Here is a 115,343-nt window from a genome sequence, read left to right on the forward strand (position 1 = left end):
TCACCACCGAGGTGCTTGTCGTCGACAAGCCCGAGGAGGAGCAGCCCGAGGCGGCGGCCGGCCACGGCCACGGGCACGGCCACTGACCCGTCACAGATTGAATCCGGATCTGCACCGACCCGTCGCAGATTGAATCCGGACCCGCACCGACCCGGCGCAGATTGAACAGTTCGAGTTCACACTGCGCCGGGTCGGCGTGTTTTTCGGGTTCAATCTGCGACGGGTCGATGTCGGTGGCGGAAACACCGATGATCGCGCGGCGTGACCTTCGTCGGGCATAGTGAGGGCATGCTGTGGCGCGTGCGAGCCGGACTGGCCGACCGCCCCGGAGCGCTGGCCGAGCTGGCCGCGGCCTGCGGGCGGGCCGGGGTCAACATCGTGACGGTCCAGGTCTTCCCCGGGGGGCCCTCGGTGACCGACGAGCTGGTGCTCCAGGTCCCCCAGGACTGGACCCGCGACCAGCTCCTCGAGCTGGTGGCCCGGGCCGGGGGCGCGGCGGTGTCCGCCGCACCGGTCACGACGGCGGCGCTCGAGGACCAGCCGACCCGGTACGTCCGGGCGGTGCGCGAGATCATCGCCCAGCCGGCGACGTTCCCGGACGTGGCGGCGCACCTTTTCGACGCCGAGGTCGCGCCCAGCACCGGGACGGACGACGTGCTGGAGATGGTGGTCGGCGGCGCCGCGACGATCCAGATCCGGCGCGACACCCCGTTCACCCCGACCGAGCGGACGCGGGCCCATGCGCTCGCGGAGCTGGTCGGCGAGGTGCTCGACACCCAGGCGCCGCCGGCCCCCCACCAGCCGGGCACGGGCGACCCCGACTTCGTGACCGCGGGCGTGGTCGTGTCCGCGCTCGCGGGCGGCAAGGTCGCCGGCCGGGCCGAGTACACACCGGTCGACGGCGACGCGCCGTGGCCGGTCGACCTGTGGGTCGATCCGGCCTGGCACCGGCGTGGTGTCGGCACCCGGCTGCTCGCCGAGATCGCCCGCGCGGCACGCTCGGCGGGCGCGGAGGAGATCGTGCTGACGGCACCGTCGGACACCAAGGCGGTCCTCCCGATGGTGCTCGCGGCCGGCATGCGCGGCCGGATCCGGATGGCGGGGGAGTCCCTGACCGTGCGGATCGCGCTGACCGACCTGCGCCGCTGACCGACCCCGCGACGAGAGGTCCGAGGGGTACGACGGTGTGGCGGAAGTGACACCTGCGATGACTTTGTGAACACATTCACAAGCAGTACGGTCGAAGAGTGCTGGCCCCCGACGTCGTCACCGCTCTCGCCCACCTCGCCACCGAGGCCGAACCCGCGGGCCTGCTGCCCGCCCGCCAGCAGATGGCGCTCTCGCTCGGCTGGCACATCGTGCTGGCCTGCTTCGGCGTCGCGTTCCCCGCGATGATCTTCACGATGCACCTGATCGGCATCAGGCGGAAGGACCCGGTGGCGCTCGAGCTCGCGAAGCGCTGGGCGAAGGTCTCCGCGGTGCTGTTCGCGATCGGCGCCGTGTCCGGCACGGTCCTCAGCTTCGAGATGGGCCTGCTCTGGCCAGGGCTGATGGGGACGTACGGCGACGTGCTCGGCCTGCCGTTCGCATTCGAGGGCCTGGCCTTCTTCCTCGAGGCGATCTTCCTCGGGATCTACCTCTACGGCTGGGGCCGGATGCCACCGAAGCGGCACGTGCTGATGGTCCTGCCCATGGCGATCACCGGCGTCGTCGGCGCCTACTGCGTCCTCGCCGTCAACGCCTGGATGAACGCGCCCACGGGCTTCCGCCTCGTCGACGGCGAGGTGACCGACGTCCAGCCGTGGGCGGTGCTGTTCAACCTGCAGACCTTCGTGCAGTTCGCCCACATGTGGGTCGGCGCCTACATGCTGGCCGGCTTCACCATCGCCGGCGTGTACGCCGTCGGCATGCTGCGCGGCCGCCGCGACGCCCACCACCGGCTGGGGTTCCTGGTCCCGTTCGTCTTCGCGTCGATCGCCGCGGTGACCCAGCCGTTCGTCGGGCACGTGCTCGGCTTCGGCCTCGACGAGCGCCAGCCCGCCAAGCTGGCCGCCTTCGAGCTGGCCGAGACCACCGAGAGTCCCTCGCCGCTGCGGCTCGGCGGCGTGCTGGTCGACGGCGAGGTGAAGTGGTCGATCGACATCCCCCGGCTGGGCTCGCTGATCGCGATGAACTCGCCCGACAAGCCGGTGCCCGGCCTCGACACCATCCCCGAGGCGGACCACCCGCCGGTCAACCTGACCCACCTCGCCTTCCAGACGATGGTCGGCATCGGCACCCTGCTCGCTGCCGCCGTCGTGTGGTTCTGGTTCCAGCGCCGGCGAGGGCGCGACCTGCTGGAGAGACGGTGGTTCCTCCGCTTCGCCGCCGCGGCCGGTCCGCTCGCGGTGATCGCGCTCGAGGCCGGCTGGATCGCCACGGAGGTCGGCCGCCAGCCCTGGATCGTGTACGGCGTGATGCGTACGCCGGAGGCGGTGGGTGACTACACCGCGAGCCTGTGGTGGCTGCTCGGCATCAGCGTCGTGATCTACACGGCGATGACCGTCGGCGCGGTCGTCGTGCTCCGCTCCATGGCCCGCCGCTGGCGTGCCGGCGAGGCGGACCTCCCGAGTCCCTACGCCCCGGAGCACGCCTCGGAGGCCAACCGATGAGCCTCGAGCTGGCCGTCGCGGCCGCGCTCTTCGTCGGTGTCATCGCGTACGCCGTGCTCGGCGGGGCCGACTTCGGCTCGGGCTTCTTCGACCTGACCGCCGGCAGCAGCCGGCGCGGCGCCGAGCTCCGGACCCTGGTGGATCACAGCATCGGCCCGGTCTGGGAGGCCAACCACGTCTGGCTGATCTATGTGCTGGTCATCTGGTGGACCGGCTTCCCGGAGTCCTTCGCCGCCGCCATGTCGACCCTGGTGCTGCCGCTGTTGCTGGCGCTGCTCGGGATCGTGCTGCGCGGAGCCAGCTTCGCCTTCCGCAAGTACGCCGCCACGCTGGCCCAGGCCCGCCTGTTCGGCATCGTGTTCGCCACCTCGTCGATCATCACGCCGTTCTTCCTCGGCACCGTCGCCGGCGGCATCGCGTCCGGTCGGGTGCCGCTCGACGGCGCCGGTGACCGCTGGTCGTCCTGGCTCAATCCGACCTCGTTGTTCGGTGGCGTGATCGCGGTCGGCACCTGTGCCTTCCTCGCGGGCGTGTTCCTGGTCGCCGACGCCCGCCGCAGTGGACAGGAGCGGCTCGCCGAGGAGCTCCGCGTCCGGGCGCTCGTCGTGGGCGCCGTGACCGGCGTGCTCGTGTTCGCCGCGCTGGTGCCGATCGACCGCGACGCCCCCACGCTGGCGGCCGGGCTCGAGGGTCGCGCCGCACCGCTCGTCGCCCTCGCCGGTCTCGCCGGCGCGGTGACCATGGTGCTGCTGTGGCGGCGCAGGTACGCCGTGGCACGGGCCGGCGCGATCCTGGCGGTGGCCGCGGTCGTCTCCGGATGGGGCGTGGGCCAGTACCCGTGGCTGCTGGTCGACGAGGTCACGATCACCGACGCGGCCGGTGCCACCGCGACCCTGCAGGGGCTCCTGGTCGCCGTCGGCCTCGCGGTCGTGGTCGTCGTGCCGCCGCTGGCCTACCTCTTCCGGCTCACCCAGTCCGAGGAGTGGTCGCGCCCCGAGCACTGACGTCAGCCACCGTTGGGCACCGCCGGATGGTTGCCCAGGCGCCAACCCCCGAGCGGCAGCTCGAGTGCCGAGGCGGGGCCCCAGGTCCCGGGGGCGTAGGGCTCCACCGGCGGGCGGCGGTCGAGCACCGGCTGGAAGATCTCCCAGAGCCGGTCGACCTCCTCGGAGCTGATGAACAGCGTCTGGTCGCCGCGCATGACGTCGAGGAGGAGCCGCTCGTAGGCCTCGAGCGGGTCGGCGCCGGGGACATCGCCCACCAGGTCGAGCCGGAAGACCCCCTCGACGAGGGCCATGTCGGGACCGGGCCGCTTCGCGCGCACGTCGATCGCGATCCGCGGCTGGTCGGCCAGCTCGATGATGAGCTCGTTGGGATCGGGGTGACCGCCGCCCTCGGGCTTGAGCCAGCGGTGCCGGGGATCGCGGAAGCGCACCGTGATGGTGCGGTTGCCCTCGGCGAGCGCCTTGCCGGTGCGCAGGTAGAACGGGACGTCGCGCCACCGGTCGTTGTCGATCCAGACCTCGGCGGCGACGAAGGTCTCCACCTGCGAGTCGGGAGCGACGTCGGGCTCCTCGCGGTAGCCGTCGTACTGCCCGAACACGACCCGCTCGGGGTCGATCGGCCGGACCGCGGAGAAGGTCGCCGCCTTGGCGGCGCGGATCGCGGAGGCGCGGAACGCGTGCGGGTCCTCCAGGGCGACGAAGCCCAGCAGCTGGGCGAGGTGGGTGGTCACCATGTCCCGTAGGCAGCCGGTGCCCTCGTAGAAGCTGCCGCGGCCCTCGACCGTCAGCTTCTCGGGCACGTCGATCTGCACCGACTCGATGGTGTGGCGATTCCACGCCGGCTCGAAGAGGCCGTTGGCGAAGCGCAGCGCGAGGATGTTCTGCACCGCCTCCTTGCCGAGGAAGTGGTCGATCCGGAACACCTGCTCGCCGGCGAACGCCGACGACAGCACCGCCTGGAGCTCGCGGGCGGTGGCGAGGTCGGTGCCGAACGGCTTCTCGGTCACCAGCCGCGAGCGCGCCACGAGGTCCTCGCGGTCGAGCATCCCGACCATGCCTGGGACCGCGCCGGGCGGCACCGACAGGTAGAGCAGGCGGCGTACGTCGCCCAGCAGGCAGCCGCAGGTGGCGAGGATCCGGTCCTCGGCCTCCTCGACCGCCCGCGCCAGCGCGTTGCCTTCGTCGGCCGAGGACGCCACGAACCGGGTCCGCTCCACCAGGGGGCCGGCCACGGACTCGTCGACGTCGCCGACGAACTCGGCGAGCGCGTCACGCACGTGACGGCGGAAGTCGTCGTCGGTGCCGGGGGAGTGGCGACCGCTGCCGATCACCTCCACGTGCTCCGGCAGGCGACCGGCGGCGGCCAGCCGGTAGAGGCCGGGGAAGAGCTTGCGGGCGGCCAGGTCGCCGGTCGCACCGAAGATCACCAGCACGTGCGGGGGCAGGGCGTTCCCGGGTTCCGAGGTCATCTGCCCAGCCTCCCGGACCCGTCAAGGACCGGTCTTGCCGACAAGGTGTCGACAAACGGTCCGGCTTTGTCTAAGGTAAGGCTTGCCTATTCTGGAGCACTCTCGGGCCCTGCTCCCTCTCCGCCGTCCCCGAAAGGACCCTCCGGTGACCTCGTCGTCCACCGGGTGGCGCGTTCGCGCGCGCCCACCCCTCCTGGTGCTGACCCTGCTCTCCCTGCTGTTCCCGGCCCTGCTCCTCACCGCACCCCCGACGCGGGCCGCCGACGGCGAGGACTCGACCGTCGCCGTCACCGACGGCACCGTGGTGTGGGGCGTGCGCGCCTCCTTCCGCAACTACATCGGCACCGAGAACATCACCCTCTCCGACGGGCTGACCCGCAACGCGGACGGTGAGTTCGTCTTCGACATCGAGGACGGCGACTACGACACCGACACCAAGAGGCTTCACCTCGACCTTGCCGGCGCCGTGCGGTTCTACGGCCACGACGGCGCGCTCGACATGACCATCGCCGACCTCGAGGTCGTCATCGACGGCGAGCAGCCCGCCATCTTCGCCCAGGTCACCTCCCGCGGCCACGACGGCGAGCTGGTCGACTACGGCCGGGTCCCCGTCGTCGATCTCCTGATCGAGGGGAACCCGCCCCAGGTCTCCGACGGACGGACGCTCTGGAGCGGCCTGCCCACGGCGCTCGCCGAGGCCGCCGCCGCAGCCTTCGCCGGCTTCTATCAGCCCGGCAGCGCCATGGACCCGGTCACGATCGACTACGCCGGCCCCGGCGGCGCGCCGGCCTTCACCGGCGAGACCGTCGTCTCCTCGGGTGCCCCGCAGTACGAGCCCGCAGGCGAGATCGACGGCCTGAGCAGCGTGTCCAATGTGGTCGCCGACGCCGAGCGCGGCGTCGTCCACGTCCAGCACGTGCCCGCCGGTGCCACGAGCGCGGTGCTGCAGGCCTACGACTACGCCACCCTGGCGCCGCTGGCCGGCGCCCCGATCGGTGCGGCCAACCAGGGCTACCCGGGCATGTTCCTCGACCCGGGCACAGGCGACGTCCTGATGCCGCAGGGCGCCGACCTGGTCGCCTACCGCCGCGACCCCCAGGGCGGCTACGTCAGCCGGGTCGTCTCGCCGGGTGTGGGCACCGTGCACGAGGTCACCTTCGACGCGCCGCGCGACCGGTTCGTGGTGATCGGCGGCGGCGGGCTGTCCGTGCTGACCCGCAGCACGACCGAGGCCTCCGGGTTCACGATCACCACCTACACCGGCGTGTCCTTCGCGGCGCGGGAGTCCGTCGTCGTCGTCAGCGCCAACCTGGTGATCACCACCGTGGCGCACGTCCAGACGGGCGCACGAGCGATCCGGCTGGTCGCCGGCACCCTCACCCTGACCGCGACACCGGTCGGCGGTGTCACCGACGAGAAGGCCGTGCAGCCGGGCCAGTTCGACCAGCCCACGATGGCCTTCCGCGACAGCATGGGCATCTGGCTGTCGGCGTACACCGGAAGCAAGCTCCGGGTGGCCTCCTCCGGTGGCGTCTACCAGGGCACCGGTCCGTGGGTGCAGGCCGGCGTCGGCTCCTTCCTCGCCGACCGGCGCGAGCACCTCACCGACTCGGTGGCGATGTTCGACTACTCCGGGCGCCGGGTCAGGGTGTGGAAGGGCGACGGCTGGACCGACATCAGCGTGCCCGGCCTCGGCTCGGCCTCCTACTTCAACAACCTCGGCGGCGACATCGGCACCGACCAGAGCGTCTTCGTCGGCAGCACCACCGACGACGACCGGGTGCTGAAGTTCCGGCTGACGGGCCTGGCGCCGACGGCGACCTTCTCGCCGGCCGACCAGACCGTCGGCCTCGGTGACGGGGTCACCGGGAAGGACGTCACCCTCACCGCCGGGTTCGAGGACGCCGACAGTGTGCGCTGGCAGACCCGCGTCGGCGGCACCGGCCGGTTCGCCGACGTCCCCGGTGCGACCGGGACCAGCCTGACCTGGCCCGCGACCAGCGACGACAACGGCCGCCAGTTCCGGGTCCTGGCGACCAACGAGCACGCGACGTCCACCTCGGCGACGGCGTCGTTGAACGTCGAGTTCTTCCCGCGGGTCGTCGCCCAGCCCGACGACGTCACCGCCAACCCCGGCGACGACGCCCTCTTCAAGGTGATGCCGGCCGGCAACCCCTACCCGAGCGTCACCTGGCAGCGCCGTGTCGGCGGCTTCTGGCAGGGCATCGATCCCGAGGACGAGAACTTCGTCGTCGACGGTGGCTTCCTCACGGTCCGCGACACCAACCCCGACCAGAGCGGCGTGCGGCTCCGGGCCCGGCTGGCCAACAGCCTCGGCGTGGTCCACACCCGCGCCGTGGCGCTGACCGTCGCCGAGCCGTCCACCGTCCGGCGCGAGGTCCGCGGCGGCACGCTCACCTGGGGCGTCAAGAAGTCCTTCCGCGACTACCTCGCCGGGCCGATCGCCCACGGCAGCGTCACCGTCTCCGACGGTGTGACCCAGAACGCGGACGGCACCTTCGCCTTCCCCGTCACCGGCGGCTGGACCGACCCGGGCACGGGCACGGCCGAGGTGCGGCTCGGGGGCACGGTGCGCTTCACCGGCCACGACGGCCCGCCGACCTGCGCTGCCGAGCACTCGCCCTGTCTCGCGCTCACCATCAGCAACCCGGTGCTGCGGATCACCGGCGGGACCGCAGTCCTGGTCGCCGACGTCGAGTCCAAGGACGAGACGACCCACGCGATCGTGGCCCACCCGGGCGTCGCGCTCGCCGACGTCGACGCCACCGGCTGGACCGCGGCCGGGGACCGGATCCTCGCCACCGCGCTGCCGGCGAGCCTCACCGAGCCGGGGGCCGCCGCCTTCGCCGGCTTCTACGAAGCGGGTGCTGCGCTCGACCCGATCACCCTCGACGGTGTGCTCGGTGCGGAGATCACGGACCCGGTCGTCACTCCGCCGCCCGTTGCCGGCAAGGCAGCGGTGGAGCTGGACTGGCGCTTCAAGAAGGCGAAGGTCCGCACGGGCAAGCGAGCCGTGATCCGGCTCGACGCCCGCCTCGTCGGCGCCACCGGCGCGTACCCGACCGGCCAGGTCGTCGTACGGGAGGGCGGGAAGGTGCGCGCCACCGCCCGGCTGACCCTCGATCGCCAGGGCCGGTTGAAGATCCGGCTGCCGCACCTGGCGAAGGGACGCCACTTCCTGCGTCTCGAGCTGCCCGGCAACGCCGCGCAGGAGCCGACGCAGACGGCGTTCAAGAAGCTGGTCGTCCGCTAGGTGGCACACCGGGGTCACGCCCGGCCCGGACCGGGCCGGGCGTGACCCCGATCACGGCCTAGACTGATCGGGTGGAGGTCCCGGACAAGTTCGCCGCACTCGGTCTCACCTACGACGACGTCCTGTTGCTGCCGGGTCATTCCGACCTGGCGCCGGACGACATCGACACCACCTCGCGGCTGACCCGCGAGATCTCGCTGAGGTCGCCGCTCATCAGCGCCGCGATGGACACCGTGACCGAGTCGCGGATGGCGATCGCGATGGCGCGCCAGGGCGGCATCGGCATCCTGCACCGCAACCTCTCCGCCGAGGAGCAGGCCTACCAGGTCGACCTCGTGAAGCGGACCCAGACCGGGATCATCTCCAACCCGGTCACCATCGGCCCCGACGCGACGCTCGAGGAGCTCGACCGGATCTGCGGCGAGTACCGCGTCTCCGGCCTCCCCGTCGTCGACGCCGACAACCGCCTCCTCGGCATCTGCACCAACCGCGACCTGCGGTTCACCCCCGTCGCGGAGTGGGCCACCACCAAGGTCGACGAGGTGATGACCCCGATGCCGCTGTTCACCGGCGACGTCGGCATCAGCCGTGACGATGCGACGACCCTGCTGCGCAGGCACAAGCGCGAGCGGTTGCCGCTGGTCGACGCCGAGGGCCGCCTCGGCGGGCTGATCACCGTCAAGGACTTCGTGAAGTCCGAGCAGTTCCCGCTGGCCTCCAAGGACGGAGACGGCCGGCTCATGGTCGGCGCTGCGATCGGCTACTTCGGCGACGCCTGGGAGCGGGCCACCGGCCTGATCGAGGCCGGCGTCGACGTCCTCGTCGCCGACACCGCCCACGGCCACGTGACCCTCCTGCTCGACATGGTCCGCCGGCTCAAGTCGGACCCGGCCACCCGGCACGTCCAGGTCATCGGCGGCAACGTCGCCACCCGCGAGGGTGCGCAGGCGTTCGTCGACGCCGGGGCGGACGCCGTGAAGGTCGGCTTCGGCCCCGGGTCCATCTGCACCACCCGCGTCGTCACCGGCTGCGGCGTCCCGCAGGTCACCGCGGTCTACGAGGCGGCGCTCGCGGCCGGCCCCGCCGGCGTACCCGTGATCGCCGACGGCGGCCTCCAGCAGTCCGGCGACATCGCCAAGGCCATCGTCGCCGGCGCCGAGTCCGTGATGATCGGCTCGATGCTCGCGGGCTGCGAGGAGTCGCCCGGCGAGGTCGTCTTCCACCAGGGCAAGCAGTACAAGGCCTACCGCGGCATGGGCTCGCTCGGCGCGATGTCCTCGCGCGGCAAGAAGTCCTACTCCAAGGACCGCTACTTCCAGGCCGAGGTCTCCAGCGACGACAAGATCGTCCCCGAGGGCATCGAGGGCCGGGTCGCCTACAAGGGCCCGCTCGCGGGCGTCGCGCACCAGCTGCTCGGCGGCCTCTCGCAGTCGATGTTCTACGTCGGCGCCCGGTCCATCCCCGAGATGCGGGAGAAGGGCCGGTTCATCCGGATCACCTCCGCCTCGCTCAAGGAGAGCCACCCGCACGACATCGAGATGACCGTCGAGGCGCCCAACTACCATCGGTCTTGATGGACCGAGCGTGTCGCCTATCGAAGGCGGCGCGCAGACCCTTCGGGCCCACGCTTGTCTCCGATGCGCGGTCGGTGCCCGTGGAGGACGCGCTCGCGCGCTGACGAAACCCGGTTCACTTCCTGACGACCTGCTCTCGGGTCCATCATGGAAGGAGCACCGATGTGTCCGTCGCACCCGTTGGAGATCACGTGGAGACCCTGCTGCGCATTCCGATGTCGTACGAGGATTACCGTGCGCTGCCCGATCACACGCGAGCGGAGTGGGTCGACGGGGTCGCCGTCATGAGTCCCACGGGGCCTCGACGGCGCCATCAGCGCGCCGCCCGGCGACTGGCGAACCTCCTCGAGGAGGCACTGCCCGGTTGCTGCGTCGACGAGGCGTTCAGCGTCGCCCTGCCGCGCAATCGCGAGCGGTTGCCCGATGTCGTCGTGTTCGACGTCGAGCCGGTGGACGAGGTCCCGATCAGGCAGACGCCGGTCCTCGTCGCCGAGGTGCTCTCGCCGTCGACGCAGGGCGAGGACCTGCTCCGCAAGGCGCCGGAGTACGCCGAGGCGGGGATCGGCCAGTACTGGGTGGTGGACATCGACGCCCGCATCATCGAGGTCCAGGCGAACGTGGACGGTCGCTGGGAGCTCCTGGCCACGGTCGACGGCGCGAGCCCGACCGCCGACGTCCCGGTCGGCGACCACGGCGTCGTGCACGTCGAACTGCCCGCCATTCTGTGCTGACCGAAGGGTCCCGGCACTCTGCCGATATCCTCACGGCGTGAGCGACATCGAGATCGGCCGCGCCAAGCGGGCCCGGACGGCGTACTCCTTCGACGACATCGCGATCGTGCCGTCGCGGCGCACGCGCGATCCCGAGGAGGTCAGTGTCGACTGGCAGATCGACGCCTACCGCTTCTCACTGCCGATCCTGGCGGCGCCGATGGACTCGGTCATGTCGCCCACGACCGCGATCGAGTTCGGCCGGTACGGCGGCCTCGGCGTGCTCAACCTCGAGGGCCTGTGGACCCGCTACGACGACCCGGAGCCGCTGCTCGACGAGGTCGCCGGCCTGCAGGGCGAGGAAGCGACCCGCCGGCTGCAGGAGATCTACACCGAGCCGATCAAGGCCGAGCTGATCACCGAGCGGCTCCGTGAGATGCGCGAGGCCGGGGTGACTGTCGCGGGATCGCTGTCGCCGCAGCGGACCAAGGAGTTCGCCAAGACCGTCACCGACGCCGGCGTCGACCTGTTCGTCATCCGCGGCACCACCGTGTCGGCCGAGCACGTCTCCAGCCAGGCCGAGCCGCTGAACCTCAAGGAGTTCATCTACGAGCTCGACGTCCCCGTGATCGTCGGCGGCTGCGCCACCCACCAGGCGGCGTTGCACCTGATGCGCACCGGCGCGGCCGGCGTCCTGGTCGGCTTCGGCGGCGGCGCGGCCCACACGACCCGCACGGTGCTCGGCGTCGCGGTCCCGATGGCGAGCGCGGTGGCCGACGTGGCCGCGGCGCGCCGCGACTACCTCGACGAGTCCGGTGGCCGCTACGTGCACGTCATCGCGGACGGCTCGATCGGCACGTCGGGCGACCTGGCCAAGGCGATCGCCTGCGGTGCCGACGCGGTCATGGTCGGCTCGCCCTTCGCCCGCGCCACCGACGCGCCCGGCCGCGGCTTCCACTGGGGCGCCGAGGCGCACCACGCCGACCTGCCGCGCGGCCAGCGGGTGCGCTTCGACCAGGTCGGCACGATCGAGGAGATCCTGTTCGGTCCCTCGCGGGTCGCCGACGGCACGATGAACCTCGTCGGCGCGCTCAAGCGCTCGATGGCGACCACGGGCTACACGGAGCTCAAGGAGTTCCAGCGCGTCGAGGTGGTCGCGCTCTGAGCGTCGCGGGCCGCTGATCGGCGGCGCGCTGATCGTCGGCACTGACCCGGCCCGGTGACGCGGAGGGTCTGACTCCGGCCCGGATCGGCGGTGCCGCCCGCCCCTGGCGGTCGCCGCGTCAGCCGGTCGAGCGGCGCACCACGAGCTCCGGCTCGAGCACGATGTCGCGTGCCTGCGCGGCGGGATCGTCGATGGCGGCGAGCAGCAGGTCGATGGCGGCCCGGCCCATCTCGGCGCGCGGCTGGCGCACCGAGCTGAGCGGGATCGCGGCGGAGGCGGCGAAGTCGATGTCGTCGAAGCCGATGATGGCGACATCCTCGGGGACGCGCACCCCCGCCAGCGTCAACGCCTGGAGCACGCCCAGGGCGACGAGGTCGTTGGCCGCGAAGATGGCGTCGGGTCGGTCGGGACCGGCGAGGAGGTCCTCCGCGCCGCGCCGTCCGGCGTCGGCGTCCATGGTGCCCGTCTCGACGAAGCGCAGCCGGGCGCCGTCGACCGCGTCGACCTCCTCCTGGGCCGCGTGGAGACGGTGCTTGATCTGGGTGAGGCCGCGCGGACCACCGATGAAGGCGATCCTGCGACGACCGGACTCCAACAGGTGTTGCGCCGCGAGGCGGCCGCCGCGCACGTCGTCGACGGCGACGGAGGAGAACTCGCGGCTGCCGGTGCGCCGGTCGACGACCACGACGGCCGTGCCGCGCTCCCGCAGCCGGCGCAGGCGGGGGAGCACCTTGCCGACCGGCGTGATCAGCAGGCCGCTGACCCGTTGCTCCTCGAAGAGGTCGAGATAGGTCGACTCGCGCTCGGCGTCCTGGTCGGAGCTGCCGAGGATGAGGGGGCGGCGGTGCTCGGCCAGCCGCAGCTCCACCCCGCGGGCGATGTCGGTGAAGAACGGGTTGCGTACGTCGAGGACGACCATGCCGATCGCGCGGTTGGTGCCGGCGCGGAGCTGGCGGGCCGCGTCGTTGCGGACGAAGCCGAGCCGCTCGATGACCTGCTGGACGTGCTCGAGGGTGGTGGGGGACACCTTCTCCGGCCGGTTGAGCACATTGGAGACCGTGCCGACCGAGACCCCGGCGGCGGCGGCGACGTCCTTGACGGAGACGCTGCGGCTCGGGTCGCCGCTCTTCGCCGCCTCGCTCGTGGTCACGCTTCCTCCTGTGGTTGTCGGGCTCACCCTAGGCCCAAGACAGCGGCGTACCGCTGCATTTGATTCGTTTCAAAAAACTTGGCCGAGATGCCTTGACGTCTGTGACCACGGTCACCTAGTGTCCACTGCATCCGCTATTGAAACCTTTCAATGCGCGGATGTCGAGAACCGAGGGAGTGCGATGCCGGACCACGAGGAGCGCCGCGAGGAGCGGATGCCGACCCTCCAGCTGCGCGACGTCGCGAAGTCGTTCGGTGCCGTGGCCGCGCTGCGCTCGGGAACGCTCGAGGTGTGGCCCGGCTCGATCCACGCCCTCGTCGGCGAGAACGGCGCGGGCAAGTCCACCCTGGTGAAGATCGTCGCCGGGGTGCATCGCCGCGACGCCGGCGAGTTCCGGCTCCTCGGCGACCCGGTCGACTTCGGCTCGACCGCCGAGTCCAAGGCCGCCGGCGTGGCGGTGATCTACCAGGAGCCCACGCTCTTCCCCGATCTTTCGGTCGCCGAGAACATCTTCATGGGCCGCCACCCCCGCGGCCGCGGCCGCCGCATCGACCGGACCCGGATGTACGCCGAGTCGCACGCGCTCTTCGCCCGGCTCGGCGTCGGCATCGACCCGCGCCGGGTCGCCAACGGCCTCTCCATCGCCGACCAGCAGCTGATCGAGATCGCCAAGGCCATCTCGCTCGACGCGAAGCTGCTCGTGATGGACGAGCCGACCGCGGCGCTCAGCGGCAACGAGGTCGCACGCCTCTTCGCGGTCGCCCGCAGCCTGCGCGACGAGGGCCGGGCCCTGGTGTTCATCTCCCACCGCTTCGACGAGGTCTTCGACCTGTGCGACACCGTCACCGTGATGCGGGACGGTGCCTACGTCTCCACCGCACGCGTCGCGGAGACCACCGAGGCGGAGATCGTCGCCAAGATGGTCGGCCGCGAGGTCGCCGAGCTGTTCCCCAAGACGCCCGCGTCGATCGGCGACGTCGTGCTCGACGTGCAGGGCCTGGGCAGCACGGGCGAGTTCCACGACGTGTCCTTCCAGGTCCGCGCGGGCGAGATCGTCGGCCTCGCGGGGCTCGTCGGCGCCGGCCGCAGCGAGATCGCCCGGGCCGTCTTCGGTGTCGACGGGTACGACGAGGGGAGCGTCACCCTCGACGGCAGGGTCGTGCCGAAGGGCAGCCCCCGCCGGGCGATCCGCGCCGGCATGGCGTTCGTCCCCGAGGACCGCCGGCAGCAGGGTCTGGTGATCGAGAGCTCGGTCGCCCGCAATATCAGCGCGGTGATCCGTGGCGGCCTCGCTCGGACCGGCCTGCTCACGGCGCGCGCGGAGAACCGGGCGGCCGGTCCCTGGGCGGCGCGGCTGCAGGTGAAGACCAGCGCGCTCGACATGCGCGCGGCCACGATGAGCGGCGGCAACCAGCAGAAGGTCGTCATCGCGAAGTGGCTCGCCACCGGGCCACGGCTGCTCATCATCGACGAGCCGACCCGCGGCATCGACGTCGGGACCAAGGCCGAGGTCCACCGTCTGCTTTCCGATCTCGCCGGCCAGGGCCTGGCAATCGTGATGATCTCCTCCGAGCTTCCCGAGGTGCTCGGCATGGCCGACCGGGTGCTCGTGGTCTGCGAGGGCCGGATCACCGCCGACATCGCGCGCGCCGACGCCACGCCCGAGAACGTCATGGCCGCCGCCACCCGGTCCACCTCCGCCACCGCCGCGACCAAGGAGCCGGCATGAGTACGTCCACCCTGGCCCCGTCGCAGGAGAGCCCGGCCACTCGGGCGCTGCACACCGTGCTGCGCTCGCGCGAGCTGGCGATCGTGATCGTGCTCGGCCTGATCATCGTGCTCGCCACCGCGCGGCGCAGCTCGTTCGTGCTGAGCGCGGACGGCTGGCGCGACACCCTGCTCGCGCCGTCGATCCTCCTGCTGCTCGCGGTCGGGCAGATGGTCGTGGTGGTGACCCGCAACGTCGATCTCTCCGTCGGCTCCACGCTCGGCATCACGGCCTATGTCACCGGCAAGATCTTCGTCGCCAATCCCGACATCTCCGTCGTGGTGGTGTTCCTCGCCGGGCTCGCCGTCGGCGCCGTCATCGGCGCGATCAACGGCGTGCTCGTCACCCTCTTCAAGGTGCCGGCGCTGGTGATCACGCTGGGCACGATGTACGTCCTGCGCGGCGCGCTGACCCACGAGGTCGGCAGCGACCGGATGAACGCCCAGGACTACCCGGCGCACTTCGAGCGGCTCGGCACCCAGCAGGTGCTGACGATCCCGGTGCTCACCATCATCGCGCTCGTCGTGGTCGCCGCCGTCGGCTACTACCTCCACACGGCGCGCGGAGGGCGTGAGCTCTACGCGATCGGCTCCGACCCCGACGCCGCCGACCTCTACGGCCTGCCCGCGGGACGCCGGGTGCTCGGCGCCTTCGTGCTCTGCGGCGCGCTGGCCGGCCTGGCGGGGGTCTTCTCCGCGGCCCGCTACGCCACCGCCTTCTCCGGCACCGGCAGCGGCATCGAGCTCCAGGCCGTCGCCGCCGTGGTCATCGGCGGGGTGGCGATCTTCGGCGGCAGCGGCACCGTGTGGGGGGCGGCCATCGGCGCCTTCCTCCTGGTCACCATCAACCGTGCGCTCCCGATCCTGGGCATCAGTGAGTTCTGGCAGGGCGCGGTGGTCGGCGCTCTCATCATCGGATCGATCGTCCTGGACCGGGTGCTCAGCATCCGCCGCACCCACCAGCTCGTGGAAGCGAGGGACCACGCATGAGCACAGCCACGCCCGTCGCGCCCGCCTCGGCGGAGACTCGCACGTACCCGGCGTACTCCCGCAGCGTGCTCGCCCGCCTGCTGCTCAACCGGGAGGCCGCCGTGATCGCGGCCCTGGTCGTGGTGTTCCTCTACGCCCTGGGCAACGTGCAGTACTTCGACGGCCCGCTGACGATCTACAACCTGCTCAAGGAGTACGCGCCGATCCTGTTGATGGCGCTGCCGATGACGCTGATCATCGTCACCGGCGAGATCGACCTGTCGGTGGCCAGCACCCTCGGCGCCAGCGCCGCGGTCACCGGCGTCCTCGTCGTGGACCACGACCTGTCCGTGCCGTCCGCGGCGGTGGTCGCGATCGTCGTCGGCGCGCTGCTCGGGGCCCTCAACGGCTTCTTCGTCGCCTACGTCGGCCTGCCCTCGCTCGCGGTCACGATCGGCAGCCTGGCGCTCTACCGCGGTCTTGCCGAGGGCCTGATCCAGGACAAGCGGATCTCCGGCTTCCCCGGCGCCCTGCGCACCTGGCCGACCGAGCGGATCGGCGACACGCAGTACCCCAACATCATCATCCCGATCATCGTGCTGGCCGTGCTCTTCGGCCTGCTGCTGCACTTCACCAGCTTCGGCCGCAGCGTCTTCGAGATCGGGCTGAGCGACGAGGCCGCGCACTTCTCCGGCGTCAACGTCGCCCGCACCAAGCTGATCCTGTTCACGCTCAGCGGGGCCGTCGCCGCCCTCGCCGGCGTGTACGTCGCCCTCAAGTCCAACTCCGTCGCCACCGACACCGGCACGGGCTTCGAGCTCAAGGTGATCGCCGGTGTCCTCCTCGGCGGGGTGTCCATCTTCGGCGGCCGCGGTGCACTGCACGGCGTGATCGCCGGCGTGCTCCTCATCGCCGTCCTCAACTCGGCGCTGCAGCTCGACGGGCAGGGCTCCGAGGTCATCCAGATCATCATCGGCCTGCTGCTCGTCGGCTCGGTGATCGCCTCCAACTTCCTGCCGCGCATCCGGGCTCTGCTTCCGCGGCGGGCCGTGGCCCCCGAGGTCACGTCGAAGACGCCGGTCAACGGCGACCACACCCGAAAGGTAGCTCAATGAGGATCAACTCCAAGCGGTTCGCTGCCGGCGCTGCACTGGCGCTGGTGGCCACCCTGGGCCTGGCCGCCTGCGGCAGCGACGACGACGGTGGCTCGGACGGAGGCGGGGGCGGCGGTGACAAGACGACCGTCACCTTCTTGCCGAAGAACCTCGGCAACCCCTACTTCGAGACCAGCGACGCCGGTGGCAAGAGGGCCGTCGAGGAGTTCGGCGGCACCTTCGCCGAGGTCGGTCCCGACACCGCCGGCCCGGACGCCCAGGTGTCCTACATCGACACGGCCGCCGCGCAGGGCGTCAACGCGCTGATCGTCTCGGCCAACGACCCGACCGCGCTGTGCGACTCGCTCAACGCCGCCCGTGAGGCCGGCACCAAGGTCGTCACGTTCGACTCCGACACCGACCCCGAGTGCCGCGACCTGTTCATCAACCAGGCCACGGCGGAGGGCATCGCGAAGGTCCAGGTCGACATGATCGCGGAGCAGATCGGCGACGCCGGCGAGATCGCGATCCTCTCGGCCGCGGCGAACGCCACCAACCAGAACGCGTGGATCGACCTCATCAAGGAGGACCTGGCCGCGAACCACCCGAACATCAAGCTCGTCGACACCGTCTACGGCGACGACGACGACCAGACGTCGTTCGACAAGACCGCGGCCCTGCTCGCCGACCACCCGAACCTCAAGGGGATCGTCTCGCCGACCACCGTCGGCATCTCCGCTGCCGCGCGCTACCTGTCGACGTCCGCCTCGAAGGGCAAGGTCGCGCTGACCGGGCTCGGCACGCCGGACCAGATGCGTGACTACGTCAAGGACGGCACCGTCACCGAGTTCGCGCTGTGGAACCCCGAGGAGCTCGGCTACCTCTCGGCGTACGCCGGCAAGGCGCTCGCCGACGGCGACATCACCGGCGCCGAGGGCGACACCTTCGAGGCCGGCGACCTGGGCGAGTTCACGGTCGGCGCGGACAGCACCGTGCTGCTCGGCGACCCGTTCCGCTTCAACGCCGACAACATCGACGAGTTCCACTTCTGAGCCGACCGCTCACCACGTCACTCCGCAGGAACAGGGAGGAGGGAACACCCGTGCCCCGCTACTGCTTCAGCCTCCAGGTCCGTCCTGACCGGATGGAGGAGTACGCCGAGCGCCACCGTGCCGTCTGGCCGGACATGCTCGCCGCACTCGCCGCGACCGGCTGGCGCGACTACTCCCTGTTCCTGCGGAACGACGGGCTGCTGATCGGGTACGTCGAGGCCGACGACCTGACCACCGCCCAGGCCGCCATGGCCGCCACGGACGTCAATGCCCGGTGGCAGGCCGAGATGGCGCCGTACTTCACCCAGCTCGAAGGCGCGCCCGACGAGGGGTTCGTGCTGCTGCGCGAGGTCTTCAATCTCGACGAGCAGCTCGCCCAGCACACCCGCCGACCCGTTCTCACCGAAGGCAACTGATCATGACTAGTCAAGGTGGCTTCGCCGCCATCGCGGCCCAGCTCGAGGGCCAGGCCATCGAGCTGCCCTCCTGGGCGTTCGGCAACTCCGGCACCCGCTTCAAGGTCTTCGGCAGCGCGGGGACCCCGCGCACCGTCGAGGAGAAGATCGCGGACGCGGCGACCGTGCACCGGTTCACGGGCCTGGCGCCGAAGGTCGCGCTGCACATCCCGTGGGACCGGGGCGACGACTATGCCGCGCTCGCGGCCTATGCCGCGGAGCAGGGCGTGGCCCTGGGCACGATCAACTCCAACACCTTCCAGGACGACGACTACAAGCTCGGCTCGCTCGTGCACGTCGACCCGAAGGTCCGCCAGAAGGCGATCGACCATCACCTCGAGTGCATCGACGTGATGGACGTGACCGGCTCGCGCGACCTCAAGATCTGGCTCGCCGACGGCAGCAACTATCCCGGCCAGGCCGACCTGCGTGGCCGGCAGGACCGGCTGGCGGAGTCGCTGGCCGTCATCTACGACCGGCTCGGCGGCGACCAGCGGCTCGTGCTCGAGTACAAGTTCTTCGAGCCGGCCTTCTACCACACCGACGTCCCGGACTGGGGTACGTCGTACGCCCAGGTCAGCGCGCTCGGCGAGCGGGCCGTGGTCTGCCTCGACACCGGCCACCACGCGCCGGGCACCAACATCGAGTTCATCGTGATGCAGCTGCTGCGGCTCGGGAAGCTCGGCTCCTTCGACTTCAACTCGCGCTTCTACGCCGATGACGACCTGATCGTCGGCGCGGCCGATCCCTTCCAGCTGTTCCGGATCCTCTTCGAGGTGATCCGCGGCGGCGGCTACGGCCCGGCCAACCCCGACGGGCACAGCGATGTGGCGTTCATGCTCGACCAGTGCCACAACATCGAGGACAAGATCCCCGGCCAGATCCGGTCGGTGCTCAACGTGCAGGAGATGACCGCCCGCGCCCTGCTCGTCGACCGCGCCGCACTCGAGACGGCGCAGTCCGAGGGCGACGTGCTGGGCGCCAACGCAGTGCTCATGGACGCCTTCTACACCGATGTCCGAGCCGATCTCGCCGCCTGGCGCGAGGAGCGCGGCCTTCCGGGCGACCCGATGCGCGCGTACGCCGAGTCCGGCTACCAGCGCGACATCGAGGCGGCCCGCGTCGGCGGCACCCAGCTGTCCTGGACCTGACCCCACTCACCCGAACGAAGGGCACCATGACCAACCCCGCAGCGGCCGCGCTGATCGCGCGTTCCAACCGCCTCGGCGCCGACCCGAAGAACACCAACTATGCGGGCGGCAACACCTCGGCCAAGGGCACCGAGACCGATCCGGTCACCGGCGAGCCCGTCGAGCTGCTCTGGGTGAAGGGCTCGGGGGGCGACCTCGGCACCCTCACCGAGTCCGGCCTCGCCGTGCTCCGCCTCGACCGGATGCGCGGCCTGGTCGACGTCTACCCGGGCGTCGACCGCGAGGACGAGATGGTCGCCGCGTTCGACTACTGCCTGCACGGCAAGGGCGGTGCGGCGCCGTCGATCGACACCGCCATGCACGGCCTCGTGGACGCCGCCCATGTCGACCACCTGCACCCCGACTCGGGCATCGCGATCGCGACCGCAGCGGACGGCCCGGAGCTGACCACCACGATCTTCGGCGACAAGGTCGTCTGGGTGCCGTGGCGCCGGCCCGGCTTCCAGCTGGGCCTCGACATCGCCGAGATCAAGGCGAAGAACCCCCAGGCGATCGGCTGCATCCTCGGCGGCCACGGCATCACGGCGTGGGGCGACACCAGCGAGGAGGCCGAGGCCAGCTCGCTGTGGATCATCGACACGGCTGCCGCCTACATCGCCGAGCACTCCAGGGCCGAGCCGTTCGGCGCCGCCCTCGACGGGTACGCCGCGCTGCCGGACGCCGAGCGCAGGGCCAAGGCCGCGGCGCTGGCCCCGACCATCCGCGGCATCGCGTCGGCGGACCGTCCCATGGTCGGTCACTTCAGCGACGCCGACGTGGTGCTCGAGTTCCTCGCGCACGCCGAGCACCCGCGTCTGGGTGAGCTGGGCACGTCGTGCCCCGACCACTTCCTGCGCACCAAGGTCAAGCCGCTCGTCCTCGACCTCCCACCGAGCGCGGGTGTCGAGGACAGCATCACCCGTCTGCACGAGCTCGCGGCGGCCTACCGCGAGGACTACCAGGGCTACTACGACCGCCACGCGACGCCGGACTCCCCGGCGATCCGCGGCAAGGACCCGCTCATCGTGCTGGTCCCCGGGGTCGGCATGTTCAGCTTCGGCAAGGACAAGCAGACCGCCCGCGTGGCCGGTGAGTTCTACACCAACGCCATCAACGTCATGCGTGGCGCCGAGGGCCTGTCGACGTACGCGCCGATCGACGAGGCGGAGAAGTTCCGCATCGAGTACTGGGCGCTCGAGGAGGCCAAGCTCCAGCGGATGCCGAAGCCGAAGCCGCTCGCCACCCGGGTCGCGCTCGTCACCGGCTCCGCCTCGGGCATCGGCAAGGCCACCGCGGTCAAGCTCGCGGCCGAGGGCGCCTGTGTCGTCATCGCCGACCTCAGCCTGGAGAAGGCCCAGGCGACCGCGGCCGAGCTGGGCGGCCCTGACGTCGCCGTCGGTGTCCAGGTCGACGTCAGCAGCGAGGCCGCCGTCCAGGCCGCCGTCGACGCCGCCGTCCTGGCCTTCGGCGGCGTCGACCTGGTCGTCAACAACGCCGGCCTGTCGCTGTCGCGGTCGCTGATGGAGACCACCGAGAAGGACTGGGACCTCCAGCACGACGTGATGGCCAAGGGCTCCTTCCTCGTCGCCAAGGCGACCGCGAAGGTGATGATCGAGCAGCAGATGGGTGGCGACATCGTCTACATCTCCAGCAAGAACTCGATCTTCGCCGGCCCCAACAACGTCGCGTACGGCGCCGCCAAGGCCGACCAGGCCCACCAGGTCCGCCTGCTGGCCGCCGAGCTGGGCGAGCACGGGATCAAGGTCAACGGCGTGAACCCGGACGGCGTGGTCCAGGGCTCCGGCATCTTCGCCAGCGGCTGGGGCGCCAACCGTGCGGCCGTCTACGGAGTGGAGGAGAAGGACCTCGGCAAGTTCTACGCCCAGCGCACCATCCTCAAGCGCGAGGTGCTGCCCGAGCACATCGCCAACGCCGTGTTCGTGCTCTGCGGGCCTGAGCTCACCCACACCACAGGCCTGCACATCCCGGTCGATGCCGGGGTCGCGGCCGCCTTCCTCCGATGAGTCCGCGATGAGGCCGGCGCGATGAGCAGGGCGGTCCGGGTCGCCGCTGTCGACCTCGGCGCCACGTCGGGTCGGGTGATGTCCGGCCGGATCACAGGCGAGCGCGTCGAGATCAACGAGATGCACCGCTTCCCCAACGGGGCGGTGCGGGCCCGGGGCGCGCTGTTCTGGGATGTCCTCGGCATCCACCGCGAGACCCTGGCCGGCATTCGTGAGGTCGCCCGCACCGGCCCGCTGCACGGCATCGGGATCGACTCCTGGGCGATCGACTACGGGCTGCTCGACCGCGACGGCCTGCTCCTCGGCCAGGTCTTCAGCCACCGCGACGCGCGGATCGACGGGATCGCCGAGAAGGTGGTCGCCGAGATCGGCGCGTCCGCGCTCTATGCCACGACCGGCATCCAGCAGCTGCCGTTCAACACGCTCTACCAGCTGGTCGCCGCCCGCGGCACCGCCGCGCTGGAGTCCGCCGAGACCATGCTGCTGCTGCCGGACCTGCTCGGCTACTGGCTCACGGGCGTCATCGGCGCGGAGCGCACGAACGCCTCGACCACCCAGCTGTACGACGTCCGCGCGGGCGCGTGGGCGGTCGACCTGTGCCGCGACCTGGGCCTCCCGTGGGGGATCCTGCCGCCCCTGCGCGACCCGGGCTCCCTGCTCGGCCCCCTGCTGGCCGAGGTCGCCCGCGAGGTCGGTGCCGGTGGCGACGTACCCGTGGTGGCGGTGGGCTCGCACGACACCGCCTCCGCCGTGGTCGGCGTGCCCGCGAGCGACGGCGACTTCGCCTACATCTCCTCCGGCACCTGGTCCCTGGTCGGTCTGGAGCTGGACGCCCCGGTGCTCACCGAGGCCGCTCGGTCGGCGGACTTCACCAACGAGCTCGGCATCGACGGCACGGTCCGCTTCCTCAAGAACGTGATGGGCCTGTGGGTGCTCTCGGAGTCGCTGCGCTCGTGGTCCGAGCGGCGCTACAAGGACGTCGAGCTGCGCTCGCTGGTCGCGGCCGCCGCGGACTTCGAGCCGCTGCGCACGGTGGTCGACATCAACGATCCCCGGCTGCTCGCCCCGAGCACGGCGGCGGACCCGATGCCCGAGCGGATCGCCGTGCTGGCCGCGGAGGCCGGCGAGACGATCCCGCGCTCGCCGGTCGCGATCACCCGCTGCATCGTCGACAGCCTCGCCGTCGCCTACCGCCGCCACGTCCGCACCGCCGCCACCCTCGCCGGGACCTCGCCCGCTGTCGTCCACATCGTCGGCGGCGGCTCGCAGAACGAGGTCCTCTGCCAGCTCACCGCCGACGCCTGCGGCCTGCCGGTGCTCGCCGGACCGGTCGAGGCGGCCGCGCTCGGCAACGTCCTCGTCCAGGGGCGCGCCCTCGGCGCCGACCTGCCCGACCTGCCGGCGATGCGAGATCTCATCGCTCGCTCGTACGACGTCCGCAGGTTCGAGCCGCGGGACGGGACCGATTGGGCGGCGGCCGAGCGGCGCGTCGGATGACGGTGGTCGACGAGCGGCGCAGGACCGGCCAGGACGAGGGGTGGGCGCCCACCGGCCTCGACCTCGAGATCCTGAGCCTGCTCGCCCGGGGGCTGACGATCGACGCGATCGCCCGCCGGATCGGCGTGTCGGACCGGACCGTGCGCCGACGGCTGCGCACGGTCGCGGACGAGCTCGGCGTCGACTCCTCGATCGAGGCGGTCGTCCACGCCGTCCGCACCGGCCTCATCTGACCGGGCCGTCCCGACCCGGGACGAAACCGGGCCCCGGGATCGGGTGCGGCCGGATCCGGACAACCTCCTTGTGGTGGTCGTCACATACCTCCTAGGTTGCTGTTGCAACGTTTCAATCAGGAGGCACCCATGACCCCACGCCGCCGGTATCTGACCTCCACGGTCGCGGCCGCCACGCTGGCCCTCGGCATGCTGACGGGAGGACCGCTCACCCTCGGAGCCCCGGCCGCAGCGGCCGCTGCGGCCGCCCCCGGCGAGGCGCTCGCCGTCGCCGGCCTGCAGACCAACGCGCGCACCACGCCCCTCGGCATCGGAGCCGACGACGTCGTCTTCGGCTGGAGGTCGACCGGCGGAGCCCGAGGCGTCGTGCAGAGTGCCTACGAGCTCGAGGTCGCGGAGGCCGACGGGGGAGCGGCCGTCTGGTCCTCGGGCCGGGTCGAGTCGTCCGAGCAGCTGAACGTCGCGTACGCCGGCCCGGCGCTCGCCTCCCAGACCCGCTACTCCTGGCGCGTCCGGGTCTGGGACGGCGCGGGCGCGGCCAGCGAGTGGAGCGATCCGACCTGGTTCGAGACCGGTCTGCTGGACGCGAGCGACTGGGGCGGCGCGGAGTGGGTCGGCGCGCCCGCCGACACCGAGGTCAACAGGTGGACCGACTACACCGCCGACTTCGACTTCACCCTCGACAACCTCGTCTTCGCCGCGATGATCCGCAGCGCGAACACCAACAACGGCTACATGTGGCAGGTCAAGGCGGTGGGCGACCAGGCCCTGTTCCGCCCGCACACCAAGGTCAACGGCAACTACGCCGCGCTCGGCGACGTGGACATCAGCTCGGTCATCACGGCCGACGAGCTGCGGACCGGGCAGCACCGGATGAGCGTGACGGTCGACGGTGACACGATCACCACGTCGATCGACGGCGAGCAGATCGACACCCGGACCCGGACGAACTTCGGCAAGGGATACGTCGGCTTCCGCACGTCGGTGGCCACCGAGGGCACCGAGGCCTTCACCGTCCATGCCGTGCGCGTCGAGGCCGAGAACGGCGACGTGCTGCTCGACACCGACTTCTCCGACGGCAACCCGTTCCGCGGCGGAGCGTTGGTCGCCGGCGGCCTGGAGGTGAAGGGCAACCAGGAGTTCCTGTGGCACTCGCCGGACGACAACCTGCCGCTGCTGCGCACCGACTTCGCCACGGACAGCGGCAAGAGCGTCGAGCGGGCCCGGATCTACGCCACCGCCCGTGGCATCTACGAGCTGACCCTCAACGGTGAGCCCGTCGGCGACCAGCACCTCGCGCCCGGCTGGACCGACTACAACACCCGCTTCCAGCACCAGACCTACGACGTCACCGATCAGGTCCGTGCGGGCGACAACGGCCTCGGCGCGACCATGGGCAACGGCTGGTGGGGCGGCAAGGTCGGCATGTGGGGACCGGGCGTCTACGGCAACCGGCTCTCGCTGCTGGCCCGCCTGCGCATCGACTACACCGACGGCACCACGCAGTGGGTCGACACCGGCGACGACTGGACCACCCACGCGGGCCCCTACGTCGCCGCCGACAACATCGACGGCGAGACCTTCGACGCCCGGCTGGCCCAGGCCGGCTGGGACCAGCACGGCTACGACGACGGCGGGTGGACGCCCGCCGTGGTGCGGGAGTCCGCGACCGAGCTCGTCGTACCGCAGCCCGACGAGCCGGTCCGCACGACCGAGGAGATCGACGTCGTCGAGCGCACCGAGCCCACGCCGGGCGCCTTCGTCTACGACCTCGGTCAGAACATGGTCGGCGTGGCCCGGATGGTGCTGACCGGCCAGGCCGGCACCGCGGTGCGCGTGCGCTACGGCGAGATGCTCAACCCCGACGGCACCCTCTACACCGCCAACCTCCGCGCCGCGAAGGTGACCGACTACTACACCTTCGGCGCCGCCGGCACGGTCACCTACGAGCCGACCCTGACCCAGCACGGCTTCCGCTACGTCGAGATCACCGGGGCCAGCACGCCGCCCGCGGCCGGTGACGTCACCGGCGTGGTGTGGGGATCCGACCTGCCCGCCATCGGCGACCTCGAGACCTCGAGCACGATGCTCAACCAGCTGCAGAGCAACATCTCGTGGGGCCAGCGCGGCAACTTCCTCTCGATCCCGACCGACACCCCGGCGCGCGACGAGCGGCTCGGCTGGACCGGCGACATCAACGTCTTCGCCCCGACCGCGAGCTACCTGCGCGACACCCGGTCCTTCCTGGCGAAGTGGATGCGCGACCTGAGCGATGCCGCCTACGCCAACGGCAACCTGCCCGGCATCGCGCCGGTGCCACCGGGCATCGACCTCGGCGCCGGGCTGGGCTGGTCCGACGCCGGCATCACCGTGCCGTACGCCGTCTTCCGGGCACTCGGCGACACCGCGATCGTGCGCCAGTACTACGACCTCATGACGAAGTACTTCGACTTCGTCGTCGCCGGAGCGGGTCCCGACCTGATCGACACGGCGCGCGGCAACTGGAACGACTGGCTCAACCTCAACGACGACACCCCGGTCGGCGTGCTCGGCACGGCGTACTACGCCGAGGACGCCCGGATGATGGCGGAGATGGCCGCCGCGATCGGCGAGGACGCCGACGCCGCCGCCTTCGCGCAGCGCTCGGCCGACGTCCGAGCGGCCTTCGGCGAGGAGTACGTCGCCGCCGACGGCACCGTCACCGGCAACAGCCAGACCGCCTACGCGATGGCGCTGGGCATGGACCTGGTGCCCGAGGAGATGCGCGACAAGGTCGCGGCGAAATTCGTGGCCAAACTCGCCGCGAGCGACAACCACCTCACGACCGGCTTCCTCGGCACGCCCTGGCTGCTGCCCGCCCTCACCTCGATCGACCGCGACGACCTCGCCTACGAGCTGCTCCTGCACGAGGACTACCCGTCGTGGGGCTACGAGGTCGCCATGGGCGCCACCACGATGTGGGAGCGGTGGGACTCGATCAAGCCCGACGGCTCATTCGGCGACGTCGGGATGAACTCCTTCAACCACTACGCCTACGGAGCGGTGGGCGACTGGATGTACCAGCACATCGGCGGCATCAGTGCGCTGGAGCCCGGCTACCGCAGGTTCCGGGTGGCGCCTGCCGTCGACGGCGCGCTGACCGACGCCCGCGGTGAGCTGGACTCGGTCTACGGCACCATCACGACCGACTGGGAGCGGCAGGGTGACGACCTGCGGCTCGCGGTCGACGTACCCGTCAACACCACCGCGGAGGTGGTGCTCCCCGCGGCCAACGTCTGGGCGGTGACCGAGGGCGGCGAGCTCCTCGCCGACGTCGAGGGCGTCCAGGGCGTGACCAATGCCGACGGCGACGTGGTCGTGACCATCGGCTCGGGCAGCTACGACTTCCTGGTGACCGCGGCCGACGCGCCTCTCGGCGCGATCCTCGACCTGATCGCCGCGGCCCGCGACCACGTGAGCGACACGGTGGCCGGCGGGGACCTCACCGCGGAGGCCGGGACGCACCTGACGGACGGGCTCGACGAGGCACGCGACGCCGTGCTCGCGGCCCGCACGGCCGACGGCGAGGCCGCCACGGAGCACCTGGTGGCCGCGCTCGACGCGATCCGCGGGCTGCGCGCCTGGCTCGGCGACAGCGAGGTGGACGCGCCCGTCCGGGGCGCCGCCGACACTCGCCTGGCTGCCGTCGAGCAGGCGTTGGCCCGGGTCGTGATGACGGCCGAGGGCGTCACGGTGAGCCTCCCGCCGGCGGGTGCGCCGGTGTCCGCCGGGGCGGAGGCGACGGGCACCGTCGACGTCGCGAACGACGGCGGGAGCGCTGTCACCGACGTCGCGGCCTCCGTCGCCGTGGCCGGCTGGACGCCGGTCACGGTCCCGGTGCCCGACCTCGCCCCCGGCGAGGACGCGCAGGTGCCGGTGACCTTGGCGGTGCCCGCGAACGCGGCTGCCGGCGACTACGACGCCGCGCTCGACGTGACCTTCACCCTCGGGGGCAAGGCGTACGAGGTCAGCGACGTGACCGCCGACTGGGTGCACGTCGACTCCGGCCTCGGCATCGGCGAGGTGACCGCCGAACCGGCCGACGAGGACCCGGTCGAGCGGGTCGTCCTCGACGTCCCGGTGGCCAACGACGGCGACCGCGACACTCGGGTCTCCGTGGCGGTCCGCGGGCTCCCCGCGGGCTGGCGGGCGGTCCCCTCGACCGAGACGCTCGTGCCCGCGGGCGAGACCGTCACGGCGACCGTGCCGCTGTCCGTGCCGCTCGACCTGGTCGGCGGTGCGGTGGACCTGACGGTCGACGTCCGGCAGGCCGGCCGGGTCAGCGTGTCCAAGGCCGCGAGCGTGACCGTCGACCTGCCGCACCCGCCCACGGTCGAGGCCGTCGACCACGTCGACTTCGGCGCCTCCGCGTCGGAGCAGGCACACGGCCTGCAGGCGTCGGCGAGCAGTGGCACCAACACCGAGGCGGGCTACACGCGGCGCTACGCGCACTCGGCGTACCCGGGCTCGTGGTACTCGGTCGAGGTGGACGTCCCCGCAGGGGAGCCGTTCCTGATCCGCAACGTCGAGACCTACGACGGTCCGCGCACCAAGAAGTACAACGTCTACGTCGATGACGTGCTGGTGCGGACCCAGCTGGTCCCGCGGACCGCGACCGGTGTGGGCATCAAGGTCTACGACCTCGTCGTCGACGACCCGGCGGTGCTGCCCGCGGACGGCACGGCCCGGATCAAGTACGAGTACCCGCTCGACGCCTCCGGCTACTTCGACCCCTCCATCGCCGACATGTGGGTGCTGCCCCTGACCGACGACACGCGGGCACCGGACGTGTCCGCCGGCGTCACCGGCGGCGTGCCGGGCACCGGGGGCTGGTACTCCTCGCCCGTCAGCGTCGAGGTGACGGCCGCGGACGGTCGTGACCCGGCGCCGGTCGTGCAGGTCGGCCGCTCCTCGGGCTGGCAGGACTACTCCGGGCCGGTCGCGATCGCGGAGGAGGGCGAGCACGTCGTCTCGTACCGCGCGACCGACGCCGCGGGCAACCGGTCGGCGGCGGGGGAGCTGACGGTCGGCATCGACCTGACGCCGCCCGTCACCGTGGTCACCGCGAAGCGGGGCAGCGGGGTGGAGGGCTCCGACCGCGCGCAGGTGGAGTTCTCCGCCGAGGACGCCCTCTCCGGCGTCGCGGGCACCCGCTACCGGATCGACGGCGGTGCGTGGCAGCGCGCGGACGGCGGCCCGGTCCAGGTCGAGGGCTACGGCGACCACGTCGTCGAGTACGTCTCGACCGACCTCGCGGGCAACACCGAGGCGGTGCACCGCACCACGGTGACGCTGGCCGATGTCGACCAGATCGCCGCGGTCGTGGCGCCCCAGGTGACCGGCGTCCCGCAGCACGGCTCGACCCTGACCGCGACCGACGGCTCGTGGAACACCAAGGGGCTGTCCTTCAGCCGGCAGTGGCTGCGGGACGGGACGCCGATCGCCGGCGCCACCGGGACGACGTACGTCGTCGGCGTGGCCGACCTCGGCTCCCGGCTCTCGGTGCGGGTCACGGCGACCAAGGCGGGTGACAGCGGGTTCGCGGACTCGGCGACGACCGGCCCGGTGACCGCCGCCGACCTCGCCGTGGGCGTCCCGGTCATCACCGGCAAGGCGCGCGTCGGCAAGAAGCTGGCCGCGACCCTCGCGGTGCCCGCGGGTGCCACGGTCTCCTACCAGTGGCTCGTCGGTGGCAAGGCGATCAAGAAGGGCACGAAGGCCACCCTGCGGCTGAAGCGGAAGTGGCAGGGCGAGAAGGTCCGCGTGCGGGTCACCGTCTCCCTCGCCGGACACCAGAGCGTCACGGTGACCAGCGCCGCCATGAAGGTGAGGCGGCGCTGACGACCCGGCCGGAGTGACGCCGGAACGGCCCGACCGTGACTCGCGGTCGGGCCGTTCCGGCGGTACGGTGTGAATCGTTTCACCCTGCAACAGGTGGGAGAGTGTGCGCTATGCGGGTCGCGTTGATGGTGACGTGTGTCAACGACGCCATGTTTCCGGGGACGGGGCGGGCGGTGGTTCGTCTGTTGCGGCGGCTGGGGGTGGAGGTGGACTTCCCGGTGGCGCAGACGTGTTGTGGGCAGCCGATGGTCAACACGGGCTATCTCGATGAGGCGGTGCCGGTGGTGCGGTCGTTCGTGGGTGCGTTCGAGGGCTATGACGCGGTGGTGACGCCGTCGGGGTCGTGTGCGGGCTCCGTGCGGCATCAGCATCGGCTGGTCGCGGCCCGGTCGGGGGATGCGGGGCTGGTGGCCGCGGTCGCGGCGACCTCGCCGAGGACGTACGAGTTGAGCGAGTTCCTCCTTGATGTGCTGGGCGTGAGTGATGTGGGGGCCTATTTCCCGCACACGGTGACCTATCACCCGACGTGTCACTCGTTGCGGATGCTGGGTGTGGGTGACCGGCCGCGGCGACTGTTGGAGCAGGTGCGGGGGCTGCGGTTGGTGGAGTTGGTGAAGGCGGAGGAGTGTTGCGGGTTCGGGGGGACGTTCGCGGTCAAGAACGCCGACACGTCGGTCGCGATGGGCACCGACAAGGCCCGTCATGTCCGTGAGACGGGTGCTGAGGTGCTGGTGACGGGGGACAACTCGTGTCTGATGCACATCGGGGGTGTGCTGGACCGGGGCCGCTCGGGGGTCCGTGCCATGCATCTGGCCGAGGTCCTGGCCGCGACCGAGGAGCAGCCGGCATGAGCGGGACGTTCGTGGGGATGCCGGCGTTCCCGGTCGCGGCCCGGGCGGCGTTGGCTGATTCGCAGTTGCGGCACAACCTGGCCCATGCCACGGGCGTGATCCGCGGCAAGCGGGCCGCGGTGGTGGGCGAGGTGGAGAACTGGGAGGAGCTGCGGCTGGCTGGTGCGGCGGTCAAGGACCGTGCGTTGCGCACGCTCGATGCGCAGTTGGTGCGGTTGGAGGAGGCGTTGGCCGCGCGGGGTGCGGTGGTGCACTGGGCGCGTGACGCCATCGAGGCCAACCGGATCGTGGTCGACATCGCCCGGGCCCATGCGGTCGAGGAGGTGGTGAAGGTCAAGTCGATGGTGACCCAGGAGATCGGGCTCAACGAGGCCCTGGCCGCCGAGGGGATCGCCGCCTGGGAGACCGACCTGGCCGAGCTGATCGTCCAGCTCGGGGGTGATCTGCCCAGCCACATCCTGGTCCCCGCGATCCACCGCAACCGTGCCGAGATCCGGGAGATCTTCGCCCGCCGGATGGGACAGGTCGGCCGCCCCGCACCCGTCGATCTGAGTGATGAGCCGGCGGTCCTGGCGGCCGCGGCGCGTGAGCACCTGCGGGAGAAGTTCCTGCGCGCCCCGATGGCGGTGTCGGGGGCGAACTTCGCCGTCGCCGAGACCGGCACCCTGGTCGTGGTCGAGTCCGAGGGCAACGGACGGATGTGCCTGACCCTGCCGAAGGTGCTGGTCAGCATCGTGGGGATCGAGAAGGTCGTGGCGACCTGGGCCGAGCTCGACCCGCTGCTGCGGCTGCTGCCCCGCTCCTCGACCGGGGAGCGGATGAACCCCTACACCTCGACCTGGACCGGCATCACCACCGGTGACGGCCCCCAGGAGGTCCACGTCGTGCTCCTCGACAACGGCCGCACCCGCGCCCTGGCCGACCAGGTCGGCCGCCAGGCCCTGCGCTGCATCCGCTGCTCGGCCTGCCTCAACGTGTGCCCCGTCTACGAACGCACCGGCGGCCACGCCTACGGCTCGGTCTACCCCGGCCCCATCGGTGCCATCCTCAACCCCCTCCTCAAGGGCACCGGTGACCCCCAGACCGACTCCCTGCCCTACGCCTCCACCCTGTGCGGGGCCTGCTTCGAGGCCTGCCCGGTCCGCATCGACATCCCCGAGGTCCTGGTCCACCTCCGCTCCCAGGTCGTCGACGCCCACCGCACCGACCGGCTCGCCAAACCCGAAGCCATCGCCTTCCGTGCCGCCGCCTGGACCCTCACCGACGCGAAGCGCCTGAACCAGGCCGAACGACTGTCCTCCCTGGCCGGGCGACTGCTGCGCCGCCGCGGACGTACCTCGCTGGGCCGCACCACAATCGGCCGCCTGCCCGGGCCCGGCGCGGCCTGGACCGACGCCCGCGACCTCCCCACCCCACCCACCGAGTCCTTCCGGAACTGGTGGAAACGCACCAACGGAGGCAAGCGGTCGTGAACCACGCCGAGACGAGTGCCCGGGACGAGATCCTCCACCGGATCCGTGCCGCCCTCCACGACGTCGACAGCAACCTCGAGAGCGCCACCACGCCCATCGTCGCCCCACCCGGTGCCGTGCCGCCGCACGCGACCGGCCTGGTCGCCCACTTCGCCGAACGGGTCGCCGACTACCGCGCCACCGTCGTGCGCTGCCCACCCGCCGCCCTCACCGCCGCCCTCACCGACGCCCTCCCGGAGGACGCGCGGGTCGTCGTACCGCCGGGTCTGCCCGACGACCTCCTCGCCGCGATCCGCGCCGCGGTCCCCACCCCCGTGGTGGACACCAACCTCACCGCCACCGAGCTCGACGCGTGCCACGCCGTGGTGACCTGCTGCCGTCTCGGCATCGCCGAGACCGGCACCATCGTGCTCGACCACGAACCCGACCAGGGCCGCCGCGCCATCACCCTGGTCCCCGACCACCACATCTGCATCGTGCACGCCGACCAGATCGTCCCCGACGTACCCGACGCCATCACCCTCCTCGACCCGCAACGCCCGCTGACCTGGATCAGCGGCCCCAGCGCCACCAGCGACATCGAGCTCGACCGCGTCGAAGGCGTCCACGGCCCCCGCCGACTCCACGTCGTCGTGGTCGACCCGAACCCCTCCTGACTGCCGGCCGCCCCCTTCAGGGCGGGGCAGGTCAGCGCCGCAGGCCACGCCCCAGGGCCGCGGTGAGTCGGTCGGCCCACGCGTCGTCGAGCTGTCCCGGCGTCAGCATGACGCCGGTGATGACCGCGCCGAGGACCAGCTGGAGCAGGTCGTCGGCGCGCGTGTCGGGATGCGCCTCGCCGGCATCGATGGCGACCCGGATCCGCTCGTCGAGAGCGCGGAAGACGCCCGCGAAGCGCTGCATCATCGCGGCGTGCAGGTCCGGCCAGGTCTGCACCTCGGCGAGGAGCGCGGGCAGGGCGGCCGCGGCGACGGGCGTGCAGAGCGCGTCGCGGGTGCCGCGGACGACGCCGCCCAGGTCGGTGGCGAGGTCCGCGCCGAGGTGCATCTCAAGGGCCAGCTCACCGGGGAACGCCGCCTCGTGGACGAGGTGGGGGAGCGCGGGCCAGCGCCGGTAGAGCGCCGCCTTCGTCGTCCCCGCGCGCGCGGCGACGGCGGCGACGGTGACCGCGGCGTACCCGCCCTCGACCAGGAGGGCGCGGACCGCGTCGAGGGCCGCCCGCTCGATCCGCGGATCCCGCGGCCGGCCGGTCGCCCGAGGACCGGCGATCTTCGTCCCCATGACCCCTTCCCCTCTTTCGATACCGAGGGTACCGTAACGGCAGTCATGACATAGAACACGTTCTAGTAACGTGTCAGGCAGGAGGACCCGTGACCGAGTCGTTGCCCGCAGAGATGGCCGAGATGACCCTGCAGCGGTCGAGCCGCGACGCCGACGACCTGCGCGCCCGGCTCGCCACGTGGCTCTCCGGCGTGCTGCCCGAAGGCGCCGAGCCGGCGGTGACGGTCCACGACGGGATCCAGACCAACGGCATGTCCAGCGAGACCGTGCTGCTCGGGGTCACCAGCACCGAGGACGGTGCCCGCGTCACCCGTGAGTACGTCGCCCGCGTGGCGCCGGCCGCAGGGGACCTGCCGGTCTTCGCGGAGTACCGCCTCACCGACCAGTACGACGCGATGCGCCTCGCGGGCGAGCTCGCCGGCGTCCCGGTCCCGCCGGTCGGCCTCAACGAGCCGACCGGCGACGTGCTCGGCACCCCCTTCTTCCTCATGGAGCGGCTCGATGGCGCGGTGCCGCCCGACGTGCTGCCCTATCCGTTCGGGGACAACTGGCTCTTCGACGCCTCGCCCGAGCAGCAGGCGCGGCTGCAGCGCAGCACGGTCGACGTCCTCGCCCGGCTGCACGGCATCCCCGGCGCCGCCACGACGTTCGCCTTCCTCGACCCCGCGCTCACCGGCCACGAGGGTGCGACGCCACTCACGCGCAACCTCGCGAAGACCCGGGCCTGGTACGACTACGCCATCACCACCCAGGAGGCGAGCCCGCGGTCCCCGCTGATCGAGCGCGGCCTGGCCTGGCTCGCGGCGAACCTGCCGGCCGAGGAGGGCGATCCCGTGCTGGTCTGGGGCGACTCCCGGATCGGCAACATGATGTACCGCGACTTCGAGCCGGTCGCCGTCCTCGACTGGGAGATGGCGACGCTCGGCCCCCGCGAGATGGACCTCGCCTGGCTGGTCTTCGCCCACCAGGTCTTCCAGGAGATCGCGACCATGCTCGGCCTGCCCGGGATGCCGGACTTCCTCGCCGCCGAGGACGTCGTGGCGACGTACCGCGAGATCAGCGGCGTCGAGCCGGGCGACCTCACCTGGTTCCTCGTCCACGCGGCGGTCAACTGGGGCTGCGTCTTCCTGCGCACCAGCGCCCGGCAGATCCACTTCGGCGAGATCGAGCGGCCCGACGACCCGGAGTCGGTCTTCCACCACCGTCCCCTCTTCGAGCGTCTCCTCGAGGAGGTCGGCGCATGAACCACGACCACGGCCTGCACGGTGAGTACTACGGCCTCGGCCCGCTCGACGAGTACCCCATCCACCAGCTCCCGCGCCCCGTCGCGTGGGCCGGCAGCAGCGACCGCAACTTCTACGACCGCTGCTACCTCAACGCCCACGACCGCACCGGCGACCTCTTCCTGATCACCGGCCTCGGCTTCTACCCCAACCTCGGCACCAAGGACGCCTTCGTCCTGCTCCGTCGCGGCGACGAGCAGACCGCGGTCCACCTCAGCGATGCCGCCGACCCGCGCGGTGGCGACCGGATGGCCCAGCAGGTCGGCAACTACCGGATCGAGGTCATCGAGCCGCTGCACAAGCTGCGCCTCGTCCTCGAGGAGACCGAGGGCGTGGCGATGGACCTGACCTGGGAGGGCTCCTTCCCGGTCGTCCAGGAGCTGCCGCACGTGATGCGCCAGGGCAGCGGGACCACGCTCGACGCCCAGCGCTTCGCCCAGCTCGGCACCTGGGAGGGCGTGCTCAGCGTCGACGGCACCGACATCGCGGTCACGCCCGACCGCTGGCTCGGCTCGCGGGACCGCTCCTGGGGCATCCGCCCCGTGGGCGAGGCCGCGCCCGCCGGCAAGCCCGCCGACCCGGCCTTCGAGGGGATGTGGTGGCTCTACGTGCCGCTGCGCTTCGAGGACTTCTGCGTCGTGATCATCACCCAGGAGACGCCCGACGGCTTCCGCACGCTCAACGACTGCACCCGGATCTGGCGCGACGGCCGGGTCGAGCAGCTCGGCTGGCCGCGGGTGTCGATCCGGTACGCACCGGGCACCCGGGTGCCGACCGGCGCCACGATCGTGTGCGCGACGCCCGACGGCGAGGAGCTCGTGCTCGAGGTGGCCTCCAAGCTGCCGGTGCCGATCCACGTCGGCGGAGGCTACGGCGGCGACTCGGACTGGACCCATGGCATGTGGAAGGGCCCGGCGTTCAGCGAGCGACTCACCTACGACATGACCGACCCGGCCGTCGCCGGGCGCGTCATGTTCGGCGTGATCGACCATGTCGGCCAGGCCACCGTGCACGGCGCCGGTGCCGGCGTACCCGACGGTGCCGAGGGCTGGGGCCTGTTCGAGCACGGTGCCCTGGGCCGGCACGACCCCTCGGGATTCAAGGACTGGTTCGACCTAGCGAAGGAGACCCCATGACCCTCGACCGCGATGCCCTCTTCATCGGCGGCACCTGGGCCACGCCCGCCACCGACGCCGTGCTGGAGGTGGTCTCGCCGCACTCCGAGGAGGTCGTCGCGCGAGTCCCCGAAGGCAGCGCGGCCGACATCGACGCGGCGGTCGCGGCTGCCCGCCGGGCCTTCGACGAGGGCCCCTGGCCGCGGATGAGCCCTGCCGAGCGGATCGACATCGTGCAGGCCCTGTCGGGTCTCTACGCCGCCAGGCTGGACGAGATGGCGACGATCATCTCCACCGAGATGGGCTCCCCGATCTCGTTCAGCTCGCTGGCCCAGGCGCCCGCGCCGTGGATGCAGATCGAGGCCTTCCTCGCCATCGCGCGGGAGTTCCCGTGGGAGGCGACCCGCCCGGGCGCGCTCGGCGCGGATGTGGTCGTACGCCACGAGCCGGTGGGCGTGGTCGCGGCCATCCCGCCGTGGAACGTCCCACAGTTCACGATCCTGTCCAAGGTGATCCCCGCCCTGCTGACCGGCTGCACCGTCGTCGTGAAGCCGGCGCCCGAGACCCCGCTCGACGGCTACCTGCTCGCCGAGCTGCTGGTCGAGGCCGGGGTCCCCGAGGGCGTCGTGTCGATCGTCGCCGGCGGCCGCGAGGTGGGGGAGCACCTCGTGCGCCACCCCGGCATCGACAAGGTCGCCTTCACCGGCTCCACCGCCGCGGGCCGCAAGATCGGCGCGATCTGCGGCGAGCAGCTCAAGCGGGTCTCCCTCGAGCTCGGCGGCAAGTCGGCCGCGATCATCCTCGACGACGCCGACGAGGCCGCCGCGATCGAGGGCCTGAAGTTCCTCGGCGTGATGAACTCCGGCCAGGCCTGCGTCGCGCAGACCCGGGTGCTGGTCTCACGCGAGCGGCACGACTCCTTCGCCGCGTCCCTGGCCTCGGCGATCGGAGCCATGAAGGTCGGCGACCCGCTCGACCCGGCCACCGAGATCGGCCCCATGGTCGCGCGGCGCCAGCAGGAGCGGGTGGCGTCGTACATCCGGATCGGGCAGGAGGAGGGTGCCCAGCTGCTGGTCGGCGGCGAGGGGCGCCCGGAGGGCCTCGACCGCGGCTGGTACGTCCGGCCCACCGTCTTCGCCGGCGTCGACAACAAGATGCGGATCGCCCAGGAGGAGATCTTCGGCCCGGTCCTCTCCGTCATCGCGTACGACGACGTGGCCGACGCCGTCCGGATCGCGAACGACTCGGAGTACGGCCTGGCCGGCACCGTCTGGACCGCCGACCCGGAGGCCGGCCTCGAGGTGGCGCGGGCGGTGCGCACCGGCACCTACGGCGTCAACACCTACACGATGGACTTCGCCGCGCCGTTCGGTGGCTTCAAGGCGTCGGGTCTCGGTCGCGAGTTCGGTCCCGAGGGGCTGGGGCAGTACACGGAGCTCAAGTCGGTGTATCTGTCGGCGCCTCCGATGTGACGTAGGGACAGTTTCGCCGGTCGACCGGCGAAACTCACGCTTGACCGACGGAGTTTCATCGGCCAGGCGCGAGTTTCGTACGTCAGGTTCGACAGTTTCGCCGGTCGACCGGCGAAACTGTCAGGGCCCGGACAAGACCCTTGACATCAAGACGTCATGTGTAAAGCAGCACATCTGTTACCGATCAGTAGCCGTGGGTGACCCCGCTCACCTACCCTCGTCACATGAGCGAAGTGATTCCCGGTTCCGGCGCGTCTTCCGAGGGGCCTGTCGTCGACGGCCCGCACGACCCCGAGCACGACCCGCGGGCGTCGTACGCGCTGGAGCCGGAGCACGTCGCCCGGCTGACCGACCGGATCCTGGCCACGACCGGTCGCACCACCCAGGTCCACTCGCCGATCGACGGTGCGCCGGTCGCCAACATCCCGCAGTCGAGCACCGAGGACGTCGCCGAGGCGTTCCGCCGAGCCCGGGTCGCGCAGGCGGCGTGGGCGCGGGTGTCGATCGACGAGCGGGCCCGGATCCTGCACCGGCTGCACGACATCGTGCTCGACCGGCAGGACGAGATCATGGACCTCATCCAGCTCGAGTCCGGCAAGGCGCGCAAGCACGCCTTCGACGAGCCGCTGCACATCGCGCTGACCGCGCGCTACTACGCCCGCACCGCGCACCGGCACCTCGACACGCAGCGCCGGCCGGGCGTCGTACCGGTCCTCACCCGGGTCGAGCTCAACCGGGTGCCCAAGGGCGTCGTCGGGATCATCTCGCCGTGGAACTACCCGTTCACGATGGCGCTGTGCGACGGCCTCCCGGCGCTGCTCGCCGGCAACGCCGTGGTCGCCAAGCCCGACGCGCAGACCATGCTGTCGGCGCTGCTCGGCGCCCAGTTGCTGGAGGAGGCCGGCTTCCCCCGCGACCTGTGGCAGGTCGTCGCCGGCCCGGGCCGCGAGCTCGGTACGCCGATCATCGACCGCGCCGACTACATCTGCTTCACCGGCTCCACCGCGACCGGCAAGATCATCGCCAAGCAGGCCGCTGAGCGACTGATCGGCTGCTCCCTCGAGCTGGGCGGCAAGAACCCGATCCTGGTGCTCCGCGACGCCGACATCGAGCGCGCCGCCGAAGGGGCCGTGCGGGCCTGCTTCTCCAACGCCGGCCAGCTCTGCGTCTCGACCGAGCGGATGTTCGTCGCCGACGCCGTCTACGACCGGTTCGTCGACCGCTTCGTTGCGCGGACCAAGGCGATGAGCCTCGGCGCGACGATGAGCTGGGACGCCGACATGGGCACGCTCATCTCGGCCGACCAGCTCGAGACGGTCACCGCCCATGTCGACGACGCGGTCGACAAGGGCGCCCGCGTGCTCGCCGGGGGCAACGCGCGACCCGACCTGGCGCCGTACTACTACGAGCCGACCATCCTCGAGGGCGTCACGCCCGAGATGACCTGCTTCGGCAACGAGACCTTCGGCCCGGTCGTGTCGATCTACCGCTTCCACGACGAGGCCGACGCGATCGCGCGCGCCAACGACGGCGAGTACGGTCTCAACGGCTCGGTCTACACCCGCGACACCGGCCGCGGTCGCGCGGTCGCACGGCAGATCAAGTGCGGCACGGTCAACGTCAACGAGGCGTTCAGCGCGACCTTCGCCAGCATCGACGCCCCGATGGGCGGCATGCGGGAGTCCGGGATGGGACGGCGCCAGGGCGCCGAGGGCATCCACCGCTACACCGAGACCCAGTCGGTCGCCACCCAGCGGCTGATCCGGTTCGGGCCGATGCTCGGCATGTCCGACGAGGGCTACGCGAGGTTCATGTCCGCCTCGCTGCGGGTCATGGACAAGCTCGGCCGGCCCTGACCGGGGGGAGGACACATGACTGCGACTGACACGGCTTCGACTCCTGCCTTCGATTTCGATGTCCTCGTCATCGGCTCCGGCTTCGGCGGCTCGGTCACCGCGCTGCGGCTGACCGAGAAGGGCTACCGGGTCGGCGTCCTGGAGGCCGGCGCGCGGTTCACCGACGCCGACTTCGCCGACAACTCCTGGGACCTGAAGAAGTACCTCTACGCCCCGGCCGCCGGCTGCTACGGCATCCAGCGCATCGACATGGTCAAGGACTGCATGATCCTCGCGGGCGCGGGCGTGGGCGGCGGCTCGCTGGTCTACGCCAACACGCTCTACGAGGCGCTCGAGCCGTTCTACACGGATCCGTCCTGGGCGCACATCACCGACTGGAAGGCCGAGCTCGCGCCCTACTACGACCAGGCCAAGCGGATGCTGGGCGTCGTCGAGTACCCGCGGATGACGCCCTCCGACGAGGTGATGAAGAAGGTCGCCGAGGAGATGGGCGTCGGCGACAGCTTCCACGCCACCCCCGTCGGCGTATTCTTCGGCGGCCCCGGCCAGGAGACCGGCTCGCCGGTCGCCGACCCGTACTTCGGCGGCGTCGGCCCGACGCGCAACACCTGTCGCGACTGCGGCGAGTGCATGACCGGCTGCCGGCACAACGCCAAGAACACCCTGGTCAAGAACTACCTCTACCTCGCCGAGCAGAACGGCGCCGAGGTACACCCGCTCACCACGGTGACCCGGGTCCGGCCGCTGCCCGGTGGCGGCTATCGGGTCGACACCCGCTGGACGAAGGCGAAGCTGTCGCGTCGTACCGCGACGAAGACGTTCACGGCCGAGCAGGTCGTCTTCTCCGCCGCCGCGCTCGGCACGCAGAAGCTGCTCCACCGGCTCAAGGCCGAGGGCGACCTGCCGCACGTCTCCGATCGGCTCGGCCACCTGACCCGGACCAACTCCGAGTCGATCCTCGGCGCGATCGCGCCACAGGGCTCCGACGTCGACTACACCGACGGCGTCGCGATCACCTCCTCGTGGCACCCCGACGAGCACACCCACATCGAGCCGGTGCGCTACGGCAAGGGCAGCAACGCGATGTCCCTGATGCAGACCGTGCTCACCGACGGCGACGGGCCCGACCCGCGCTGGAGGGTGTGGCTCAAGGAGCTGTGGAAGGAGCGCAGGCGGGTTCGCGACCTCTACGACGTCAAGCACTGGTCCGAGCGGGTCGTCATCGCCCTGGTGATGCAGTCCGTCGACAACTCCATCACCACCTTCCCCAAGCGGGTCGCCGGCAGGTGGATCCTGTCCTCGAAGCAGGGCCACGGCGAGCCCAACCCGACCTGGATCCCGGCCGCCAACGACGCGGTACGCCGGATGGCGGCCGTCATGGGTGGCGGCACCGCCGGCGGCACCATCGGCGAGCCGTTCAACCGGCCGCTGACCGCCCACTTCATCGGCGGCTGCACCATCGGCGACAGCCCCGAGACCGGCGTGGTCGACCCCTTCCAGCGGGTCTTCGGGCACCCCGGTCTCCACATCGTCGACGGCTCGACGATCTCGGCCAACCTGGGCGTGAACCCGTCGCTGACGATCACCGCCCAGGCCGAGCGGGCGATGGCCTACTGGCCCAACAAGGGCGAGCAGGACACCCGCCCGCCGCTCGGTGACGGCTACCGGCAGATCGAGCCGGTCACGCCCAAGGCCCCCGTCGTCCCCGCGGACGCTCCCGCGGCCCTGCGGCTGCCGATCGTCGGAGTGAGCTGACCGCTGGGAGGGGGCGCCTCCTGGGGCGGTCCGGGCAGCATCGGCACCGCCCAGAACTTTTCGTCGACCTTGTCCGATGCCGGCGTAACCCGCCCGTCGGGGGGTCGTTGAACGAAGCGAGCCCGGGAATCACGCTCCCTCCCGAAGCCCGGGCTCGGTCCAGGCGCTGTCCATCAGCTGCGTGGACAATCAGGGCCCGGCCACCCTCCCTCCCCGGCCGGGCCCTGGTGCGTTTTCGGGCGCGCGGCTTCTCTTGTCGCACCCGGCATTCGGGTCGTGGATCTGCCGTGATGGCGACCCGATTGCCGGGTACGACGTACCCGGCCCGGTCCCTGTGGAGAGCGGCTACGACGGATCGTCCCGGCGGCGCATGCTTCCTGGATGTTCCCGCACCCGGTGACCCGACCCGGAGTCGCTCTGCCGTGCCGCGTCGACCCGACCGGGCGGACCGGGCCGACGCCGGGGCAGGCCCGCGGTCCGCGCTGGCGGCGGGTCGCACCCGGCTGGTGCGTTCCGGCGGGCTGCGACGGGGGGATGCTCGACCAGAGGGTGGTCGAGGCGCTCGCCGGCCTGCCGGCCGATGCGGCAGCCACCGGGTGGGCGGCCCTCGGATGGCGCGGAGCGCGGTGGTTCCGGGGACTCGCGGCGGACGGCCGCACCCGGTTGGACGTGCCGATCGCCCTCGCGAGTCGCGGTGCCCGCCCGCGTGCCGGAGTCGTGCTGACCGAGGACTGGCTGTTCGAAGCCGACGTCGAGGTGGTCGACGGGCTGCCTGTCACCCGCGTCGAGCGGGCGGTGGCGTTCGAGGCCTGTCGCGCCTCGAGCGTCCCGGGCGCGGTCCGGGTGATCGACATGGCCTGCGCGGACGACCTCACCGATCTCCACCGACTGACGAGGTACGTCGCCGGACTGATCGCGCGCCCGGGCGTCCGTACCCTCCGGGCCGCCCTCGAGATCGCTGACGAGAACGCCTGGTCGCCCCCGGAGGTCGAGATGCGGCTGGCCTGGCTCCGACGGGTGCCGTCCGCCGTTCTGCGGACCAACTGCCCCTTGTTCGATCCGTGGGCGCCGGCGGGCCGCCACCTGGTCACACCGGATCTGGTGGACCTGGCGGCCGGAGTGGTCGGCGAGTACGACGGCGCGCCCCACCTCGCGCGCGGCGTACGCCGCAAGGATCTCGAACGCGATGCGCTCTACCGTGAGCTCGACCTGGAGATCGTCGTGATGATGTCCGAGGATCGACGCGACCTGTCTGCCTTCTTCGCCCGGTTGGACGCGGCGTACCGAAGGGCCGCGGAGCGCCCCGACCGCCCCCGTTGCTGGACGGTGGAGCAGCCCGACTGGTGGACCGACACCTCGACCGTGGCGCGCCGTCGAGCCCTGGACGAGCACCAGCGCAGGATCTGGCTGCGTCGGCTGGCCGGGTGAGCCGTCGTACCCGGCATTCCGGTCGCGGATCCACCGTGATCGCGACCCGAATGCCGGGTACGACGCGGGTTCGGGGCCACAGGCACCGGCTCGATACGATTCGGCCATGACGCAGGCCGTGGAGAACCAGCCCGAGCACGACCTGGTCCTGGTGGTGGACTTCGGGGCCCAGTACGCCCAGCTCATCGCCCGCCGGGTGCGCGAGGCGCGCGTCTACTCCGAGATCGTGCCGCACACCATGCCGGTCGCCGAGATGGTCGCGCGCAACCCGAAGGCGATCATCCTCTCCGGCGGCCCCTCGTCGGTCTATGCCGAGGGCGCGCCGAAGGTCGACCCGGCCATCTTCACGGCCGGCCCGGCGGTGTTCGGCATGTGCTACGGCTTCCAGCTGATGGCCGCGAACCTCGGCGGCACCGTCTCCGCGACGGGCGCGCGGGAGTACGGCCGGACCCGGGTCACCACCAGCCTGCCGGGCACGCTGCTCGCCGGCCTCCCGGCCGAGCACAACGCCTGGATGTCGCACGGCGACTCGGTCAGCGCGGCCCCCGAGGGCTTCACCGTCCTCGCCTCGACCGAGGTCACCCCTGTCGCGGCCTTCGAGGACGTCGACCGCGGCCTGGCCGGCGTCCAGTGGCACCCCGAGGTGCTGCACTCCGAGCACGGCCAGAAGATCCTCGAGCACTTCCTCTGGGACATCGCCGGCTGCCGCCAGACCTGGACCATCGGCAATATCGCCGAGGAGCAGATCGCCCGGATCCGCGAGCAGATCGGCCCCGACGGCCGCGCCATCTGCGGGCTGTCCGGCGGCGTCGACTCCGCCGTCGCCGCGGCCATCGTGCAGAAGGCGATCGGCGACCGGCTCACCTGCGTCTACGTCGACCACGGGCTCATGCGCAAGGGCGAGACCGAGCAGATCGAGCGTGACTTCGTCGCCGCGACGGGCGCCAAGCTGGTCATCGTCGACGCCGAGAAGCAGTTCCTCGAGGCCCTCGCCGGTGTCAGCGAGCCGGAGGCCAAGCGCAAGATCATCGGCCGCGAGTTCATCCGCGCCTTCGAGGGGGCCGAGCTCGAGGTGATCAAGGGTGCGCCCGAGGGGAGCAAGGTCGGCTTCCTGGTCCAGGGCACGCTCTACCCGGACATCGTCGAGTCCGGCCACGGCGCCGGCACCTCGACCATCAAGTCCCACCACAACGTCGGTGGGCTGCCGGAGGACCTCGAGTTCGAGCTGGTCGAGCCGCTGCGCGAGCTCTTCAAGGACGAGGTCCGCGCCGTCGGTGCCCAGCTCGGCCTGCCCAGCGTCATCGTCCAGCGCCAGCCGTTCCCGGGCCCCGGCCTCGGGATCCGGATCATCGGCGAGGTCACCCGCGAGCGCCTCGACCTCCTCCGCGACGCGGATGCCATCGCCCGCGAGGAGATGACCGCCGCCGGCCTCGACGGCGACATCTGGCAGATGCCCGTCGTCCTGCTGGCCGACGTCCGCTCGGTCGGCGTCCAGGGCGACGGCCGCACCTACGGTCACCCCGTCGTGCTCCGCCCGGTCACCTCCGAGGACGCGATGACCGCCGACTGGGCCCGGCTGCCCTATGACGTCCTGGAGAAGATCTCGACCCGGATCACCAACGAGGTGGCCGAGGTCAACCGGGTCACCGTCGACATCACCTCGAAGCCCCCGGGCACCATCGAGTGGGAGTAGTCCGGGCGGGGTGACCCGCGCGAACACCGGCTGAGATGTATCTGTGGGCCACCGTAGCTCGATGCCAGCTGAGTCGAGCGGCATTGCAGCGCCCCGTGGTGGGTGACGGTGAGGGTCCGAGTCGAGCACTTTCGTCGAGGTCCACAGGTCGCTGCGCGACCTGTGCCGCCCGTTCGACGAAGCGAAGCGGCCGGACTCTCCGCGCGCACGTCGTGCGGCGGACAGTCTCGCGGGGCCTTTCTTTCGGCGGTCAACATCCGGTGAACGGGCTGTGGCAGGCGCGCAGGGGTCCCTATCCACCCATGTGGTGACCGGTTGTCGCGACGAGGTCGCGGCGGTCTTCACGCCGATTGAAGCGTGCTGTTCGGTGCGGATGATCGGGTAGTTCCCCCAATCCGCGTCGGCGTCCCATCCGGCAGCGCTATGTGACAAGTGCGTCGCTCAGGTCGGACAGGAAGGTCGGGTACGGGAGCTGTGGAGGGCGGACTTCCGCACAGGCGATGATTCCGGCGCGGCGCCAGTGCTCCTTGCGGATGGCGATGCTGGTCCCCGTCTGAGTCTCCACGCCAACCCGCGCCGAGAACCGGGCGACCTCTGCGAGAGCCCCGGGCAGGCCGCCGGACGTCCAGGCGCGGGCGGCAGCCACCAGATCGGATGGCTGGGAGATGCCGCACGCCACGGCACTCGCGCCCGCGACGAGGTCCTCGACAAGGTTGGCTCCGCCCAGTCCGCTGAGCAGCTGTAGGTGCGGCAGCGCCACGGCCAAGCCGTGGATGCGGCGGAACGTCGGAGGAGCCTCGCACTTGACCGCGACGACGGCCGGAGCCGCTCGCAGTGCGTCGACCAGGTCGTCCAACGCGATCGAGACGCCGGTCGGTCCCGGATAGTCCTGCACCCACACCGGGAGCCCGCACTCGAGGTGGGCCGCCTGGAGCCGCTTCGCCACGAGCTCGGGGTCGGACGAGTGGACGGGCAACATGACTGCGGCGAGACGGTCGGCTCGAGGGGGGATCAGGGTCCGCAGGTCGTCGAGGTGGCCTTCGTCGTCAAGCGCCATGACGGTGGCCACGACCGGATGGTCGCCCGCACTGGCCAGCACCGTGTCGAGCACGGCGGCGCGTTCTTCGCGCGCCAGCGCGCTGGGCTCGGCGATCACCGCCAGAGCGACCAAGCCATGGACTCCCTGGTCGAGCAGGGCTCGCACGTGCGCGGCCAACGATGCGTGGTCGACGGCCAGGTCAGAAGTGAACGGGGTCAGCACCATTCCCCACACAGGCACCTCGGTCATCGGCGACACACCGCGTCCCCGTCGGGCAGGACCGGCGTGCCGGCCGGGACGTAGTCCTCGTCGCCGGTCGACGACCCGAGACCGGCACCGGTCTGGACGACGACCTCGTGGCCGTGCGCCACCAGCTCGTGGACACCCATCGGCGTGATCGCCACCCGGTGCTCGTGGTTCTTGACTTCCTTGCGCACGCCGACGCGCATCTGGTCTCTCCTCGGCCTCGTATGATTAGATGCAATTCAAACAATACTGCATCCAATCTGATGTGATGGAGTGGGAGACCAAGGAGGCCGCCGTGACCGAGAACGACCGAAGCCGAAGTGTCGGGACCGAGCTGTTGTTCGAGAACCATGTCGTACGGGTGTGGCGCATGCGTCTCGCGCCGGGGGAGTCGTGCTCGCCGCACATGCACGCCAACGACCACGTCCTGGTGTACGCCAACCCTTCGAAGATGGAGGCGCGCGAGGTGGGCAGCGACGGCGTCATTCGTCAGCCCTCGGACGAGGGATTCGTCCTCTACCGCGAGGTCGGCGTCGAAGGCCTGCCTGCCGACCACTGGATCACGAACGTCGGCGGCACCGACAGCACGCACTACATCGTCGAGATGCTCGGGCAGAGCCGGAGCGATGTCGCTCAGCCCCCGGTGCACAACGGCCGGGTGATCCCTGGCCTCGAGACCGACTGGTGAGCGAGCTCTGGCGAGTCAACGGGATCGAGCTCGCGGTCGCAGCGGCCGGCGACGGCCCTGTGGTGCTGCTGGCGCACGGCTTTCCGGATCTCGGGGTCACCTGGCACCTGCAGGTGTCCCAGCTCATCGACGCCGGCTACCGCGTGCTCGTTCCCGACATGCGCGGCTACGGCGACAGCGCGCGCCCCGCCGCCCGATCGTCCTACGCGGTGCGCGAGATCGGTCGGGACCTGATCGGACTGCTGGACCACGAGGGTGTCGACCGGGCGCACGTCGTCGGTCACGACTGGGGCGCGCAGTGCGTCTGGGCCCTGGGGCTGGACCACCCGGAGCGCCTGCTCTCGCTGACCGGGCTGAGCGTGCCGCACACGCGCCCCGCGCCGGCGCCCCCGATCGAGATCCTTCGGCGTCGGCTGGGGGAGCGGTTCTACCAGGTCCGCTTCCAAGCAGAGGGTGCCGCCGAGCAGGCGTTGGAGCGCGACATCGCGGCGACGCTCGCCGCCGCGTTCAACGACGACTTCGAGGCGGTAGGTCGGCCGGCTGGGCCGCGAGACCGTCCGGCGTGGATGAGTGCGGACCTGTTCGCCCACCTCGTCGCCGTGTTCCGGCGGACAGGCTTCGCCGGCGGCCTGTCGTACTACCGCAACATCGACGACAACTGGCGCGCGGCGTCCGCGCGCGACCAGCACCGCATCGAGGCGCCGTCGCTATTCCTGACGGGCAGCGCGGATCCGGTCGCCGCCTTCATGCGCGTGGACGACAGTCTGTTCGCCGACCTGCGTGTCGTCGTGGTCGAGGGCGCCGGACACTGGGTGCACCAGCAGGCGCCCGACCGCGTCGGGACGGCGCTCCTCGAGCACCTGCGCCGCGCGGACGAGCTGGCCGGCGCCGGCGAGACCGACGCCGAGGCCTAGGAGCTTCGCTCGATCCAGTGCGCCGCGGCCTCCACCGAGCTGCGGATGTGGTCGCTCATCAGGGTGCGAGCTCGCTCGGCGTCCTGGGCGATGATCGCGTCGGCGATGGCCTGGTGCTCCGCCATGTTCCGGGCGATCAGACGAGAGCTCCCGGCATAGGCGCCGAAGGAGATGTTGTGCGGCAGCCTGCGTCGCAGGTCGGCGATCGCCTGCTGCAGGTGGCGATTCCCCGACGCCTCGAGGATCGTCGAGTGGAACGCCTCGTTCGACTCCCTCCAGCGTTCGGCGAGCTCCTCGCCTGGTCCGGTCACCTCGAAGGCCGCTTCGAAGTCCTGCCAGGCCACCGTCATCCGCTCCGCTTGGGCGTCGTCGATGTGGACGGCGGCGAGCGACGCTGCCAGGCCCTCCAGCTCGGCGCGGACGACGCCGATCTCGCGCACGTCCTGGCTCGACTGGCCGTTGACCCGCGCGCCGCGGTTGGGCTCGATGGTCACCAGGTCCTGCGCGGCCATGATGCGCAGCGCCTCTCGCACCGGAGTTCGGCTGATGCCGAACTCCCGGGCGATGGCGTCGTGACGTAGCCAGGTGCCCACCGGGATGCTCCCGAGGATGATGCGGTGCTGGAGCTCGGCGGCGACGCGCTCGCTCATCGACTCGCTGCTGCTGCTCACCGGTCGCTCCTCGATCCTCTGGGTGTCCGATGATTGCATCCCACTGGGACGGGACTGCACGGACCCGCCGCGCGCCGCGCTCTTCACCGGCCGACCGCGTAGCCCTGCGCGCCGCGCGGGTTGGCTGCCGCGGACACTCTGCCGGTGTCGTCGTGAGCGGCCAGCGACAACCGGCCCAGCGACCATCCTGCGGACGTCGTCACCACGTGACCTCGCGACCGGAGCTCCTCGATGAGTCGCGGGTCGAACCGGTCCTCGATCACCGCACCTCCCGGGGTCCACGTGCGGGGCCAGAAGCTCCCTGGCGCGCTGGTCGTGTGGAACATCGGCGCCTCGATCGCCGCCTGTGGGGACTGGCCCGCCACGAGGAGGCGGAGCAGCAGCACCAGCTGCCACTGGTCCTGCTGGTCGCCGCCGGGGCTGCCCATGGCGATCACCCGTCCGGGGGCCGTCACGATCGTCGGCGTCAGGGTGGTGCGAGGTCGCGCACCCGGTCGCAGGGCCGAGGGACTGTCCGGGTCGAGGTGGGTCATCTGCAGCCGGGTCCCGAGAGCGAAGCCCAGCTCGGGAATCGTCGGAGAGGACTGCAGCCACCCGCCCGACGGGGTGGCCGAGACGGCGTTGCCCCAGCGGTCGACGACGTCGACATGGCACGTGTCGCCTCGGGTGTCCCCGTTCCACTGCACCGTCGGCTCGCCGGTCGTGGGGAGGGTCAGCTCGTCGGCCTCGGCGACGACCAGGGGCGGACGATACGTGCCGAGCCCGGCTCCCGCCCCCGGTCGAAACGCGTGCGACGCGGTGTCGTGCACCAGGCCCTGGCGGTGCTGGGCGTACTCGGTCGAGAGCAGTGTCCTGAGCCCGTCCGCACCGAGTCCCTCGCCGTAGTGCGCGTCGCGATCGGCCAGGGCCAGCTTGAGCGCCTCGAGCGTCCGGTGCACCCCGTCGGCGGTGTCGAGGTCGAGCTCGTGATCGTCGTACTGCTCGAGGATGGCGAGGGCCTGGAGCAGCACCGGGCCCTGCGTCCATGCCCCGGCCTTGTGCACCTGGTGGCCGCGGAACTCGCGGCTCACGCTCGGCTCCCAGTGCGCGACGTACGCCGCCATGTCGGCCGCGTCGAGGACGCCGCGGTGTTCCCGGCCGTCCGAGTGGGCGTGCCCGGAGGCGGTCACGAAGGCCGTGACGGTCTCGGCGACGAACCCCGAGCGCCACAGCGCCCGGGCCGCGTCGATCTGCTCCTCGCGGCGTGCCGCCGACGCCGTCGACTCGTCGCGCAGACGCCGGAGTGTCGCGGCCCAGGCCTCGTTCCGGATCACGTCGCCGGCGCGAGGGGCCTGCCCACCCGAAAGCCACTGCTGCGCCGAGGTGGGCCACGAGGTGCGGAAGAGGTCCTCGACCTCGCTGATGACCCGCGCGGCCGAAGCCAGCACCGGGTGCCCGTGCTCGGCGTAGTGGACGGCGAACTCCAGTACGTCGCCCAATCTCCAGGTCCCATGGTCGCGAAGCAGGAGCAGCCACGCATCGACCGCGCCAGGCACGGCGGCGGCAAGTGCACCGGAGCCGGGCACCGCGGAGAATCCCTCCGAGCGTAGGTACTGGATGCTGGCTCCCCGAGGTGCCGGCCCCTGTCCACACAGCACCCGCGGCTCCTCTCCGGGCCGGGCGACCAGTGCGACGAGATCGCCACCCGGGCCGTTGAGGTGCGGCTCCACCACCTGGAGCACGAAGCCGGCGGCGACCGCGGCATCGAAGGCGTTGCCGCCGCGCTCGAGGACGGCCTGTCCGACCGCCGACGCCACCCAGTGCGTCGAGGCACACATCCCGAAGGTGCCTTCGAGCTCAGGCCTGGCCAGGAAGGCGGGTGGGTGCATGAGCGACTCCTTGGGCGAGGGACTCAAATAGAATCCGTGTAGTGACAGATAGGATGCAATCTGCTTAGAGTGTAGTGCAACACCCATTCGCGGAGCTCCGGGACCGCGCACGAGAGCCGAGGAACAATGACTCGATCGAGGATCCGCCAGGGCGTCCTGGCCGTCGCTGCACTGGCCGTTGTCTCAGTGGCGTCGGGCTGCAGTGACAGTGCCCGGGACAGTGGCACCGACGAGGTGCTGAACGAGACCGTCTCCGCCGACAAGGCCGATGCCATCCTCGACGAGCTCGGCGCCGGCCCCGCCGAGGAGTGCACCAGCGGAGAGGGGCTGACGCTCGGGTACGCCGCCGTGTGGAGCTCCAATGCCGGCGGCAAGGCTGGCAACGACGCCTTCAGGGCCGCCGCTGAGGCTTGTGGCGCGACGCCGATGATCGTCGAGGCGAAGGCGGACGACCCGCTCAACACCATGATCACGGCGATGGACCAGATCGTGGCGCAGCAGGCCGACGCCGTGTCGTTCTTCCCGCTGAGCGCCGACGTGATGACCGCTCCCAGCGAGCGAGCGGTCAAGGCCGGGATCCCGGTGGTCGCGGGCGAGATCACGAACTTCGACGGCGCCGCCACGACCTTCCACCAGGACCGGCTCACGGCGTCCGTGAACGCCGCGCGGCTGTTCTGCGAGAAGTTCCCCGACGGTGGTGACCTGATCTACGGCGCCTACGGCAACCCGCAGCAGGACCTGATCGACATGCAGGTCCGCTTCGAGAAGGAGCTGGACGCCTGCAGCGACGGCCGGCTGAGCGTCGTGGGCACCTACTCCAACAAGACCGACGACATCGCGGGCGGACTGAGCACGGCACAGGCCGTCCTCCAGCAGCACCCGGATGCCGTCGGCGTGGTCGCCTACAGCGACACCAATGCCGTGGCGGCGTCCCGCGCGGCGGACAACCTCGGCATGCGGGACCGGCTGACCATCGTCGGCTACAACGCCGATGCGATCGGGCTCGACGCCCTGGCGAAGGGCACGATCGACTACACCTTCGCCTGGGGCCTGCCCGAGCAGCAGCAGAAGGCGGTGGAGATCCTCATCGCTCTCGCCAAGGGCCAGCCCGCCCCCCGCTACGTCACCGTCTACCCCAAGTGCCTCAGCAGGGGGACCGTCGAGGAGATGCCGTCGATCGCGGTGCGGACCGCGGGCATCGCCCAGGGCCGTGACCTCGAGCCGACCGGCATCCAGCCGCTGGTCGAGGGCGACGAGCCGCTGCTCGAAGCGAGCGCCGAGCAGCGCGAAGCGGTCGCGTGTCCGCTCGACTGACCGGCCACGACCGGGACCGAACCGAGAAGGGAGCGGAAGGGCGATGACCAGCACGGACGGCGGGGGCGACCTCCTGCTGAGGATGACCGCGGTGAGCAAGCGCTTCCCCGGGGTCCAGGCGCTGGACGGCGTCCATCTCGACGTACGACGTGGCGAGGTCGTCGGACTGGTGGGGGAGAACGGCTCCGGGAAGTCGACGCTGCTCAAGATCGCCGCCGGGCGGTACGCCGCCGACGCCGGAGAGCTGTGGTTCGACGGACGTGCCCGCTCCCCGTACTCACCGGCGACGGCGCTCGACCTCGGCATCGCGCTGATCGCCCAGGAGGTGCAGGTGCAGCCGCGGCTCACCGTCGCCGAGAACCTGCTCGACGGCCGCCCGCCGCGGCGCCTGGGGTTGATCGACTGGCGACGGGCGAACCGGGCCGCGGAGAGGGAGCTCGCCGAGCTCGACCTGCCGCTGAGCCCCACCGCCCTCGTCGGGGACCTGCCGTTGCACCAGCAGCAGATGCTCGCCATCGCGCGCGTCGTGCGCCGGCAGCCGCGCCTGGTCCTGTTCGACGAGCCGACCAGCTCGCTGACCGGCGAGGAGACCGAGCACGTGTACGCGATGATCCGGGGCCTCGCGGAGCGCGGCGCGGGCGTCGTCTACATCACGCATCGGCTGCGCGAGTACTTCGATCTCACCGACCGAGTGACGGTGTTGCGTGACGGACGCGACGTCGGCGTCCGCGAGACGGCGTCGGTCGACGAGTCCGAGCTGGTCCGGATGATGGTCGGTCGGCAGCAGGTGGCGATCTTCGAGCGCCCCGCGGCCAAGGACACCGAGGACCTGACCGACGCGCCGCCGCTGCTCGAGGTCACCAGTCTGAGCAGCGCTCGGCTGGCAGCCGTCGACCTCCAGGTCCGTGCCGGCGAGATCCTGGGGATCGCCGGGCAGGCCGGAGCGGGGCGCACCAGTCTCGCGGAGACCCTCTTCGGGCGCTGGCCGCACACGGGCACCGTACGGGTCGCCGGCCGGCAGGTCTCGCTGAGCTCGCCCCGCACGGCGATCGACGCCGGCATCGCGCTCGTGCCCGAGGACCGCAAACGGGCGGGCCTGGTGCTGTCGATGTCGGTCCAGGAGAACCTGGCGATGGCGTCACTGGCCCGGCGCGCCAGGTGGGGGATCCGGCACCCGGCGCCGGAGGGCGCCGCCACGGCACGGATCGCTCGTGAGCTCTCCATCAAGGCAGCCGGCCTCGACGTCGCCGCCGGCACCCTGAGCGGCGGCAACCAGCAGAAGATCGCCATCGGCAAGTGGCTCCTCAACGACCCGAGGGTGCTGGTGCTCGACGAGCCGACGCGAGGCGTCGACGTCGGCGCCAAGGCGGAGATCTACGCCTTGGTCGAGGAGCTCGCCCGACGAGGGCTCGCGGTCGTGGTGGTGTCCTCGGAGCTCCTAGAGGTGCTCCGGCTCGCCCACCGCGTGGTCGTGATGGCCAAGGGGCGCGTCGTCGGCGAGGAGCAGGGCGCGGCGGCAACAGAGGAGTCGATCACCCGGTTGGCGTTCACCGCACCGGAACCGGAACACCACAGGAAGGCAGCAGGATGGGCTCTAGCGAGGACACCACGGTGAGGACGGACGTCGAGTCGCTCACGGCCGACCGGCCGACCACCGGCACGGGCTGGCGGCATCGCTTGAGCGGGAGCAGCGCACCGGCGTACGCCGTCGCGGGCCTGCTCGTGCTCGTGGTCGTGGTGGAGCTCCTGACCGAGCCCAACTTCTCCTCCTCGTCCAACATCACCAACCTGCTGCGCACCGGCGCGGTTCCGATGCTGCTGTGTGTCGGGATGACGATGGTGATTCTCACCGGCGGGATCGACCTGTCCATGGGCGCGATCCTGAGCGTCTGCGGGATCGCCTACGCCAAGCTCGTGATGGAGGGCCTCACTCCCGAGCTGGCCCTCGTGCTCACGGTGCTGCTGGGAGCCGCCATCGGCTTCCTCGTCAACGGACTGCTGATCGGGAGGGTCGGGCTCTCGTTCTTCGTCGTCACACTGGCGAGCGCCTCGCTGCTGAGTGGGTTCGCGCTGCTCTGGTCGGGCAACCGTCAGTACGACCTGTCCTGGGACGGCGTCGCCCGGACCCTCGGCAACGACGCCCTCGGCGGCGTGCTGCCCTATGGCGCCATGATCGCCGTGCTGGCCGTCGTCGTCGCCGGCGTCGTGCTGACCTACACGGTGTTCGGCCGCTCTGTGTATGCCATCGGTGGAAACCCGGAGGCCGCGCAGCTCTCCGGGATCCGGTCGCAGTGGGTCGTGCCGGCGGTGTACGGCGTCAGCGGCGCCTGCGCCGGCCTGGCCGGCGTGATGATGATCGGCCGTCAGACGATCGCCGATCCGACGGCCGGCAACAACACGATCGTGCTCTATGTCGTGGCGGCGACGCTGCTGGCGGGGGTCTCGATCACGGGCGGCAGCGGGTCGGTGTTCGCCGCGCTGATCGGTACGGCATTCCTCCAGGTGCTGGCCAATGCGCTCGCCCTTCGCGGGTTCAACAACTCCTGGCAAATGGTGGTCACCGGCGCGATCCTGCTGGTGGCCGTGTACCTCGACCGGGTACGCCAACGACTCCTGGCCCGCGGGGCCTGACCCACACCACCGATGAGAGAGGCACCATCCGTGAGCTCCACCGAGACGCCCGACGCGGGCGTCGCCGAGATGGCGGCAGCGACCCGCTCCCGCGCGGTCGCGGCCGGCATCGACGTCCACGAGTACGACGCCGTGACCGGCGCCCTGACCTCGCTCGACCGATGGTGCGACAGCTTCCGCGACGTCGCGGCGGGCTATGTGCGCACCGGCGTGGCGGCCCGCGAGAAGGGGCTGGCCGTCACGAGCGGCGAGGCCTTCCTGGCCGCATCGGCCTGGTACTACTTCGCCGGGTCGTGGCCGAGCTCCCGCACCAGCACCTACCAGGAGGCGGCGCAGGCCCAGTCCGCCGCGCTCGCCGTCCTCGACCCGGGTGCCGAGCGACTCGAGGGTGACCTGTTCCGTGGCATCCTCCGTCGCCCGGCGAGCGACTCCGCCGCGCTGGTCGTGCTCGTCCCCGGACTCGACGGCGCGAAGGAGGAGCTGTGGTCGTTGGCCGAGGCGCTCCTGGCCCGCGGCTGCGCGACCCTCGTGCTGGACGGCCCGGGACAGGGTGAGCTCGTCGGCGTGCAGCCACCGACGACCGACTACCCGGCGGTCGTCCGGGAGGCGCTGGACGTGGCGTCGGCGCGCCTCGAGGACGAGGGGCGGGACGTCCGCGCCGGCATCCTCGCCTGCAGCCTCGGCGGGCTGTACGCGACCGCGACCCTCGCCACAGAGCCGCGGCTGCGGGCCGGTGTGGTCGTCAGCGGCCTGGTGAAGATCCCCCCTTACGACGCCCTACCGCCGCTGATCCAGGGACTCCTGACGGTGCGGGCCGGCGACGAGGAGGGTGCCCGTCGCTTCACCGAGTCCCTCGACGTCACCGACGCCGCGCTCGCGATCGACGTTCCGCTCCTGGTCGTCGACGGCGATGCCGACCCCCTCGTCCACGGCGACTTCACCGGCCGGTGGCTCGCCGAGCACGTCCCGGGCGCGGAACGCCGCGTCGTCGCCGGCGGTGACCACAACATCGCGAACGCCCGAGCGCGCTGGCTCCCGGCCGCGGCGGACTGGCTCGCACAGCAGCTCGACGCGCCCGTCGTCCGTGCCGTCCGGGCCTGACCCCTACCACCATCCGACACAGGAGGAATCGATGAACAGCTCGTTCGAAGGGAAGGTCGCCTTCATCACCGGCGGGGCCCGAGGACAGGGGCGCGAGGCTGCCCTCGAGTTCGCGCGCCGGGGCGCGGACGTCGTCGTGGTCGACATCGCGGCCGACATCGCCAGCGTGCCCTACCCGCTCGCCTCGAAGGAGGACCTGGAGCAGACCCGGGCCCTGGTCGAGGCGGAGGGGCGCGCGTGCCTCGCGCTGGTCGCGGACGTCCGCGACCAGTCCGCCCTCGACGAGGCGGTGGCCGCGACGGTCGACCGGTTCGGTCGCATCGACGCCCTGCTCGTCAACGCGGGCATCTACGACTGGTCCGACAAGCCGTTGTGGGAGACCCCCGAGGCGGCCTGGGCCGACCAGATCGGGGTCTGCCTCGAGGGGGCGTGGCGGACGGCCAGGTCGGTCGCACCGGTGATGGTCGAGCAGCAGAGCGGGGCCATCGTCTTCACCTCCTCGAACGTCGGTGTCGAGGGCGCACCCTGCAGCGCGCCGTACGTCGCCGCGAAGCACGGGGTGATCGGGCTGATGCGGGTGGCCGCGTTGGAGCTCGGCAACCACAACGTGCGCGTCAACGCGCTGCTGCCCTCGACGACGGACACGCTGATCAACGACCACCCGGCGGGGTGGCGGCGCGCCAGCGGCAAGCCGGACGGGACGCGTGAGGACTACCTCGACGCGGTCCACCAGTGGACGGCGATGCGCAACGTCGGCGTACTGCCCGCCCGGGCGGCGGCCCTCGCCGCCATCTGGCTCTGCTCCGACGACGCCGCGTTCGTGCACGGGGTCCAGCTGCCCGTCGACGCCGGGCACCTCGTGCTCCCCGGCATGAACCCGTGGCCGGTGCGCGATGCCTGAGCCGACCATGCGGGCCCTGGTCCGTGACGCGTCCACCGAGGCCGGTGTCCGTCTCACGGCCGGGGTACCGATCCCGGTGCCGCGGCCGGACGAGGCGCTGGTGCGCACGACTGCCATCGGCCTGAACTTCGGTGAGGTGAACGCCGGCATCTTCGATCTTCCCGACCGCACGGTGCCGGGCTGGGACTCGGCGGGGATCGTCGTACGTGCGGCTGCCGACGGCTCGGGGCCCCCGGAAGGCGCCCTGGTCGTGACGCACGGGGGGCTCGGTGGCTGGGCCGAGCTCCGCGCCGTCCCGACCACCTGGCTCGGCACGGCCGCACCAGGGACCGACCCGGTCGCCCTCGCGACCCTCCCCGTCGCCGCGACGACCGCGCTGCGGGCACTCCAGATCACCGGAACCCTCGGCAGGCGGATCCTGGTCACCGGGGCCAGCGGCGGCGTGGGTCGGTTCGCCGTGCAGCTGGCGCACCGCGGAGGCGCGTACGTCGTCGCGTCGACCACGAGCCCGACGGAGCTCGGGCCGCGACTCCGCGAGCTCGGCGCGGCCGAGGTCGTGAGCCACCCGAGCGAGGTCGACGGTCGCCTCGACGGCGTCGTCGACCTGGTCGCGGGTGACCAGCTCGTCGCGGGCTACCTGGCGCTGCGGCCAGGAGGGGTGCTGGTGGCGATCGGGCACGCCACCGTGACGGAGACCGTCTTCCCGATCGGCGCGTTCCACGCCCACGGCGGCCTCCACGACCGCCGGCTCGTGACCTTCCACCTGCACGGAGGTGCTCCGGTGGGCGACGACCTCAGCCTGCTGGCGACGGAGGTCGCCGAGGGTCGGCTGGACGCCGAGGTCACCTGGCGCGGCCCGTGGGACGACCATGCGACGCCGTTCGCCCTGCTGCGCCAGCGTGGCCTGCGCGGCAAGGCCGTCCTCGAGGTCGGATGAGCGAGCTGAGCCCTGGCCTGGCGGGGGAGCGACGAGCACCCTCATCCCGAGCAGGCGGCTCCGTGACTGTCGTCGCCGAGCGTTCTCAGCTGTGGGCGATGCTCGCGCTCACCTTCACGACCGGGATGGTGGACGCGATCGGCTTCCTCGGCCTCGACCGGGTCTTCACCGGCAACATGACCGGCAACGTGGTCATCCTCGGGATGGCCGTGACGGGCGCCGGTGACCTGCCGGTCGCGGGCCCGCTCCTCGCGTTGGCCGGATTCCTGGTGGGCGCCGCCATCGGTGGACGCGCGTTGCGTCGTGCCGAGCCGGGCTGGACACGCGTGACGACCCTGCTGTTCGCGGCAGTGGGAACGATCGTCCTCGCCCTGGGCATCGCGACCGCGGTCGTCGGCACCGAACGCGAACCGGTCGCCCTTGCCGTCACGACCGCACTGGGCGCGGCCATGGGGCTACAGGCCGCGACCGCTCGCTTCCTGGCGGTCAAGGATGTGACGACGGTCGTCGTGACCTCGACGCTCACCGGTCTCGCGGCCGACTCGCGGCTCGGCCTGGGCACCGGGTCCGGCTCCGGGCGCCGACTGCTGGCGGTCCTGGGCATCGGCGTCGGTGCGCTCGCGGGTGCGCTCCTGCTGCGGGCCGGACTCGGGTGGTCGCTCGTGGTCGTCGCGGGGATCGTCCTGGCGACCACCCTGATCGCCGCCAGGTTCCAGACCGGACGGCCCGCGCGGCCGGCTGCGCGACGGACCCGCACTGGAGCCTGAGCCGTCGCCGTCCCGGAACCCTGCCGCAAGTAGAACGTGTTCTTGTATCGTCGCTCGTGTGAGCAGGACCGCGTCCCTCGCCCGAGTGGGCCTGGCCTACGTCATCGCGTTCGGCGTGGCGACGGTGTGGCTGCTGTGGGGCCCCGACACCCGCTGGCTGTGGCTCGATGGCCTGATCGCCGACGTCCTGGCCACGCTGGTCGTGTTCGCGGCCAGCCGGATCCACCGCAACTCCAGCTTCTACGACGCGTACTGGAGCGTCCTGCCGCCCTATCTCGCCGGCTACTGGTGGCTCGCCGCCGATGTCGCGCTCGACGACCCGCGGGCCTGGCTGGTGCTGGGTGTGATCGTCGTGTGGGCGGTGCGGCTGACCGCCAACTGGGTGCGCACCTTCCCCGGACTGCACCACGAGGACTGGCGCTACTCGATGGTCCGGGAGCGGGCCGGCCGGTTCGAGCTGCTCGCCGACCTCGTCGGCATCCACCTGGTGCCGACGCTCCAGGTCTTCCTCGGCATGGTGCCGGCGTACGTCGTGCTCACCCGCCCGGGACCGGGGCTCGGCTGGCTGGATGGGGTCGCGCTCGTCGTCGGTCTGGGTGCCGTGCTCCTGGCGCTCGTCGCGGACGCGCAGCTGCGCGACTTCGTCCGGGAGCGGGCCTCCGGGCAGGTGATGGACCGCGGTCTGTGGGCCTGGTCGCGCCACCCCAACTACCTCGGCGAGATCAGCTTCTGGTGGAGCCTGGCGCTGTTCGGCGTCGCAGCGTCACCGGGGGACTGGTGGTGGCTTCCGGTCGGTGGCGTCGCGATGGTCGCGATGTTCCTCGGTGCCAGCATCCCGATGATGGAGAAGCGCAGCCTGGAACGGCGGCCGTCCTACCAGGAGGTGGTCGAGCGGGTGCCGATGCTGGTGCCGCGTCCGCCTCGCCGAGCGCGGGCGACGTGAGCCGACCACGCGTCGTCGTCGCCGGTCTCGGCGACAGCGGGCTGCTGACGGCGATCCACCTGGCCCGCGCGGACGTCGACATCGTCGGCATCTCCAGCAAGCCCGGCCTCGTGAGCGGGCAGGAGCTGGGACTGCGCCTGGCCCGTCCGGACGCGTGGGAGCGCGACTACCGGATCGGCTTCGACCGGTTCCGCCGCCTCGACCGGGCGGACCTGGTGCACGGCGAGCTCACCGGCCTCGACCCGGAGGCGCGGAGCGTCGCGGTCGGCGACCGGACCGTCCGGTACGACGTCCTGGTGCTCGCCACCGGTGTGAGCAACGGCTTCTGGCGACGGCCGGGGTTCCAGACCGACGCCGACGTCACCGCGTCCTTGGCCGTGCCCCACGCCCGGCTCGCCGCCGCGCGCTCCGTGCTCGTCGTCGGCGGTGGCGCGGCCGCGGTCAGCGCGGCGCTCCAGGTCGCGACCCGGTGGCCGGCGACGACGGTCATGCTCGCGTTCCCGGGGGAGCGGGCGTTGTCCCAGCACCACCCGCGGGTATGGGACGTCGCCCGCGCCCGGCTCGGCCGCGCCGGGGTCGTGCTGCTGCCGGAGCACCGCGCCGACGTACCGGACGGCTTCGCGGCCGACGCGATCGGCCGGGGTCCGGTGGCGTGGTCGACCGGCCGGCCGGAGACGCCGGCCGACGCGGTCGTGTGGGCGATCGGCCGGGTGCGGCCGAACACCGGCTGGTTGCCGCCGGCGCTGCTCGACGAGGCCGGCTTCGTGCCGGTCGAGCCGACCCTGCGGGTCGTGGGTGCGCCCGATGTCTTCGCGATCGGGGACGTCGCCGCCACCGACGCGTTGCGCTCCTCGGCCCGCAACCGGGCCGACCGGCTGCTGGCGGCCAACATCCGGGCCCATCTGGCGGGCCGTCCGCTGAGGGAGTTCACGCCGCCGCGCCGGCGCTGGGGATCGGTGCTCGGCCCGGAGGCCGACGGGCTGCGGGTGTTCGCGCCGTCGGGCCACCCGTTCCGCTTCCCGGCCTGGTCGGTGCGCCGGGTCCTACAGCCGTGGATCGTGCGGCGCGGCATCTATCGCGGCGTCCGCACCCCCTGAGGGCACTGAACGGCACTGAGCGGCACTGAGCGGCACTGAGCCCGGACCGCGGAGGTCCGGGCTCAGCCGTCGTGCGCTCGAGGGGAGTGGTCAGGTGAAGAGGCTGACGCCACCGGGGCCGACCAGCAGCCCCACGACGATCAGCACGATTCCCCAGAGGAGCTGGCCCCGGAAGAGGCTGAAGATGCCGGAGACCACGAGGATCACGGCCAGGATCCACAAGATGAGTGCCACTGTTCCCTCCTTCGTCGGGGCCTGGCGGCCCGGACCTGAGGTACCCCGACCGGTGAAGCACAGACCTGCCCCTCACGTCTCTTCGTCGGGCAGGACGTGCATCGCGGCCTCCTCGGCACTCGCCGCGGCACCGTCGATGCCGACGTCCTCGGCGACCAGGTCCTTCTCGACGTCCGCGCCGAGGCCCTCGTCCGGGTCGACCAGACGCCCGGCGCGATCGTCGCCGGCCTCGGCCTCCGGATCCTCCGGGTCCTCCGGCTCGTCGGTGCCGGACGCCTCGACCTCGGGCTCCTCCTCGGCGAGCCGGTCGTCCAGCGGTTGGTCGTGCGCCTGCTCCCAGGGCGTGTTGCCGTAGCGCTGGGCCGCGGAGTACCGCTCCGGCGGGGAGTAGCCGCGGTCGAGCTCGTCCGCGACGTCGTCGTCCGCCAGGGTGTCCTCGGGCTGGAGCTGGGTCTCGTCATCGACGCTGTAGTCGTCGTACTGCTCGGGATCATGGGTGCTCATCGGCCTGCAGTACCCAGCGGCTCCGGGGTTCTACGCTGGGCGGGTGGAATCACTCGCCCTGGCGTTCTCCTCGGGCTGGGCCAGCGGGATCAACAGCTACCTGGTCGTGCTGGTGCTCGGGATCGCCGACCGGCTGGGGTCGTTCGCATCGGTCCCCGACGTGCTCGGCCGCTGGGAGGTGCTCACGGGCGCCTCGCTCCTGTACGCCTTCGAGTTCGTCGCCGACAAGATCCCGTACGTCGACTCCGCGTGGGATGTCGTCTCGACCGCGATCCGGCCGGTGGTCGGCGGGGTGGTGGGCGTGCTGATCGCGGGCGACTCGGCCTCGCTGAACGAGCTCGCCGGTGGGATCGTGGGCGGCGGCAGCGCGCTCGCGTCGCACTCGGTCAAGACCGGCACCCGGATGGCCGTCAACACCGTGCCCGAGCCGTTCAGCAATATCGGCATCAGCCTCGGCGAGGACGTCGCGGTGCTCGCGGTCGTGTGGTTCGCGATCGAGCACCCGTACGCCGCCGCGGCGATCGCCGCCGTGCTGCTGGTGACGGGGCTGGTGCTGCTCCGGCTCGCCTGGCGGACGGTGCGCCGGGGCTGGGCGCGGTTCCGCGCCTGGCGGGAGCGGCGCGCGGCGGTGCGGACCGCGGGCTAGGGACGAGGCACGGGGCCTCAGTCGACGAGCAGCTCGGTCCGCTCGGCGGCGAGCAACACGGCACCGAGCAGGGAGGCCCGCTCGCCGAGCCGGCTGGCCACGACCGGGGTGAGGGCGAGCGTGTCGAGGGCGTGGCGGCGCAGACCGATCCGCACCGATGCCAGGAGCAGGTCGCCGGCGCGGGCCATGTCGCCACCGATGACGACCACCGCGGGGTTCATCAGGTTGACCACAGCGGCCAGACCCCAGCCGAGATGGAGCCCGGCGTCCTCGAGGGCGCGCCGGGCGGAGACGTCGCCGGTCTCGGCGGTCGCGATGATCTCGTCGAGCCCGGCACCCGGGAGGTGGCTGGCGAGCAGTCCCTGCACGGCCTGCACGGAGGTATAGGTCTCCAGGCAGCCGCGGCTGCCGCAGCGACACAACGGCCCCTGCTCGTCCAAGGTCAGGTGCCCGATCTCGCCGGCGCTTCCCGCCGTGCCCTGGAACAGCTCGTTGCGCAGGATGATGCCGGCCCCGACACCGGAGGAGATCTTCACGAACACCGAGCTGTCGGCACCGCGGCCGAGCCCGACGCGGTGCTCGGCGAGGGCGCCGAGGTTGGCGTCGTTCTCGACCTCGACCGGTGACCCGAACGCATCGGAGCCGACCCGGCGGGTGTCGACGTTGCGCCAGCCGGGGAAGATCGCGGCGCTCTGTACGACCCCGTCGGTGACCGGTGCCGGCAGGCCGAGGCCGACGTGGCGCAGCGTCGTACCCGCGGTCCGGAGCCCGTCGGTCATGGCGACCGCGAGGGCCAGTGCGTCTTCATGCGGGAACTCCGGCGGGATCGCGCGTCGTTCCTCGGCCAGCACCCGCCCGGTGAGGTCGCCGATCGCGACGGCGAGGTGGCTGTGGCCGAAGTCGACGCCCGCGACGATGCCCGCACCGGGCGACAGACGTACCGCGGAGCCGCGGCGCCCACTGCCTGCCTCGGTCTCGACCAGCCCCGCCTGGACGAGGCGGGCGATGATGTTGGAGACGGTCGCCCGGGCCAGGCCGGTGGCCCGGGCCAGCTCGGCCTGGGTGAAGACCGCCGCCGACTCGCCGGCGGCGCTGGTGCGCAGCACGTCGAGCACCCGGCGCTGGTTGGCCGCACGCAGCGACGCGGTCGACCCGGGGGCCAGGTCGCTGCGCTCCGACGTCATGGCGACACTGTGCACGGGTCGGCGTCAATGGTCAAGAAGTGGTCAAAACGCTCCTATCGGCCTCGATATGACGAAGTTTGTGTTCAAGTCTTGACGACTAGGGTGTGAGCAACAACACTCGAATCACCGCTCATCGTCCGATCGAGGAGAGCCATGTCCACAACATCACGTCGAGTCGCCGCCGCCGGTGCGGCGCTGTTCCTCGGTGTCGCGGCGCTCAGCGCGTGCGGCGCCAACGACGCCGAGAAGGGCGGCGACGGTGGTGGCGAGGGAGGCACCATCGCGCTGCTCCTGCCGGAGTCCAAGACCACGCGCTACGAGGCCCACGACCGCCCGATCTTCGAGGCGAAGGTCAAGGACCTGTGCGGCGACTGCAAGGTCCTCTACTACAACGCCGACCAGGACGAGGCCAAGCAGGCCCAGCAGATGACGACCGCGCTCGACCAGGGCGCCGACGTCGTCGTCCTTGACCCGGTCAACGGCGAAGGCGCGACCGGGATGGTCGACGAGGCTCAGGGCCAGGAGGTCCCGGTCATCGCCTACGACCGGTTCATCGAGAACGCCGACTACTACATGTCCTTCGACAACGAGACCGTCGGCAAGATGCAGGCCGAGGCTCTCGTCGAAGCGATGGGCGACAAGGGCGACATCCTCATGCTCAACGGCGCCCCGAGCGACCCGAATGCCGCCCAGTTCAAGGCGGGGGCGCACGGCGTCCTCGACGGCAGCGGCGTGACGATCCTCGAGGAGTACGACAACCCCGACTGGAGCCCGGAGAACGCCCAGCAGTGGACCTCCGACCAGCTCAACAAGTACGACCCGGCCACCATCGCCGGCGTGTACGCCGCCAACGACGGCCAGGCCGGTGGTGTGGTGGCCGCGCTGACCGACCACATCTCCGCCGACCAGCTGCCGCCGATCACCGGTCAGGACGCCGAGGTCGCCGCCGTGCAGCGCATCCTCGCCGGGGAGCAGACGATGACGATCTACAAGCCGATCAAGATCGAGGCGGAGACCGCCGCCGAGGTCGCGGTGCTGCTCGCGCACGGTGACGACGTGCCCGACACGACGGACAGCGGCATCACGAAGTCGGAGTACGAAGGCGTCGCGTCGTACATCTTCACCCCGATCGTCGTCACGAAGGACAACGTGGCCAGCACGGTCATCGCCGACGGCTTCTACGAGGCCTCGGAGATCTGCACCGGCGAGTACGCGCAGGCCTGCACGGAGGCCGGCGTCTCCTGATGTCGGTCATCGAGAATGAGGCCCCGGTCAGGGACACGGGCGAGGTCGTCCTGTCCCTGACCGGGATCAACAAGCGGTTCGGTGCCGTCCAGGCGCTCACCGACGTCGAGCTCACCGTCCTGGCCGGCGAGGTGGTCGCCCTCGTGGGCGACAACGGCGCCGGCAAGTCGACGCTGGTGAAGACCATCGCCGGCGTCTACCAGCCCGACGCGGGCGTCATCGAGTTCGCCGGGGCGCCGGTCACGGTCGCCGGCCCGGCGGGTGCACAGCAGCTGGGCATCGCGACGGTCTTCCAGGATCTCGCGCTGTGCGACAACCTCGACGTGGTCGCCAACCTGTTCCTCGGCAAGGAGCACCACCTCGGGCCTGTGCTGAACGAGGTCACCATGGAGCGGGAGGCCTGGCGGCTGCTGCGCAGCCTGTCGGCGAAGATCCCGTCGGTGCGAATCCCCGTTGCCGGGCTGTCCGGTGGTCAGCGGCAGACCGTCGCGATCGCCCGCTCCCTGGTCGGCAGCCCGAAGGTGGTCCTGCTCGACGAGCCGACCGCGGCGCTCGGCGTCGCCCAGACCGCGGAGGTGCTCAACCTGGTGGAGCGGCTGCGCAACCAGGGCCTGGCGGTGATCATGGTCAGCCACAACATGGCCGACGTGCAGGCGGTCTCCGACCGGATCGTCGTCCTGCGCCTGGGCCGCAACGCCGCCGAGTTCCGCACCGAGGAGGCGACCACCGACCAGCTCGTCGCCGCCATCACCGGGGCGTCCGACAACGTCGTCGCCCAGCGCGCCGCCCGCCGCGCCGCCCACCCGGAGGCATCGCAGTGACCGACCAGCTCACCGACCCGCCCACACCAGCGGTCGACGCCGCCGACGAGCGGCTCGTCCGAGTCGTGTCGCCGGCCGACTACCTGCGCCAGCTCGGTGGCCGCCTGCGCGGCGGCGACCTCGGCATGCTGCCGGTCATCTTCGGTCTGGTCGCGATCTGCGCGTTCTTCTACAGTCGCGAGCCCACCTTCCTGTCCTCGCGCAGCCTCGTCACGATGACCCTGTACGCCGCCCCGCTCGGCGTCATCGCGCTCGGCATCGTGCTCGTACTGCTGCTGGGAGAGATCGACCTCAGCGTCGGCACCGTCTCCGGCTTCACGTCCGCGACCACGGCGGTGATGTTCGTCAGTCACGGGCAGTCGCTGGCGTTGTCGATCCTCGTCGCGATCGCGCTCGGCGCCCTGATCGGTGGCGGATACGCCGTCCTCTTCGTCTGGGTCGGCGTTCCCAGCTTCGTGTTCACGCTGGCCGGCCTGCTCGCGTTCGAGGGCGCGCTGTACTGGGTGCTCGGCGACCAAGGCACCATCAACCTGCCTCGCGACTCCGGCCTCCCGGAGTTCACTCGCCAGAAGTTCCTCTCCGACGCGCAGGGCTACGCACTCGTCGCCGTCGTGGTGGCGGTGTACGTCGGGTCGCGGCTGTGGGCCATCCGCCAGAAGCGCGCGGCCGGGCTCACGCCGCCCAACCTGCTCGGCGTCGTGATCAAGGCCGCCGCGTTGGCGATCGGCCTCGGCTGGCTCACCTACTACCTCGGCATCGACCGCGGCTGGGGCTACCTGCCGGTCCTCTTCGCGGGCCTGGTCGTGCTCATGGACCTCCTGCTGCGACGTACCCGCTGGGGTCGGTACGTCTACGCGGTCGGCGGCAACGAGGAGGCGGCCCGCCGGGCCGGCATCCGCGTCGGCATGGTCTACGGCTCGGTGTTCGTGCTCTGCTCGACCTTCGCCGCTCTCGGCGGCGTCCTCGTCGCCGGCCAGCTCACGACCGTCTCGCAGTCCAGCGGAACGACCGACACCAACCTCACCGCGATCGCGGCCGCCGTCATCGGCGGAACCAGCCTCTTCGGCGGCCGCGGCTCGGCGTACTCCGCACTCCTGGGCATCCTCGTGCTCCAGGCGATCCGCACCGGTCTCAACCTGATGAACGTCGACTCCGACGTCCGCCTGATCGTCACCGGCGCGGTGCTGCTGCTCGCCGTCGCGATCGACTCCGTCGCGCGCCGGGCCCGCTCGAGCAGCGGTAGAGGCTAGCTCCGCACGGGGGGTTCACCGTAGAGGGTGGTGCGTTCGTGGACGGGTCGGTTGATGGCGGCGCCGATGTGGGTGAGTTCTTCGACGGTTTTGGCGGAGCCGTGTTCGGAGCCGGCCATGCGGGAGATGGTCTCTTCCATGAGGGTGCCGCCGAGGTCGTTGGCGCCGGCGTTGAGCATCGCTCGGGTGCCTTCGATGCCGAGTTTGACCCAGGAGGTCTGGATGTTGGGGATGCGGCCGTGGAGGAGGATGCGGGCCATGGCGTGCACGGCGAGGTTGTCGCGCAGGGTGGGTCCGGGGCGGGCCACGCCGGCGAGGTAGATCGGTGCGGAGGTGTGGACGAAGGGCAGGGGTACGAACTCGGTGAACCCGCCGGTGCCGTTGGCGGTGGCGGTGTCTTGGATGGTTTTGAGGACGTTGAGGTGGCCGACCCAGTGTTTCGGGTTGTCGACGTGGCCGTACATCATCGTGGAGGTCGTGGGGAGGCCGATGCGGTGGGCGGTGGTGACGATCTCGATCCAGGTGGAGGTGGGGAGCTTGCCCTTGGTCAGGACCCAGCGGACCTCGTCGTCGAGGATCTCCGCGGCGGTGCCCGGGAGGGAGCCGAGGCCGGCCTCGCGGGCCTTGATGAGGAAGTCCTCGATGGAGAGGCCGGTGCGGGCGGTGCCGTTGACGACCTCCATCGGGGAGAAGGCGTGGACGTGGATGTCGGGGACGCGTTGTTTGACGGCGGCGGCGATGTCGAAGTACGCGGTCGCGGGGAGCTCGGGGTCGATCCCGCCCTGCATGCAGACCTCGGTCGCGCCGAGGTCCCAGGCCTCTTGGGCGCGGTCGGCGACCTCGGTGTAGGACAGGGAGTAGGCGTCGGCGTCGGTGCGGCGTTGCGCGAACGCGCAGAACCGGCACCCGACGTAGCAGATGTTGGTGAAGTTGATGTTCCGGTTCACCACATAGGTCACCGTGTCCCCGACCACCTCACGACGCAGGTCGTCGGCCAGCTTGGTGACCTGGCGGAGCAGGTCGCCCTCGGCGGTCATCAGGGTCAGGGCGTGCTCGTCGGACAGGTTCACCAGACCCGACCCGGCAGCGGCCTCCGCGGCGGCCAAGGCCTCACGACCCTCGGCGTGGAGAACGGCCGGGGTGCTGGTGATCGCGGCGGCCTCCCCGACGCTGGCCCAGTCGCCGTACACCGATCCGAAGTCGCTACGTCGGTCCTCGGACCGCCCTTCGGTGTCCACGGCCTCGTGGAGGTCGGTCCGTCCCGCTGAGGCGAAGCCGCCGTCGGGCTCCTGCCAGGGCAGGCCGACCGGCTTGATGCCGGGGATCGCGAGGCCGGGGACCCCGGCGACGCTGCCGTCGAGATCAGCGAGAGCGGCGACGTGGGCGTGGAGCCGGGGGTCGATCCACGCCTCGCCACGCTGCAACGTCCCGGTCACGTACTCCGGATGCACGGTCAACCGTGCCTTGAGGTCGAACCCACACTGCTCGGTGATCGACCTGAGCCGGTCCAGGGAGGGCCAGGGCCGTTCGGGGTTCACGTGGTCCGGGGTCAGTGGCGACACACCGCCCCAGTCATCGACTCCGGCATCGAGGAGTGCTCTGCACTCAGCCAGGTCGACGAGGTTCGGTGGTGCCTGGATCCGCGCCTTGGGGCCCAGGACGATCCGGGTGAGCGCGATCGCGGCGCGGTACTCCGCGAGGTCGAGGTCGTCGACGTGCCGCATCGCGGTATCGGGCTTGGCGCGGAAGTTCTGCACGATCACCTCTTGGACCGCCCCGTAGGCGCGGGAGACCTTCCGCAACGCGAAGATCGTCTCGGCCCGCTCACTCAGGCTCTCCCCGATCCCCACCAACAGACCGGTCGTGAACGGGATCCCGTGGCGCCCGGCGTCCTCGAGCACCCGCAGCCGCACCGTCGGGTCCTTGTCCGGCGACCCGAAGTGCGCCAGACCCTTCGTCGAGAAGAGGCGGGCCGAGGTGGTCTCGAGCATCATTCCCATCGACGGGGACACCGCCTTGAGCCGGTTCAGCTCCTCCCACGACATCACCCCCGGATTCAGATGCGGCAACAACCCGGTCTCCTCGAGCACCCGGATCGCCATCGCCCGGATGTAGGCCAACGTCGAGTCGTAGCCCTGCTCGTCCAACCACGCCCGCGCCTCGGGCCACCGGTCCTCGGGCCGGTCGCCCAACGTGAACAACGCCTCCAAACACCCCAGCTCGGCGCCCTGGGAGGCGATCTGAAGGATCTCGTCCGGCGACAGAAACGGCGCCCGCCCCTCCCGCACCGCCTGCGCAGGGGTCTCCACGAACGTGCAGTAATGACACCGATCCCGACACAACCGCGTCACCGGGATGAACACCTTCGGCGAATACGTCACCACCCCGGGACGCCCAGCCGCGACCAGACCCGCGTCGCGGACCTTCGCGGCCGCGGCGCACAGCCGGTCCAACTCATCCCCGGACGCAGCAAGCAAGGCGGTCGCCTCGGCCACGTCCAGCGCTGCGCCACGCTCGGCACGCGCCAACGCACGACGGATCTGTTGGGGAGTGGGGACCTCGGACATCACGACGAGACTAACGGGTGGATGCTCGGCACCGAGCGTGTCCCACCCAGGGATCAGACGGACGCCCGTCCGTCGTACGCGACGCGGCCACCGTGGCTCAACCGGAGGAGTCGGTGAAGCGCTTCCTCACCGAGGTCGGCGAGATCAGGACGTCGATCTGGTCGCTGGGATAGATCTGGGCGACGAGCAGGTGCCGCAGCGCGATCTTGCGAGCCGCCTCCGAGTCCCCGTCCGCGATGGCGTCGATCAGCTCACGGTGCTCGTCGAGCGCCTTGAGGCGCTCGGCGCGAGGGATGTCCACGGTATCGGCGGCGCGGTGTGCCCAGGCCGCCTCGTGCGAGCTCCACAGTGACTCCAAGGCCCCGGCCAGCATCACGAGTGACTGGTTGCCGCACAGGTCGACGAGGGTCTCGTGGAACATCCGGGAGAGCGCGGTCACCTCGACGAGGTTGTCGACGACCTTGATCGCGCGCTCGTGGAGCCGGGTCAGGATGGGGACGATCTCCTGCATCCGGTCCGCGCGGCCGGCGCATGCCGCGGCACAAGCGGGCTCGACCTCGCGTAGCGCCTGGGCGACGTCGGCGATGCTGACGCCCTTGCCGGCGAGTGCCATGCCGAGGCTGTAGGCGACGTGCTCTGCGTCGGGGCGATGGACGACGGCCCCGCCGATGGCGCCGCGCCGGACGGTGATCAGCCCCTCCGCCTCGAGCACGCGCATCGCCTCTCGGAAGGTCGGCTTGCTCACCGAGTAGTGACCGCGCAGCGACTCCTCCACGGCGAGCTCCGTGGCCTCTGCCAGGTCGCCCACGAGGAGCCGGGTCCGCAGGTCGTCCGCGATCTGCTCGGCAAGGCGCGCGAAGCGGACGCCCCCGGCGGGTGCCGGATTGCCTTGAGGGGTCATGGCTTCCTCTCTAGGGGTCGGCACCGTGGTCGACCCGAGCGTCGTACCGGCTGACGGTACGACGACGCGCGGTACTCCGCATGGATTGTCGGGGTCATCGTGCCCGAAGTCGGCCACGGCGGCCCAGAAGGGCCGGTGGCGGATCGGGGCGACGGCTCCGCCGACGACAGAATCATGTGGATGATTCTGGGGGAGCCAAGTGCCGAAGGAAGGGAGATTGCCGGCCGCTGTCCGCCTGAAACCGCGGTTTGAGGCGCCGTTCCTGGATCCATGGTCGAATCACGATTGACCGAGGTCACTAGAAGATCTAGAATATTCGCATGAGTCTGATCGATCCGCAGCTCGCCGCGGAGTACCGCCGCCAGGGCTGGTGGAGCGATGACACGGTCAGTGCGGCCGTCGCCCGCAACGCCGTCCGGTGGCCGGAGCGACCCGCCTGGACGAGCGAGGGCGCATCACTGTCCTGGGCGCGCTTCGACGCCGAGGCGACCGCGCTCGCGCGGGTCCTCGCCGGTGCTGGGGTCGGCACCGGCGATCGGGTGGCGGTCTGCATGCCGGACGGGATCGAGATCCACGTCGCCTTCGTCGCGATCGAGCGGCTCGGCGCCACCATCGTCGGCCTCGGCGGCAAGGCCGGGGTGCGCGAGATCGCCCACCTGTTGGGTCGCAGCGACTGCCGGGTGCTCCTCACGTTGCCCAGGTACGACGCCCGGCCCGCTGCCGAGCTCGTCGCCGACCTCGCGGCCCGGGGGATCGCGCCGCAGCACCTCGTGGTCGAGGTGCAGGACGGGCGGACCGCGATCCGTGCCGCCGGGCCGGCGGCGCCGGCCGAGCGGCTGCCCGACATCGTCCCGGACCCCGACGCGCTCTACCTGATCAACTCGACCTCGGGCACCACCGGACTGCCGAAGGCGGTGCTGCACACCCAGAACCGCTGGCACTACTTCCACACGCGGGCGGTCGCCAACGGCGAGCTCCGGGAGGGCGAGGTGATGCTGTCGATCGTCCCCGCGCCCTTCGGGTTCGGGCTGTGGACGTCCCACGTCACGCCGGCCAAGCTCGGTGCGCACACGGTGGTGATGCCCCGGTTCAGCGCGCTCGCCGCCGCCCGGGCGATCCAGGAGCACCGGGTCACCGTGCTGTGCTGCGTGAGCACCCAGTTCATCATGATGCTCGCCGAGACGGCCCTCGACGAGTTCGACCTCAGCTCCCTGCGGGTGGTCTTCACCGGCGGCGAGGCGGTGCCGGAGGCCAAGGCGCGCGAGTTCGAGGAGCGGACCGGCGCTCGGATCCTGCAGTTCTACGGCTCCAACGAGACCGGTCTGCTGAGCGGTACGACGACCGCGGACCCGTTGCGGAAGCGGCTGCGGACGGCGGGCCGGATCGTCCCGGAGATGAACGTGCGGCTCTACGACGGGCCGACGGAGGTGACGTCCTCGGGGCGCGGGCAGCCGGCCTGCCGTGGTCCGGCCCTCTCGCTGGGCTACCTCGGCGACGAGGAGGCGAACGCCTCGCTGTTCACGCCCGACGGCTGGATGCTCATGGGCGACATCTGCGAGGTCGACGAGGACGGCTACCTCAGTGTGGTCGGCCGGATCTCCGAGTTCGTCGTCCGCGGAGGCAAGAACATCCCGCTGGCGGTCGTCGAGAACGATGCGCTCGGCCATCCTGCGATCCGCCATGCCGCGGCGGTGCCGATGCCCGACCCGGTCCTGGGGGAGCGGGTGTGCCTCTTCGCCGAGCTGCACCCCGGCCACGAGCTCCGGCTCGATGACCTCGTCGACCACCTCGCACGTCAGGGCGTGTCGAGGGAGCTCTTCCCGGAGCGCCTCGAGGTCGTGCCGGAGCTGCCGCGCTCCAGCGGCGCGAAGGTCGCCAAGGGCGAGCTGCGCCGCCGCATCGTGCAGATCCGCGAGCGCGAGCCCGCCCCCCGATGAGTTTTCCGTCCATGCCCGAAACAGGAGGAACAACGATGTCCGCTGTCGTCGTCGAGAGCCATGACGACCCGCAAGCGCCCCGCCAGGGCGGCCTCGACGTGTGGGCCCCGTCGGTGCTGCCACCCGTCAGTCGCGGTCCGCTCACCGACGAGCAGACCCTCGCGGCCGCCTTCCGGGTGCTGGCCCGTGAGGGGTTCTCGGAGAACATGGCGGGGCACATCACCTGGCAGCGCCCGGGAGAGACCGAGATGCTGGTCAACCCGTGGGGCCTGTGGTGGGAGGAGGTGAGCGCCTCCGACATCTGCGCCGTCGACGAGGAGGCCCGCGTGGTGCGGGGCCGGTGGGACGTCACGCCGGCCATCCACATCCACACCGAGCTCCACCGCGCGCGCCAGGACGCCCGGGTCGTGGTCCACAACCACCCCTACCACGTCTGCGTGCTGGCCGCGCTCGGCCGCCTGCCCGAGCTGGTCCACCAGACCGGCTCGATGTACCTCGACGACATGGTCCTCGTGGAGGAGTACGGCGGCGAGATCGACACCCCGCTGCGCGCCCAGGAGCTCGCCGAGCAGATCGGTGACGCCAAGGTCGCGGTGCTCGCCAGCCACGGCGTGATCGTCACCGGCGCCGACCCGGTGGAGGCGACCTACCGCGCCGCCTCGTTCGAGCGCGCCTGCCGGCTGGCGTACGACGTCCTGGTCACCGGGGCCCCGCCGCTGGAGCTGCCGCGGTCGGCGATGATCGGCATGAAGGCCTCGCTCCTCGAGCGAGCCGCGGAGGTCTACTGGGGCGGTGCCGTGCGCAGCCTGTTGCGCGCCGAGCCCGACGTGCTGGCTTGAGGCTGGATCGGTGAGCGTCGCGCGTCCGCGCGTCGTGGTGGCCGAGGATCCCGGGCTGCTCGAGCCGGGGATCCGGGCGGCCCAGCTCGACCGCCTGGCCCGGGAGCTCCCGGGCTGGCAGGTCGACGACGCGGAGGCGGTCGGCCGCAGCGCCGCCTACCCCTGGGCGGACGTCCGCGCGCTGAGCTGCCTGACCCTTCCGGCGGTCGAACCAGGGCGGCTGACCGGCCTGAGGTACGTGCAGGCCGTCAGCACGGGCGTCGAGCACCTGCCGGTCGCGGAGCTGGCGGCGGCGGGCGTCCGGGTGTGCAATGCCGCGGGCACCGCGGCCGGCGAGATCGCCGAGTTCGTGCTGGCCCGGATCCTGGCGGACGCCAAGCGGCTGGCGCAGGCGCGAGGCGCGCAGGCCGAGCGGACGTGGCGGCCCGTCTACGGCGAGGGCCTGCGCGGTGCCGAGCTGCTGCTGGTCGGGTTCGGCGCGATCAACCGCGCGGTCGCCGACCTGGCAGGCGCCTTCGGCATGACCGTCCGCGTGGCCCGCCGGACGCCGGCCGGGCTCCTGCCGCCCGGCGTGGTCGAGCAGCGCGGGCTCGACGCCCTCGCCGACCTGCTGGCCGGCGCCCGCTACGTCGTCTGCGCGCTGCCCGGCGTACCGGACACCGCGCAGCTGCTCGACGCGTCGGCGATCGACGCGCTCGCCGACGGGGCGCTGCTGGTCAATGTCGGGCGCGGCAGCGTCCTCGACGAGACCGCGTTGGCGGCGGCCTGCGCGTCCGGCCGGATCCGGGCGGCGCTGGACGTCGTCGCCGTCGAGCCGCTGCCGCGGTCGAGTCCGCTGTGGGGTACGCCGGGCATCGCGATCTCGGCACACTGCGCCAGCGTCCCGGGGCGCGCGCTCGCCCGGGCCGGCGACCTCTTCGCCGCGAACCTGCGCCGTCTTCTCGACGGCGTGCCTCTCATCAACCAGGTCGCCGGTCCTGTCGGCGCAGTCGAGGAGCTCTCATGACGACGTCCCCCAGCGGTGTGGAGGCCTACCGGCTCGGCCGGACCTATGAGGTGATGCCGATCCCGATGGTGCCCGATCGCTGCGTCGAGGTGCCCGCGGGCGTGCTCACCTTCATCGTGGAGTCCCGCAACCTGTCCGACGAGGCGATCAACGCGAACGCCCTCGTCCGCGGTCGTCCGGACCAGACGGTGGAGACCGGCATCGACGACGGAGGTGCCTGCGTCCACGTCGTCGGCACGGCGGACGGGTTGGAGTGGCTGCGCTTCGACTGCTTCGACAACGAGCCCCACTACCACTACGTGCGCCATCGGGAGCAGGCCAACCAGGTGGTCCGGTTCGACCAGTTCGCCGAGGGCGACCCGCAGGCGTGGACCCTGGCGCGGCTGCGCGCGCATCTCCCGGCGATGCTGCGCTATGCCGGGGCGGCCGACCTCGCGGAGGCGGTGGCCGCGGCCGACCTGACGGCGGCGGTCGACGAGGTGGCGGCCGTGCTCGACCGGCTTGCCTGAATGATTTTTCTTTTGGAACTTTAGATAGAAATTTTCGGGCAATGTAGACCAGAGTGACCGGTACAAGGCGAAAAAACCTTTAAAAGATCCACTGGATCTGTTGCTTTCGCGATTCGAAAAGTCCTACTCTCGGGACGTGGCGCCCGTCACAGCGTGACGAGGCGCCGGCCGGGCCCGCGACCATTCCGGGGCGGTCATCGACGACCACTGCGCCGCGGCGCAGGACACACAGAAGGGTGGACACGTGACGCGCAGACTTGGAGTGAGCCGGGTGACGAGGCGGGCGAGGCGGGCGGCGCTGGCGGTCGCCACCGTCGGACTCCTGATGCCGCTGGCAGCGTGCGGCTCGGGCGCGACGAAGGACGCCGACGGCGGCGGCCCGACCGCGGATCCGTCGACGTACGACCGGGAGGCCACCATCAGGGTCGGCACGCCCTCCCCGTTCTCGGCCCTCGACCCGGCCAAGCAGGCCAACATCGGCGAGAACACCTACACCTTCCTGATCTACGACAGCTTGACCCAGATGGACGCGAGCTACCAGGTGCAGCCGATGCTCGCCACGTCGTGGGAGTTCGCCGCGGACGGGTCCAGCCTGACCCTGAAGCTCCGCGACGACGTCACCTTCAACGACGGCGCGCCGTTCGACGCCGAGGTCGTGAAGACGAACATCGAGCGCGGCAAGACGATGGAGGGCAGCAGCCTCGTCGCGGCGCTGGCGCCGATCGACCAGGTCGTGGTCGAAGATCCGCACACCGTCCGTCTCGACCTGGTGCCCGGTCTCGGCGCCGACCTGCCGGCCACCTTCGCTCTCAACGCCGGGATGATGGTCAGCCCCAAGGCGCTCGCCGAGCGGGCCGACGAGCTCGCCCTCGACCCCGGCACCGCCGGGTCCGGCCCCTATGTCCCGGTGGAGGTCAAGACCGGCGAGCAGGTGACCTTCGAGCGCAGCGACGACTACTGGAACGAGGACACGGCGTACGCCGCCACGCTGGTCGTCCGCACGGTGGCCGACCAGGCCGCCCGCCTCAACGGCGTGCAGACCGGCGCCCTCGACGTGGCCCAGATCTCCGGGTCCGCGCCCGTCCAGGAGGCGCTCGCCCTGGTGGAGCGGGGAGCCGTGCAGGGCGACAAGATCGCCCAGATCACTCCGGTGGTCCTGATGGTCAACGCCGAGCGCGGTGACCTGGCCAAGCCCGAGGTGCGCGAGGCGATCGGCCTCGCGGTCAACCGCACCGAGATCGTCGAGGGCCTGTTCTCCGGCAACGCGAGCCCCGCGACCCAGTTCTACCCGGAGGACTACTGGGCGGCCGATCCCGACCTTGCCGCCCCGGAGCTCGACATCGATGCCGCCAAGGCGCTCGTGGAGCAGGCCGGTGGCGCCGAGATCACCATCGCCGCGGCCACCGGAAGCACGGCCGAGCCCGTGGCCCAGGCGCTGCAGACCCAGCTCGGGGCGGTCGGGATCGAGGTCGACCTGCAGTCCATCCCGTTCGCGCAGATCGACGAGATGTACCGGCGCGGCGAGCTCGACGCCCAGGTCGTCAACGCCTCCCCGGCCCCCGACCCCGCCTCGACCCTCACCTACTACGTGACCGACGGCTTCGCCGCGGCGCGTGGCTTCGGCGACGTCCTCGGCACGCTGCCGGCCGAGGCCGCCGACCCGACGAAGTCCCTCGACGAACGGGCGGCGAAGTACCAGGAGATCTGGAAGGTGATGGCGGACAACGACATGTGGACGCCGATCGTGCGCAGCGAGCAGGTCTGGGTCCGCTCGGACAAGATCGCCAACGTCCCGAACCTGCCGTGGGTGCGCAGCGGCTTCCCGAGCTACCGCGACATCGCGATGGTCAAGTGATCGGGCTCGCGTCGAGGAGTTGAGTCGCCGATGACCCGTTATGCCCTGCGCCGGCTCGCTGTCGCGCTGCCGATCCTGGTGGCGGTGACCTTCTGCGTGTTCGTGCTCGTCGACCTCGCGCCCGGCGACCCCGCTGCGGCGATCGCCGGCGAGCACCCCACGGCGGAGCGGATCGCCGAGATCCGGGCGAGCCTCGGCCTCGACGAGCCCCTGCTCCAGCGGTACGGCTCATGGCTGCTCGACGCGCTCCAGGCCAACCTGGGCTCGTCCCTGGCCAACGGGCAGGCGGTCACCGATGCCATCGGTGACCGCCTGCCGGCGACGCTCTCCCTCGTCGTGGTCGCCATGCTCATCACCCTGGTCGTCGGGCTGGCGGCCGGCCTGGTCGCCGCTCTCCAGCACGGCCGGGCGGCGGACCGGGCGATCACGGCGATGGCGTCGGCGGCCATCGCGCTCCCGCCGTTCTGGGTGGCCCTGGTCCTGGTCATGCTGTTCTCGGTGCAGGCGCGGTGGCTGCCCGCCATCGGCTACCAGCCGCTCTCGGCGGGCCTGTGGCCGTGGCTGTCCCACCTGATCCTGCCGGCGGCGGCCCTGTCACTGCTGCCGATGGCCGAGGTCGCCCTGCAGTTCCGCCAGGCGATGGTCACGGTGCTGCGGCAGGACTACATCACCAACGCCGAGGCGCGCGGCCTGACCCGGCCCCGGGTGCTCGGCAAGCATGCCGCGAAGAACGCCGCCGTCCCGGTCACCACCGTCTTCGCCTACCGCTTCGCCCAGGTGCTCGGCGGGACCGTGGCGATCGAGAGCGTCTTCGACCTCCCGGGCATCGGCCGGCTCGCCGTGACCAGTGTGCTCAACCGCGACATCCCGGTGCTGCTGGGGCTGGTCGCGTTCACCACGCTGATCGTCCTGGTCATCAACCTCCTGGTCGACATCTCCTACGGCTACTTCAACCCCAAGGTCCGCACATGAGCCAGACGTCAGCGCCGTCGCGGCCGCGCTCCGGGAGGCTGGGGCGGGCGTCCGCGGTCGCCCGCCGGGAGCCGCTGGCGACCTTCGCCCTCCTCTATCTGATCCTGATCGTCCTGGGTGCGGTGCTGGCACCGCTCCTCGCGACGCACGATCCTGACGCCCAGCAGCTGATGCAGCGCTTCCAGCCCTGGTCGGGCGAGCATTGGTTCGGCACCGACGACTACGGCAGGGACGTGTTCAGCCGGCTCGTCTACGGCTCGCGGGTCACCCTCCAGGCCGCCCTGGTGGCGGTGGGGGTGAGTGTGCTGATCGGCGTCCCCGCGGGCCTGCTGGCCGGGTTCCGCCGCGGCTTCCTCGATGCCGCGCTGTCGCGCGTGTTCGACGGCCTGATGAGCATCCCCGGGCTGATCCTCGCGCTCACCATCGTCGCGGTCCTGGGGCCGGGGCTGACCAAGGCGATGACCGCAGTGGGGCTGATCTTCGCTCCGCAGTTCTTCCGGGTCACCCGTGCGGCGACCCACGAGGTCATGGGGGAGACCTATATCGAGTCGTCGATCGCCATCGGCTGCGCACCGGCCCGGGTCGTCCTGCGGCACGTGCTGCCCAACGTGGTCCCGGCGATCCTGGTCCAGGTCTCGGTCGCGCTCGGCGTCGCGGTCAGTGCCGAGGCCAGCCTGAGCTTCCTGGGGCTGGGCGTCGAGGCGCCCACGGCGAGCTGGGGGTCGATGCTGAGCACGGCGGCCCAGACGATGACGCTGGCGCCCAACCTGGTCTGGCTGCCGGGGCTCCTCATCTTCACCGTCGTCTTGTCCTTCACCCTGCTGGGTGAGGGGATCCGCAGGTCGCTCGCCGCGACCGGAAGGAAGGCCGTCGATGAGTGATGCGACCCAGCCCGCTCCGCCGCTGCTCGAGGTGGAGGGCCTGACCGTGGAGTACCGCACCGGGAGAGCCTGGACGCGGGTGGTCGAGGATGTCAGCTTCACCCTCGACCGTGGTGAGACCCTCGCCCTGGTGGGCGAGTCGGGCTCGGGGAAGACCGTGTCCGCGACGGCCGTCCTGGGACTCGTCGGGCGCAAGGGCGGCCGGATCGCCGCAGGCTCGATCCGGTTCCGGGGACGCGAGCTCGTCGGCCTGCCCGAGCGCGAGCTCCGGCGCCTGCGGGGCCGTGAGGTCGCGATGATCTTCCAGAACCCCATGCGCAGCCTCAACCCGGCGTACACCGCCGGCGAGCAGGTGGCCGAGGTGGCCCGGGTGCACCTCGGCATGGGCCGCCGGGACGCCTGGCGGAAGGCGGTCGAGATGCTCGACGCCGTGGGGATCCCCGATCCGGAGCGACGCAGCCGGGACTACCCGCACCAGTTCAGCGGCGGCATGGCGCAGCGGCTGGCCATCGCCGCGGCGCTGTGCGGCAGCCCCTCCCTGCTGATCGCGGACGAGCCCACGACCGCCCTCGACGTCACCGTGCAGGCCCGGGTCCTGGAGCTGCTGCGCGACATCCAGCAGCAGACCGAGCTCGCTGTGCTGTTCATCAGCCACGACCTCGGCGTCGTGGCGGAGGTCGCGGACCGCGTCGCCGTGATGTACGCCGGCGAGGTCGTCGAGCACGGCGCGATCGAGGAGCTCTTCCTCGTCCCGCGTCATCCCTACACCGAGGGACTGCTGGGCTCCATCCCCGTCCTGGGAAGCGGCGAGCCACTGCGGTCGATCCAGGGCACCATCCCGCCCGCCGGGTCGCACGGAGCGGAGTGCCGCTTCGCGCCGCGGTGCGCGCATGCGCAGCCGGTCGCCTGCGCCGTGGGCCATCCGGGCCTGTCGGTGGTCGGCGCCGGACGAGACGTCCGGTGCCACCGGGCGACGGACCTGCACCTGGAGGGGATCGCGCGATGACGACGCTGCTCGAGGTCCGCGACCTCGGCAAGACCTTCGCCCGCAGCCGACGGCTGGTCGGACGCCCGGAACCCATCCAGCCGGCCGTCGACGGCGTCTCCTTCACCGTGACCAAGGGCCGCTCGCTCGCCGTGGTCGGCGAGTCGGGCGCCGGCAAGTCGACGGTCGGCCGCCTGGTGCTCCGGCTGATCGAGCCGGACCGGGGGACGATCACCTTCGACGGGATCGACCTCCGCCGGCAGTCCGCGGCGCGGATGCGCGAGCTGCGGCGGCGCATGCAGATGGTGTTCCAGGATCCCTACAGCTGCCTCAACCCCCGGATGACCATCGCCGACTCGGTCGCCGAGCCACTGGTCGTCCACGGCCTGGGGTCGGCCGACGAGCGCGCGCGTCGCGCCTCCGAGATGCTGGACCGGGTCGGGCTGACCGCGCGCTTCGGTCGCCGGCACCCCTCCGAGCTCTCGGGTGGACAGCTGCAGCGGGTGGCGATCGCGCGGGCGCTGATCGTCGAGCCCGACTTCATGGTCTGCGACGAGCCGACCGCCGCGCTGGACGTCTCCGTCCAGGCCCAAGTGCTGGAGCTCCTGGCGTCGATGCAGCGCGAGCTCGGGCTGGCCCTGCTCTTCATCACCCATCACCTCGCGCTCGTGGAGGTGATCGCGGACGAGGTCCTCGTGATGAGGAGCGGCCGTGTCGTGGAGCAGGGACCGGTGGCACAGGTGCTGCGCGATCCCGCCGAGGCCTACACGCGCGACCTGCTGGCCTCCGTACCGACGCCGGTGCCCCGGGCACTGCGCGGATGACCGACTCACCCACCGAAGAGACGAACGAAGGAGCCGACATGACCATCGACGTGGTCAGCTTCACCACGATGGACGACGCGACCCCCGAGGAGATCAAGCTGATCGCCCGGGAGGCGGCGCGGCACCGCAAGGAGAACCTGGTGCCCAACCTGGTGAAGCAGCTCGAGGCGATGCAGGGCCATACCTACGGCTACCGGGTCGATCGCTACACCCACTCCCTGCAGAGCGCCACCCGAGCGTACCGCGAGGGAGCGCGGATCGACCTGGTCGTCGCGGCCCTGCTGCACGACATCGGGGACGACCTGTCGCCCGACAACCACAGCGAGGTGGCGGCCGCCATCCTGCGGCCGTTCCTCGACGAGGAGTCCGTCTGGGTCGTCAAGCACCACGGCGTCTTCCAGACCTACCACTACGGCGCGGCGATGGGGATCCCGACCGACAGCCGGGAGCGCTACCGTGACTCGCCGTACTTCGACACCTGCGCGCACTTCTGCGCCGCCTGGGACGCACCGTCCTTCGACCCCGACTACGACACGCTGCCGCTGAGCACCTTCCTGCCGATGCTGCAGGAGGTCTTCTCCCGCGAGCCCCACGCATGGGGCGACCCGGCGATCGAGGGGAGCGGTCCCGCCGACTGAGCGCGAGCTCAGGAGGACGCGGCGATGAAGCGGGAGCGCACGGAGGCCGGGGAGACCAGGACCCCGCCGTCCTGGGCGCTCGGGTAGTTCTGCGACACCTCGAGGTGGCGCAGCGACGTCGCCCGGGCCGCGGCGGCGTCGCCGGCCGCGATCTGGTCGATCAGGACGCGGTGCTCCTCGAGCGCGTGCATCCGCTGGTCCCGGGGGATGGCCGACGTGTCTCCGTCGCGGCTCGCCCAGGCCGACTCGTGCGAGCTCCACAGGGACTCCAGCGCGCCGGCCAGGACCGAGAGGGAGTGGTTGCCGCACAGGTCGACGATCGCCTCGTGGAACAGGCGCGACAGCGCGGTGACCTCGACGAGGTTGTCGACGACCTTGACGCTGCGCTCGTGCAGGCGCAGGAGGACCGGCACCACCTCGCGGTCGCGGTCCTCGCGCAGGGCACAGGCCTCCGCACACGCGGGCTCGACGGCCCGGATGGCGGCGGCCACGTCGGTCACGTCGACCCGGCGGCCGGACAGCACCATGCCGAGGCTGTAGGCGACGTGCTCGGCGTCGGGCCGGTGCACGACCGCTCCTCCGATCGCGCCGCGGCGCACGGTGATGAGACCCTCGGCCTCCAGTACGCGCACCGCCTCGCGGAAGGTGGGCTTGCTGACGCCGTAGTGCAGGCGCAGGGTCTCCTCGACCGCGAGCTCGGTGGCGTCGGACAGGTCGCCGACGAGGAGCCGGGTGCGGAGGTCGTCGGCGATCTGCTCGGCCAGGCGGGCGAAGCGGACGCCCCCGGGGCGGCCGGGACCACCGGAGCCGGCCGGGCTCACGGCGTCGCCTCCTCGAACCGGTCCCGCTGCCGGGGGGCGGTGGTCTCCAGGGATCTGGGGAAGGCGATCTGCGGTGCGGGAAGCATCTAGCCCCTTCTCGACGTCTAATGTTATGGAAGATCTACATGAGGTAGGTGGCTTCTGGCAAGGCTGAACCGCGGGCATTTCCGAGGAATGATGATCGGATCGGCGGCTTCGGCGTCGGGCCGTGGACCTGCGGGGCGAATTATCTTCATAAAGATCTTGATCTAGGCGCCGCGGCTCTCTAGGTTGTGTCTGTCGCCACATCGAGGTGCGGGCTGGTCCCGCGGAGACGGAGAAGGAACGTGAAGAGCCAGGTCGCGAGCGGTCCGCTCGCCGAGGTCCGCGCCACCTCCGGCGGCCTCGGGGGATGGGAGGCGGGCGAGGGCCCGGCACTCGTGCTGCTGCACGGCTTCGCTCCCGGGGCCGATGCGCGCAGCGAGTTCGCCGGTCAGGTCGAGGCGTTCGCGCGCGGTCGCCGGGTGCTCCTGCTGGACCTGCCCGGCTTCGGTGCGTCGGCGGAGCTCCCCATCGCCGACGACTACACCGGGGACGCGGTCCAGCGGCTGCGGCTCACGCTGCGCTCGCTCGGCGTCGATCGTGCCGACGTGCTCGGCCACTCGCTCGGCGGATGGGTGGCACTGCGGGCCGCGCTCGACGCGCCCGACCTGGTCGACCGCCTCGTCCTGGCCGCGCCAGGCACGCTCGTCGTCGGCGACGACGGGTTCCGCGGCAGCGAGGGCGTCCGCAAGCTGGCCGCCTTCCTCGCCCGGCCGACCGCGATCACCATGCTGGAGTGGCTGGAGACGCAGTTCGCGGACGCCGGGGCCATCACCGACGCGCTGGTCGAGACCGAGCTCGCCCGAGCGGCGCAGCCGGGCGCGATCGCGCGCCTGCGCGCGGTGCGCCGCAGCTTCGAGGCGGCCGAGAGCGATCCGCCGTTGTGGAGTCAGTCGCGCCGGGTCCGCCAGCGCGCGCTGCTCCTGTGGGGCCGCGAGAACGCGGACTTCCCGCTCGACAGCATCCTGCACGGTGCCCGTCGCGTCCCTCACGGCGACCTGCACGTGATGGCGGGCTGCGCGCAGCGCGCCCACCAGGAGGACCCCGACAGGTTCAACCAGCTGGTCGGCCAGTTCCTGGCCGGCTGAAGCCGGGGCCGCCGCCCCGCACCAACCGATCAACCAGAGAGGTCAGGCATGGCAAGCATCGAAGAGCTCACGAAGGACACGAGCTTCACCAACGCGGTGAAGGGCAAGGTCACCTTCCTGCCGGAGCCGGACAGGGCCGACCGCCGGTTCCCGATGATCTCGGTCGACGACCACATGGTCGAGCCGCCCGACACCTTCGAGGGCCGGATGCCGGCCAAGTTCGCCGAGCAGGCTCCCCGGGTGGTGGACAAGGACGGCGCCGACGTCTGGGTGTACGACGGCAAGGAGCTGCCCAATGTCGGCTTCAACGCCGTGGTGGGCAGGCCGATCGACGAGTGGAGCTTCGAGCCCGCGCGCTTCACGGACATGCGGCGGGGCGCCTGGGACATCGACCACCGGATCAAGGACATGGATCTGTCCGGCGTCTACGCGTCGCTGTGCTTCCCGTCCTTCCTCGCCGGCTTCGGCGGCGTCCGCCTGCAGCAGACGACCAAGGACCCCGAGCTCGCTCTCGCGGCCGTGCGCGCCTGGAACCAGTGGAACATCGAGGCCTGGTCGGGCGCCTACCCGGACCGGATGATCCCGTGCCAGCTGCCCTTCATGCTCGACCCGGAGATCGGCGCGCAGGAGATCTACAAGAACGCCGAGCGGGGCTTCAAGGCCGTCACGTTCTCCGAAGCCCCGCACCTGCAGGGGTTCCCCTCGATGCACAGCGGGCACTGGGACCCGATCATGCGCGCGTGCGCGGAGACGGGGACGGTCGTCAACCTCCACATCGGCTCGTCCGGGACCTCGCCCTCGACGTCCGCGGACGCCCCGCCGGACGTGGTCGGGGTGCTGTTCTTCGCCTACGCGATCCACGCCACCGTCGACTGGCTCTACTCGCGTCTCCCTGTCCGCTTCCCGGACCTCAAGATCTGCATGTCCGAGGGCGGCATCGGGTGGGTGCCGGCCCTGCTCGACCGCCTCGACCACATGTCGACCTACCACGAGATGTACGGCACCTGGGACGGTATCGACCTGACGCCCGCCGACGTGCTCCAGCGCAACTTCTACTTCTGCGCGGTCGAGGATCCGTCGTCCTTCCCCCTCATCGACCGGATCGGCGTCGACCACGTCATGGTGGAGGAGGACTACCCGCACTCCGACTCGCTGTGGCCCCGGACGCAGGCGGTCGTCGCCGACTCGGTTCACGGACTTCCCGCCGAGCAGATCCGCAAGATCACCTGGGAGAACGCCTCGCGGCTCTACCGGCACCCCGTGCCGGAGTCCGTGATCGCGGACCCCAACTCGTTCTGAGCGGGATCGACCGCCGCCGGCGCAGCCCGGCGGCGGTCGATCGGTCGCTAGAGGGCGGGGACCTTCGCCTCCTCCGCTGCCGGCGGCTCGCCGACCGCGGTGCTCCCGCGATCCAGCTTGCTCGGCCACCAGATCCGGCCGCCCAGATCGAGGTTGATGGCGGTGACCAGGACCGATCGGACGATCATCGTGTCGAGCAGGACGCCCAGCGCGACCGTCGTACCCAGCTGCAGGGTGAACGTCATCGGCATCGTCCCGAGCATCGCGAAGGTCGCCGCCAGCACCAGCCCGGCCGAGGTGATGACACCTCCGGTCGAGGACAGCGCGATCAGCGAGCCCGGCCGGGTGCCGCGGATCGCGGCCTCCTCCCGGACCCGGGTCATCAAGAAGATGTTGTAGTCGATGCCCAGGGCGACGAGGAACACGAAGGCGAACAGGGGGAAGCCCGGATCGGTGTGCCCACGGTCGTAGATCAGGTCGAAGACCAGCCCGGAGATGCCGAGTGCCGCTCCGAACGACAGGATCACGGTGCCGACCAGGATGACCGGCGACAGCACCGAGCGGAGCAGTCCGATCAGGATCAGCAGCACGGCGCCCAGGACGATCGGGATGATCACCTTGTTGTCCCGGGCCGACGCCTCCATGACGTCGACGGTGACGGCCGACATGCCTGTGGTCAGGGCATCGGCGCCCGGTACGCCGTGGACCGCCTCCCGGACGTCGTGGACCGCGTCGAAGGCGGCGTCGGAGTAGGGGTCGCTGCGGAGGTCCGCGACGATCAGGGCGGTGCCGTCGATGGTGGCGACCTGGACCGGCGTGGCGATCCCGTCGACACGAGACATCGCGGTGATCACCTGGTCTGCCTGGTCGGACTTCGCGACGACCTGGATCGGCGTGCTCGCGTCGACCAGGCCGTGCTCGACGAGGATCGCCTGCCCGGTGACCGAGTCCTGGTCCTGGGTGTACTGCTCATCGCTCGGGATGCCACCGGTGTCGAGGCGGAGGAACCCGAGGCAGAGGACGGCGAGCGCCGCGGCGGTGCCGACCCAGACGATCCGCGGCCGCGGGGCGATGCCCCGTCCGACGCGGGCCCACAGGCCGGAGGCCGTCGGCTCACTGCTGCCGAAGTGCGGCACGAACGGCCAGAACACCCAGCGCCCGCAGATCACCAGGAGCGCCGGGAGCAGGGTGACCATGACGACGAAGGTGACCGCCACGCCGACCGCGTTGGCCGGGCCCATGCCGGCGGTCGAGTTGAGGTCGGCGAACATCAGGCACAGCAGGCCGACGACGACGGTCGCCGCGCTGGCCAGGATCGCCGGAGCGGCGCGGTGGAGCGCGAACGCCATCGCCTCGTGCCGATCCTCGTGGCGGCGCAGCTCCTCGCGGTAGCGGGCGACCAGGAGCAGGGCGTAGTCGGTGCCCGCGCCGATCACCAGCACGGTGAGGATGAACTGAGTCTGTCCGTTGACGGTGAGGCCGGTGTGCTTGGCGAGGAAGTAGAGCAGGCCCATCGACGCACCGAGCCCGACGACCGCGCTGATGATCGGCAGCAGCCACAGGACCGGGCTGCGGTAGGTCACCAGCAGGATCAGGATGACGACGCCCAGCGTGATCAGCAGCAGGTTGCTGTCGCCCGAGGAGAAGATCGTCGCGGCGTCGGCGCTCTGGCCACCGGCGCCCGCGAGATAGGAATCGACGCCGTCGATCGCGATGATCTTGTCGATCTCGGGCTTGAGGTCCGGCAGCTCCTCCCAGAGCTTGTCGCCGAAGTTGAGCGTGAACTCGAGCTTGGCGACCTGTCCGTCCGAGGAGACGAACGGGACCGGTACGCCGGCCGCCCCTGCCCCCTCGGGCGTGACCACGTCGCTGACGCCGTCGAGCCTCGCGATCTCGACGGCGTCGTCCTCGATGGCCGCGAGGTCGGTGCCGGTGAGACCGGACGCGCGGTGGTAGACGACGGTCGTGCCGACGTCGTAGGGGTCCTGGAAGGCCTCGAGCTTCTCGAACGCCTTGGTCGACTCGGCGCTCTCGGGCAGCCAGGACTCGGTCTCGTTGTTCTGGACGTCGATCAGCTTCCCGGCGAACGAGCCGAGACCGCCGGCGATCAGGACGACCGCGACGAGGACGATCCACTTGGTGACGGGGCCGGTCAGCGTGCCGGCGATCTGACGGTGCATGGTGGTCACACTTCTCCGGTGGGTGGGACGGACGGCATCGGGATTCCTCCGGGTCTGACCCTGAGATCGCCCCTGATTCATCGCGGAGCGGGAACTCTTTGCCGACAACGGAAGTCTGCGCCGACCACCAGACACACGACGACCCCGAAATGTGACATTCCGGGGTCGTCGTACGGATGTGCAGAGGTCAGAGGCCGAGGAACCGCCCGATGATCTCCTTCTGGATCTCGGTCGTGCCGCCGTAGATCGTCTGGATGCGGGTGTCCGCGTAGGCCCGCGCGATGGGGTACTCCATCATGTAGCCGTAGCCGCCGTGCATCTGGACGCCCTGGTCGACGATCTTCTTCTGCAGCTCGGTGGTCCACCACTTCGCCATCGACGCCAGTGCGGTGTCGACCTCGCCCTTGTTGAGCTGCTCGATGCAGTGGTTGACGAACACCCGGGCGATGTAGGCCTCGGTCGCCATCTCGGCGAGCGTGAAGCGGGTGTTCTGGAACTTGCCGATCGGCTTGCCGAACGCCTCACGGCCCTTGACGTAGTCGAGGGTGAGGTCGAGGACGTGCTCGATGGCCGCGATCGCGATGCAGGCGATCGAGACCCGCTCCTGCGGCAGGTTCTGCATCAGGTAGACGAAGCCCTGGCCCTCCTCGCCGAGCAGGTTGGCCTTCGGCACGATCACGTTGTCGAAGCTGAGCTCGGCGGTGTCCTGCGCCTTGAGACCGAGCTTGTCGAGGTTGGCACCGCGGGTGAAGCCCGCCATGCCCTCCTCGACCACGAGCAGGCTGATGCCGTGGGCGCCGGCCTCCGGGTTGGTCTTCGCGACGACGATGACGAGGTCGGACAGGATGCCGTTGCTGATGAAGGTCTTCGAGCCGTTGAGGACGTAGTGATCGCCCTTGTCGACGGCGGTGGTGCGGATGCCCTGGAGGTCGGAGCCGGCGCCGGGCTCGGTCATCGCGATGGCGGTGATGGTCTCGCCGGTGACGGTTCCGGGCAGCCAGCGCGCCTTCTGCTCGTCGTTCGCGATCGAGATCAGGTAGGGGACGATGATGTCGGTGTGGACGGCGAAGCCGGGACCGCTCGCGCCGGCGCGGGCGCACTCCTCGGCGACGACCGCGTTGTAGCGGAAGTCCTTGATGCCGAGCCCGCCGTACTCCTCGGGCACCTCGAAGCTGAGGATGCCCGCCTCACCGGCCTTGCGCCACACCTCGCGGCTGACGATGCCGTCCTTCTCCCACTGCGCGTGGAAGGGGACGACCTCACGCTCCATGAAGGCGCGCACGGTCCGGCGGAAGTCCTCGTGCTCGGTCTCGTAGATGCTGGGGCGCTCGGGCATCAGCTCACCCACTCCTTCAAGGTTGCGATGGTCGCGGCGGCGGCAGCACCGTCGGGACTCGCGGGGGCGACGGACAGGTTGGTCACGCCGGACTCGCGGAAGGCGGCGATCCGCTCCTGGACGTACGACGCCGGGCCGACCAGGTTGCCGGCCTCGAGCCACTCGAGCGGGACCAGCGCCTCGGCCTCCTTCTTCTTGCCGGAGAGGTAGAGGTCCTGGATCTCCTTGGCCTCCTTCTCGAAGCCGTACTCACAGGCCAGCTGGTTGTAGAAGTTCTTGTCGCGTGCGCCCATGCCGCCGACGTACAGGGCGTAGAGGGGGCGCATGAAGTCGAGCAGAGCCTTGGTCTCGGGGCCCTCGCCGATCGCGGCCATGCCGCCCGCGGAGATCTCGAGCGGCCTGAGGTCGGCCGAGCGCTTCGCCGCGCCGCGGGCCAGGGCGTCGCCCCAGACCTCCTGGGCCTTCTCGGGGTAGTAGAGGAAGGGCAGCCAGCCGTCGGCGACCTCGGCGGTCATCGCCACGTTCTTGTCGCCCAGCGCCGCGACCCAGATCGGCAGGTCGGCACGCTCGGGGCGGTTGAGCAGCTTGAGCGGCTTGCCGAGCCCCAGCCCCTGCTCCTCGGGGAGGGGCACCTGGACGGTCTTGCCCTGGTAGTCGAGCCGCTCGCCGCGCAGACCCATCCGGAGCACCTCGATCACCTCGCGGGTGCGGGTCAGCGGACGATCGTAGGGGAGGCCGTGGAAGCCCTCGATGACCTGGGGGCCGGAGGCGCCGAGGCCGAGGACCGCGCGTCCACCGGAGACGTTGTCGAGACCGGCGGCGGTCTGCAGCAGTGCGCCCGGGGTGCGGGAGTACACGTTGAGGATGCCGGCACCGATCTCGACGGTCTCGGTCTTCGCGGCGAGGTACCCCATCAGTGTGGGGGCGTCGAACCCGTAGGGCTCGGCGACCCAGATCGTGTCGAGTCCGGCCTTCTCCAGGGCGACGACCTGGTCGGCCGACGCACGTGGGTTGCCCGCGTAGACGAGGGGCATCGACAGCTTCATGAAAGTCCCTTCCGGCCTCCCGGCCATGGTGATGGCGGTCGGCGAACCATCGCCGACCGCACAACCGTGACAGTAATACTGTCACAATCCCCGTGGCTGCGGGGATGAGACCCGTCCCGGCGCGGTGCGTCGCCGTGATAGGAGGTGGGGTGTGAATTCTGAGACCTCACCCCACCGCTACACCGTCGCCGTCATCGGCGGCACCGGACCGCAGGGCAAGGGCCTGGGCTACCGCTTCGCCCGCCATGGCCACGACATCGTCCTCGGCTCCCGCGCAGCCGAGAAGGCCGAGGCCGTCGCCGCCGAGGTGACCGAGCGCCTCGCCTCGGTCGAGGGTGCCGGCACCGCCCGCGGCGCCGCCAACGCCGACGCCATCGCCGCGGCCGATGTCGTCCTCCTCGCCGTCCCCTACGACGGCCACGACGAGCTGGTCGCGTCCCTGGCGGCCGGCCTGGCGGGCAAGACCGTCATCTCGTGCGTCAACCCGCTGGCCTTCGACAAGCGCGGCGCCCACGGCCAGGTCATCAACGGCGGCGAGGGCTCCGCCGCCGAGTCCGCCGCCGAGATCGCCCCGGACGCCACCGTGGTCGGCGCCTTCCACAACGTCGCCGCTCCTGCCCTGTGGGGCGAGGACGACTTCCTCGACGAGGACGTCATCGTGGTCGGCGACTCGGCCGAGGGCAAGCAGGTCGCCATCGACCTCGCCGCCTCCGTCACCGGCCGGCCCGGCATCGACGGCGGCAAGCTGCGGCTCGCCCGGGTCCTCGAGCCCTTCACGGCCGTGCTGATCTCGATCAACCGGAAGTACAAGACCCACTCGGGCATCCGGGTCACGGGCGTCTAGACACGGCCTAGCCGGCCAGCCCCTCGACGATCTCGGCCCCGGGGGCCTGTGTGAACAGGTCTCCGGGGACGAGGAGCTTCGATCGGCGCAGGCCGGAGCCGATCACGGCGAGCTCCATCTCCGGGACGCGGGCATCGACGAGCAGCCGCCAGTCGGCGGGCAGGCCGACCGGCGTGATGCCGCCGTACTCCATCCCGGACTCGGCCACCGCCCGGTCGAGCGGCAGGAACGACGGCTTGCGGACGTCGAGCAGACGCTTCACCGTGTGGTTGACGTCGGCGCGGGTGTCGGCCCGCACCAGGCAGGCGGCGACCCGTTCCGCACCCTCGCGCTTGCCTGCCACGAGGACGCAGTTGGCTCCGGCCGTCATCGGCAGGTCGTAGGCCGCGCTCATCGCCGCGGTATCAGCCAGGTCCGGGTCGATCTCGACGACGGCGATCCGCTCGGCGCCCGGCCACGCGGCGAGGGCCGCCGCGACCGGCGGTGCCACCAGGTCGGGGTGGTCGAGGGCGGCGAGCGAGGCCAGGCCGGCCAACCGCGGCAGCGTCACTGCCAGCCCCGCATCTGGTGCCCGTCCCAGCCGTACTGGTCCGCGTCGTCGTCCCGACGGCGGCCGCGAAGCACCGAGGCGATCAGGCCGGCGGCACCGGCGGCCAGCCAGGGCAGGCCCATGATCCAGCCGGCCCGCTCCGGCTCGACCGTGTCGCTCTTGACCAGCGCCCACACGATCACCAGTCCCACGAAGGCGACGCCCATGACCAGGTGGCCGGTGTTGACCGGGTGCCGTCCGGTACGGCGACCGGGGGCGGTGCCGTCCGTGGGGACGCCGGGCCGGGGGTACTCGGTGGTCTCGTCGTGATAGCTCATGCTGCGTCCTTCTCGGTGATGACCTCGACCTGGCCGAGGACGGCCTTGGCGTCGATGCGGAGATAGGGCTCGTCCTGCTCGCCGTGCGTGGCGCGTGCGGCGTTGCCCGACTTGTCGCCGAACAGGACCACCTCGCCCAGCTCGATGCTGGCGTCGGCGGCGACCCGCAGGCCGTCGTCGGGCACGATCACGCGGATGTGGCCGACGTTGAGGTCGGCCTCGAGGATCCGGCCGTCCAGCTTCCGCAGCTCGGTCTCGTCCAGGTCGGTCAGGTCGATGACGATCTCGCCCGCGGCGAGCTCGTAGGGGCCCGCCACGTCGCCGGCCGAGGTGATCGTCGGCGAGATCTGCCCGAAGCCGGTCTTGTCGAACTCGTCGACGACGGAGGTCGCCGCCGTGGCCAGGGCGGCGATCAGGCCGATGAGGATCAGGCCGCCGGCCCGGCCGTAGAACGCGCCGACGAGGAGCATCAGGCCGGTCACGCCCAGCACCGTCGCGGGGTACGCCGACGGGGTGATGTCGACGCCGGCCAGCTGCAGCGTGCCGAGGAGGCCGAGGCCGAGCGCCGCGAGCCCGACGGTGAACGGGAACAGCAGCGGGCCGCGGCGGCGCGGGTCGCGGGGGCGGCGCGGGGGCGGCGGGGGACCGGGCCGGTACCCGGTGTAGGCAGCGCCCGGCCGGCCGGGCTCTCCCGGCTCGCTCGCGGGCTCCGGCGGGGGACCGCCACGCAGCCACGGGTGGGTCGGGCCCCCCGGCTTCATCGCCTGCTTGCCGCCGAGCACCACGATCAGCACCAGGCCGGCCAGGAGCAGCGGCCACGGGAAGTCCGGTCCGCCGACGGTGTCGCCGACCACCGACGCGACCGTGATGATGCCGCCGACGATGAGAGCCGCGGTGCGGATCCCCTCGTCGACGCGGATCACGGTGTCCTCGGTGCCCTCCTCGGGGACCAGGAGCCAGCACACGCCGTACAGGATGAGGCCGCCACCGCCGAAGAAGGTGAGCACCACGAACGCGATCCGCACCAGGAGCGGGTCGATGTCGAGATGGCGCGCGACACCCGCCGCCACGCCGGCGACCTTCCGGTCGTCGCGGCTGCGCCGGATCCGGGCCAGGTCGCGGACCTCGTCGCGGGTCACCCGCGGCCCCTCGCCCTGGGGCTCGTGCTCGGTGTCGGTCGGTGGGTTCATGTCATCCAGGTTGTCGGGTCGGCGGTCCGTGGACCATCGGGGACAGCCCTGATCCTGCCGCATCCCCCGGGGGCGGTCATCAGGGTCGGCTCAGGGTCCTTCCCCCTGCTCGTGCGCGGCGCGCTGTGTGACGATGGATGCATCATGAGTACCGCTGCGACCGCCCCGCTGCCGCCGCCCGGCGCGCCCGCCTCCCAGGACGTGGGAGCGGCCCGGGACGTCCGGCGCGCATGGCGCGATCTGCGCGACCCGATGATCGGCGGCGTCGCCGCCGGCCTGGCCGCGCATCTGGGGGTATCGGTCCGGATCGTCCGTGCCGCGTTCGTCATCACCACGATCGTCGGCGGCTTCGGGGTGCTCACGTACGCCGCCCTGTGGGCGCTGCTGCCCGCCGGACCGCCGCCCGAGCTGCTGGCCCCCGGCCTCGCCAGCGCGTCCCGGGACGGCCGGCGTCCCGGTCGCACCCGGCGCTTCTCCGACGTCGGACCGGTCCTCACCCTCGCCGTCCTGGGCGTCGGTGCCGTGTTCGCCACCGAGACCGTCCTCGGCACCGGTTGGTGGGTCTGGCCACTGGGGATCGCCGTGGTCGGTGTCGCCCTGCTGTGGCGACAGGCCGACGAGGCGCAGCGCGAGCGCTGGCTCGACGCGACCGACCGGGTCGACCCGGTGCGGATGTTCCTCGGTGGCGGCGGCTGGGCCGCCTGGGCCCGGATCGCCGCGGGTGTCGGCCTGGTGGTGGTGGCTCTGGTGCTCTTCACGCTGCGCGACGGCTCCCTGAGCGTGGCTCGCGACGCCGTGATCGCCGTGCTGCTCGCCATCGGCGGGCTGGTGATCGTGCTCGGGCCGCTCGTCTACCGGCTGCTCGCCGAGCTCAGCGACGAGCGGGCCGAGCGGGTGCGCACCCAGGAGCGCGCCGACGTCGCCGCCCACCTCCACGACTCGGTGCTGCAGACCCTCGCGCTGATCCAGAAGAACCCGGCCGACGCCACGCGGCTCGCGCGCGCCCAGGAGCGCGACCTGCGGGCCTGGCTCTACGCGGGCGAGTCGATGGACGAGGCGACGGTGGCCAGCGCGCTGCGGGCCGCCGCCGCCGAGATCGAGGACGCCTACGGCATCACCGTCGACGTGGTCGCCGTCGGCGACTGCGACTACGGGGAGACCGCCCGCCCGGTCGTGCAGGCGGCCCGTGAGGCCACCACCAACGCCGCCAAGCATGCCGGCGTCCCCCGCGTCGACGTGTACGCCGAGATCACCGACGCCGGGATCGACGTGTTCGTGCGCGACCGCGGTGCCGGCTTCGACCCGGACGCCACCCCGGAGGACCGGCTCGGCGTGCGACGCAGCATCATCGACCGCATGGAGCGGCACGGAGGCCGGGCCGAGATCCGGTCCGCGCCCGGCGAGGGCACGGAGGTCAGGCTGCACCTCGACCGTGCCCCCGAACCGTCGAAGACGAAGGAGACCCATGAGTGAGCCGGTGCGCGTGGTGGTCGTCGACGACCACGCCATGTTCCGTCGTGGCGTCAGCGCCGAGCTCGGTGCCACGGGCGCGGGCCGGGTCGAGGTCGTGGCCGAGGCCGCCGACGTCGACGAGGCCGTCGCGGCGGTGCAGCAGCACCGGCCCGACGTCGTACTCCTCGACGTGCACCTGCCCGGTGGCGGCGGCGTCGAGGTGATCCGGCGGGTCAAGGACAGCGAGGTGCGCTTCCTCGCGCTGTCGGTCTCCGACGCGGCTGAGGACGTCATCGGCACCGTCCGCGGCGGCGCCCGCGGATATGTCACCAAGACCATCACCGGCCCCGAGCTGGTCGACGCGATCACGCGGGTCGCCGACGGTGACGCCGTCTTCTCGCCGCGCCTGGCCGGCTTCGTGCTCGACGCCTTCGCCGGCGCCGGCCTCTCCGCCGACCTCGCGAGCGTCGACGAGGACCTCGACCGGCTCACCGAGCGGGAGCGGGAGGTGATGCGGCTGATCGCGCGCGGCTACTCCTACAAGGAGGTCGCCAAGGAGCTGTTCATCTCGATCAAGACCGTCGAGACCCACATGTCGTCGGTGCTGCGCAAGCTCCAGCTCTCCTCGCGCCACGAGCTGACCCGGTGGGCATCGGACCGGCGGCTGCTGTGAGGCGGGGCGCGGCGCCGCTGGCTGCCGCGCTGCTCCTCGCCGGTTGCTCCGGAGGCACGACGTCCCCGCCGACGTCCTCGCCGACGGTCGCGTCACCTGCGCCCGCCACACCGTCCACGCTGTCGCCGGCGCCCACCACGGCGCCGAGCGACCCCGGCCCGGCGTACTCCGACTGGGAGCTCGGCGTCCACGTGCTGCCCCGCACCCCTGACGGGTACGGCGAGATCCGGCCGACCCCGAAGCCGCTGCGCGTGCGCCGCTTCCCCACGACCGACCTGCTGCCGCCGCCCGCCGACGGGGCGTTCCACGCGAGCGTCGGCCCGGTGACCGACGCGATCCGGCAGCGGATGGGGGAGACCTGGTCACCGGCGTGCCCGGTCGGACTGGCCGACCTCGCCTACGTGACCGTCTCGTTCCGCGGCTTCGACGGCGCAGCGCACACCGGGGAGCTGGTCCTCGCCGCGGCGGAGGCCGACGACGTGGTGTCGGTGTTCCGGGCCCTCTTCGCGGCCGGCTACCCGATCGAGGAGATGCGACTCCCGACGACCGCCGACCTCGACGCGCTGCCGACCGGCGACGGCAACGACACCGCCGCGCTGGTCTGCCGGGCGGCACGCGGCCAGACCTCGTGGTCCGCGCACGCGTACGGACTCGCGATCGACGTGAACCCGTTCCTCAACCCCTACCGCAAGGGTGAGGTGGTGCTGCCCGAGCGGGCGTCGGCGTACCTCGACCGGACCCGGACCCAGCCCGGCGTCATCCATGCGGGCGACCTGATCGTCCGGGAGTTCGCCCGGATCGGCTGGACCTGGGGCGGCTCGTGGAGGTCGTTGAAGGACTACCAGCACTTCTCGGCGACCGGTCGCTGATCCGGCGCCCGTTCTGGATAGGGTGCGAGCCATGGAGACCCTGCGCCTGATCCTGCTCATCCTCCACATCCTCGGGTTCGCGGCCCTGATCGGCGGACTGCTGGCGCAGGCCGGGCCGGGCGACAAGAAGGTCACCGGCGTCATGCGCGACGGCGTCGGCACCGCCTTCCTCGCGGGACTGCTGCTCGTCGGCGTCCTCGAGGGCGGCGACGACCCGGTGAACCACGCCAAGGTGGGTGTCAAGCTCGCCATCGGCCTGGTGCTCCTGGTGCTGGTGATGGCCAACATGCGCAAGGCCAAGATCCCCAACGGCCTGTGGGCCGGCCTGCTCGTGCTGGCGATCGCGGAGGTCTGCATCGCGGTCCTCTGGTCGCCTGTCCACAGCAGCTGATCCGGGGGCCGCACCGTCGGCGCGGAGCCGTAGGCTGGCGTCAGCATGATCGACTCCGCGACGCCTCCGGCCCTCACCGCAGATGCCCTCCTCGACGGGCTCAACGACCCCCAGCGCGAGGCCGTGAAGCACGAGGGCGCACCGCTGCTCGTCGTCGCGGGCGCGGGCTCGGGCAAGACCCGGGTGCTGACCCGCCGGATCGCCTGGACCATCGCCGTCCGCAAGGCGCACCCCGGCTCGATCCTCGCGATCACCTTCACCAACAAGGCCGCCGCCGAGATGAAGGAGCGGGTGGCCGACCTGATCGGCAACCGTGCCCGGATCATGTGGGTGAGCACCTTCCACTCCGCGTGCGTGCGGATCCTCCGCAAGGAGGTCGAACACCTCGGCTACGAGCGGCTGAAGTCGAACTTCTCGATCTACGACACCGCCGACCAGAAGCGGCTCATCCAGCTGGTCTGCAGCGATCTCGACCTCGATCCCCGCAAGTTCCAGCCCGGGCCGGTGCTGCACTGGATCAGCAGCCAGAAGAACGAGCTGCGTGAGCCCGACGAGGTCGCCGCCGAGGCCAAGAACTCGATCGACGAGACCTACGCCGCGGCGTACAAGTCCTATCAGCGGCGCCTGCGTGAGGCCAACGCCATGGACTTCGACGACCTGATCATGGAGACGGTCCGACTGTTCCAGCTGAAGCCGGAGGTCCGGGAGACCTACCGGCGGCGGTTCCGGCACATCCTGGTCGACGAGTACCAGGACACCAACCATGCGCAGTACGCCTTCATCCAGCAGCTGTGCGGCCAGGATCTCGAGGAACGCGACCCGACCACCCTCGACGGCCTCCCTGCCCACCGGGTGCCGCCGGCCGAGCTGATGGTCGTCGGCGACGCGGACCAGTCGATCTACGCCTTCCGCGGTGCCGACATCCGCAACATCATGGACTTCGAGAAGGACTTCCCCGACGCGCGTACGGTCCTGCTCGAGCAGAACTACCGCTCCACGCAGACCATCCTCACCGCCGCCAACGCGGTCATCGAGCGCAACGAGGGGCGCAAGCCCAAGCGGCTGTGGTCCGACGCCGGCGACGGCGAGAAGATCGTCGGGTACGTCGCCGACGACGAGCACGACGAGGCCCGGTTCGTCTCCGGCGAGATCGACAAGCTCACCGATGGCGGCCGGCGACCCTCCGACGTGGCGGTGTTCTACCGCACCAACGCGCAGTCCCGCGTGTTCGAGGAGATCTTCGTCCGCACCGGCCTGCCCTACAAGGTCGTCGGCGGGACCCGGTTCTACGACCGCAAGGAGATCCGGGACGCACTGGCCTACCTGCGGGTGCTGGTCAACCCCGACGACCAGGTCTCGCTGCGCCGCATCGTCAACACCCCGCGCCGCGGCATCGGCCAGCGCGCCGAGGCCGCGATCGGCGCCTTCGCCGAGCGGGAGCGGATCACCTACTGGGAGGCGCTGCAGCGTGCCGACGAGGCGCCCGGCCTGGCCACGCGCAGCCAGACCAGCATCGAGTCGTTCGTGAAGATGCTGCTGGAGCTGCAGCAGATGGTCGAGGCGCGCGAGCGCCCCGACGTGATCCTGGAGACGGTGCTCGACCGCTCCGGCTATCTCGTCACGCTCGAGAGCTCCGACGACATGCAGGACGAGACCCGGCTGGAGTACCTCGCCGAGCTCGTCGCCGTCGCCCGCGAGTTCGCCGAGGACCCGGTCGCGGGGCCCTCGGCCGATCCCACCGACGTCGATGCCGGCATCGTCGAGCCCGGCCTGCGCGACTTCCTCGAGCGGGTCGCCCTGGTCGCCGACGCCGACCAGATCCCCGATGCTCCTCCCCATGATCCGACACAGCCCAACGACCCGGACGCCCCCGAGGACCAGGGCGTCGTCACGCTCATGACCCTGCACACCGCGAAGGGCCTGGAATTCCCGGTCGTCTTCCTCACCGGCATGGAGGACGGCGTCTTCCCGCACTCCCGCGCCCTCGGGGACCGCCCCGAGCTGGAGGAGGAGCGCCGCCTGGCGTACGTCGGCATCACGCGTGCCCGCCAGCGCCTCTACGTCTCGCGCGCGATGGTCCGCTCCGCCTGGGGCGCCCCCGCGATGAACCCGGGTTCCCGGTTCCTCGGCGAGCTGCCCGTCGACCTCGTCGACTGGCGCCGCACCGAGGCCGACCAGACCCGCTGGTCCCGGCCGTCGTACGACTCCGGGCGTTCCGGCGGCCCGGGCGGTGCGGGCGACTACGCCGGCAACCGCTTCGGACAGCCCACCGCGGCCGGCCGCCGCAACTTCAGCTCCGCCGCCGCGCGGGCCGACGCGGCGGCCAAGTCCAAGCCGTCCCGCGCCATCCCGGTGCTCGCGCCCGGTGAGAAGGTCACCCACGACTCGTTCGGCCTCGGCACGGTCGTGTCGGTCGAGGGTGCGGGGGAGAAGTCCGTCGCCTCGATCGACTTCGGCTCCGACGGCGTCAAGCGCCTCCTGCTCCGCTACGCCCCGGTCGAGAAGCTGTAGCCCTCAGCTGCGTGGACTCCGGTCGTGATACCGGGCGATGCGGAGGGATCCCAGCTCGAAGGTCCAGCGCGTGCGGCGTTGCGCGGCCACTTGTTCGATCTCGGGCTCCAGCGCTGGCATGAGCTCGAGCGCAGCCCGCACCGACGCGAGCGTCCGGAGCATGTCGCGTTGCCTGAGGTCCGCGTCAAGCTTGACCAGCAACGTGATCGCACCGGCCACGAGGATGAGCGCGACGCTCACCAAACCCCAGGGGTCGCCCACGGCCAGTGCGGCCGTGCCGATGAGGGCGAACACCACAAACAGAAAGCAGCCGAGGGCGAGGGAATCAAGGGGGACGGCCCGACTGGATCGCACGCGGGTAGCGCGCAGATCACTGCACCACGACCAGGCGGCCCCGAGCAAGACGACCCAGACCACGACGATCAGTGCTGACAACAGCGAGACGCCGAGGGGGTCGTGTGGGTACCGCAGCGCCATCTGGACGATGGCCGGCAGCGCGGCGACGACCGCGAGCAGGAATGCCCAGCGCCACGGGAACGCATGCACCCAGCGTTCGGGAGTCGGAATATCGTTCGCCTCTTCTGAATCGCTGGAGGGTAGTCCCGCGTGCTTCCGCAGCGCAGCGTCGGCTCGCATCAACATCCAGCGTTGGTAGTCGGCTGCGAGTGGACGGATCTCAGCACAGGCCGCCAGGACGGCGAGGACGACACCGGTCAGAGCAGCGGAGCCCCAGCTGAGTCCGGACGCGCGGGTCCAGCCTGCGCCTACCGAGAGCAGCCAGGCCGCGACCGATCCGAACAGGCAAACGAGGCGGTTCAGATCGTCGAGGAGCAGGCGAGACGCGATTCCGTCGACGCTGGTCCGTTCGCGTTCAAGCGATGTGACGCTCGTTGCGACGAAGAGGGCCAACGCTGCAGTTAGGAGCCCGATCGCCATCGCGCCCACCTCGGAGGAGTCGGATACCCAGCCCTGGGACCAGCCGTACCACTGCCGGCCGACGGTCTTGAACTGATCGGCGCTCGAACCAATCGTCGTGTTCTGGTGGGTAGCGAGGAAGGCGACTACCGTCAGGACGAGCGCCATGACTGGACCAAAGGCGAGAGCGATCCAGATCTTCGACTGCTTCAGCCGGATGGATTCGTCGAGGCGGGCATGAAAGGTGTCGCCGCCAGGGTGACTGTCGTTCGATCGCGCTGCAGCTTCCATGCCTCAGCGTGGCACCGGGGGCCGACCCAAAGAGCAGGAACGGATCAGGGCGTGATGCCGTGCTGGCGCAGGGCGGCGTCGGGGTCGACCGGGTCGCCGCCGCCGGGGCGGACCTCGAGGTGGAGGTGGGGGCCGGTGACGTTGCCGGTGCTGCCGACCCAGCCGATCAGGTCGCCGGTCCGGACGGTGTCGCCGGCGGACACGTTGAAGGAGGTCTGGTGGCAGAACCAGAGCTCGGTGCCGTCCTCGAGCGTGAGCACGGTCTTGTTGCCGTAGGCGCCGTCGTAGCCGGCGGAGGTGATGGTGCCGTTGGTGACGGCGCGGATCGGCGTGCCGCTGGGGGCCGCGAAGTCGAGACCGGTGTGGTAGCTCGACCACAGGCCGTACTCGCCGAAGGTGGCGGTCAGGCGGTAGCCGACGAGCGGCAGCATCCACCTGTTGAGCGTGATCTCGGCCGCCTCCTTCTCCGCATCGGCGGCCAGGCTGCTGAGTGCGCTGGTCCGCTCGGCGGCGGAGCGCTCCGCCTCGGCGACGATGTCGGAGCCGGCCGCCTGGGCGAGCGCGTCGCGGTCGGAGTCGCGGCTGACGGTCTGGGCGCGGGCGCCGATCGACGCACTGCCGAACGAGCCCGTCAGCGCGTTGGGGGAGGTGAGGCGGTCCGTGGCAGAGGCCAGCTGCGGATCGGCGGAGGCGACGACGCCTCCGACCGCGACCGCGATCGTGGCGACGCCGACGGCGACGGGCAGCGTGGGCAGGCCGCGGAGCAGCGGGCCACGGGAGCCCCCGTGCTTGACGGCGCGCCGCCTGCCGGCGGGCTGGACGGCGCGCAGCGTGGTGGAGGAGTCCGAGAGGGTGTCCGCGATCGGGATGTCGCCCAGCGCCGGCAGCTCGACGGTGGGCATCCGGTCGAGGGTGCGCACCGGGGCGACGGCCTCGACGGCCAGCGTCGGCTCGCTGAGCGTCACGGTCGGCTCGACGAACTGGGTGATGGGCTCGGCGACGGGGACGACAGGGCTGAGCGCGGTGACCGGCTCGGCGGCCCGCGCGACCCGCTTGCCGACGTACGCCGAGGGCGCCTCCACCGGGACCCGGTCGGCCACGCGCTTGCCGACGTAGGAACGGGGACTGGAGGGGGAGCCGAGGGTCGTGTCCGGGCGCGGCGCGGTGTGGTCCGCTCGGTGGTTACCCATCGACTGCTGACTCCTTGGGGGGACGCTCGTGCAGGCGCGTTCCACCCCCTGGAGTTCGGCCGGCGACGCCCCGAGTGGGCCTCCGGTCGAGGTGGCCGTCGGGTGACGGCCGGGTGAAACGTGCGTGCCGACGATAGCGGATGCCGGCACGGCCTCGAAATCGTACGTCCCGCCCCTGGGGACACGCAGGAGAACGCCGCAACCCGGGTGCCGCGGCGCGAACCGGTGCGTGACCCCTGTCACGTCGGGGCCGGTCAGTGGCTCCCGGACTCGTCCTACTCGTGGGTCAGGACTATCGTGCCCGGGGGTGTGCCGCTGCGTGCACCGAACCTCTGACCAAGACGTGAGGACATCTCAGTGGACCTGATGGAGTACCAAGCGAAGGAGCTCTTCGCGAAGCACGGAGTGGCCACGACCCTCGGGACGGTCGTCGAGACCGCCGAGGAGGCGCGGGCCGCGGCCGAGCAGATCGGCGGCGTGACCGTCATCAAGGCGCAGGTCAAGGCCGGTGGTCGCGGCAAGGCCGGTGGCGTCAAGCTCGCGAAGACGGCGGACGAGGCCTTCGAGCACGCGTCCAACATCCTGGGCATGGAGATCAAGGGCCTGACGGTCAACCGCGTCCTGGTCACCCCGGCCACCCCGCCGGAGGAGGAGTACTACTTCTCCTTCCTGCTGGACCGCTCCAACCGGCAGTACCTGTGCATCGCGTCCGTCGAGGGTGGTGTCGAGATCGAGGAGGTCGCGAAGACCAACCCCGACGCCGTCAAGAAGATCGGCATCGACCCCGGCAAGGGCGTCGACGCGGTCAAGGCCCGGGAGATCGCCACCGAGGCGAAGTTCCCCGAGCCCGTCTTCGAGCAGGCTGTGAAGATGATCGAGGACCTCTACAAGGTCTTCGTCGAGGAGGACGCGACGCTGGTCGAGGTCAACCCCCTCGCCCGTCTCGCCGGCGACAAGCTCGAGGCGCTCGACGGCAAGGTCTCGCTCGACGAGAACGCCTCCGAGGTCCGCCACCCCGAGCACGAGGCGTTCGAGATCCGTGAGGAGGCCGACCCGCTCGAGGCGAAGGCCAAGGACCTCGGTCTCAACTACGTCAAGCTCGACGGCCAGGTCGGCATCATCGGCAACGGCGCGGGTCTGGTCATGAGCACCCTCGACGTCGTCGCGTACGCCGGCGAGAACCACGGCGGCGTGAAGCCGGCCAACTTCCTCGACATCGGCGGCGGCGCCAACGCCCAGGTCATGGCCAACGGCCTCGACGTCATCCTCAACGACGAGCAGGTCAAGGCGGTCTTCGTGAACGTCTTCGGCGGCATCACGGCGTGCGACGAGGTCGCCAACGGCATCAAGGGCGCTCTCGAGCTCCTCGGTGACAAGGCCACCAAGCCGCTGGTCGTCCGCCTCGACGGCAACAACGTCGAGCAGGGTCGCGCGATCCTCGACGAGCTGAACCACCCGCTCGTGACGCAGGTCGACACCATGGACGGCGCGGCCGACAAGGCCGCCGAGCTGGCGAACGCCTGAGATAGAGAGCGAGAGAACCATGAGCATCTACCTCAACAAGGACAGCAAGATCATCGTCCAGGGCATCACCGGCGGCATGGGTGCCAAGCACACCGCCCTGATGCTCGACTCGGGCGCCCAGATCGTCGGTGGCGTCAACGCCCGCAAGGCCGGCACGACCGTCTCGCACAAGGACGCCTCCGGCGCCGACGTCGAGCTCCCGGTCTTCGGCTCGGTCTCCGAGGCGATCAAGGAGACCGGCGCCGACGTGTCGGTCCTCTTCGTCCCGCCGGCGTTCACCAAGGACGCCGCGATCGAGGCCATCGACGCCGAGATGCCGCTGATCGTGGTCATCACCGAGGGCGTCCCGGTCCAGGACACGGCCGAGGTGTGGTCCTACCTGCAGGGCAAGTCGACCCGGATGATCGGCCCGAACTGCCCCGGCATCATCACGCCGGGTGAGTCGCTGGCCGGCATCACCCCGCACACCATCGCGGGCAAGGGCCCGGTCGGTCTCGTGTCGAAGTCGGGCACGCTGACCTACCAGATGATGTACGAGCTGCGGGACTTCGGCTTCTCGACCGCCATCGGCATCGGCGGCGACCCGATCGTCGGCACCACGCACATCGACGCGCTCCAGGCCTTCGAGGAGGACCCGGAGACCAAGGTGATCGTGATGATCGGCGAGATCGGCGGCGACGCCGAGGAGCGGGCCGCGGACTACATCAAGGCCAACATCACCAAGCCGGTCGTCGGCTACGTCGCGGGCTTCACCGCCCCCGAGGGCAAGACCATGGGCCACGCCGGCGCCATCGTGTCGGGCTCCGCGGGCACCGCCCAGGCGAAGAAGGACGCGCTCGAGGCCGTCGGCGTCAAGGTCGGCAAGACGCCGTCCGAGACCGCCGCGCTGGCTCGGGCCATTCTGAATGAGCGGGGCCTGCAGTCGCTCTGACGCACGGAGCAACGCGAAGGCCCGCCACCCTGAGGGTGGCGGGCCTTCGTGCGTCGTGACCGATGCGTCGTCGACCGGATCTCGGCAATCCCTCTCGAGAGAGTCCGGAGGGTCAGCAGCCGCCGTCGGTGAACGCGCACATCGCGTCGACGACCTGCGTCGCGTCGGTGGAGATCGCGGCGACGACCTCCTGCTCGCGGCCCTGCGGGTTGCCCGCGTGGCCGCCGCGGCTCTCGATGAGCACCGACCGGCCGACCCGGACGACGAGCGTCGTGTCGCCGAAGGGGGTGGCGCCGCCGTCGGCCTGCTGCCAGCCGAGGACGGCGTAGGCCTCGTCGCCGGCGTCCACGTCCCGGACGTCCCAGCGCTGGGTCGTGCCGTCGTCGCCGACGAGACCCTGCGGGCAGGCCCGGAAGGCCTGGACGAACCCCGCGGCGGCCGCGGCGGCGTCGTCCTCGGTCGGGTACGTCGTCAGCTGACGGTTGCGGACGTCCTCGACGTCGACCCACTGGGCGGAGAGCCGGTCGGACCGCCGTGGATCCGGTGTCGACCTGTCGCAGGCCGTCATGACGAGCGGGTCGAGGCCGCGCAGGGGACCCGTCAGGGGCTCCGGGCTGTCGCTGCCGGTCTCCGGCCAGCCGGCGGCCAGCGGGAAGTCGTCGGCGATCCGGGTGCCGGGCACGGTCGTCGGGTCGAACGGCTCGTCCGGGCCGGGCTGGAGCCGGTCCGCGGCGACCGGGATCATCCGCTCGACGGGCGTGCCGTCGACGTAGTTGTAGTCCTGGCCGACGATCACCGAGTCCAGGACGGCGATGCGGGCACCGACCCGCGCGACGCCGACCTCGGAGATGTAGGCCGCGTCGCCGTAAGGGTCGAGGTCCTCCGGCACGCCGGGGTAGTGGCCGTCGACGACCACGGCCTCGCTGTCACCGACCCCGGGGTCGACGGGGCGCGGATCGAAGGTCCGGCCGACCCGCGCGCCGCACTCCTGCACGAAGGCGACGACCTCGTCGTAGGCCTCCCGCGCGCTCGCGACGTCGGGGAACTGCCCGATCGACTCCCGGAAGGCGTCGCCCGACACCTCCACCGAGACCTCGGCGTTGCGCAGCTCGAAGTCGCGCCGCCGGGTCGATGCCGCGCCGAAGTCGGAGAGGCTCCGCGGCTCGCAGAACCGGAACGCCGCCGTCCCCTCCTCGGGGTCGATCGCGAACCAGTCGGCCCCGTCGCTGTAGACGGTGTCGTCGTCGGTCAGCAGATCATGCTCGCTGAGTGCGGCGGCAGGGTCCTTGGTGGTCAGATCCCGGTCGCCGCCGTTGCCGGTCAGCGCGAGGATCGGGGTGATGACGGCGGCGACCGCGAGTGCGGCGCCGCCCGCCACGAGCGTCGTACGACGTCGGCGGATCTGGTCGCCACGGCGGCGCGCGTCGACGGCAGAGAGCGGCATGTCTCCTCCTGCGCGACCGAGCTCGGCTCCGAACCGCGCGAGCTCGTCGATGGGGTCGTGCTCCGACTGGTCAGGCATGGGTCGCTCCTCCCTCCGCCAGGCCGGGCTCGTCGGCCAGCAGGGCGGCGAGCGCCGCCCGTCCCCGGCTGAGCCGGGCCTTGATGGTTCCCTCCGGAACGCCGACCTCGGCCGCGACCTGCTGGACCGGGAGATCGGCGATGTGATGGAGGACCAACGCCTGGCGCTGGGCCTCGGGCAGCTGACGCAGGGCGGTCACGAGCGCGACGTGCGACTCGTCGACAGCCGCCGCGACGCCGGCGTGCTGCAGGGCTCGGTCGGGCGACCGCGCCCCGCGGCTGCGCCGGCGCCAGCGGCTCACCGCGAGCCGGTAGGCGGTGGTGCGGACCCACGCCTCGGGGTGGTCGGCGCGGTTCAGCGTGCGCCGGTGCGCCCAGGCCCGGGCGAACGCCTCCTGGGTGCAGTCGGTGGCCTCGTCCAGGTCACCGATCATCGCGTAGACCTGTCCGGTCACCCGGCGGAACGAGGCCGTGTAGAACTCGTCGAACTCAGCTGTGTCCACGCCGACCTCCTCTCGCGTACCTCCGCTGCCGCGGACTCTCGAGGGGGATACGCCGCAGGACGGCGTCCGGTTGCACGGACCTACGAAGAAGTTCCGGTCAGCTCGGATCGTACGGAGCGGTGCGGGCCAGTCGCTCGAGGGCGCGCTGGGCAACGGCGACGAAGTCCTCGTTGGCGATCCGCGCCTTGGGCGCCGCCACGTAGACGAGCACGGAGACCGCCGTGCCCTGGCGGAGCACCGCGACGTCGTACTCGATGGTCCGGTCGCCGGGCAGCGCGGTGCTGAGACGCCACGCCGTGAGCGCCTGCTTGCCCTGGTCGGCGGCGACGAGCTCCTCGACCTCCGTGCCGGCGGTGGCGTCGAGGTCGGGGCAGGCGGCCATCTGCTCGCGGAACCGCGTGACGAAGGCGCCGGCCGCGGCGCCGGGCAGCGTGCCGACGGTCTGGGTGAGACCGACCTGCGGTGGCAGCTTCGCGCCGCTGAACACGAAGGTCCGGAACTCGTTGGCCTGGATCGCCCGGTTGCGGAACCTGCCGAACAGGTGCACGGTGTTGCAGCCGATCGCGCCGACGTCGATCCGGTCCTCGGTCAGCTTGGCCGCCGGGGTGCCGACCCACGGTCCCGGGTCGGGCGTCATCGGGGGCAGGTCGATCTCCGAGAGCATCCATGGCGTCGTCCCGGCCGGGTACGGCGCCCGCGGGGCCGGCTTCGGGTCGGGATCCGCGCAGCCGCCGGCGTCGGGGAGCGTGCAGAGCCGTCCCACCGCGGTGGCGAGCAGGCGGGCGACGCCGGCCCGGTTGGCCTGCGCCGGCGGCGTGGTCGTGGTCAGCGCCGTGACGGTGGTGAACAGGCCGCTGCGGGCCACCCCCACGACGTGGGTCGTCGCGTCGGTGCGCGAGCGCAGCACGAACAGCGTGGACTGGTCGCCGACGCCCGGCAGATCGGCGGTGCTGACCAGCTGCACCCGCGGCACGACGGCCTCGGCCCCGTCCTCGTCAGGAGAGGGACAGGTCGCGAACCAGCGGCGGGTGTGCCGGTAGGTGCGTTCCGCGCGCTGCGCGGAGGAGGAGGCCTCGGCGACCTGGACGACGCCGCGGGGGTTGGCGGGCTTGGAGCCGTCGCGGAAGGTGCGGACCCACGCCGCGGTGCCCTGCGGGTCGGCGTACCGTGCCGGCTGGCAGGGGAGCACCAGGCCGTTGCCGGACGAGTTGTCCGTGGTCGTGGCCTGGGTCCAGCCCCGGCCGGTCAGCGCCTGCTGGACCGCGTCGACCGGGACCAGGGTGGTGTCGGGCAGCGTCGCGATCGCCGGCTCCGCGGGGGCCGGCCCACTGACGGCCGGCAGCTCCTCGCGGTCGAGGGTCGGCCGGACGCCGGTGCTGTCGGTGGCTACGGCGCCGCCGGCGACGAGGGCGACCACCGCGGCGGTGCCGCCGATCACGGTGTGCGCACGCCGGCGGGCGGCTCCGGCACGCCGGATGATCGTCACCCGCGGCCAGGTCACCGCCCGGATCGCGCCGGCCAGCCCGTTGAGCGCGAGAGGGATGGCGGAGGTCGGGATGGCGAGCGCGGTGGCGAACTGGGCCGCGCCCTGCTGCAGCTCCCGCTCGGCCGCCTCGGCGGGCAGCCCGATCTCCTGGGCCATCTCCTCCATGGTCACCGCGGCGAGCTGGGTCAGCAGCAGCGCCTTGCGCTGGACCACCGGCAGCGCGCCGAGGGCGTCGAGGACGCGCCGGGTCTCGTCGTCGAGGTCCTTCTTGCGGTGCCACGGGCGGGTGCTGCTGCGTCGCAGCGCCTTGCGCCACGCGTCGGGACGGACGGCGGACTCCGGATCGGCGAGCCGGCCGGTCTTGCGCCAGTGGTGCCAGGACACGACGAACGCCTCGCGCACGGCGCTGCGGGCGACCGCGAGGTCACCGGTGAGCGCGAAGGTCTGCAGCAGCAGCCGGTCGCGGGCATCGCGGTAGAAGGCGTCGAAGCTGCCCATCAGGTCCGCGCTGCTCACGTAGGCGGACCGTTGGGGCTCGGTGCTGGGGGTGGCCATGGCCGCACCACCGTACGCCGAGGGCGGCCTCCGCCCCCAACCAGACCCATCGTGTCCGTCGTCTCCCGGACTCTCGTGACTTCCCGGCGTGGCGGTCCGCGGCGACCGGGCCCGCGCGTGAAGATGGACGGACCATGACCTCGCTGCAGAGCCCACCGGCACGCCGCACCGGACCTGGACGGTCCGGGGCCGCGTCGGACGCCGACCTGCGCCGACAGCTGGCCACGAGCCGGCCGCTGGTGCCGACCGCCGGCATCGGTGGCGTGGTCGCCGCGGTCGCGCCGCTGCTGGTCTGCATGGCCGTCGCCGTCGTCGGCTGGTTCCTCACCGACGCCGGCGGCGAGGGTGCGCCCAGCGGCGCGCTGCGGGTGGGCGCCCACGGCTGGCTGATGGCGCACGGCTCCACCGTCGCGGTCGAGGGCATCCGGATCACCGCGATGCCGCTCGGTCTCACGCTGCTGTGTGCCTGGGTCGTCTGGCGGGTCGGTCACCGGGTCGGCGAGTCCGTCTCCGGGCACGGGCCCGATGCCGACCGGATCGCCGACGGGGCGCGCGACCTCACCGTCCCGTACGCCGCCGGCCTGTTCACCGTCACCTACGCCGTCGTCGGCGTCGTCACCGCCTCGGTCGCGGCGACCGCGGCGTCCTCGCCGGCCCCGGCGCGGGTCGTCCTGTGGTCGGTGCTGCTCGGCCTGGGCGTCGGCGGGCCGGCCATCGCCTTCGGCTCGGGGCGCGCGGCGATCTGGCTGCCCGTCGTCCCCCCGGCGGTGCGAGATGTCGCGCTGGTCGCCCGCCGGATCCTGGCCCGCTGGGCCCTGATCTGCCTGGTCGCCCTCCTGGCCTCCCTCGTGCTCGACTTCTCCACGGCAGCCAACGTGGTCTCGCAGCTGCACGCCGACGGCGGCGCGGTGCTGCTGATGACGGCGCTCACCCTGCTGTTGCTGCCCAACGCGCTGCTCTTCTCCAGCGCCTACCTCCTCGGACCGGGGTTCACGGTCGGGACCGGCACCACGGTGTCCACGACCGCGGTCGTGCTCGGGCCGCTGCCGATGTTCCCGCTGCTGGCGGCGTTGCCCGACCAGGGCAGCCAGCCGTGGTGGACCGACTGGCTGATGCTCGCCCCGGTCCTGCTCGCCGCGCTCGTCGCCGGTCAGGTGCAGCGTGACCGTCCGGTGCTCGCCTGGGACCGCGCCGCGATCCGCGGCTGCGCCGGCGGGATCACCGCGGGCGTGGCGCTCGCCCTCGTGACCGTGTTCGCCGGTGGGGCGGTCGGTCCGGGCCGGATGCAGGACGTCGGGCCCTACACCTTCGACGTACTGCTGCATGCGATCACCTCCTTCGGCATCGGTGGCGTGGTCGGCGCGCTCGCCGTCTGCTGGTGGCAGCGCGACAGCGACGGCCGGGTCCGCGGTGCCCTGCGCGCGGTCCGCGCACGGCTGCCGCGTCGGTCCTGACCCACGGCACGCCCTAGACTCCGGGCCGTGCCCGCCCGCCCTCGCCTCGTCGTCCTCGTGTCGGGCTCCGGCACCAACCTCCAGGCGCTCCTCGACGCCTGTGCCGACCCGGCGTACGGCGCCCGCGTGGTCGCCGTGGGTGCCGATCGCGACGACATCGAGGGCCTCGCCCGCGCCGAGCGCGCCGGGATCCCCACCTTCGTCGCGAAGGTGGGCGACTACAGCAGCCGCAGCTACTGGGACCGGGCGCTGGCCGACAAGGTGGCCGCGTTCGAGCCGGACCTCGTCGTGCTCGCGGGCTTCATGAAGCTCGTGGGGGAGAAGTTCCTGTCCCGCTTCGGGGGTCTGACCGTCAACACCCACCCGGCGCTGTCGCCGTCGTTCCCCGGCATGCACGGACCCGCCGACGCCCTCGAGTACGGCGTGAAGGTGACCGGCGCGACGCTGTTCGTCGTCGACGCCGGCGTCGACACCGGCGCGATCGTGGCCCAGACCGTCGTGCCCGTCGAGGACGACGACACGGTCTCGACGCTGCACGAGCGGATCAAGGTCGCCGAGCGCGCGATGCTCGTCGAGTCGGTCGGCCGGATGGCCCGGGAGGGGTTCGTCGTCGACGGCCGGCGGGTTCGCCTCGGAGGCTGACCCGCCGTAGAATCACGGTCACACGACTGGCGCAGGTGGGCCACCACCAGGGAGTGACGAGTCGGCATCGACCGCCTGGGTGCCCTCATCGAGATGCAGCGACCCGATGAGGAAGTGAACCTGCCATGACTGACCGGATCGAGATCAAGCGAGCGCTGGTCTCCGTGTTCGACAAGACCGGCCTGGACGACCTCGTCCGCGGGCTGCACGAGGCCGGCGTCGAGCTGGTCTCCACCGGCGGCTCGGCCGCCCTCATCGAGAGCCTCGGCCTGCCCGTGACCAAGGTCGAGGACCTCACCGGCTTCCCGGAGTGCCTCGACGGCCGGGTGAAGACGCTGCACCCCCGGGTCCACGCGGGCATCCTCGCCGACCGCCGGCTGCCCGCCCACGTCGCGCAGCTCGAGGAGCTCGAGGTGGCGCCGTTCGACCTCGTCGTCGTCAACCTGTACCCGTTCGCCGCCACGGTCGCCTCGGGCGCCGGCGTCGACGACTGCATCGAGAAGATCGACATCGGCGGTCCGTCGATGGTCCGTGCCGCCGCGAAGAACCACCCGTCCGTCGCGATCGTCACCGACGGCGACGACTACCCGAGGGCGCTCGAGGCGGCGCGGGGCGAGGGCTTCACCTACGAGGAGCGCAAGGCGCTCGCCGCGAAGGCGTTCGTGCACACCGCGACGTACGACGTCCAGGTGGCGTCGTGGATGGGCAGCGTGCTCACCGACAGCACCGAGGGCACCGGCTTCCCGGCGTGGGTCGGCGGCACGTGGGACAAGCAGGCCGTGCTCCGCTACGGCGAGAACCCGCACCAGCCGGCCGCGCTCTACCGCTCCGGCCACGGTCCCGGTGGGCTCGCGGCGGCCGAGCAGCTGCACGGCAAGGAGATGTCCTACAACAACTACGTCGACACCGACGCGGCCCGCCGCGCCGCGTACGACCACGGCGACCAGCCCACCGTCGCCGTCATCAAGCACGCCAACCCCTGCGGCATCGCCGTCGGTGCCGACGTGGCCGAGGCTCACCGCCGCGCCCACGAGTGCGACCCGGTCTCCGCCTTCGGTGGCGTGATCGCCACCAACGTCCCGGTCTCGGTCGAGATGGCCCGCCAGGTCGCCGAGATCTTCACCGAGGTCATCGTCGCCCCCGGGTACGACGAGGGCGCGGTCGAGGTGCTCCAGGGCAAGAAGAACATCCGGATCCTCGTGGCCGAGCCGCTGGCGGCGGGCGGTGTCGAGACCCGTCCGATCAGCGGCGGCCTGCTGATGCAGCACACCGACCGGTTCCAGGCCGAGGGCGACGACCCGGCGGCCTGGACGCTGGCGACCGGTGCGGCCGCGGACGAGCAGACCCTCGCCGACCTCGCCTTCGCCTGGCGCTCGGTGCGCGCGGCGAAGTCCAACGCGATCCTGCTCGCCAAGGACGGCGGCGCGGTCGGCATCGGCATGGGCCAGGTCAACCGGGTCGACTCCTGCAAGCTCGCCGTGGAGCGCGCCAACACCCTGGTCGAGGGCGAGGAGCGGGCCCGAGGCTCGGTTGCCGCGTCCGACGCGTTCTTCCCGTTCGCCGACGGCCCGCAGATCCTGCTCGACGCGGGCGTGAAGGCGATCGTGCAGCCGGGCGGCTCGGTGCGCGACGAGGAGACCATCGCGGCCTGCCAGGCGGCCGGCGTCACCATGTACTTCACCGGCACCCGCCACTTCTTCCACTGAGTTGGATGGGCCGAGCGTGTCGCTCGTTCCTCGCGCCACGCTGCCGGCCGCGCGGTTGGCTTGGGTAGGTGGTGACGTCTGCGTGGCGGCAAGACGGGCGGCTCGCGGAAAGGCTCGCCTCCTCCGCTCCGGTCGCTCGTTCCTCGCTCCCTGCGCTCCGTCGGCCCCGCTTCCCGCGATGGCCGCCGCCTGCGGACGCCGGGTGCGGGGCGATGTCAGCTGAACTCCGATCTGGAAGGATCATCCCGTGACTGCACAGAGGCTCGACGGCAACGCCACCGCGGCCGCCATCAAGGACGAGCTCCGCGTCCGCATCGACAAGCTCCGCGAGCAGGGGATCACTCCCGGCCTCGGCACGGTGCTGGTCGGCGACGACCCCGGCTCGCGCTGGTACGTCAACGGCAAGCACAAGGACTGCGCCGAGGTCGGCATCTCCTCGATCCGCGTCGACCTGCCCGAGGTCGCCACCCAGGCGGAGATCGAGGAGGCGGTGGCCGGGCTCAACGCCGACCCCGCCTGCACCGGCTACATCGTCCAGCTGCCGCTGCCGCGCGGGCGCGACGAGAACCGGGTGCTCGGCCTGATCGACCCCGCCAAGGACGCCGACGGGCTGCACCCGACCAATCTCGGGTGGCTGGTGCTGGGCAACGAGGCTCCGCTGCCGTGCACGCCGTACGGCATCGTCGAGCTGCTGCGCCGCCACGACGTGCCGATCGCGGGGGCCGAGGTCGTCGTGGTCGGCCGCGGCATCACCGTCGGCCGTCCGCTCGGGCTGCTGCTCACCCGGCGCAGCGAGAACGCCACCGTCACGCTGTGCCACACCGGCACCGTCGACCTCGCCGCCCACGTGCGCAAGGCCGACATCGTCGTGGCCGCCGCGGGGGTGCCGGACATCATCACCGGCGAGATGGTCAAGCCCGGCGCCGCGGTCCTCGACGTCGGCGTGAGCCGGGTCGACGGCAAGATCGCGGGCGACGTCGCCGCCGACGTCTGGGAACGCGCGGGCTGGGTGTCTCCGAACCCCGGCGGCGTCGGCCCGATGACCCGCGCGATGCTGCTCGCCAACGTGGTCTCGATGGCGGAGCAGCAGGCCGCGGCCACCGGGAAGGCAGCGCGCTGAGCGACCAGAGCCCGGACCTGCCCGACGCCACCGACCCCACCGAGGCCGCGGACCAGGAGCCACGCCGGTATCCCTCGACGATCGGCGGCGCCTGCTACATCGTGGTGCTCGTGGCGGTCGGTGTCGGCCTGGTCGTGGCGGCCGCCTCGGACTGGCGTCTCGGGCTCCGGATCATCTCGGGTGGCCTGGCCGTCGCCGGGGGACTGCGCCTGGTGCTGCCGGAGAAGGACGCCGGCATGCTCGCCGTGCGCCACCGGCTCCTCGACGTCGGCATCCTGGTCGCCGTCGGGGCGGTGCTCCTCGTCCTCGCCGCGACGATCCCCGAGCAGAGCTGACCCGCTGCGTCAGCGGGTACGACGAGGGGCCGGTGCCCACGGCACCGGCCCCTCGTCGTACGCAGGTCGGGTCAGATGAGACCCAGCTCGGTGACCGCGGCCTTCTCGTCGGCCAGCTCGGCCACGGAGGCGTCGATCTTGCCGCGGGAGAAGTCGTCGATCTCCAGACCCTGGACGATGCTCCAGTCGCCGTTGGCGGTGGTGACCGGGAAGGACGACACGAGGCCCTCGGGCACGCCGTAGGAGCCGTCGGAGACGACCGCCATGGAGACCCAGTCGCCCGCGGGGGTGCCGTTCAGCCAGTCACGGGCGGCATCGCAGGTCGCGGACGCCGCGGAGGCGGCCGAGGAGGCGCCCCGGGCGTCGATGATCGCGGCGCCGCGCTTGGCGACGGTCGGGATGAAGGTGTCGGCGATCCAGGCCTGGTCGTTGACCACCTCGGCGGCGTTCTTGCCGGCGATCTCGGCGTGGAAGATGTCGGGGTACTGGGTGGCCGAGTGGTTGCCCCAGATCGTGATCTTCTTGATGTCGGTGACGGCGGCACCGGTCTTGGCGGCCAGCTGCGACATCGCTCGGTTGTGGTCGAGGCGGGTCAGCGCCGAGAACCGCTCGTTGGGGATGTCGGGTGCGTTGCTCGCGGCGATCAGCGCGTTGGTGTTGGCCGGGTTGCCGGTGACACCGATGCGGACGTCGTCGGCCGCCACCTTGTTGAGGGCCTGGCCCTGGGCGGTGAAGATCGCGCCGTTGGCGGAGAGCAGGTCGCCGCGCTCCATGCCCGGGCCGCGCGGGCGGGCGCCGACGAGCAGGGCGAGGTTGACGCCGTCGAAGATCTGCTCGGGGTCGGAGCCGATCTGGACACCGGCGAGGTTCGGGAACGCGCAGTCGTCGAGCTCCATCACGACGCCCTCGAGGGCCTTGAGCGCGGGCTCGATCTCGAGCAGGCGCAGCTCGACGGGACGGTCGCCGGCGATGGCGCCGCTGGCGATGCGGAAGAGCAGGCTGTAGCCGATCTGGCCGGCCGCGCCGGTCACGGCCACCTTGAGCGGGGTGGTGCTCACTGGGTCTCCTCAGAGGTTGCGGTGGGACTGGTGGTCATCTCCGGAAGCTCTTCGCGTGGCCCGAACAGCTTCCGGAGAGGACCACGCGCGACGCTAGCAGCGCCCGGCCCGGCGCGGGCAGCCGGGCACTCCTGCGAGACGATGACGTCATGCGGACACGTGTGCCCGCCGCGATCGCGGCCTGCCTCCTGGCTCTCACCGGCGCTCTCACCGCCTGCGGATCCGGGTCCGCGCCGAGCCCGCCGTCGGGTGTCGACGGGCTGGTCGTCCCGACGCCCGACCCCGACCCGGCCGACTTCGTCGCCGACGTCGACAACCCGTGGTTCCCGCTCGTGCCCGGCACCCGCTGGGAGTACGCCGACGAGGGGAGCGGGCAGCCCGCGCTGGTCCTGACCGTGGAGGCCGGTGAGCGGCTCGACGGCCCGGAGGGCATCGCCACGACGACCCTCGTCCGCACCCGGGCGGACGGCGTCGTCGCCCGCGACCGCTACGCGCAGGACCGTTCCGGCAACGTCTGGTGGCTCGGTCGCGAGGGCGTGTGGCAGGCGGGCGAGTCCGGTGCGGAGGCGGGGCTGGTGATGCCGGCCCGACCCCGCTTCGGCGACGGCTTCCGCACGGCGCTCGCGCCCGGTCAGTCCGAGGTCGCCACCGTCCGGGCGCTGGGCGAGGAGATCACGGTGCCGCTGGCGACGTACGACCGGACGGTGGAGATCGAGGTCACGGACGCCGCGGGCGCCGCCCGCACGGAGGTCTACGCCCGTGGCATCGGGTTGGTGTGGACAGACGAAGCGGGGCTCGTCGCGTACGACGAGCCCCGCTGAGAGTCTGCCGCGGGTGGCCTGTGGCACCGCCCATCTCGGCTGCCGGCCGGCAGCGTGGCGCCCCGCGCGCAGCGCATCGGTGGCAAGCATGGGCCCGAAGGGTCCGTGCGCAGCCGCCGATCGGGCGACACGCTCGGCCAAATGTTATTGCGGCGGGCGCACCTGGGTCTGGTCGCTGGCCGGCGGAGCCCAGCCGCCCTGCTGGGGTGCCTGAGGTGCCTGGGGCGCCTGCGGGTCGGGCGCCGCGGGGGCGGCCGGCGCCGCCGGCTGCTGGGCCGGGATCCACTGCTGCGTGGCCGGGTCCCACTGCCAGCCGTCCTGGATGATCGGCTGCGCCTGCTGGGCCTGCTGCTGCTGGCCGTAGCCCTGCTGCCCGTAGCCCTGCTGGCCGAAGCCCTGCTGCTGGTTCCACTGCTGGGTGAAGGCCGGGTCGGACGAGCCGCCCGCGCCGAAGTTCAGGCCGGACCCGGGCACCGGGTCGGTGCCGTGGCCGAAGATCAGCGGGTACAGCAGGCCGGCGACCGCGCCACCGACCAGCGGGGCCACGATGAAGAGCCACAGCTGGACGATCGCGTCGCTGCCGGAGAAGAACGCGACGCCGATGGACCGCGCCGGGTTGACCGACGTACCGGTCGCCGGGATGGCCACGAAGTGGATCGCGGCCAGGGTCAGGCCGATCGTCAGGGGCGCCATCGCGGCCACGGCGCGGTTGCGCTCGTCGGTCGTGCCGAGGATGACCGTCACGAAGATGAAGGTCAAGATGATCTCGATCAGCAGCGCGCCGAGCAGCTCGACGCCGCCGTGGTCGCCGAAGCCGTTGGAGCCGAGCGGCTCGCCGAAGTCCCACCCGAAGTCGCTGGACACCGCGGTCAGCGCGAGCAGCAGGCCGCCGACGAGACCGCCGACGATCTGGGCCGCGCTGTAGAGACCGGCGTCCTTCCAGGAGATCCGGCCGCCGAGCGCGGCGCCGACGGAGACGGCGGGGTTGAAGTGACCGCCCGAGACCCGGCCGAAGGTGTAGGCCATCGCCACGATCGCGATACCGAAGGACAGGCCGATCGAGGTGATGGCGAACAGGCCGGAGAGGCCGCTGGTGTCGCTGGCGGCGTTGCTGAAGATGACCACGGACCCACAGCCGATGAACACCAGGACGGCCGTGCCGAGGGCCTCGGCGGCGATCTTCTGGATCACGGTGGGCGGTGCGGTTGCTTCCTGTGCTGTGTCTGTCATGGCCTTGACCTTCTCCTCGGTAGGACTCCCGAAAACCAGCCGGGTTACACAGGGCAGCCTAGTCATTACTGTGGCCACCGAAAGGGACCCGAGCCCCACCATCAGGTATCTTGACGTCAAGAATCCCATCACCGGCCTCAGGAGTGACGCCCGAACATGTCGAGCATCATCTACACCCACACCGACGAGGCGCCGCTGCTCGCGACGTACTCCTTCCTGCCGATCGTCGAGGCCTTCGCCGCCAAGGCCGGCGTCGCCTTCGAGACACGCGACATCTCCGTCGCGGCGCGCATCCTCGCCCAGTTCGGCCTCGCCGACGACGCGCTGACCGAGCTCGGCGAGCTGGCCAAGACGCCGGACGCCAACATCATCAAGCTCCCCAACGTCTCCGCCTCCATCCCGCAGCTCAAGGCCGCGGTCAAGGAGCTGCAGGAGCAGGGCTTCGCCGTCCCCGACTACCCCGAGGCGCCGGCCACCGTCGAGGAGAAGGAGATCCGGGCCAAGTACGACAAGATCAAGGGCTCGGCCGTCAACCCGGTCCTGCGCGAGGGCAACTCCGACCGTCGCGCGCCCGCGTCGGTCAAGAACTACGCGAAGACCCACCCCCACACCAACAAGCCGTTCGCCGAGGGCTCCAAGACCAACGTCGCGACCATGGGCGCGCACGACTTCGCGAGCAACGAGAAGTCGGTGACCATCGCCGCGGACGACACCCTCTCGATCGTGCTCGAGACCGAGGCCGGAGAGAGCATCGTGCTCAAGGAGGGCCTCGAGGTCCTCGCCGGTGAGATCGTCGACGCCACCAAGATGGAGGCGGACCACCTCCAGGCGTTCCTCCGCAACGCCCTCGCGAAGGCGAAGGCCGACGACGTCCTCTTCTCGGTCCACCTCAAGGCCACGATGATGAAGGTCTCCGACCCGATCATCTTCGGCCACGTGGTGAAGGCGTTCTTCGCCGACGTCTTCGCCCAGTACGGCGACCAGCTGGTCGCCGCCGGCCTGTCCGCCAACGACGGCCTCGGCGCCATCCTGTCCGGCCTCGACACCCTCGAGAACGGCGCCGAGATCAAGGCTGCCTTCGACGCCGCCCTCGCCGCAGGCCCGCGCCTGTCCTACACCAACTCCGACAAGGGCATCACCAACCTGCACGTCCCGTCCGACGTCATCGTCGACGCGTCGATGCCCGCTCTGGTGCGCAACGGCGGCCGCCTCTGGGGCGTCGACGGCGGCGAGGACGACACCCTCGCGGTGATCCCCGACTCGTCCTACGCCGGCGTCTACCAGGCCGTCCTCGACGACGTGAAGGCGAACGGCCCGCTCGACCCCGCCACCATCGGCACCGTGCCCAACGTCGGACTGATGGCGCAGGCGGCCGAGGAGTACGGCTCCCACGACAAGACCTTCGAGATCCCGACCGACGGCACCGTCCGCATCCTCGCCGCCAACGGCGACGTGCTCATCGAGCACGACGTCGAGGCCGGTGACATCTGGCGCGCCTGCCAGACCAAGGACATCCCCGTCCAGGACTGGGTCAAGCTGGCCGTCACCCGCGCCCGCGCCTCGCAGACGCCGGCGATCTTCTGGCTCAACGAGTCACGTGCGCACGACGCCGAGATCATCAAGAAGGTCAACGCCTACCTGCCCCAGCACGACACCGAGGGCCTCGAGATCCGGATCCTCTCGCCCGAGCTCGCGTGCAGCTACTCGCTGGAGCGGATGCGCAAGGGCGAGGACACCATCTCGGTCACCGGCAACGTGCTGCGCGACTACAACACCGACCTGTTCCCGATCCTCGAGCTCGGCACGTCGGCCAAGATGCTCTCCGTCGTCCCGCTGATCGCCGGCGGCGGCCTCTTCGAGACCGGCGCGGGGGGCTCCGCGCCGAAGCACGTGCAGCAGCTGGTCGAGGAGAACTACCTGCGCTGGGACAGCCTGGGCGAGTTCTTCGCGCTCGTCCCCTCGCTGGAGAAGTACGCCGAGCAGGCCGGTGCCCCGGCCGCGCAGGTGCTGGCCGACGCGCTCGACCGCGCCACCGGCACCTTCCTCAACGAGGACCGCTCGCCGGGCCGCAAGCTCGGCACGACCGACAACCGCGGCTCGCACTTCTACCTGGCGCTCTACTGGGCCGAGGAGCTGGCCGCGCAGACGGCCGACGCCGACCTGGCCGCCGCCTTCAAGCCGCTGGCCGAGACGCTGCGGGCCAACGAGGACACGATCGCCGCCGAGCTGATCGCGGTCCAGGGCGCCCCGGCCGACATCGGTGGCTACTACCGCCCGGACGCAGAGAAGACCTCGGCCGTGATGCGTCCGAGCGCGACGCTCAACGAGGCGCTGGCCGCGTTCTGAGCGCCGCCTGACCATCGCCTGAGCGCTGCCATGTCGTTGTCGGCCGCGGTCCGCACCACGTTGCGGGCCGCGGCTGACGCGTCCCTGGCCCCGGGCCAGCAGGCCTACATGAAGTCGGCGATGCCCTTCCTCGGCGTTCGCGGTCCCGAGGTGCGCCGCCTGACCCGGGCGCTCGTGCGGGAGCAGGCGGTGCGCGAGCCCGCGGTGCTGGTGGCGGCCGCCCGCGAGCTGTGGGACGACGCCACCCACCGCGAGGAGCGCTACGCCGCGGCCGCGATCCTCGGCCTCCGCCCGCTCAAGGGCGACCTGTCGCTGGTGCCCTTCCACGAGCACATCGCCCGCACCGGCGCCTGGTGGGACCACGTCGACGAGGCCGCGGGCCGGGTCGCCGACCTGCACGACGCCCATCCGGTCGAGACGGCGCAGACCGTCCTGCGCTGGTCGACCGACGACTTCCTGTGGGTGCGCCGCCTGGCGATCCTCAGCCAGCTCGGCCGCAAGGAGCGGGTCGACCGGGACCTGCTGACGACCCTGATCGAGCCGAACCTGGCCGACCCGGACTTCTTCATCCGCAAGGCGATCGGCTGGTCGCTGCGCGAGGTGGCGCGGCGGCACCCCGCGTGGGTCCGTGCCTATGCCGACAGCCACGACCTGAGCCCGCTGAGCCGGCGCGAGGCGCTCAAGCATCTCTGATGCGGAGGTTCTGGGCCGCGACGGCCCGCGGACCGGAAGATATTCAGAGGCGAAGTGTCGGTGCCGGAACCTACGCTGGGCCCACGATGACCAGCACG

97 protein-coding genes, 1 pseudogene and 1 riboswitch (2 of these 99 cut by a window edge) are annotated in these 115,343 nt (G+C 71.5%); of the genes and pseudogenes, 72 read left to right on the forward strand and 26 right to left on the reverse strand.

All coding sequences use genetic code 11. The features are described 5' to 3' along the window. The 4 genes from groL to KVF89_RS17245 form a co-directional block, all read left to right on the forward strand. Positions 1 to 86: the final stretch of a chaperonin GroEL gene (gene groL / locus KVF89_RS17230; protein ID WP_257427313.1), read on the forward strand. The gene continues 1,537 nt to the left of window position 1, outside the view; only the last 86 of its 1,623 coding nucleotides appear in the window; the start codon falls outside the window, past its left edge; it ends in the stop codon at positions 84 to 86. Between the two features lie 202 nt (positions 87 to 288). After that, a complete protein-coding gene (locus KVF89_RS17235; protein ID WP_257427314.1) occupies positions 289 to 1,149 on the forward strand; it encodes a GNAT family N-acetyltransferase in 861 nt (286 codons plus the stop codon). Between the two features lie 98 nt (positions 1,150 to 1,247). Beyond that, the gene (locus KVF89_RS17240) at positions 1,248 to 2,651 is read left to right on the forward strand and encodes a cytochrome ubiquinol oxidase subunit I (RefSeq protein ID WP_257427315.1); all 1,404 of its coding nucleotides are present in this window, start codon (positions 1,248 to 1,250) and stop codon (positions 2,649 to 2,651) included. Beyond that, complete coding sequence (locus tag KVF89_RS17245; protein ID WP_257427316.1) at positions 2,648 to 3,655, forward strand: cytochrome d ubiquinol oxidase subunit II; 1,008 nt, start codon at positions 2,648 to 2,650, stop codon at positions 3,653 to 3,655. The genes KVF89_RS17240 and KVF89_RS17245 overlap by 4 nt, the downstream gene beginning before the upstream one ends. A gap of 2 nt (positions 3,656 to 3,657) precedes the next feature. Here KVF89_RS17245 and zwf read toward each other — a convergent pair whose 3' ends face one another. Further along, on the reverse strand, positions 3,658 to 5,124 hold the full coding sequence (gene zwf / locus KVF89_RS17250) for a glucose-6-phosphate dehydrogenase (protein ID WP_257427317.1): 1,467 nt from the start codon (positions 5,122 to 5,124) through the stop codon (positions 3,658 to 3,660). Between the two features lie 145 nt (positions 5,125 to 5,269). Between zwf and KVF89_RS17255 the strand changes: the two genes are divergently transcribed. From KVF89_RS17255 to KVF89_RS17270, 4 genes are all read left to right on the forward strand, one after another. Further along, on the forward strand, positions 5,270 to 8,398 hold the full coding sequence (locus KVF89_RS17255) for an HtaA domain-containing protein (RefSeq protein WP_257427318.1): 3,129 nt from the start codon (positions 5,270 to 5,272) through the stop codon (positions 8,396 to 8,398). Positions 8,399 to 8,469: 71 nt separating this feature from the next. Further along, complete coding sequence (guaB, locus tag KVF89_RS17260; RefSeq protein WP_257427319.1) at positions 8,470 to 9,972, forward strand: IMP dehydrogenase; 1,503 nt, start codon at positions 8,470 to 8,472, stop codon at positions 9,970 to 9,972. Positions 9,973 to 10,163: 191 nt separating this feature from the next. Further along, positions 10,164 to 10,703 carry a Uma2 family endonuclease gene (locus KVF89_RS17265; protein WP_257427320.1) on the forward strand — a complete coding sequence of 180 codons (540 nt, stop codon included), beginning with the start codon at positions 10,164 to 10,166 and terminating at the stop codon, positions 10,701 to 10,703. A 37-nt stretch (positions 10,704 to 10,740) separates the two neighbouring features. After that, positions 10,741 to 11,847 carry a GuaB3 family IMP dehydrogenase-related protein gene (locus tag KVF89_RS17270; RefSeq protein ID WP_257427321.1) on the forward strand — a complete coding sequence of 369 codons (1,107 nt, stop codon included), beginning with the start codon at positions 10,741 to 10,743 and terminating at the stop codon, positions 11,845 to 11,847. 118 nt (positions 11,848 to 11,965) lie between these two features. On the opposite strand, the gene KVF89_RS17275 is transcribed toward KVF89_RS17270, so the two are convergent. Continuing rightward, positions 11,966 to 12,997, reverse strand: coding sequence for a LacI family DNA-binding transcriptional regulator (locus KVF89_RS17275; RefSeq protein WP_257427322.1), 1,032 nt, complete (start codon positions 12,995 to 12,997; stop codon positions 11,966 to 11,968). A 181-nt stretch (positions 12,998 to 13,178) separates the two neighbouring features. Between KVF89_RS17275 and KVF89_RS17280 the strand changes: the two genes are divergently transcribed. The 13 genes from KVF89_RS17280 to KVF89_RS17340 all read left to right on the forward strand — a co-directional run bounded on the left by KVF89_RS17280 (position 13,179) and on the right by KVF89_RS17340 (position 32,137). After that, positions 13,179 to 14,726 carry a sugar ABC transporter ATP-binding protein gene (locus tag KVF89_RS17280; RefSeq protein WP_257427323.1) on the forward strand — a complete coding sequence of 516 codons (1,548 nt, stop codon included), beginning with the start codon at positions 13,179 to 13,181 and terminating at the stop codon, positions 14,724 to 14,726. Next, the gene (locus KVF89_RS17285) at positions 14,723 to 15,754 is read left to right on the forward strand and encodes an ABC transporter permease (protein WP_257427324.1); all 1,032 of its coding nucleotides are present in this window, start codon (positions 14,723 to 14,725) and stop codon (positions 15,752 to 15,754) included. Before KVF89_RS17280 ends, KVF89_RS17285 begins: the two co-directional genes overlap by 4 nt. Next, on the forward strand, positions 15,751 to 16,848 hold the full coding sequence (locus KVF89_RS17290; protein WP_257427325.1) for an ABC transporter permease: 1,098 nt from the start codon (positions 15,751 to 15,753) through the stop codon (positions 16,846 to 16,848). The genes KVF89_RS17285 and KVF89_RS17290 overlap by 4 nt, the downstream gene beginning before the upstream one ends. After that, positions 16,845 to 17,879, forward strand: a complete 1,035-nt coding sequence (gene rhaS / locus KVF89_RS17295) for a rhamnose ABC transporter substrate-binding protein (protein WP_257427326.1) — start codon at positions 16,845 to 16,847, stop codon at positions 17,877 to 17,879. The genes KVF89_RS17290 and rhaS overlap by 4 nt, the downstream gene beginning before the upstream one ends. Before the next feature lie 50 nt (positions 17,880 to 17,929). Then, positions 17,930 to 18,295 carry an L-rhamnose mutarotase gene (locus tag KVF89_RS17300; RefSeq protein ID WP_257427327.1) on the forward strand — a complete coding sequence of 122 codons (366 nt, stop codon included), beginning with the start codon at positions 17,930 to 17,932 and terminating at the stop codon, positions 18,293 to 18,295. A 2-nt stretch (positions 18,296 to 18,297) separates the two neighbouring features. Then, positions 18,298 to 19,485, forward strand: a complete 1,188-nt coding sequence (gene rhaI, locus KVF89_RS17305; RefSeq protein ID WP_257427328.1) for an L-rhamnose isomerase — start codon at positions 18,298 to 18,300, stop codon at positions 19,483 to 19,485. A gap of 26 nt (positions 19,486 to 19,511) precedes the next feature. Continuing rightward, on the forward strand, positions 19,512 to 21,548 hold the full coding sequence (locus KVF89_RS17310) for a bifunctional aldolase/short-chain dehydrogenase (protein WP_257427329.1): 2,037 nt from the start codon (positions 19,512 to 19,514) through the stop codon (positions 21,546 to 21,548). A 21-nt stretch (positions 21,549 to 21,569) separates the two neighbouring features. After that, positions 21,570 to 23,045, forward strand: a complete 1,476-nt coding sequence (locus KVF89_RS17315; RefSeq protein WP_257427330.1) for a rhamnulokinase — start codon at positions 21,570 to 21,572, stop codon at positions 23,043 to 23,045. Further along, a complete protein-coding gene (locus KVF89_RS17320) occupies positions 23,042 to 23,278 on the forward strand; it encodes a helix-turn-helix domain-containing protein (RefSeq protein WP_257427331.1) in 237 nt (78 codons plus the stop codon). Before KVF89_RS17315 ends, KVF89_RS17320 begins: the two co-directional genes overlap by 4 nt. A 129-nt stretch (positions 23,279 to 23,407) precedes the next feature. Beyond that, on the forward strand, positions 23,408 to 29,158 hold the full coding sequence (locus tag KVF89_RS17325) for a family 78 glycoside hydrolase catalytic domain (protein ID WP_257427332.1): 5,751 nt from the start codon (positions 23,408 to 23,410) through the stop codon (positions 29,156 to 29,158). 110 nt (positions 29,159 to 29,268) lie between these two features. Further along, on the forward strand, positions 29,269 to 30,009 hold the full coding sequence (locus KVF89_RS17330; RefSeq protein ID WP_257427333.1) for a (Fe-S)-binding protein: 741 nt from the start codon (positions 29,269 to 29,271) through the stop codon (positions 30,007 to 30,009). Continuing rightward, positions 30,006 to 31,481: a lactate utilization protein B gene (locus KVF89_RS17335; RefSeq protein WP_257427334.1), complete on the forward strand. Its 1,476-nt coding sequence runs from the start codon at positions 30,006 to 30,008 to the stop codon at positions 31,479 to 31,481. Before KVF89_RS17330 ends, KVF89_RS17335 begins: the two co-directional genes overlap by 4 nt. Next, positions 31,478 to 32,137: a LutC/YkgG family protein gene (locus KVF89_RS17340; protein WP_257427335.1), complete on the forward strand. Its 660-nt coding sequence runs from the start codon at positions 31,478 to 31,480 to the stop codon at positions 32,135 to 32,137. Before KVF89_RS17335 ends, KVF89_RS17340 begins: the two co-directional genes overlap by 4 nt. 31 nt (positions 32,138 to 32,168) lie before the next feature. Here KVF89_RS17340 and KVF89_RS17345 read toward each other — a convergent pair whose 3' ends face one another. Next, entirely contained in the window at positions 32,169 to 32,759 is a 591-nt protein-coding gene (locus KVF89_RS17345) for a TetR-like C-terminal domain-containing protein (protein WP_257427336.1), read from the reverse strand. A gap of 89 nt (positions 32,760 to 32,848) precedes the next feature. Here KVF89_RS17345 and KVF89_RS17350 point away from each other — a divergent pair, with 89 nt between their 5' ends. The 7 genes from KVF89_RS17350 (at position 32,849) to guaA (ending at position 43,361) form a co-directional block, all read left to right on the forward strand. After that, on the forward strand, positions 32,849 to 34,003 hold the full coding sequence (locus KVF89_RS17350; protein WP_257427337.1) for a phosphotransferase family protein: 1,155 nt from the start codon (positions 32,849 to 32,851) through the stop codon (positions 34,001 to 34,003). Next, the gene (locus tag KVF89_RS17355) at positions 34,000 to 35,178 is read left to right on the forward strand and encodes an Rv3169 family protein (RefSeq protein ID WP_257427338.1); all 1,179 of its coding nucleotides are present in this window, start codon (positions 34,000 to 34,002) and stop codon (positions 35,176 to 35,178) included. The genes KVF89_RS17350 and KVF89_RS17355 overlap by 4 nt, the downstream gene beginning before the upstream one ends. Beyond that, positions 35,175 to 36,629 carry an aldehyde dehydrogenase gene (locus tag KVF89_RS17360; RefSeq protein ID WP_257427339.1) on the forward strand — a complete coding sequence of 485 codons (1,455 nt, stop codon included), beginning with the start codon at positions 35,175 to 35,177 and terminating at the stop codon, positions 36,627 to 36,629. Before KVF89_RS17355 ends, KVF89_RS17360 begins: the two co-directional genes overlap by 4 nt. Positions 36,630 to 36,853: 224 nt before the next feature. Continuing rightward, positions 36,854 to 38,485 carry a succinic semialdehyde dehydrogenase gene (locus tag KVF89_RS17365; protein WP_257427340.1) on the forward strand — a complete coding sequence of 544 codons (1,632 nt, stop codon included), beginning with the start codon at positions 36,854 to 36,856 and terminating at the stop codon, positions 38,483 to 38,485. A 15-nt stretch (positions 38,486 to 38,500) separates the two neighbouring features. Then, positions 38,501 to 40,240, forward strand: a complete 1,740-nt coding sequence (locus KVF89_RS17370) for a GMC oxidoreductase (protein WP_257427341.1) — start codon at positions 38,501 to 38,503, stop codon at positions 40,238 to 40,240. A 381-nt stretch (positions 40,241 to 40,621) separates the two neighbouring features. Beyond that, the gene (locus tag KVF89_RS17375) at positions 40,622 to 41,668 is read left to right on the forward strand and encodes a hypothetical protein (RefSeq protein WP_257427342.1); all 1,047 of its coding nucleotides are present in this window, start codon (positions 40,622 to 40,624) and stop codon (positions 41,666 to 41,668) included. A 106-nt stretch (positions 41,669 to 41,774) separates the two neighbouring features. Beyond that, positions 41,775 to 43,361, forward strand: a complete 1,587-nt coding sequence (gene guaA / locus KVF89_RS17380) for a glutamine-hydrolyzing GMP synthase (RefSeq protein WP_257427343.1) — start codon at positions 41,775 to 41,777, stop codon at positions 43,359 to 43,361. A 421-nt stretch (positions 43,362 to 43,782) separates the two neighbouring features. Here the strand turns inward: guaA and KVF89_RS17385 are convergent, their stop codons facing one another. Both KVF89_RS17385 and KVF89_RS17390 read right to left on the reverse strand, forming a co-directional pair. Beyond that, positions 43,783 to 44,649, reverse strand: coding sequence for a dihydrodipicolinate synthase family protein (locus tag KVF89_RS17385; RefSeq protein WP_257427344.1), 867 nt, complete (start codon positions 44,647 to 44,649; stop codon positions 43,783 to 43,785). 8 nt (positions 44,650 to 44,657) lie between these two features. Beyond that, positions 44,658 to 44,849 (reverse strand): annotated as a pseudogene (locus KVF89_RS17390) (alanine dehydrogenase); the annotation flags it as partial. Between the two features lie 92 nt (positions 44,850 to 44,941). Here KVF89_RS17390 and KVF89_RS17395 point away from each other — a divergent pair. After that, positions 44,942 to 45,334 carry a cupin domain-containing protein gene (locus tag KVF89_RS17395; RefSeq protein ID WP_257427345.1) on the forward strand — a complete coding sequence of 131 codons (393 nt, stop codon included), beginning with the start codon at positions 44,942 to 44,944 and terminating at the stop codon, positions 45,332 to 45,334. Beyond that, a complete protein-coding gene (locus KVF89_RS17400) occupies positions 45,331 to 46,248 on the forward strand; it encodes an alpha/beta fold hydrolase (RefSeq protein ID WP_257427346.1) in 918 nt (305 codons plus the stop codon). Before KVF89_RS17395 ends, KVF89_RS17400 begins: the two co-directional genes overlap by 4 nt. Here the strand turns inward: KVF89_RS17400 and KVF89_RS17405 are convergent. Next, positions 46,245 to 46,919, reverse strand: coding sequence for a GntR family transcriptional regulator (locus KVF89_RS17405; protein ID WP_257427347.1), 675 nt, complete (start codon positions 46,917 to 46,919; stop codon positions 46,245 to 46,247). The genes KVF89_RS17400 and KVF89_RS17405 overlap by 4 nt on opposite strands. Before the next feature lie 83 nt (positions 46,920 to 47,002). Beyond that, positions 47,003 to 48,787 carry a gamma-glutamyltransferase family protein gene (locus KVF89_RS17410; RefSeq protein WP_257427348.1) on the reverse strand — a complete coding sequence of 595 codons (1,785 nt, stop codon included), beginning with the start codon at positions 48,785 to 48,787 and terminating at the stop codon, positions 47,003 to 47,005. Positions 48,788 to 48,913: 126 nt separating this feature from the next. On the opposite strand from KVF89_RS17410, the gene KVF89_RS17415 reads away from it, so the two are divergent. The 9 genes from KVF89_RS17415 to KVF89_RS17455 all read left to right on the forward strand — a co-directional run bounded on the left by KVF89_RS17415 (position 48,914) and on the right by KVF89_RS17455 (position 58,478). After that, entirely contained in the window at positions 48,914 to 50,101 is a 1,188-nt protein-coding gene (locus tag KVF89_RS17415; protein ID WP_257427349.1) for a sugar ABC transporter substrate-binding protein, read from the forward strand. 43 nt (positions 50,102 to 50,144) lie between these two features. Further along, positions 50,145 to 51,716 (forward strand): sugar ABC transporter ATP-binding protein, encoded by a 1,572-nt coding sequence (locus tag KVF89_RS17420; RefSeq protein WP_257427350.1) that lies wholly within the window; start codon positions 50,145 to 50,147, stop codon positions 51,714 to 51,716. After that, positions 51,713 to 52,732 (forward strand): ABC transporter permease, encoded by a 1,020-nt coding sequence (locus KVF89_RS17425; RefSeq protein ID WP_257427351.1) that lies wholly within the window; start codon positions 51,713 to 51,715, stop codon positions 52,730 to 52,732. The genes KVF89_RS17420 and KVF89_RS17425 overlap by 4 nt, the downstream gene beginning before the upstream one ends. A 30-nt stretch (positions 52,733 to 52,762) precedes the next feature. Further along, positions 52,763 to 53,833 carry an alpha/beta hydrolase gene (locus tag KVF89_RS17430; protein WP_257427352.1) on the forward strand — a complete coding sequence of 357 codons (1,071 nt, stop codon included), beginning with the start codon at positions 52,763 to 52,765 and terminating at the stop codon, positions 53,831 to 53,833. A gap of 31 nt (positions 53,834 to 53,864) precedes the next feature. Then, positions 53,865 to 54,734, forward strand: coding sequence for a mycofactocin-coupled SDR family oxidoreductase (locus tag KVF89_RS17435; RefSeq protein ID WP_257427353.1), 870 nt, complete (start codon positions 53,865 to 53,867; stop codon positions 54,732 to 54,734). After that, on the forward strand, positions 54,727 to 55,671 hold the full coding sequence (locus tag KVF89_RS17440; RefSeq protein WP_257427354.1) for a zinc-binding dehydrogenase: 945 nt from the start codon (positions 54,727 to 54,729) through the stop codon (positions 55,669 to 55,671). The genes KVF89_RS17435 and KVF89_RS17440 overlap by 8 nt, the downstream gene beginning before the upstream one ends. A gap of 62 nt (positions 55,672 to 55,733) precedes the next feature. Beyond that, entirely contained in the window at positions 55,734 to 56,438 is a 705-nt protein-coding gene (locus KVF89_RS17445) for a DUF1275 family protein (RefSeq protein ID WP_257427355.1), read from the forward strand. A gap of 58 nt (positions 56,439 to 56,496) precedes the next feature. Then, positions 56,497 to 57,381 (forward strand): DUF1295 domain-containing protein, encoded by an 885-nt coding sequence (locus tag KVF89_RS17450; RefSeq protein WP_257427356.1) that lies wholly within the window; start codon positions 56,497 to 56,499, stop codon positions 57,379 to 57,381. Next, positions 57,378 to 58,478 carry an FAD-dependent oxidoreductase gene (locus KVF89_RS17455; RefSeq protein ID WP_257427357.1) on the forward strand — a complete coding sequence of 367 codons (1,101 nt, stop codon included), beginning with the start codon at positions 57,378 to 57,380 and terminating at the stop codon, positions 58,476 to 58,478. Before KVF89_RS17450 ends, KVF89_RS17455 begins: the two co-directional genes overlap by 4 nt. A gap of 90 nt (positions 58,479 to 58,568) precedes the next feature. Here the strand turns inward: KVF89_RS17455 and KVF89_RS17460 are convergent, their stop codons facing one another. Next, positions 58,569 to 58,712: a GPGG-motif small membrane protein gene (locus KVF89_RS17460; RefSeq protein ID WP_257427358.1), complete on the reverse strand. Its 144-nt coding sequence runs from the start codon at positions 58,710 to 58,712 to the stop codon at positions 58,569 to 58,571. A 72-nt stretch (positions 58,713 to 58,784) separates the two neighbouring features. Then, on the reverse strand, positions 58,785 to 59,216 hold the full coding sequence (locus KVF89_RS17465; protein WP_257427359.1) for a DUF5709 domain-containing protein: 432 nt from the start codon (positions 59,214 to 59,216) through the stop codon (positions 58,785 to 58,787). Positions 59,217 to 59,259: 43 nt separating this feature from the next. On the opposite strand from KVF89_RS17465, the gene KVF89_RS17470 reads away from it, so the two are divergent. Then, positions 59,260 to 59,862 carry a DUF4126 domain-containing protein gene (locus KVF89_RS17470; RefSeq protein ID WP_257427360.1) on the forward strand — a complete coding sequence of 201 codons (603 nt, stop codon included), beginning with the start codon at positions 59,260 to 59,262 and terminating at the stop codon, positions 59,860 to 59,862. A gap of 17 nt (positions 59,863 to 59,879) precedes the next feature. On the opposite strand, the gene KVF89_RS17475 is transcribed toward KVF89_RS17470, so the two are convergent. Continuing rightward, positions 59,880 to 61,046 carry an ROK family transcriptional regulator gene (locus KVF89_RS17475; RefSeq protein ID WP_257427361.1) on the reverse strand — a complete coding sequence of 389 codons (1,167 nt, stop codon included), beginning with the start codon at positions 61,044 to 61,046 and terminating at the stop codon, positions 59,880 to 59,882. A 153-nt stretch (positions 61,047 to 61,199) separates the two neighbouring features. On the opposite strand from KVF89_RS17475, the gene KVF89_RS17480 reads away from it, so the two are divergent. The 3 genes from KVF89_RS17480 to KVF89_RS17490 are packed head-to-tail and all read left to right on the forward strand — an operon-like array spanning position 61,200 to position 64,362. After that, positions 61,200 to 62,291: a substrate-binding domain-containing protein gene (locus KVF89_RS17480; protein WP_257427362.1), complete on the forward strand. Its 1,092-nt coding sequence runs from the start codon at positions 61,200 to 61,202 to the stop codon at positions 62,289 to 62,291. Continuing rightward, the gene (locus KVF89_RS17485; protein ID WP_257427363.1) at positions 62,291 to 63,112 is read left to right on the forward strand and encodes an ATP-binding cassette domain-containing protein; all 822 of its coding nucleotides are present in this window, start codon (positions 62,291 to 62,293) and stop codon (positions 63,110 to 63,112) included. The genes KVF89_RS17480 and KVF89_RS17485 overlap by 1 nt, the downstream gene beginning before the upstream one ends. Further along, positions 63,109 to 64,362, forward strand: coding sequence for a sugar ABC transporter permease (locus KVF89_RS17490; RefSeq protein ID WP_257427364.1), 1,254 nt, complete (start codon positions 63,109 to 63,111; stop codon positions 64,360 to 64,362). The genes KVF89_RS17485 and KVF89_RS17490 overlap by 4 nt, the downstream gene beginning before the upstream one ends. Here KVF89_RS17490 and KVF89_RS17495 read toward each other — a convergent pair. Together KVF89_RS17495 and KVF89_RS17500 are read right to left on the reverse strand one after the other, a co-directional pair. Continuing rightward, positions 64,359 to 66,929, reverse strand: a complete 2,571-nt coding sequence (locus KVF89_RS17495; RefSeq protein WP_257427365.1) for a bifunctional FO biosynthesis protein CofGH — start codon at positions 66,927 to 66,929, stop codon at positions 64,359 to 64,361. The genes KVF89_RS17490 and KVF89_RS17495 overlap by 4 nt on opposite strands. A 97-nt stretch (positions 66,930 to 67,026) precedes the next feature. Then, complete coding sequence (locus KVF89_RS17500; protein WP_257427366.1) at positions 67,027 to 67,830, reverse strand: FadR/GntR family transcriptional regulator; 804 nt, start codon at positions 67,828 to 67,830, stop codon at positions 67,027 to 67,029. A 320-nt stretch (positions 67,831 to 68,150) separates the two neighbouring features. Here KVF89_RS17500 and KVF89_RS17505 point away from each other — a divergent pair, with 320 nt between their 5' ends. The 10 genes from KVF89_RS17505 (at position 68,151) to KVF89_RS17550 (ending at position 78,276) form a co-directional block, all read left to right on the forward strand. Continuing rightward, entirely contained in the window at positions 68,151 to 69,767 is a 1,617-nt protein-coding gene (locus tag KVF89_RS17505) for a class I adenylate-forming enzyme family protein (protein ID WP_257427367.1), read from the forward strand. Between the two features lie 35 nt (positions 69,768 to 69,802). After that, entirely contained in the window at positions 69,803 to 70,606 is an 804-nt protein-coding gene (locus KVF89_RS17510; protein ID WP_257427368.1) for a class II aldolase/adducin family protein, read from the forward strand. 10 nt (positions 70,607 to 70,616) lie between these two features. Further along, the gene (locus tag KVF89_RS17515; RefSeq protein ID WP_257427369.1) at positions 70,617 to 71,612 is read left to right on the forward strand and encodes an NAD(P)-dependent oxidoreductase; all 996 of its coding nucleotides are present in this window, start codon (positions 70,617 to 70,619) and stop codon (positions 71,610 to 71,612) included. Continuing rightward, positions 71,609 to 72,121, forward strand: coding sequence for a DUF7700 domain-containing protein (locus KVF89_RS17520; RefSeq protein ID WP_257427370.1), 513 nt, complete (start codon positions 71,609 to 71,611; stop codon positions 72,119 to 72,121). Before KVF89_RS17515 ends, KVF89_RS17520 begins: the two co-directional genes overlap by 4 nt. A 244-nt stretch (positions 72,122 to 72,365) precedes the next feature. Continuing rightward, positions 72,366 to 73,976 carry an ABC transporter substrate-binding protein gene (locus tag KVF89_RS17525; protein ID WP_257427371.1) on the forward strand — a complete coding sequence of 537 codons (1,611 nt, stop codon included), beginning with the start codon at positions 72,366 to 72,368 and terminating at the stop codon, positions 73,974 to 73,976. Between the two features lie 30 nt (positions 73,977 to 74,006). Then, positions 74,007 to 74,948 (forward strand): ABC transporter permease, encoded by a 942-nt coding sequence (locus KVF89_RS17530; protein ID WP_257427372.1) that lies wholly within the window; start codon positions 74,007 to 74,009, stop codon positions 74,946 to 74,948. Continuing rightward, positions 74,945 to 75,829, forward strand: coding sequence for an ABC transporter permease (locus KVF89_RS17535; RefSeq protein WP_257427373.1), 885 nt, complete (start codon positions 74,945 to 74,947; stop codon positions 75,827 to 75,829). Before KVF89_RS17530 ends, KVF89_RS17535 begins: the two co-directional genes overlap by 4 nt. Then, on the forward strand, positions 75,822 to 76,835 hold the full coding sequence (locus tag KVF89_RS17540; RefSeq protein ID WP_257427374.1) for an ABC transporter ATP-binding protein: 1,014 nt from the start codon (positions 75,822 to 75,824) through the stop codon (positions 76,833 to 76,835). Before KVF89_RS17535 ends, KVF89_RS17540 begins: the two co-directional genes overlap by 8 nt. Next, positions 76,832 to 77,638, forward strand: a complete 807-nt coding sequence (locus KVF89_RS17545; RefSeq protein WP_257427375.1) for an ATP-binding cassette domain-containing protein — start codon at positions 76,832 to 76,834, stop codon at positions 77,636 to 77,638. Before KVF89_RS17540 ends, KVF89_RS17545 begins: the two co-directional genes overlap by 4 nt. 38 nt (positions 77,639 to 77,676) lie before the next feature. Then, positions 77,677 to 78,276 (forward strand): HD domain-containing protein, encoded by a 600-nt coding sequence (locus KVF89_RS17550; RefSeq protein WP_257427376.1) that lies wholly within the window; start codon positions 77,677 to 77,679, stop codon positions 78,274 to 78,276. An 8-nt stretch (positions 78,277 to 78,284) separates the two neighbouring features. On the opposite strand, the gene KVF89_RS17555 is transcribed toward KVF89_RS17550, so the two are convergent. Beyond that, positions 78,285 to 79,097 (reverse strand): FadR/GntR family transcriptional regulator, encoded by an 813-nt coding sequence (locus tag KVF89_RS17555; protein ID WP_257427377.1) that lies wholly within the window; start codon positions 79,095 to 79,097, stop codon positions 78,285 to 78,287. 326 nt (positions 79,098 to 79,423) lie between these two features. Between KVF89_RS17555 and KVF89_RS17560 the strand changes: the two genes are divergently transcribed. Both KVF89_RS17560 and KVF89_RS17565 read left to right on the forward strand, forming a co-directional pair. After that, positions 79,424 to 80,266 (forward strand): alpha/beta fold hydrolase, encoded by an 843-nt coding sequence (locus KVF89_RS17560; protein WP_257427378.1) that lies wholly within the window; start codon positions 79,424 to 79,426, stop codon positions 80,264 to 80,266. Positions 80,267 to 80,314: 48 nt separating this feature from the next. Continuing rightward, a complete protein-coding gene (locus KVF89_RS17565) occupies positions 80,315 to 81,565 on the forward strand; it encodes an amidohydrolase family protein (protein ID WP_257427379.1) in 1,251 nt (416 codons plus the stop codon). A 47-nt stretch (positions 81,566 to 81,612) separates the two neighbouring features. Here the strand turns inward: KVF89_RS17565 and KVF89_RS17570 are convergent, their stop codons facing one another. From KVF89_RS17570 to KVF89_RS17580, 3 genes are all read right to left on the reverse strand, one after another. Further along, complete coding sequence (locus tag KVF89_RS17570; protein ID WP_257427380.1) at positions 81,613 to 83,745, reverse strand: MMPL family transporter; 2,133 nt, start codon at positions 83,743 to 83,745, stop codon at positions 81,613 to 81,615. A 187-nt stretch (positions 83,746 to 83,932) separates the two neighbouring features. Then, positions 83,933 to 85,081, reverse strand: coding sequence for an acyl-CoA dehydrogenase family protein (locus KVF89_RS17575; protein WP_257427381.1), 1,149 nt, complete (start codon positions 85,079 to 85,081; stop codon positions 83,933 to 83,935). After that, positions 85,081 to 86,127: an LLM class F420-dependent oxidoreductase gene (locus tag KVF89_RS17580; RefSeq protein WP_257427382.1), complete on the reverse strand. Its 1,047-nt coding sequence runs from the start codon at positions 86,125 to 86,127 to the stop codon at positions 85,081 to 85,083. The genes KVF89_RS17575 and KVF89_RS17580 overlap by 1 nt, the downstream gene beginning before the upstream one ends. Before the next feature lie 151 nt (positions 86,128 to 86,278). On the opposite strand from KVF89_RS17580, the gene npdG reads away from it, so the two are divergent. Beyond that, a complete protein-coding gene (gene npdG / locus KVF89_RS17585) occupies positions 86,279 to 86,971 on the forward strand; it encodes an NADPH-dependent F420 reductase (RefSeq protein ID WP_257427383.1) in 693 nt (230 codons plus the stop codon). A gap of 7 nt (positions 86,972 to 86,978) precedes the next feature. On the opposite strand, the gene KVF89_RS17590 is transcribed toward npdG, so the two are convergent. Genes KVF89_RS17590 through KVF89_RS17600 form a run of 3 tightly spaced genes read right to left on the reverse strand, consistent with a single transcriptional unit; the run spans position 86,979 to position 89,028 of the window. After that, a complete protein-coding gene (locus KVF89_RS17590; RefSeq protein ID WP_257427384.1) occupies positions 86,979 to 87,521 on the reverse strand; it encodes a YbaK/EbsC family protein in 543 nt (180 codons plus the stop codon). Continuing rightward, on the reverse strand, positions 87,518 to 87,838 hold the full coding sequence (locus KVF89_RS17595) for a hypothetical protein (protein WP_257427385.1): 321 nt from the start codon (positions 87,836 to 87,838) through the stop codon (positions 87,518 to 87,520). Before KVF89_RS17595 ends, KVF89_RS17590 begins: the two co-directional genes overlap by 4 nt. Continuing rightward, entirely contained in the window at positions 87,835 to 89,028 is a 1,194-nt protein-coding gene (locus KVF89_RS17600; RefSeq protein WP_257427386.1) for a PspC domain-containing protein, read from the reverse strand. The genes KVF89_RS17595 and KVF89_RS17600 overlap by 4 nt, the downstream gene beginning before the upstream one ends. Before the next feature lie 144 nt (positions 89,029 to 89,172). Between KVF89_RS17600 and KVF89_RS17605 the strand changes: the two genes are divergently transcribed. From KVF89_RS17605 to pcrA, 5 genes are read left to right on the forward strand one after another with little or no spacing between them, the layout of a single operon-like run. Next, positions 89,173 to 90,501 carry an ATP-binding protein gene (locus KVF89_RS17605; protein WP_257427387.1) on the forward strand — a complete coding sequence of 443 codons (1,329 nt, stop codon included), beginning with the start codon at positions 89,173 to 89,175 and terminating at the stop codon, positions 90,499 to 90,501. Further along, a complete protein-coding gene (locus KVF89_RS17610; RefSeq protein ID WP_257427388.1) occupies positions 90,494 to 91,153 on the forward strand; it encodes a LuxR C-terminal-related transcriptional regulator in 660 nt (219 codons plus the stop codon). Before KVF89_RS17605 ends, KVF89_RS17610 begins: the two co-directional genes overlap by 8 nt. Next, entirely contained in the window at positions 91,126 to 92,022 is an 897-nt protein-coding gene (locus KVF89_RS17615) for a M15 family metallopeptidase (RefSeq protein ID WP_257427389.1), read from the forward strand. Before KVF89_RS17610 ends, KVF89_RS17615 begins: the two co-directional genes overlap by 28 nt. Positions 92,023 to 92,053: 31 nt before the next feature. Further along, positions 92,054 to 92,413 (forward strand): hypothetical protein, encoded by a 360-nt coding sequence (locus KVF89_RS17620; RefSeq protein WP_257427390.1) that lies wholly within the window; start codon positions 92,054 to 92,056, stop codon positions 92,411 to 92,413. 45 nt (positions 92,414 to 92,458) lie between these two features. Beyond that, on the forward strand, positions 92,459 to 94,924 hold the full coding sequence (gene pcrA / locus KVF89_RS17625; protein WP_257427391.1) for a DNA helicase PcrA: 2,466 nt from the start codon (positions 92,459 to 92,461) through the stop codon (positions 94,922 to 94,924). A gap of 3 nt (positions 94,925 to 94,927) precedes the next feature. On the opposite strand, the gene KVF89_RS17630 is transcribed toward pcrA, so the two are convergent. Together KVF89_RS17630 and KVF89_RS30120 are read right to left on the reverse strand one after the other, a co-directional pair. Further along, positions 94,928 to 96,130 (reverse strand): hypothetical protein, encoded by a 1,203-nt coding sequence (locus KVF89_RS17630; protein ID WP_257427392.1) that lies wholly within the window; start codon positions 96,128 to 96,130, stop codon positions 94,928 to 94,930. A gap of 44 nt (positions 96,131 to 96,174) precedes the next feature. Then, the gene (locus tag KVF89_RS30120) at positions 96,175 to 97,320 is read right to left on the reverse strand and encodes a peptidoglycan DD-metalloendopeptidase family protein (RefSeq protein ID WP_273475314.1); all 1,146 of its coding nucleotides are present in this window, start codon (positions 97,318 to 97,320) and stop codon (positions 96,175 to 96,177) included. A 357-nt stretch (positions 97,321 to 97,677) separates the two neighbouring features. Between KVF89_RS30120 and sucC the strand changes: the two genes are divergently transcribed. Both sucC and sucD read left to right on the forward strand, forming a co-directional pair. After that, positions 97,678 to 98,844, forward strand: a complete 1,167-nt coding sequence (gene sucC, locus KVF89_RS17640; protein ID WP_257427393.1) for an ADP-forming succinate--CoA ligase subunit beta — start codon at positions 97,678 to 97,680, stop codon at positions 98,842 to 98,844. Between the two features lie 19 nt (positions 98,845 to 98,863). Continuing rightward, entirely contained in the window at positions 98,864 to 99,775 is a 912-nt protein-coding gene (sucD, locus tag KVF89_RS17645) for a succinate--CoA ligase subunit alpha (protein ID WP_257427394.1), read from the forward strand. A gap of 112 nt (positions 99,776 to 99,887) precedes the next feature. Here sucD and KVF89_RS17650 read toward each other — a convergent pair whose 3' ends face one another. From KVF89_RS17650 to KVF89_RS17660, 3 genes are all read right to left on the reverse strand, one after another. Continuing rightward, positions 99,888 to 101,297 carry a hypothetical protein gene (locus KVF89_RS17650; protein ID WP_257427395.1) on the reverse strand — a complete coding sequence of 470 codons (1,410 nt, stop codon included), beginning with the start codon at positions 101,295 to 101,297 and terminating at the stop codon, positions 99,888 to 99,890. Further along, positions 101,290 to 101,799 carry an RNA polymerase sigma factor gene (locus tag KVF89_RS17655; RefSeq protein WP_257427396.1) on the reverse strand — a complete coding sequence of 170 codons (510 nt, stop codon included), beginning with the start codon at positions 101,797 to 101,799 and terminating at the stop codon, positions 101,290 to 101,292. The genes KVF89_RS17650 and KVF89_RS17655 overlap by 8 nt, the downstream gene beginning before the upstream one ends. Before the next feature lie 97 nt (positions 101,800 to 101,896). Beyond that, on the reverse strand, positions 101,897 to 103,840 hold the full coding sequence (locus KVF89_RS17660) for a SigE family RNA polymerase sigma factor (RefSeq protein ID WP_257427397.1): 1,944 nt from the start codon (positions 103,838 to 103,840) through the stop codon (positions 101,897 to 101,899). Between the two features lie 134 nt (positions 103,841 to 103,974). Here KVF89_RS17660 and KVF89_RS17665 point away from each other — a divergent pair, with 134 nt between their 5' ends. The 5 genes from KVF89_RS17665 (at position 103,975) to KVF89_RS17685 (ending at position 109,097) form a co-directional block, all read left to right on the forward strand. Then, entirely contained in the window at positions 103,975 to 105,294 is a 1,320-nt protein-coding gene (locus tag KVF89_RS17665; RefSeq protein WP_257427398.1) for a cell division protein PerM, read from the forward strand. A gap of 27 nt (positions 105,295 to 105,321) precedes the next feature. Then, a complete protein-coding gene (purN, locus tag KVF89_RS17670) occupies positions 105,322 to 105,936 on the forward strand; it encodes a phosphoribosylglycinamide formyltransferase (protein ID WP_257427399.1) in 615 nt (204 codons plus the stop codon). 12 nt (positions 105,937 to 105,948) lie between these two features. After that, a riboswitch (ZMP/ZTP riboswitch) is annotated at positions 105,949 to 106,024 on the forward strand. Positions 106,025 to 106,061: 37 nt separating this feature from the next. After that, positions 106,062 to 107,642, forward strand: coding sequence for a bifunctional phosphoribosylaminoimidazolecarboxamide formyltransferase/IMP cyclohydrolase (purH, locus tag KVF89_RS17675; protein ID WP_257427400.1), 1,581 nt, complete (start codon positions 106,062 to 106,064; stop codon positions 107,640 to 107,642). Between the two features lie 247 nt (positions 107,643 to 107,889). Then, positions 107,890 to 108,762, forward strand: coding sequence for a bifunctional methylenetetrahydrofolate dehydrogenase/methenyltetrahydrofolate cyclohydrolase (locus tag KVF89_RS17680; RefSeq protein ID WP_257427401.1), 873 nt, complete (start codon positions 107,890 to 107,892; stop codon positions 108,760 to 108,762). 110 nt (positions 108,763 to 108,872) lie between these two features. Then, positions 108,873 to 109,097: a DUF3017 domain-containing protein gene (locus KVF89_RS17685; protein WP_257427402.1), complete on the forward strand. Its 225-nt coding sequence runs from the start codon at positions 108,873 to 108,875 to the stop codon at positions 109,095 to 109,097. Between the two features lie 71 nt (positions 109,098 to 109,168). Here the strand turns inward: KVF89_RS17685 and KVF89_RS17690 are convergent, their stop codons facing one another. Further along, the gene (locus KVF89_RS17690; protein WP_257427403.1) at positions 109,169 to 110,155 is read right to left on the reverse strand and encodes a malate dehydrogenase; all 987 of its coding nucleotides are present in this window, start codon (positions 110,153 to 110,155) and stop codon (positions 109,169 to 109,171) included. A 149-nt stretch (positions 110,156 to 110,304) separates the two neighbouring features. Between KVF89_RS17690 and KVF89_RS17695 the strand changes: the two genes are divergently transcribed. After that, positions 110,305 to 110,976, forward strand: a complete 672-nt coding sequence (locus KVF89_RS17695) for a hypothetical protein (RefSeq protein WP_257427404.1) — start codon at positions 110,305 to 110,307, stop codon at positions 110,974 to 110,976. Between the two features lie 144 nt (positions 110,977 to 111,120). Here KVF89_RS17695 and KVF89_RS17700 read toward each other — a convergent pair whose 3' ends face one another. After that, entirely contained in the window at positions 111,121 to 112,206 is a 1,086-nt protein-coding gene (locus KVF89_RS17700; protein WP_257427405.1) for an MIP family channel protein, read from the reverse strand. Between the two features lie 156 nt (positions 112,207 to 112,362). On the opposite strand from KVF89_RS17700, the gene KVF89_RS17705 reads away from it, so the two are divergent. The 3 genes from KVF89_RS17705 to KVF89_RS17715 form a co-directional block, all read left to right on the forward strand. Next, the gene (locus KVF89_RS17705; RefSeq protein WP_257427406.1) at positions 112,363 to 114,552 is read left to right on the forward strand and encodes an NADP-dependent isocitrate dehydrogenase; all 2,190 of its coding nucleotides are present in this window, start codon (positions 112,363 to 112,365) and stop codon (positions 114,550 to 114,552) included. A gap of 30 nt (positions 114,553 to 114,582) precedes the next feature. Then, on the forward strand, positions 114,583 to 115,245 hold the full coding sequence (locus KVF89_RS17710; RefSeq protein WP_257427407.1) for a DNA alkylation repair protein: 663 nt from the start codon (positions 114,583 to 114,585) through the stop codon (positions 115,243 to 115,245). 86 nt (positions 115,246 to 115,331) lie between these two features. Then, a protein-coding gene (locus KVF89_RS17715; protein ID WP_257427408.1) for an ATP-binding cassette domain-containing protein crosses the window boundary here: on the forward strand, positions 115,332 to 115,343 show its start. 3,495 nt of this gene lie beyond the right edge of the window; the window shows 12 of its 3,507 coding nt (coding positions 1-12); the start codon lies at positions 115,332 to 115,334; its stop codon lies beyond the right edge, outside the window.

The sequence above is a fragment of the Nocardioides carbamazepini genome (genome assembly GCF_024614185.1).
Classification (GTDB): domain Bacteria; phylum Actinomycetota; class Actinomycetes; order Propionibacteriales; family Nocardioidaceae; genus Nocardioides; species Nocardioides carbamazepini.

What these genes read in the sequence shown, in the direction of transcription:
- KVF89_RS17235 (WP_257427314.1), top strand. Translation starts at nt 289, where the DNA reads ATGCTGTGGCGCGTGCGAGCCGGACTGGCCGACCGCCCCGGAGCGCTG.
- KVF89_RS17245 (WP_257427316.1), top strand. Translation starts at nt 2,648, where the DNA reads ATGAGCCTCGAGCTGGCCGTCGCGGCCGCGCTCTTCGTCGGTGTCATC.
- zwf (WP_257427317.1), bottom strand. Translation starts at nt 5,124, where the DNA reads ATGACCTCGGAACCCGGGAACGCCCTGCCCCCGCACGTGCTGGTGATC.
- KVF89_RS17280 (WP_257427323.1), top strand. Translation starts at nt 13,179, where the DNA reads ATGCCGGACCACGAGGAGCGCCGCGAGGAGCGGATGCCGACCCTCCAG.
- KVF89_RS17285 (WP_257427324.1), top strand. Translation starts at nt 14,723, where the DNA reads ATGAGTACGTCCACCCTGGCCCCGTCGCAGGAGAGCCCGGCCACTCGG.
- KVF89_RS17290 (WP_257427325.1), top strand. Translation starts at nt 15,751, where the DNA reads ATGAGCACAGCCACGCCCGTCGCGCCCGCCTCGGCGGAGACTCGCACG.
- rhaS (WP_257427326.1), top strand. Translation starts at nt 16,845, where the DNA reads ATGAGGATCAACTCCAAGCGGTTCGCTGCCGGCGCTGCACTGGCGCTG.
- rhaI (WP_257427328.1), top strand. Translation starts at nt 18,298, where the DNA reads ATGACTAGTCAAGGTGGCTTCGCCGCCATCGCGGCCCAGCTCGAGGGC.
- KVF89_RS17310 (WP_257427329.1), top strand. Translation starts at nt 19,512, where the DNA reads ATGACCAACCCCGCAGCGGCCGCGCTGATCGCGCGTTCCAACCGCCTC.
- KVF89_RS17315 (WP_257427330.1), top strand. Translation starts at nt 21,570, where the DNA reads ATGAGCAGGGCGGTCCGGGTCGCCGCTGTCGACCTCGGCGCCACGTCG.
- KVF89_RS17320 (WP_257427331.1), top strand. Translation starts at nt 23,042, where the DNA reads ATGACGGTGGTCGACGAGCGGCGCAGGACCGGCCAGGACGAGGGGTGG.
- KVF89_RS17325 (WP_257427332.1), top strand. Translation starts at nt 23,408, where the DNA reads ATGACCCCACGCCGCCGGTATCTGACCTCCACGGTCGCGGCCGCCACG.
- KVF89_RS17330 (WP_257427333.1), top strand. Translation starts at nt 29,269, where the DNA reads ATGCGGGTCGCGTTGATGGTGACGTGTGTCAACGACGCCATGTTTCCG.
- KVF89_RS17335 (WP_257427334.1), top strand. Translation starts at nt 30,006, where the DNA reads ATGAGCGGGACGTTCGTGGGGATGCCGGCGTTCCCGGTCGCGGCCCGG.
- KVF89_RS17345 (WP_257427336.1), bottom strand. Translation starts at nt 32,759, where the DNA reads ATGGGGACGAAGATCGCCGGTCCTCGGGCGACCGGCCGGCCGCGGGAT.
- KVF89_RS17355 (WP_257427338.1), top strand. Translation starts at nt 34,000, where the DNA reads ATGAACCACGACCACGGCCTGCACGGTGAGTACTACGGCCTCGGCCCG.
- KVF89_RS17360 (WP_257427339.1), top strand. Translation starts at nt 35,175, where the DNA reads ATGACCCTCGACCGCGATGCCCTCTTCATCGGCGGCACCTGGGCCACG.
- KVF89_RS17365 (WP_257427340.1), top strand. Translation starts at nt 36,854, where the DNA reads ATGAGCGAAGTGATTCCCGGTTCCGGCGCGTCTTCCGAGGGGCCTGTC.
- KVF89_RS17370 (WP_257427341.1), top strand. Translation starts at nt 38,501, where the DNA reads ATGACTGCGACTGACACGGCTTCGACTCCTGCCTTCGATTTCGATGTC.
- KVF89_RS17375 (WP_257427342.1), top strand. Translation starts at nt 40,622, where the DNA reads ATGTTCCCGCACCCGGTGACCCGACCCGGAGTCGCTCTGCCGTGCCGC.
- guaA (WP_257427343.1), top strand. Translation starts at nt 41,775, where the DNA reads ATGACGCAGGCCGTGGAGAACCAGCCCGAGCACGACCTGGTCCTGGTG.
- KVF89_RS17385 (WP_257427344.1), bottom strand. Translation starts at nt 44,649, where the DNA reads ATGACCGAGGTGCCTGTGTGGGGAATGGTGCTGACCCCGTTCACTTCT.
- KVF89_RS17410 (WP_257427348.1), bottom strand. Translation starts at nt 48,787, where the DNA reads ATGCACCCACCCGCCTTCCTGGCCAGGCCTGAGCTCGAAGGCACCTTC.
- KVF89_RS17415 (WP_257427349.1), top strand. Translation starts at nt 48,914, where the DNA reads ATGACTCGATCGAGGATCCGCCAGGGCGTCCTGGCCGTCGCTGCACTG.
- KVF89_RS17420 (WP_257427350.1), top strand. Translation starts at nt 50,145, where the DNA reads ATGACCAGCACGGACGGCGGGGGCGACCTCCTGCTGAGGATGACCGCG.
- KVF89_RS17435 (WP_257427353.1), top strand. Translation starts at nt 53,865, where the DNA reads ATGAACAGCTCGTTCGAAGGGAAGGTCGCCTTCATCACCGGCGGGGCC.
- KVF89_RS17440 (WP_257427354.1), top strand. Translation starts at nt 54,727, where the DNA reads ATGCCTGAGCCGACCATGCGGGCCCTGGTCCGTGACGCGTCCACCGAG.
- KVF89_RS17465 (WP_257427359.1), bottom strand. Translation starts at nt 59,216, where the DNA reads ATGAGCACCCATGATCCCGAGCAGTACGACGACTACAGCGTCGATGAC.
- KVF89_RS17475 (WP_257427361.1), bottom strand. Translation starts at nt 61,046, where the DNA reads ATGACGTCGGAGCGCAGCGACCTGGCCCCCGGGTCGACCGCGTCGCTG.
- KVF89_RS17480 (WP_257427362.1), top strand. Translation starts at nt 61,200, where the DNA reads ATGTCCACAACATCACGTCGAGTCGCCGCCGCCGGTGCGGCGCTGTTC.
- KVF89_RS17485 (WP_257427363.1), top strand. Translation starts at nt 62,291, where the DNA reads ATGTCGGTCATCGAGAATGAGGCCCCGGTCAGGGACACGGGCGAGGTC.
- KVF89_RS17495 (WP_257427365.1), bottom strand. Translation starts at nt 66,929, where the DNA reads ATGTCCGAGGTCCCCACTCCCCAACAGATCCGTCGTGCGTTGGCGCGT.
- KVF89_RS17500 (WP_257427366.1), bottom strand. Translation starts at nt 67,830, where the DNA reads ATGACCCCTCAAGGCAATCCGGCACCCGCCGGGGGCGTCCGCTTCGCG.
- KVF89_RS17505 (WP_257427367.1), top strand. Translation starts at nt 68,151, where the DNA reads ATGAGTCTGATCGATCCGCAGCTCGCCGCGGAGTACCGCCGCCAGGGC.
- KVF89_RS17510 (WP_257427368.1), top strand. Translation starts at nt 69,803, where the DNA reads ATGTCCGCTGTCGTCGTCGAGAGCCATGACGACCCGCAAGCGCCCCGC.
- KVF89_RS17520 (WP_257427370.1), top strand. Translation starts at nt 71,609, where the DNA reads ATGACGACGTCCCCCAGCGGTGTGGAGGCCTACCGGCTCGGCCGGACC.
- KVF89_RS17530 (WP_257427372.1), top strand. Translation starts at nt 74,007, where the DNA reads ATGACCCGTTATGCCCTGCGCCGGCTCGCTGTCGCGCTGCCGATCCTG.
- KVF89_RS17535 (WP_257427373.1), top strand. Translation starts at nt 74,945, where the DNA reads ATGAGCCAGACGTCAGCGCCGTCGCGGCCGCGCTCCGGGAGGCTGGGG.
- KVF89_RS17540 (WP_257427374.1), top strand. Translation starts at nt 75,822, where the DNA reads ATGAGTGATGCGACCCAGCCCGCTCCGCCGCTGCTCGAGGTGGAGGGC.
- KVF89_RS17545 (WP_257427375.1), top strand. Translation starts at nt 76,832, where the DNA reads ATGACGACGCTGCTCGAGGTCCGCGACCTCGGCAAGACCTTCGCCCGC.
- KVF89_RS17550 (WP_257427376.1), top strand. Translation starts at nt 77,677, where the DNA reads ATGACCATCGACGTGGTCAGCTTCACCACGATGGACGACGCGACCCCC.
- KVF89_RS17565 (WP_257427379.1), top strand. Translation starts at nt 80,315, where the DNA reads ATGGCAAGCATCGAAGAGCTCACGAAGGACACGAGCTTCACCAACGCG.
- KVF89_RS17570 (WP_257427380.1), bottom strand. Translation starts at nt 83,745, where the DNA reads ATGCACCGTCAGATCGCCGGCACGCTGACCGGCCCCGTCACCAAGTGG.
- KVF89_RS17575 (WP_257427381.1), bottom strand. Translation starts at nt 85,081, where the DNA reads ATGCCCGAGCGCCCCAGCATCTACGAGACCGAGCACGAGGACTTCCGC.
- KVF89_RS17580 (WP_257427382.1), bottom strand. Translation starts at nt 86,127, where the DNA reads ATGAAGCTGTCGATGCCCCTCGTCTACGCGGGCAACCCACGTGCGTCG.
- KVF89_RS17595 (WP_257427385.1), bottom strand. Translation starts at nt 87,838, where the DNA reads ATGAGCTATCACGACGAGACCACCGAGTACCCCCGGCCCGGCGTCCCC.
- KVF89_RS17600 (WP_257427386.1), bottom strand. Translation starts at nt 89,028, where the DNA reads ATGAACCCACCGACCGACACCGAGCACGAGCCCCAGGGCGAGGGGCCG.
- KVF89_RS17605 (WP_257427387.1), top strand. Translation starts at nt 89,173, where the DNA reads ATGAGTACCGCTGCGACCGCCCCGCTGCCGCCGCCCGGCGCGCCCGCC.
- KVF89_RS17610 (WP_257427388.1), top strand. Translation starts at nt 90,494, where the DNA reads ATGAGTGAGCCGGTGCGCGTGGTGGTCGTCGACGACCACGCCATGTTC.
- KVF89_RS17620 (WP_257427390.1), top strand. Translation starts at nt 92,054, where the DNA reads ATGGAGACCCTGCGCCTGATCCTGCTCATCCTCCACATCCTCGGGTTC.
- pcrA (WP_257427391.1), top strand. Translation starts at nt 92,459, where the DNA reads ATGATCGACTCCGCGACGCCTCCGGCCCTCACCGCAGATGCCCTCCTC.
- KVF89_RS17630 (WP_257427392.1), bottom strand. Translation starts at nt 96,130, where the DNA reads ATGGAAGCTGCAGCGCGATCGAACGACAGTCACCCTGGCGGCGACACC.
- KVF89_RS30120 (WP_273475314.1), bottom strand. Translation starts at nt 97,320, where the DNA reads ATGGGTAACCACCGAGCGGACCACACCGCGCCGCGCCCGGACACGACC.
- sucD (WP_257427394.1), top strand. Translation starts at nt 98,864, where the DNA reads ATGAGCATCTACCTCAACAAGGACAGCAAGATCATCGTCCAGGGCATC.
- KVF89_RS17650 (WP_257427395.1), bottom strand. Translation starts at nt 101,297, where the DNA reads ATGCCTGACCAGTCGGAGCACGACCCCATCGACGAGCTCGCGCGGTTC.
- KVF89_RS17660 (WP_257427397.1), bottom strand. Translation starts at nt 103,840, where the DNA reads ATGGCCACCCCCAGCACCGAGCCCCAACGGTCCGCCTACGTGAGCAGC.
- KVF89_RS17665 (WP_257427398.1), top strand. Translation starts at nt 103,975, where the DNA reads ATGACCTCGCTGCAGAGCCCACCGGCACGCCGCACCGGACCTGGACGG.
- purH (WP_257427400.1), top strand. Translation starts at nt 106,062, where the DNA reads ATGACTGACCGGATCGAGATCAAGCGAGCGCTGGTCTCCGTGTTCGAC.
- KVF89_RS17695 (WP_257427404.1), top strand. Translation starts at nt 110,305, where the DNA reads ATGCGGACACGTGTGCCCGCCGCGATCGCGGCCTGCCTCCTGGCTCTC.
- KVF89_RS17700 (WP_257427405.1), bottom strand. Translation starts at nt 112,206, where the DNA reads ATGACAGACACAGCACAGGAAGCAACCGCACCGCCCACCGTGATCCAG.
- KVF89_RS17705 (WP_257427406.1), top strand. Translation starts at nt 112,363, where the DNA reads ATGTCGAGCATCATCTACACCCACACCGACGAGGCGCCGCTGCTCGCG.
- KVF89_RS17710 (WP_257427407.1), top strand. Translation starts at nt 114,583, where the DNA reads ATGTCGTTGTCGGCCGCGGTCCGCACCACGTTGCGGGCCGCGGCTGAC.